General features: G+C 35.8%; 110 protein-coding genes and 1 riboswitch. Of the genes, 87 read left to right on the top strand and 23 right to left on the bottom strand.

The annotated features are described in order from the left end of the window. The first annotated feature begins 131 nt into the window (after positions 1 to 131). The 21 genes from EZV73_RS00550 (at position 132) to EZV73_RS00450 (ending at position 19,052) form a co-directional block, all read left to right on the top strand. Positions 132 to 551 carry a MaoC family dehydratase gene (locus EZV73_RS00550; protein WP_240837292.1) on the top strand — a complete coding sequence of 140 codons (420 nt, stop codon included), beginning with the start codon at positions 132 to 134 and terminating at the stop codon, positions 549 to 551. 234 nt (positions 552 to 785) lie between these two features. Then, the gene (locus tag EZV73_RS00545; RefSeq protein ID WP_240837290.1) at positions 786 to 1,493 is read left to right on the top strand and encodes an SDR family oxidoreductase; all 708 of its coding nucleotides are present in this window, start codon (positions 786 to 788) and stop codon (positions 1,491 to 1,493) included. After that, positions 1,493 to 2,512, top strand: coding sequence for a 3-oxoacyl-ACP synthase (locus EZV73_RS00540; protein WP_240837288.1), 1,020 nt, complete (start codon positions 1,493 to 1,495; stop codon positions 2,510 to 2,512). Before EZV73_RS00545 ends, EZV73_RS00540 begins: the two co-directional genes overlap by 1 nt. After that, complete coding sequence (locus tag EZV73_RS00535; protein ID WP_240837286.1) at positions 2,512 to 3,387, top strand: branched-chain amino acid ABC transporter permease; 876 nt, start codon at positions 2,512 to 2,514, stop codon at positions 3,385 to 3,387. The genes EZV73_RS00540 and EZV73_RS00535 overlap by 1 nt, the downstream gene beginning before the upstream one ends. A gap of 1 nt (position 3,388) precedes the next feature. Then, a complete protein-coding gene (locus EZV73_RS00530) occupies positions 3,389 to 4,381 on the top strand; it encodes a branched-chain amino acid ABC transporter permease (protein WP_240837284.1) in 993 nt (330 codons plus the stop codon). After that, positions 4,356 to 5,168: an ABC transporter ATP-binding protein gene (locus EZV73_RS00525; RefSeq protein ID WP_240837282.1), complete on the top strand. Its 813-nt coding sequence runs from the start codon at positions 4,356 to 4,358 to the stop codon at positions 5,166 to 5,168. Before EZV73_RS00530 ends, EZV73_RS00525 begins: the two co-directional genes overlap by 26 nt. After that, on the top strand, positions 5,143 to 5,859 hold the full coding sequence (locus EZV73_RS00520) for an ABC transporter ATP-binding protein (protein WP_240837280.1): 717 nt from the start codon (positions 5,143 to 5,145) through the stop codon (positions 5,857 to 5,859). The genes EZV73_RS00525 and EZV73_RS00520 overlap by 26 nt, the downstream gene beginning before the upstream one ends. An 11-nt stretch (positions 5,860 to 5,870) precedes the next feature. Then, a complete protein-coding gene (locus EZV73_RS00515) occupies positions 5,871 to 7,079 on the top strand; it encodes an ABC transporter substrate-binding protein (protein WP_240837278.1) in 1,209 nt (402 codons plus the stop codon). A 16-nt stretch (positions 7,080 to 7,095) separates the two neighbouring features. Further along, on the top strand, positions 7,096 to 8,388 hold the full coding sequence (locus EZV73_RS00510; protein ID WP_240837276.1) for an acetyl-CoA hydrolase/transferase family protein: 1,293 nt from the start codon (positions 7,096 to 7,098) through the stop codon (positions 8,386 to 8,388). Continuing rightward, complete coding sequence (locus EZV73_RS00505) at positions 8,385 to 9,164, top strand: alpha/beta fold hydrolase (protein WP_240837274.1); 780 nt, start codon at positions 8,385 to 8,387, stop codon at positions 9,162 to 9,164. Before EZV73_RS00510 ends, EZV73_RS00505 begins: the two co-directional genes overlap by 4 nt. Positions 9,165 to 9,198: 34 nt before the next feature. Beyond that, a complete protein-coding gene (locus EZV73_RS00500; RefSeq protein ID WP_240837272.1) occupies positions 9,199 to 9,774 on the top strand; it encodes a TetR/AcrR family transcriptional regulator in 576 nt (191 codons plus the stop codon). Between the two features lie 8 nt (positions 9,775 to 9,782). Beyond that, positions 9,783 to 10,982 (top strand): acetyl-CoA C-acetyltransferase, encoded by a 1,200-nt coding sequence (locus EZV73_RS00495; RefSeq protein WP_240837270.1) that lies wholly within the window; start codon positions 9,783 to 9,785, stop codon positions 10,980 to 10,982. A gap of 8 nt (positions 10,983 to 10,990) precedes the next feature. After that, positions 10,991 to 11,863: an alpha/beta fold hydrolase gene (locus EZV73_RS00490; RefSeq protein ID WP_240837268.1), complete on the top strand. Its 873-nt coding sequence runs from the start codon at positions 10,991 to 10,993 to the stop codon at positions 11,861 to 11,863. A 265-nt stretch (positions 11,864 to 12,128) separates the two neighbouring features. Next, the gene (locus tag EZV73_RS00485; protein ID WP_240837266.1) at positions 12,129 to 13,481 is read left to right on the top strand and encodes a sigma-54-dependent Fis family transcriptional regulator; all 1,353 of its coding nucleotides are present in this window, start codon (positions 12,129 to 12,131) and stop codon (positions 13,479 to 13,481) included. 65 nt (positions 13,482 to 13,546) lie between these two features. Further along, positions 13,547 to 14,089 (top strand): RNA 2'-phosphotransferase, encoded by a 543-nt coding sequence (locus EZV73_RS00480; protein ID WP_240837264.1) that lies wholly within the window; start codon positions 13,547 to 13,549, stop codon positions 14,087 to 14,089. Beyond that, on the top strand, positions 14,086 to 14,514 hold the full coding sequence (locus EZV73_RS00475; RefSeq protein ID WP_240837262.1) for a GNAT family N-acetyltransferase: 429 nt from the start codon (positions 14,086 to 14,088) through the stop codon (positions 14,512 to 14,514). The genes EZV73_RS00480 and EZV73_RS00475 overlap by 4 nt, the downstream gene beginning before the upstream one ends. Positions 14,515 to 14,573: 59 nt before the next feature. Beyond that, positions 14,574 to 16,862, top strand: coding sequence for a BMP family ABC transporter substrate-binding protein (locus tag EZV73_RS00470; RefSeq protein ID WP_240837260.1), 2,289 nt, complete (start codon positions 14,574 to 14,576; stop codon positions 16,860 to 16,862). A gap of 99 nt (positions 16,863 to 16,961) precedes the next feature. Continuing rightward, positions 16,962 to 17,459 (top strand): GNAT family N-acetyltransferase, encoded by a 498-nt coding sequence (locus tag EZV73_RS00465; RefSeq protein ID WP_240837259.1) that lies wholly within the window; start codon positions 16,962 to 16,964, stop codon positions 17,457 to 17,459. Further along, the gene (locus tag EZV73_RS00460; RefSeq protein ID WP_240837257.1) at positions 17,456 to 17,926 is read left to right on the top strand and encodes a prolyl-tRNA synthetase associated domain-containing protein; all 471 of its coding nucleotides are present in this window, start codon (positions 17,456 to 17,458) and stop codon (positions 17,924 to 17,926) included. Before EZV73_RS00465 ends, EZV73_RS00460 begins: the two co-directional genes overlap by 4 nt. Before the next feature lie 9 nt (positions 17,927 to 17,935). After that, a complete protein-coding gene (locus tag EZV73_RS00455; protein WP_240837255.1) occupies positions 17,936 to 18,541 on the top strand; it encodes a hypothetical protein in 606 nt (201 codons plus the stop codon). After that, positions 18,534 to 19,052, top strand: a complete 519-nt coding sequence (locus EZV73_RS00450) for a DUF4269 domain-containing protein (RefSeq protein WP_240837253.1) — start codon at positions 18,534 to 18,536, stop codon at positions 19,050 to 19,052. The genes EZV73_RS00455 and EZV73_RS00450 overlap by 8 nt, the downstream gene beginning before the upstream one ends. A gap of 303 nt (positions 19,053 to 19,355) precedes the next feature. Here the strand turns inward: EZV73_RS00450 and EZV73_RS00445 are convergent, their stop codons facing one another. From EZV73_RS00445 to EZV73_RS00435, 3 genes are read right to left on the bottom strand one after another with little or no spacing between them, the layout of a single operon-like run. Beyond that, a complete protein-coding gene (locus tag EZV73_RS00445; RefSeq protein ID WP_240837251.1) occupies positions 19,356 to 19,898 on the bottom strand; it encodes a flavin reductase family protein in 543 nt (180 codons plus the stop codon). Positions 19,899 to 19,930: 32 nt separating this feature from the next. Beyond that, the gene (locus EZV73_RS00440) at positions 19,931 to 20,749 is read right to left on the bottom strand and encodes an RsiV family protein (protein WP_240837249.1); all 819 of its coding nucleotides are present in this window, start codon (positions 20,747 to 20,749) and stop codon (positions 19,931 to 19,933) included. Further along, a complete protein-coding gene (locus tag EZV73_RS00435; RefSeq protein ID WP_240837247.1) occupies positions 20,742 to 21,224 on the bottom strand; it encodes a sigma-70 family RNA polymerase sigma factor in 483 nt (160 codons plus the stop codon). The genes EZV73_RS00440 and EZV73_RS00435 overlap by 8 nt, the downstream gene beginning before the upstream one ends. A 175-nt stretch (positions 21,225 to 21,399) precedes the next feature. Here EZV73_RS00435 and EZV73_RS00430 point away from each other — a divergent pair, with 175 nt between their 5' ends. The 3 genes from EZV73_RS00430 (at position 21,400) to EZV73_RS00420 (ending at position 23,598) form a co-directional block, all read left to right on the top strand. Then, entirely contained in the window at positions 21,400 to 22,392 is a 993-nt protein-coding gene (locus tag EZV73_RS00430; RefSeq protein ID WP_240837245.1) for a M42 family metallopeptidase, read from the top strand. Between the two features lie 83 nt (positions 22,393 to 22,475). Further along, complete coding sequence (locus EZV73_RS00425; protein WP_240837243.1) at positions 22,476 to 22,811, top strand: DUF5684 domain-containing protein; 336 nt, start codon at positions 22,476 to 22,478, stop codon at positions 22,809 to 22,811. 175 nt (positions 22,812 to 22,986) lie between these two features. Next, entirely contained in the window at positions 22,987 to 23,598 is a 612-nt protein-coding gene (locus EZV73_RS00420; RefSeq protein WP_240837241.1) for a TetR/AcrR family transcriptional regulator, read from the top strand. 30 nt (positions 23,599 to 23,628) lie between these two features. Here EZV73_RS00420 and EZV73_RS00415 read toward each other — a convergent pair whose 3' ends face one another. After that, positions 23,629 to 24,555 (bottom strand): oxidoreductase, encoded by a 927-nt coding sequence (locus EZV73_RS00415; RefSeq protein ID WP_240837239.1) that lies wholly within the window; start codon positions 24,553 to 24,555, stop codon positions 23,629 to 23,631. 245 nt (positions 24,556 to 24,800) lie between these two features. On the opposite strand from EZV73_RS00415, the gene EZV73_RS00410 reads away from it, so the two are divergent. From EZV73_RS00410 to EZV73_RS00395, 4 genes are all read left to right on the top strand, one after another. Beyond that, positions 24,801 to 26,150, top strand: a complete 1,350-nt coding sequence (locus tag EZV73_RS00410; RefSeq protein ID WP_240837237.1) for an MATE family efflux transporter — start codon at positions 24,801 to 24,803, stop codon at positions 26,148 to 26,150. Positions 26,151 to 26,237: 87 nt separating this feature from the next. Continuing rightward, a complete protein-coding gene (locus EZV73_RS00405; RefSeq protein WP_240837236.1) occupies positions 26,238 to 26,513 on the top strand; it encodes a hypothetical protein in 276 nt (91 codons plus the stop codon). A gap of 8 nt (positions 26,514 to 26,521) precedes the next feature. After that, positions 26,522 to 26,815 (top strand): hypothetical protein, encoded by a 294-nt coding sequence (locus EZV73_RS00400; RefSeq protein WP_240837235.1) that lies wholly within the window; start codon positions 26,522 to 26,524, stop codon positions 26,813 to 26,815. Positions 26,816 to 26,984: 169 nt separating this feature from the next. Then, positions 26,985 to 28,838 (top strand): sensor histidine kinase, encoded by a 1,854-nt coding sequence (locus EZV73_RS00395; protein ID WP_240837234.1) that lies wholly within the window; start codon positions 26,985 to 26,987, stop codon positions 28,836 to 28,838. 19 nt (positions 28,839 to 28,857) lie between these two features. Here EZV73_RS00395 and EZV73_RS00390 read toward each other — a convergent pair whose 3' ends face one another. Then, positions 28,858 to 29,028, bottom strand: a complete 171-nt coding sequence (locus EZV73_RS00390; RefSeq protein WP_240837233.1) for a hypothetical protein — start codon at positions 29,026 to 29,028, stop codon at positions 28,858 to 28,860. Between the two features lie 315 nt (positions 29,029 to 29,343). Here EZV73_RS00390 and EZV73_RS00385 point away from each other — a divergent pair, with 315 nt between their 5' ends. Continuing rightward, on the top strand, positions 29,344 to 29,985 hold the full coding sequence (locus tag EZV73_RS00385) for a lactate utilization protein (RefSeq protein WP_240837232.1): 642 nt from the start codon (positions 29,344 to 29,346) through the stop codon (positions 29,983 to 29,985). A gap of 29 nt (positions 29,986 to 30,014) precedes the next feature. Here the strand turns inward: EZV73_RS00385 and EZV73_RS00380 are convergent, their stop codons facing one another. Continuing rightward, entirely contained in the window at positions 30,015 to 30,668 is a 654-nt protein-coding gene (locus tag EZV73_RS00380) for an IclR family transcriptional regulator (protein WP_240837231.1), read from the bottom strand. 211 nt (positions 30,669 to 30,879) lie between these two features. Between EZV73_RS00380 and EZV73_RS00375 the strand changes: the two genes are divergently transcribed. Both EZV73_RS00375 and EZV73_RS00370 read left to right on the top strand, forming a co-directional pair. Next, positions 30,880 to 32,784, top strand: a complete 1,905-nt coding sequence (locus EZV73_RS00375) for an NAD(P)/FAD-dependent oxidoreductase (protein ID WP_240837229.1) — start codon at positions 30,880 to 30,882, stop codon at positions 32,782 to 32,784. A gap of 12 nt (positions 32,785 to 32,796) precedes the next feature. Beyond that, the gene (locus tag EZV73_RS00370) at positions 32,797 to 33,564 is read left to right on the top strand and encodes a (S)-acetoin forming diacetyl reductase (protein ID WP_240837228.1); all 768 of its coding nucleotides are present in this window, start codon (positions 32,797 to 32,799) and stop codon (positions 33,562 to 33,564) included. 109 nt (positions 33,565 to 33,673) lie between these two features. Here the strand turns inward: EZV73_RS00370 and EZV73_RS00365 are convergent, their stop codons facing one another. Genes EZV73_RS00365 through EZV73_RS00340 form a run of 6 tightly spaced genes read right to left on the bottom strand, consistent with a single transcriptional unit; the run spans position 33,674 to position 39,844 of the window. Next, positions 33,674 to 34,642 (bottom strand): asparaginase, encoded by a 969-nt coding sequence (locus EZV73_RS00365; protein ID WP_240837227.1) that lies wholly within the window; start codon positions 34,640 to 34,642, stop codon positions 33,674 to 33,676. 51 nt (positions 34,643 to 34,693) lie between these two features. Further along, positions 34,694 to 35,614, bottom strand: a complete 921-nt coding sequence (locus EZV73_RS00360; RefSeq protein ID WP_240837226.1) for an ABC transporter permease — start codon at positions 35,612 to 35,614, stop codon at positions 34,694 to 34,696. Beyond that, entirely contained in the window at positions 35,607 to 36,668 is a 1,062-nt protein-coding gene (locus EZV73_RS00355) for an ABC transporter permease (protein WP_240837225.1), read from the bottom strand. Before EZV73_RS00355 ends, EZV73_RS00360 begins: the two co-directional genes overlap by 8 nt. Then, on the bottom strand, positions 36,661 to 38,172 hold the full coding sequence (locus EZV73_RS00350; protein WP_330636922.1) for an ABC transporter ATP-binding protein: 1,512 nt from the start codon (positions 38,170 to 38,172) through the stop codon (positions 36,661 to 36,663). The genes EZV73_RS00355 and EZV73_RS00350 overlap by 8 nt, the downstream gene beginning before the upstream one ends. Before the next feature lie 10 nt (positions 38,173 to 38,182). Beyond that, entirely contained in the window at positions 38,183 to 39,250 is a 1,068-nt protein-coding gene (locus EZV73_RS00345) for a BMP family ABC transporter substrate-binding protein (RefSeq protein ID WP_240837224.1), read from the bottom strand. Positions 39,251 to 39,271: 21 nt separating this feature from the next. Next, entirely contained in the window at positions 39,272 to 39,844 is a 573-nt protein-coding gene (locus tag EZV73_RS00340) for a xanthine phosphoribosyltransferase (RefSeq protein ID WP_240837222.1), read from the bottom strand. A 75-nt stretch (positions 39,845 to 39,919) separates the two neighbouring features. Continuing rightward, a riboswitch (purine riboswitch) is annotated at positions 39,920 to 40,022 on the bottom strand. A 176-nt stretch (positions 40,023 to 40,198) separates the two neighbouring features. Here EZV73_RS00340 and yfcE point away from each other — a divergent pair. From yfcE to sufU, 9 genes are all read left to right on the top strand, one after another. After that, complete coding sequence (gene yfcE, locus EZV73_RS00335; protein WP_240837220.1) at positions 40,199 to 40,744, top strand: phosphodiesterase; 546 nt, start codon at positions 40,199 to 40,201, stop codon at positions 40,742 to 40,744. Positions 40,745 to 40,911: 167 nt separating this feature from the next. Beyond that, positions 40,912 to 42,123 carry an MFS transporter gene (locus tag EZV73_RS00330; RefSeq protein WP_240837218.1) on the top strand — a complete coding sequence of 404 codons (1,212 nt, stop codon included), beginning with the start codon at positions 40,912 to 40,914 and terminating at the stop codon, positions 42,121 to 42,123. Positions 42,124 to 42,178: 55 nt separating this feature from the next. Continuing rightward, positions 42,179 to 42,694, top strand: a complete 516-nt coding sequence (locus EZV73_RS00325) for a DUF6036 family nucleotidyltransferase (RefSeq protein WP_240837216.1) — start codon at positions 42,179 to 42,181, stop codon at positions 42,692 to 42,694. Continuing rightward, positions 42,684 to 43,019: a hypothetical protein gene (locus EZV73_RS00320; protein WP_240837214.1), complete on the top strand. Its 336-nt coding sequence runs from the start codon at positions 42,684 to 42,686 to the stop codon at positions 43,017 to 43,019. The genes EZV73_RS00325 and EZV73_RS00320 overlap by 11 nt, the downstream gene beginning before the upstream one ends. 99 nt (positions 43,020 to 43,118) lie before the next feature. Continuing rightward, positions 43,119 to 43,853 carry a Fe-S cluster assembly ATPase SufC gene (gene sufC / locus EZV73_RS00315; RefSeq protein ID WP_240837213.1) on the top strand — a complete coding sequence of 245 codons (735 nt, stop codon included), beginning with the start codon at positions 43,119 to 43,121 and terminating at the stop codon, positions 43,851 to 43,853. A gap of 9 nt (positions 43,854 to 43,862) precedes the next feature. After that, positions 43,863 to 45,266 carry a Fe-S cluster assembly protein SufB gene (gene sufB / locus EZV73_RS00310; protein ID WP_240837212.1) on the top strand — a complete coding sequence of 468 codons (1,404 nt, stop codon included), beginning with the start codon at positions 43,863 to 43,865 and terminating at the stop codon, positions 45,264 to 45,266. 8 nt (positions 45,267 to 45,274) lie between these two features. Continuing rightward, positions 45,275 to 46,309, top strand: coding sequence for a SufD family Fe-S cluster assembly protein (locus EZV73_RS00305; RefSeq protein ID WP_240837211.1), 1,035 nt, complete (start codon positions 45,275 to 45,277; stop codon positions 46,307 to 46,309). After that, positions 46,299 to 47,492, top strand: a complete 1,194-nt coding sequence (locus EZV73_RS00300; protein WP_240837210.1) for a cysteine desulfurase — start codon at positions 46,299 to 46,301, stop codon at positions 47,490 to 47,492. The genes EZV73_RS00305 and EZV73_RS00300 overlap by 11 nt, the downstream gene beginning before the upstream one ends. Next, positions 47,485 to 47,910, top strand: a complete 426-nt coding sequence (gene sufU / locus EZV73_RS00295) for a Fe-S cluster assembly sulfur transfer protein SufU (protein ID WP_240837209.1) — start codon at positions 47,485 to 47,487, stop codon at positions 47,908 to 47,910. Before EZV73_RS00300 ends, sufU begins: the two co-directional genes overlap by 8 nt. A 27-nt stretch (positions 47,911 to 47,937) precedes the next feature. Here the strand turns inward: sufU and nfsB are convergent, their stop codons facing one another. Further along, positions 47,938 to 48,591 (bottom strand): oxygen-insensitive NAD(P)H nitroreductase, encoded by a 654-nt coding sequence (gene nfsB / locus EZV73_RS00290; protein WP_240837208.1) that lies wholly within the window; start codon positions 48,589 to 48,591, stop codon positions 47,938 to 47,940. A gap of 409 nt (positions 48,592 to 49,000) precedes the next feature. Between nfsB and EZV73_RS00285 the strand changes: the two genes are divergently transcribed. The 6 genes from EZV73_RS00285 (at position 49,001) to pgmB (ending at position 64,908) form a co-directional block, all read left to right on the top strand. Further along, positions 49,001 to 58,960 (top strand): Ig-like domain-containing protein, encoded by a 9,960-nt coding sequence (locus EZV73_RS00285; protein WP_240837206.1) that lies wholly within the window; start codon positions 49,001 to 49,003, stop codon positions 58,958 to 58,960. Positions 58,961 to 59,078: 118 nt separating this feature from the next. Beyond that, the gene (locus tag EZV73_RS00280; RefSeq protein ID WP_240837204.1) at positions 59,079 to 60,572 is read left to right on the top strand and encodes a diguanylate cyclase; all 1,494 of its coding nucleotides are present in this window, start codon (positions 59,079 to 59,081) and stop codon (positions 60,570 to 60,572) included. A gap of 22 nt (positions 60,573 to 60,594) precedes the next feature. Then, positions 60,595 to 60,969, top strand: coding sequence for a DUF302 domain-containing protein (locus EZV73_RS00275; RefSeq protein WP_240837202.1), 375 nt, complete (start codon positions 60,595 to 60,597; stop codon positions 60,967 to 60,969). Between the two features lie 126 nt (positions 60,970 to 61,095). Next, the gene (locus EZV73_RS00270; RefSeq protein WP_240837201.1) at positions 61,096 to 62,073 is read left to right on the top strand and encodes an AraC family transcriptional regulator; all 978 of its coding nucleotides are present in this window, start codon (positions 61,096 to 61,098) and stop codon (positions 62,071 to 62,073) included. Beyond that, positions 62,066 to 64,258 (top strand): glycoside hydrolase family 65 protein, encoded by a 2,193-nt coding sequence (locus EZV73_RS00265; RefSeq protein ID WP_240837199.1) that lies wholly within the window; start codon positions 62,066 to 62,068, stop codon positions 64,256 to 64,258. Before EZV73_RS00270 ends, EZV73_RS00265 begins: the two co-directional genes overlap by 8 nt. Next, a complete protein-coding gene (gene pgmB, locus EZV73_RS00260) occupies positions 64,252 to 64,908 on the top strand; it encodes a beta-phosphoglucomutase (RefSeq protein WP_240837197.1) in 657 nt (218 codons plus the stop codon). Before EZV73_RS00265 ends, pgmB begins: the two co-directional genes overlap by 7 nt. A gap of 45 nt (positions 64,909 to 64,953) precedes the next feature. Here pgmB and EZV73_RS00255 read toward each other — a convergent pair whose 3' ends face one another. Further along, entirely contained in the window at positions 64,954 to 65,514 is a 561-nt protein-coding gene (locus EZV73_RS00255) for a TetR/AcrR family transcriptional regulator C-terminal domain-containing protein (protein ID WP_240837195.1), read from the bottom strand. Between the two features lie 141 nt (positions 65,515 to 65,655). On the opposite strand from EZV73_RS00255, the gene EZV73_RS00250 reads away from it, so the two are divergent. Beyond that, a complete protein-coding gene (locus EZV73_RS00250) occupies positions 65,656 to 68,091 on the top strand; it encodes an RND family transporter (protein WP_240837193.1) in 2,436 nt (811 codons plus the stop codon). Further along, positions 68,075 to 71,476, top strand: coding sequence for a hypothetical protein (locus EZV73_RS00245; protein ID WP_240837191.1), 3,402 nt, complete (start codon positions 68,075 to 68,077; stop codon positions 71,474 to 71,476). The genes EZV73_RS00250 and EZV73_RS00245 overlap by 17 nt, the downstream gene beginning before the upstream one ends. A 6-nt stretch (positions 71,477 to 71,482) precedes the next feature. On the opposite strand, the gene EZV73_RS00240 is transcribed toward EZV73_RS00245, so the two are convergent. Then, positions 71,483 to 72,280 (bottom strand): AraC family transcriptional regulator, encoded by a 798-nt coding sequence (locus tag EZV73_RS00240; protein ID WP_240837189.1) that lies wholly within the window; start codon positions 72,278 to 72,280, stop codon positions 71,483 to 71,485. Positions 72,281 to 72,383: 103 nt separating this feature from the next. On the opposite strand from EZV73_RS00240, the gene EZV73_RS00235 reads away from it, so the two are divergent. Next, on the top strand, positions 72,384 to 74,555 hold the full coding sequence (locus EZV73_RS00235) for a glycoside hydrolase family 2 TIM barrel-domain containing protein (RefSeq protein ID WP_240837187.1): 2,172 nt from the start codon (positions 72,384 to 72,386) through the stop codon (positions 74,553 to 74,555). Positions 74,556 to 74,626: 71 nt separating this feature from the next. Here EZV73_RS00235 and EZV73_RS00230 read toward each other — a convergent pair whose 3' ends face one another. Next, on the bottom strand, positions 74,627 to 75,475 hold the full coding sequence (locus EZV73_RS00230) for a patatin family protein (RefSeq protein WP_240837185.1): 849 nt from the start codon (positions 75,473 to 75,475) through the stop codon (positions 74,627 to 74,629). Positions 75,476 to 75,612: 137 nt separating this feature from the next. On the opposite strand from EZV73_RS00230, the gene udp reads away from it, so the two are divergent. The 8 genes from udp to EZV73_RS00190 all read left to right on the top strand — a co-directional run bounded on the left by udp (position 75,613) and on the right by EZV73_RS00190 (position 81,901). Continuing rightward, a complete protein-coding gene (gene udp, locus EZV73_RS00225) occupies positions 75,613 to 76,371 on the top strand; it encodes a uridine phosphorylase (RefSeq protein WP_240837183.1) in 759 nt (252 codons plus the stop codon). An 80-nt stretch (positions 76,372 to 76,451) separates the two neighbouring features. Beyond that, on the top strand, positions 76,452 to 77,672 hold the full coding sequence (locus EZV73_RS00220; RefSeq protein WP_240837181.1) for an MFS transporter: 1,221 nt from the start codon (positions 76,452 to 76,454) through the stop codon (positions 77,670 to 77,672). Between the two features lie 56 nt (positions 77,673 to 77,728). Then, positions 77,729 to 78,676, top strand: a complete 948-nt coding sequence (locus tag EZV73_RS00215) for a carbohydrate kinase family protein (protein WP_240837179.1) — start codon at positions 77,729 to 77,731, stop codon at positions 78,674 to 78,676. Positions 78,677 to 78,732: 56 nt separating this feature from the next. Then, positions 78,733 to 79,377, top strand: a complete 645-nt coding sequence (locus EZV73_RS00210; protein WP_240837177.1) for a hypothetical protein — start codon at positions 78,733 to 78,735, stop codon at positions 79,375 to 79,377. Then, complete coding sequence (locus EZV73_RS00205; protein ID WP_240837175.1) at positions 79,358 to 80,251, top strand: DUF1848 domain-containing protein; 894 nt, start codon at positions 79,358 to 79,360, stop codon at positions 80,249 to 80,251. The genes EZV73_RS00210 and EZV73_RS00205 overlap by 20 nt, the downstream gene beginning before the upstream one ends. A gap of 104 nt (positions 80,252 to 80,355) precedes the next feature. Then, positions 80,356 to 80,673: a hypothetical protein gene (locus EZV73_RS00200; RefSeq protein ID WP_240837173.1), complete on the top strand. Its 318-nt coding sequence runs from the start codon at positions 80,356 to 80,358 to the stop codon at positions 80,671 to 80,673. After that, positions 80,667 to 81,056, top strand: coding sequence for a GNAT family N-acetyltransferase (locus EZV73_RS00195; RefSeq protein ID WP_240837171.1), 390 nt, complete (start codon positions 80,667 to 80,669; stop codon positions 81,054 to 81,056). The genes EZV73_RS00200 and EZV73_RS00195 overlap by 7 nt, the downstream gene beginning before the upstream one ends. A gap of 371 nt (positions 81,057 to 81,427) precedes the next feature. After that, entirely contained in the window at positions 81,428 to 81,901 is a 474-nt protein-coding gene (locus tag EZV73_RS00190) for a hypothetical protein (protein WP_240837170.1), read from the top strand. A gap of 381 nt (positions 81,902 to 82,282) precedes the next feature. Here the strand turns inward: EZV73_RS00190 and EZV73_RS00185 are convergent, their stop codons facing one another. Then, the gene (locus tag EZV73_RS00185; protein ID WP_240837168.1) at positions 82,283 to 82,903 is read right to left on the bottom strand and encodes a hypothetical protein; all 621 of its coding nucleotides are present in this window, start codon (positions 82,901 to 82,903) and stop codon (positions 82,283 to 82,285) included. 181 nt (positions 82,904 to 83,084) lie between these two features. Continuing rightward, the gene (locus EZV73_RS00180) at positions 83,085 to 83,759 is read right to left on the bottom strand and encodes a helix-turn-helix transcriptional regulator (RefSeq protein WP_240837166.1); all 675 of its coding nucleotides are present in this window, start codon (positions 83,757 to 83,759) and stop codon (positions 83,085 to 83,087) included. Positions 83,760 to 83,846: 87 nt separating this feature from the next. Between EZV73_RS00180 and EZV73_RS00175 the strand changes: the two genes are divergently transcribed. The 9 genes from EZV73_RS00175 (at position 83,847) to EZV73_RS00135 (ending at position 94,482) form a co-directional block, all read left to right on the top strand. Continuing rightward, positions 83,847 to 85,628, top strand: a complete 1,782-nt coding sequence (locus tag EZV73_RS00175; RefSeq protein ID WP_240837164.1) for a glycoside hydrolase family 13 protein — start codon at positions 83,847 to 83,849, stop codon at positions 85,626 to 85,628. Positions 85,629 to 85,826: 198 nt separating this feature from the next. Next, positions 85,827 to 87,068 (top strand): ABC transporter substrate-binding protein, encoded by a 1,242-nt coding sequence (locus EZV73_RS00170; protein WP_240837162.1) that lies wholly within the window; start codon positions 85,827 to 85,829, stop codon positions 87,066 to 87,068. Positions 87,069 to 87,111: 43 nt separating this feature from the next. Further along, the gene (locus EZV73_RS00165) at positions 87,112 to 87,978 is read left to right on the top strand and encodes a carbohydrate ABC transporter permease (RefSeq protein WP_240837160.1); all 867 of its coding nucleotides are present in this window, start codon (positions 87,112 to 87,114) and stop codon (positions 87,976 to 87,978) included. Continuing rightward, positions 87,978 to 88,790 carry a carbohydrate ABC transporter permease gene (locus EZV73_RS00160; RefSeq protein ID WP_240837158.1) on the top strand — a complete coding sequence of 271 codons (813 nt, stop codon included), beginning with the start codon at positions 87,978 to 87,980 and terminating at the stop codon, positions 88,788 to 88,790. The genes EZV73_RS00165 and EZV73_RS00160 overlap by 1 nt, the downstream gene beginning before the upstream one ends. Continuing rightward, a complete protein-coding gene (locus EZV73_RS00155) occupies positions 88,790 to 89,341 on the top strand; it encodes a DUF624 domain-containing protein (protein ID WP_240837156.1) in 552 nt (183 codons plus the stop codon). The genes EZV73_RS00160 and EZV73_RS00155 overlap by 1 nt, the downstream gene beginning before the upstream one ends. Beyond that, positions 89,325 to 91,499 (top strand): alpha-galactosidase, encoded by a 2,175-nt coding sequence (locus tag EZV73_RS00150; protein ID WP_240837154.1) that lies wholly within the window; start codon positions 89,325 to 89,327, stop codon positions 91,497 to 91,499. The genes EZV73_RS00155 and EZV73_RS00150 overlap by 17 nt, the downstream gene beginning before the upstream one ends. Before the next feature lie 10 nt (positions 91,500 to 91,509). Continuing rightward, on the top strand, positions 91,510 to 92,502 hold the full coding sequence (locus EZV73_RS00145; protein WP_240837152.1) for a LacI family DNA-binding transcriptional regulator: 993 nt from the start codon (positions 91,510 to 91,512) through the stop codon (positions 92,500 to 92,502). Between the two features lie 151 nt (positions 92,503 to 92,653). Further along, positions 92,654 to 93,217: a hypothetical protein gene (locus tag EZV73_RS00140; RefSeq protein WP_240837151.1), complete on the top strand. Its 564-nt coding sequence runs from the start codon at positions 92,654 to 92,656 to the stop codon at positions 93,215 to 93,217. Positions 93,218 to 93,327: 110 nt separating this feature from the next. Continuing rightward, positions 93,328 to 94,482 (top strand): amidohydrolase, encoded by a 1,155-nt coding sequence (locus EZV73_RS00135; protein WP_240837149.1) that lies wholly within the window; start codon positions 93,328 to 93,330, stop codon positions 94,480 to 94,482. Between the two features lie 44 nt (positions 94,483 to 94,526). Here EZV73_RS00135 and EZV73_RS00130 read toward each other — a convergent pair whose 3' ends face one another. Further along, positions 94,527 to 95,993 carry a hypothetical protein gene (locus EZV73_RS00130; protein ID WP_240837147.1) on the bottom strand — a complete coding sequence of 489 codons (1,467 nt, stop codon included), beginning with the start codon at positions 95,991 to 95,993 and terminating at the stop codon, positions 94,527 to 94,529. A gap of 182 nt (positions 95,994 to 96,175) precedes the next feature. On the opposite strand from EZV73_RS00130, the gene EZV73_RS00125 reads away from it, so the two are divergent. From EZV73_RS00125 to EZV73_RS00110, 4 genes are all read left to right on the top strand, one after another. After that, complete coding sequence (locus EZV73_RS00125) at positions 96,176 to 96,694, top strand: DUF5698 domain-containing protein (protein WP_240837146.1); 519 nt, start codon at positions 96,176 to 96,178, stop codon at positions 96,692 to 96,694. Positions 96,695 to 96,769: 75 nt separating this feature from the next. Further along, the gene (locus EZV73_RS00120) at positions 96,770 to 97,945 is read left to right on the top strand and encodes a MalY/PatB family protein (RefSeq protein WP_240837144.1); all 1,176 of its coding nucleotides are present in this window, start codon (positions 96,770 to 96,772) and stop codon (positions 97,943 to 97,945) included. Between the two features lie 2 nt (positions 97,946 to 97,947). Then, positions 97,948 to 98,739: a M55 family metallopeptidase gene (locus tag EZV73_RS00115; protein WP_240837142.1), complete on the top strand. Its 792-nt coding sequence runs from the start codon at positions 97,948 to 97,950 to the stop codon at positions 98,737 to 98,739. Positions 98,740 to 98,820: 81 nt separating this feature from the next. Further along, on the top strand, positions 98,821 to 99,801 hold the full coding sequence (locus EZV73_RS00110) for a metal ABC transporter solute-binding protein, Zn/Mn family (RefSeq protein WP_240837141.1): 981 nt from the start codon (positions 98,821 to 98,823) through the stop codon (positions 99,799 to 99,801). Here EZV73_RS00110 and EZV73_RS00105 read toward each other — a convergent pair. Next, positions 99,784 to 100,218, bottom strand: a complete 435-nt coding sequence (locus EZV73_RS00105; protein WP_240837139.1) for a Fur family transcriptional regulator — start codon at positions 100,216 to 100,218, stop codon at positions 99,784 to 99,786. The two genes, EZV73_RS00110 and EZV73_RS00105, sit on opposite strands and share 18 nt — an antisense overlap. Before the next feature lie 64 nt (positions 100,219 to 100,282). Between EZV73_RS00105 and EZV73_RS00100 the strand changes: the two genes are divergently transcribed. Together EZV73_RS00100 and EZV73_RS00095 are read left to right on the top strand one after the other, a co-directional pair. After that, a complete protein-coding gene (locus EZV73_RS00100) occupies positions 100,283 to 101,062 on the top strand; it encodes a metal ABC transporter ATP-binding protein (protein WP_240837137.1) in 780 nt (259 codons plus the stop codon). Beyond that, on the top strand, positions 101,043 to 101,849 hold the full coding sequence (locus EZV73_RS00095; protein WP_240837136.1) for a metal ABC transporter permease: 807 nt from the start codon (positions 101,043 to 101,045) through the stop codon (positions 101,847 to 101,849). Before EZV73_RS00100 ends, EZV73_RS00095 begins: the two co-directional genes overlap by 20 nt. Before the next feature lie 55 nt (positions 101,850 to 101,904). Here the strand turns inward: EZV73_RS00095 and EZV73_RS00090 are convergent, their stop codons facing one another. Next, positions 101,905 to 103,326, bottom strand: coding sequence for a hypothetical protein (locus EZV73_RS00090; RefSeq protein WP_240837134.1), 1,422 nt, complete (start codon positions 103,324 to 103,326; stop codon positions 101,905 to 101,907). 433 nt (positions 103,327 to 103,759) lie between these two features. Between EZV73_RS00090 and EZV73_RS00085 the strand changes: the two genes are divergently transcribed. The 11 genes from EZV73_RS00085 (at position 103,760) to EZV73_RS00035 (ending at position 111,328) form a co-directional block, all read left to right on the top strand. Next, on the top strand, positions 103,760 to 104,434 hold the full coding sequence (locus tag EZV73_RS00085; protein ID WP_240837132.1) for a hypothetical protein: 675 nt from the start codon (positions 103,760 to 103,762) through the stop codon (positions 104,432 to 104,434). Positions 104,435 to 104,437: 3 nt separating this feature from the next. Then, a complete protein-coding gene (locus tag EZV73_RS00080; protein WP_240837130.1) occupies positions 104,438 to 104,869 on the top strand; it encodes a hypothetical protein in 432 nt (143 codons plus the stop codon). A 2-nt stretch (positions 104,870 to 104,871) separates the two neighbouring features. Further along, positions 104,872 to 105,381 (top strand): hypothetical protein, encoded by a 510-nt coding sequence (locus EZV73_RS00075; RefSeq protein WP_240837128.1) that lies wholly within the window; start codon positions 104,872 to 104,874, stop codon positions 105,379 to 105,381. Next, the gene (locus EZV73_RS00070; protein WP_240837127.1) at positions 105,374 to 105,772 is read left to right on the top strand and encodes a hypothetical protein; all 399 of its coding nucleotides are present in this window, start codon (positions 105,374 to 105,376) and stop codon (positions 105,770 to 105,772) included. The genes EZV73_RS00075 and EZV73_RS00070 overlap by 8 nt, the downstream gene beginning before the upstream one ends. A gap of 64 nt (positions 105,773 to 105,836) precedes the next feature. Next, complete coding sequence (locus EZV73_RS00065; RefSeq protein WP_240837125.1) at positions 105,837 to 106,133, top strand: hypothetical protein; 297 nt, start codon at positions 105,837 to 105,839, stop codon at positions 106,131 to 106,133. Further along, the gene (locus EZV73_RS28810) at positions 106,130 to 106,624 is read left to right on the top strand and encodes a DUF4431 domain-containing protein (protein WP_240837123.1); all 495 of its coding nucleotides are present in this window, start codon (positions 106,130 to 106,132) and stop codon (positions 106,622 to 106,624) included. Before EZV73_RS00065 ends, EZV73_RS28810 begins: the two co-directional genes overlap by 4 nt. Before the next feature lie 89 nt (positions 106,625 to 106,713). After that, positions 106,714 to 107,367: a response regulator transcription factor gene (locus tag EZV73_RS00055; RefSeq protein WP_240837121.1), complete on the top strand. Its 654-nt coding sequence runs from the start codon at positions 106,714 to 106,716 to the stop codon at positions 107,365 to 107,367. A gap of 8 nt (positions 107,368 to 107,375) precedes the next feature. Further along, the gene (locus EZV73_RS00050) at positions 107,376 to 108,779 is read left to right on the top strand and encodes a cell wall metabolism sensor histidine kinase WalK (RefSeq protein ID WP_240837119.1); all 1,404 of its coding nucleotides are present in this window, start codon (positions 107,376 to 107,378) and stop codon (positions 108,777 to 108,779) included. A gap of 59 nt (positions 108,780 to 108,838) precedes the next feature. Further along, complete coding sequence (locus EZV73_RS00045) at positions 108,839 to 109,813, top strand: hypothetical protein (RefSeq protein ID WP_240837117.1); 975 nt, start codon at positions 108,839 to 108,841, stop codon at positions 109,811 to 109,813. Positions 109,814 to 110,234: 421 nt separating this feature from the next. Then, positions 110,235 to 110,537, top strand: coding sequence for an RNHCP domain-containing protein (locus EZV73_RS00040; protein ID WP_240837115.1), 303 nt, complete (start codon positions 110,235 to 110,237; stop codon positions 110,535 to 110,537). A gap of 8 nt (positions 110,538 to 110,545) precedes the next feature. Next, positions 110,546 to 111,328 carry an N-acetyltransferase gene (locus EZV73_RS00035; protein ID WP_240837113.1) on the top strand — a complete coding sequence of 261 codons (783 nt, stop codon included), beginning with the start codon at positions 110,546 to 110,548 and terminating at the stop codon, positions 111,326 to 111,328. Between the two features lie 18 nt (positions 111,329 to 111,346). Here the strand turns inward: EZV73_RS00035 and EZV73_RS00030 are convergent, their stop codons facing one another. Further along, the gene (locus EZV73_RS00030) at positions 111,347 to 111,637 is read right to left on the bottom strand and encodes a hypothetical protein (RefSeq protein ID WP_240837112.1); all 291 of its coding nucleotides are present in this window, start codon (positions 111,635 to 111,637) and stop codon (positions 111,347 to 111,349) included. An 85-nt stretch (positions 111,638 to 111,722) separates the two neighbouring features. Here EZV73_RS00030 and EZV73_RS00025 point away from each other — a divergent pair, with 85 nt between their 5' ends. After that, on the top strand, positions 111,723 to 112,694 hold the full coding sequence (locus EZV73_RS00025; protein WP_240837110.1) for a YeiH family protein: 972 nt from the start codon (positions 111,723 to 111,725) through the stop codon (positions 112,692 to 112,694). Here EZV73_RS00025 and EZV73_RS00020 read toward each other — a convergent pair. Next, positions 112,678 to 113,232, bottom strand: coding sequence for a 5-formyltetrahydrofolate cyclo-ligase (locus tag EZV73_RS00020; protein WP_240837108.1), 555 nt, complete (start codon positions 113,230 to 113,232; stop codon positions 112,678 to 112,680). The two genes, EZV73_RS00025 and EZV73_RS00020, sit on opposite strands and share 17 nt — an antisense overlap. Positions 113,233 to 113,296: 64 nt before the next feature. Between EZV73_RS00020 and pgeF the strand changes: the two genes are divergently transcribed. The 3 genes from pgeF to ybaK are packed head-to-tail and all read left to right on the top strand — an operon-like array spanning position 113,297 to position 115,129. Then, complete coding sequence (gene pgeF, locus EZV73_RS00015) at positions 113,297 to 114,094, top strand: peptidoglycan editing factor PgeF (protein WP_240837106.1); 798 nt, start codon at positions 113,297 to 113,299, stop codon at positions 114,092 to 114,094. A gap of 2 nt (positions 114,095 to 114,096) precedes the next feature. After that, on the top strand, positions 114,097 to 114,660 hold the full coding sequence (locus EZV73_RS00010; protein ID WP_240837104.1) for a nitroreductase family protein: 564 nt from the start codon (positions 114,097 to 114,099) through the stop codon (positions 114,658 to 114,660). Then, positions 114,653 to 115,129, top strand: coding sequence for a Cys-tRNA(Pro) deacylase (ybaK, locus tag EZV73_RS00005; protein WP_240837102.1), 477 nt, complete (start codon positions 114,653 to 114,655; stop codon positions 115,127 to 115,129). The genes EZV73_RS00010 and ybaK overlap by 8 nt, the downstream gene beginning before the upstream one ends. Positions 115,130 to 115,343 lie beyond the last annotated feature (214 nt).

Genomic DNA, 115,343 nt, shown 5'->3' with positions numbered 1-115,343 from the left:
CATGTATATTGGTATGTCTCAATATAGAGACAATTTTGTGATAATGCTTTTCTAGAAGACAGGTATTTAGCCCTTAAAAGATTGGCACTGGTTTTGCATATGTATAAAACAAAGCTAAACAAGGAGGGCTTATGATAGGAAAAAGTATGGAAGAATTAAAAATAGGTGATGAAGCTTCTTTTCAAAAGACAATAACAGAAACCGATGTTTATATGTATGCTGGGATATCAGGCGACATCAATCCAGCTCATATTAATGAGACATTTATGAAGGACTCTATGTTTAAAGGACGTATTGTTCATGGCATGTTAACGGCGGGGTTGATATCTGCTGTACTAGGGACCAGATTACCAGGACCGGGTACTATATATTTAGGTCAGGATCTTAAGTTTCTAGCACCTGTAAGATTTGGTGATACCATAGAGGCAAAGGTGATAGTTAAAGAAAAGTTAGATGAAAAAAACAGGGTAATTTTAGAAACGATTTGTACAAATCAGGAAGGAAAGAAAGTTTTAACAGGCTTCGCACAAGTGATGCCGCCAAAGAAATAGACTTATTTTAAAATGCGATTTTCATAGGTTATGAAAGTCGTTTTTTATATGGTATGAAAACTTGTTTTCTTAAGTAATGAAAGGCTCGATGCCTTGATTTCATATTTTGAAAAATTTGAAATAACTGTGATTAGTTTTTTCAATTGTTTGAAAATCTATGAAAAAATATGTTGACAGGCGAAATATTTAATAATAAAATGTATGTAAGTAGTCACTTACATTATGGGAGGTAGCATGAGATTAGAAAATAAGGTTGCCATGGTAACAGGTGCAGCCAAAGGTTTAGGAGAGTCTATTGTTAGACGTTACGTTGAAGAAGGTGCAAAGGTGATTGCTGTGGATATGACGCCTTTAACTTATGAACTTGATAATGTAACAGGATATGTAGTAGATGTTACAGATAGACAAGCTGTTTCGGATTTTATCAAGGATATTGAAAAAGTTGATATTTTAGTAAACAATGCAGGCATTACAAGAGATGCATTGGTTCAAAAGATGACAGATGATATGTGGGACAAGGTCATAGATGTTAATTTAAACGGTGTATACAACCTAGTAAAACATGTTGGACCAATGATGATGAAAAATGGGAATGGTTCGATTATAAGCATTGCTTCAGTCGTAGGAGAGTTTGGTAATATTGGGCAATCAAACTACGCGGCAACGAAGTCCGCTTTATATGGTTTATCAAAGACTTGGGCTAAAGAGTTTTCTAGAAAAGGTGCCAATGTTAGAGTCAATACAATTTCACCGGGTTACATTATGACGGATATCTTAAAGACAATACCGCAAGAACTTCTAGATAAGTTTGCAAAAATGACAATGTTAGGACGTTTAGGAGAGCCTGAAGAAATAGCCAATGCTGCATTGTTTTTAGCAAGTGATGAATCATCTTATATTACTGGTCATAACCTATCGGCAAATGGAGGTATGAGATTGTAATGAAAGAACATATAGGTATTACAGGTATTGGTGTCTACCTGCCTGAAAATCATATGACTGCCAAAGAGATTGCTGAAGCAACATCAGGTATCTGGTCAGAAGAAGCTGTGAAGACCAAACTAGGCATATTAGGAAAACGTATTCCTGGCCTGAATGATGGCACACAGGAGATGGGTGTCAAAGCAGCCATAAACGCTCTTGAAAATTCCAAGGTAAAGCCTGAGGATATAGATGTGATTTTATGTATGGGAGAAGAATGGAAGGAGTATCCTTTGACAACTTCGGCCTTATACATACAGGATAAGATTGGCGCTGTCAATGCTTGGGGCATTGATTTGCAAAACAGGTGTTGCACCACAGTAGCCGCAATGAAGATTGCAAAAGACATGTTGAAAAGTGATGAGGACATATCTACGATTATGGTTGTAGGCGGTTATCGAAATGGTGATTTTGTAGACTACACCGATAAGAATATGTCAATGATGTACAACCTAGGTGCTGGTGCAGGGGCAATCATACTTGAGAAGAATCAAAGAGAAAACTTGTTATTAGGTTCTCATGTCATTGCAGATGGTTCCTTATCAAGGGATGCAGGTGTAAAGTTTGGTGGTACTGAAGAACCTATAAATACTTTAAATATTGATAAGGCTTATAAATCATTGACTTTGATGCATCCAGAACGTATGAAAAATAGATTGAATGAAGTATCTATGGACAACTGGATGACATGTATCGACAAGGCTTTGCAGAAGTCGGATTTGGAAAGAGAAGATATTGACTATGTAGCCATACTTCACTTTAAAAGATCCATGCATGATTATATGATTGAAACTTTAGGATTAAAACCTGAACAAACCATTTATTTAGAAGACTATGGGCATATAGGTCAAGTCGATCAAATTCTATCACTTAAATTAGGATTAGAAAAAAAGAAAATTAAGAGTGGATCAAAAGTCTTAATGATTGCTGCTGGCATAGGTTATGTCTGGGCGGCAAATGTAATTGCTTGGGGGGAATAATGAGTACATTTCTACAGTTATTGTTCAGTTCGCTTGAGACAGGTAGTGTTTACGCACTGGCTGCACTAGGTATCATAATTATTTTTAGAACTAGTCGAATGACCAACTTCGCTCAAGGTTCAATAGGGATGTTTAATGCATTTATTGCAACCTTCTTCCTTATGAAGACAGGTTCAAATACCTTTATTGCTGTTCTTGTTGGTATGGTGTCAGCATTCTTATCTGGTATTTTAGTAGATATGGTGATTATGAGACGTAGTAAAAATATATCACCGATTTCAAAACAAATGATCACATTTGGTTTGATCATGTTGTTTCTAGGCGTTGCACCTATGGTATTTGGATCTAGCCCCTTATCTTTTCCAAGATTCGTTAGCACGGGTTCAGTTGAAATCGTAGGTGCCAGTGTAACATACAATGCCATCTTCAATATAACTGTAGGTGTTGTCTTGATGTTGTGCTTGTTCTATTTCCTACAAAAGACTAAGTGGGGATTAGCTGTAAGAGTAACAGCATCCAATGAGGAAACAGCTCAGCTGATGGGTGTGCCGACTAAGAATGTCACAATGGGGGCATGGGCAGTTGCAGCAGCGCTTGGTGCTTTATCTGCTTTGATGTTGGCACCAGCCATCTCTGTTAATGTATCCATGATGGATAATGTACAGATTTATGCCTTGATTGCATGTGTATTAGGTGGCTTCCAGACCTTCTATGGTCCGGTTATAGGCGCATACATTATAGGTCTCAGCAAGAACATGCTTTCTTATTATGTGTCATCAACTTGGGGCAACTCATTGGTTTATGTGTTATTTTTATTGTTTATCATTTTTAGACCCAATGGCATCATTGGCAAAAAACGTATAAAGAAGGTGTAAGATGAAAGATTATTTAAAGTATATCATCATAGGATTGGTTTTTATTACAGCACCTTTTCTACAACAATTAGGTGTATTATCGTCCTCTTCAATTATTGTTTTAGGAACTGTTATGTTTTATTCAATAGTTGGTATTGGTCTAAATGTACTATTAGGCTATTCAGGACTTATATCTTTAGGTACAGCTGGTTTTATGGGACTTGGTGCTTATATATCGGCTTATCTGACAAGTGATTTGGGACTACCTTTTATAGTGTCTTTGATTATTTCAGTCAGTGTACCACTCCTTATTGGTCTTGTTATTGGATTGATATCGCTAAGAATAGAAGGTTATTATTTGGCTATTGCTACCTTAGGGGTTGCCGAAATCTTTAGACAGGTCTTTGTTGAACTTGATTTTTTAACAGGAGGTTTTTCTGGAAAGAACGCCTCATATCCCAATTTCATTTTCTTTCAAATGAACAGAACTTGGTCATACATTTTAATAGCTGTATTTTTAGTAGGTATTTTAATCATTACTCACAACATTGTTTACTCACGTTCTGGTAGAGCGCTTTTAACTATGAGAGGATCAGAGGCTGCAGCTCAAGCCATGGGGATTGACTTATTAAAATATAGGTTATTAGCCTTTGGCATAGCGACTTTATATGCTGCTATAGGTGGCGTCTTATACGTTCACTTTATACGCTTTGCCTATCCTTCTGGTTGGAATGTCAACCTATCTCTACAGATTCTAGCAGTTATTGTTATTGGCGGGATGCGAACAATCAATGGTCCAATTATTGGTTCGATTATTGTTTTCGGTGTACCAGAGCTGATACTTAAGCAACTACCTGTAATAGGGAACATAGATGGTTTAGCATATATTTTTACAGGCATATTGATTATTGTTGTTATCCTGTTCTATCCTAACGGATTGATCTATTTAGGACATGACATAAAGAAATTATGGAAGAAGGAGAAAGTTCATGAACAAACCTTGTCTAGTCATTAAAGATTTAACCATTGCTTTTGGTGGAATCAAGGCTGTGGATCACTTGAGCTTTCATATTAATGAGGGTGAAATATACGGTTTAATAGGCCCAAACGGTGCCGGTAAAACAACTGCATTTAACTGCATTACGCAGTTTTATAAACCTGATAAAGGTTCTGTTATATTTACAGATAAGGACAACAATATCTGTAACCTTGTACAGATGAAAACCCATCAGATCATTCATAAAGGTTTGGTTAGAACCTTTCAAAATGTTGAGTTAATTCAGGAGCTGTCTATCTTAGATAATTTACTTGTTGGTGCACATGTGGACTTTAAAACAGGCGTTTTATCTCATGCTTTTAGAACCAAAAAGGCCAGACAAGAAGAGAGACTCTTACTCGACAAGGCAAAAGGTATCTGTGACTTTTTAGGATTATCAGATAAAATGCTTGATTTAATAGGTGGACAGCCTTATGGTATCTTGAAAAAAGTTGAGCTCGGTAGAACTCTGATGAGTGATCCAAAGCTGATCATATTAGACGAGCCGGCTGCAGGACTCAACGATACTGAAACAATTGAGCTTGCCAACTTACTCAAGGAAATCAGAAAAACATATCACTCTACTATTTTACTTGTGGAGCATGATATGAGGTTGGTTATGGATGTTTGTGATCGAATTTGTGCCATCTCTTTTGGTAAAAAATTAGCAGAAGGGACACCAGTAGAAATTCAAAATGATTCAAAAGTACAAGAAGCATATCTAGGAAAGGTGGATGAGGATGAACAAAGCGCTGACATTAGATAAGTTACATGTATCCTATGGCAATATCAAGGCTTTGAAAGGCATCGATATCCATATTGAAGAAGGTAAAATAGTGGCTCTGCTTGGCGCCAATGGTGCTGGTAAAACGACAACGCTTAAGTCTATATCAGGCCTGGTTCAAGCTCAAAGTGGTCACATAAAAATGCATGATGATACTATAAGCAATTTGTCACCAAGTAAAATCACGCAAAAGGGCATCATCCAATCTCCAGAAGGTAGACAGATATTTCCTGAACTAACTGTAGAAGAAAACCTTAAGATTGGCGCCTTTACAGTTAAGAACAAACAAGAAATAAAAGCGAATTACAAAAGTGTTTATGGTTATTTTCCAGTACTTAAGGAAAGGAAAAAGCAAATTGCAGGTACTTTATCTGGTGGTGAGCAGCAAATGCTTGCGATTGGTAGAGCACTTATGGCCAGTCCTAAGATCCTCTTGTTGGATGAACCTTCACTTGGTTTAGCACCACTGATTGTTAAAGATATCTTTAGGATCATTAAAGAAATCAATGAAAAGGGGACAACGGTCTTAATCGTTGAGCAAAATGCACTACAAACACTAAAAATTGCAGATTATGCCTATGTATTAGAAGTTGGAGAAGTTTCTATGGAAGGTCCTGCAAACACACTTATAAAGGATAAAAAATTAATAGACGCCTATTTAGGTGGTCACTAGCGGAGGGGAAAATGAAAAGAAAAATCTATTCTATGATCAGTATTCTATTGGTATTGTCTATGGTATTAGTAGGCTGTGGCGGCTCAGGCGGGTCAGCGCAAGGTGTAACAGACACAACAGTAAAGGTTGGTAACTCTATAGCAACATCAGGTCCGTTGGCACCAGTTGGTGTACCATTTAAGGCGGGTATTGAAGCTTACTTTAAAATGGTAAACGATGGTGGTGGTGTTCACGGTAGAACTATTGAATATGTACACCAGGATGATGAGTTTAATCCTGAAAAGGGTAAGGCTGCAGTTGATAAGATGATCAACGACGAAAAGATATTTGCATTTGTAGGTCATTTTGGTACACCTATTGTAGGTGCAACGATTGGTGATATCAAAGAAGCCGGTATTCCAGCAGTTTATTTCGCAACAGGCACAGGTCTTTTATACAATGAAAATGCTGAAGGTGCTGATAGAGTTGCCTATCCAGTGCAACCTGTTTATCCAATGGAAGGTAGAATTTTAGCAGCATGGTCACTAGGTGAGTTTGAAGCTAAAACAATTGGTGTTGTTTATACAAATGATGATGCTGGTAAAGATTTGCTAAGTGGTATTAAAGCTCAAGCTGAAGGTGCAGCTACTGTAGTTGCAGAGCAGGTACCTCCAAATGCAGAAGATGTTTCAGCTGCTATTACAAAGCTTAAAGACAGTGATGTAGATGTTGTTATTATTGCTGCTATTCAAGGAACATTCCCACAAATTGCAAAAGAGATGGCTAAGCAAGGTTTACATAAGCCAGCTGTAACAACATATGTAAACGCAGATCAAAGAATGACAGCTTTAGTAGCAGATGATGTAAATGGTCAGTTTGATATCTATGCAAATGCATGGGTGGATATGACTAAACCAGCTATTGAAGATTACAGAACTTGGATTTCACAGGTTTCAAGTGAAGACTTATCTAACAATGCTTATGCCATGACTGGTTGGATTGCAGCGCATTTCTTTGTAGAAGGCTTAAAGCGTGTTGAAGGTGATTTAACATGGGAAACATATATGAGTGCCATGGAAGAAGCACCGATTTCAAACCCATTTGGTGGTTCAATTGACTTCTCTAAAGGACAGAGATTAGGTACTCAAGAGATGGCTTTATTAAGAATGAATCCTGAAGAACCAGCTGGTTGGGAAGGTTTCAAAGATTTCATGGGTATTGATGAGATTGTTTCTAAATAGTCATTTGAGGTGAGAAATGGATTATAGACATAAATTGATTAGCGTAGAGGAGGCTCTATCAAAAATAAAGTCAGGTGATGTTATTGTTACAGGCTTGGCTGCTTCTGAAGCTAAATTGATCTTAGAAAGTTTGCATACCATATCAGATAAAGTAGATGATATTACAGTAACGACTTGTTTGCCAATGGCTCATGCAGATTATTTCCAAGATCCTCAGCATAAAGACACCTTTCAAATGAACGGCTGGTTTTATACCAGCCCCATGAGAAAGGGTCAAAAAAATGGGAATATATCTTATATTCCCAACCACCTCCATTTGGCAGCCGTTAAGAGGCTGTTTGAAGAGGATGTGAATGTTTATGTTGGCAACGCAACACCACCAGATAAACATGGCTTTGTTTCTCTGTCTTTGAGTAATGTTTACGAGAAACGGGTAATTGAAAAAGCAGACTTGGTTATATTAGAGATCAATCCAAATCTTCCAAGAACTTTCGGTGAAATGGCAGTACATGTAGATGATATTGACTATATGATTGAAGCCGATTATGAAATTCCTGTTTTGCCGGATGCACCGCCAAATGAAAAAGATATTAGAATAGGTGATTTTATCGCGGATTTTATTGAAGACGGTGATTGTATTCAATTGGGGATTGGTGGTATTCCAAATGCTGTTGCAGCTGCACTTATTCATAAGAAGGACCTAGGTATTCATACAGAAATGCTGACGACTGGTCTTATGAAACTTATGAAGGCTGGTGTCTGTAATGGTAAGAATAAAAACATAAACAGGGGTAAGGCTGTATGTACTTTTGCCTTAGGGACAAAAGAGCTTTATGATTTTCTAGATGACAACCCATCTATTGAAATAAGGGATGGTCATGTCGTTAACGACCCCTATGAGATTGGTTTAAATGACAATCAAGTTTCGATTAACACCACTATAGAAATTGATTTAACAGGCCAGTGCTGTTCAGAATCAATCGGTACTGTCCAGTATTCAGGTACGGGTGGTCAAGCGGATACTGCTATAGGCGCACAGCGGTCTAAAAATGGTCGTTCATTTATAGCCCTTTATTCGACAGCTCTTGTAAAAGGGCAAGTCATATCAAAAATTGTGCCTTTGTTAAAACCGGGGGCAGCTGTTACCTTATCGCGTAATGATGTAGACTATGTAGTAACAGAGTATGGTGTTGCTAGTTTAAGAGGAACATCCATCAAAGAACGCGTGAAGCGGTTAATAAAAATAGCACATCCTGACTTCAGAGATATGCTTTATGAACAGGCAAGAGAGATTGGATATATAAGATGATTGTAAAATACAGAAATTATGATGTTTATTACGAGGTACATGGACAAGGCAAACCCTTGATCATTTTAAATGGTATTATGATGAGCACAGCTTCTTGGCATCAGTTTTTAGATGGATTAAGTGACTACCAAGTGATCCTGCTTGATTTTTTAGATCAAGGTAGGACAGATGATGCCAAAGATTATAATCATAGTGATCAAGTGGACCTGGTCAAATGTGTTGTAGATGACTTGAACTTAGATGAAGTGAATATAATTGGCGTGTCTTATGGTGCCCAAATTGCCTTACAATACGCTATTAAGTATCCTGTTCATCAAATGATGATTTTAAATGCTGCACTTTATACAACGCCTTGGTTAAGTGATATAGGCAAGGCTTGGCAGCTTTCAGCTCAAGCAGGCAATCCGGAACTATTTTATCATGTCACCATACCTTATATCTATTCACATAAGTTTTACAATGAACATGATGAATGGATGAAAGACCGTAAGAAATATCTTTTAGATGTATTTAACGAGAAATTTTTCCAAAGAATGATTAGATTGATAGAAAGTTCTGAAGCCTATGATATAAGAGAAACTGCTAGAAGGATTCATGCAGATGTCAGTGTCATAGGAGCTGAATACGACTATTTAACACCTGCAGATGAAACCCGGGAGATTGCAAAAGCCATCAAGGGTTCCAAGTGGCATTTTATCAAGAATTGTGGTCATGCTTCCATGTATGAGCAGGCAGACATGTTTTTGGAGAATCTTCACAAACATTTCGCAATTTAAGATATGATATAATAATAACTAGTTAGGAGAACATATGGCAAGAAAAACAGAAACTAGAAATAAAATAATGAAGGTTGCTTTGAAGTTGTTTTCAGAACAAGGTTATTATGCAACCCCGACAAAGCTTATTGCACAAGAAGCAGGTGTTAACGAACTCACTTTATTCAGACATTTCGGAACTAAGGAAAAGCTATTCCAAGAAACAACAGAAAACTATGTAAAAGATTTGGATTTAACTCATGATATAGATGAGTTGATCAATGAAAGTTTTGAAGACAGTATGCTAGGAATCGCAAGGAACTATCTGCAGTTTTGCTTTGACAATGAGCAGATATATAAGATACAGATGCGATTACATGACGATGAACAAGAGTTTGTAAGGTTAAAGTTATCAAGAGAGCTTTCCAGTGTATTGAGTGACTACTTTACAATTTTATTGAACAAACAGGTGATTAATGGTAAGCCAGATATGATGGCAGTAACTTTTATAAACTCTATTTTAGGTGCATACACTGTATACTTGATGACAGGCGATTCTTTTACTGATTTGAATATTCATGACTTAGTTGATGAGCATGCAAGACAATTTGTGGCTTATTACAAGGTCTAGGAGAATTTATGAAAGTATATATTTTAGATGCAAAACGTTCACCAATTGGCAGTTTTTTAGGTTCTTTGAAGAAAGAACATCCTGCTGATGTGGGTGCAAAGGTTTTGACATCCATGTTAAAAGACTTACCAGTGGATGTAAATGCAATAGATGAAGTCCTCATTGGTAACATCTTACCGGCTGGTCTTAGACAGGGTGTTGGTAGACAAGTAAGTATTAAGGCTGGGATTCCAGATCATGTGCCTGCTTATTCACTTAATATGGTTTGTGGATCAGGAATGAAAACGGTCATCAATGCTTTTACAAATGTAAAGGCCGGCTTAGGTAACCTTTATGTAGCAGGTGGTGTAGAACACATGTCAAGGGCCCCTTTCATCACATCGTGCTCGGTTAGAAATGGTCAAAAACTTGGTCCTATCAAACAAGAGGATCACATCATTTATGATGCCTTAACAGATGCTTTTAATGATATTCATATGGGGATTACAGCTGAAAACATTGCCGAAAAATATCAGATATCTAGACAGGCTCAAGATGATTTTGCCTACACATCTCAAAAGCGTGCTATTAAGGCCATTGATGAAGGTAGATTTAAAGATGAAATCATTCCAGTAGAAGTAAAGCCTGGAAGAGAAGTTCTTGTGTTTGATACAGATGAATATGTCAACTATAAGACAACATCTGAAAAACTTGCTAAACTGAGACCGGCTTTTAAGAAAGATGGTACAGTAACGGCAGGTAATGCATCTGGGATCAATGATGGTGCCAGCATGGTTATTGTTGCTAGTGAAGCTATGGTTGAAAAACAAGGATTAAATCCAATGTGTGAAATCATCTCTGTTGGACAAGGTGGTGTGGATCCTACCATTATGGGAATGGGACCAGTACCTGCCATAAGACAGGCATTGAAAAGAGCGGGGCTTGAATTAAAAGATATGGACTTAATTGAGCTAAATGAAGCTTTTGCAGCCCAGTCGCTTGGCGTTATGGAAGAACTCATAAAGGAACATGAGGTAGACCGTGAATGGCTAAGTGAAATCACCAATGTGAATGGTGGTGCTATAGCACTAGGTCATCCTGTAGGCTCATCAGGCAACAGAATTTTGGTTACCTTAATACATGAAATGAAAAAGAGAAAAGCAACTTATGGTTTGGCATCACTTTGTATAGGTGGTGGTATGGGAACAGCTATTATCGTTAAGATGTAGGAGGTTATATGGCACTTAAGTTTGTTAGTTTAGATCATGAAACAATTGCATACAGAGAGCAAGGGCATGGAGACAAGGTAGTCATACTTATTCATGGGAATATGACTTCAAGTGCACATTATAACTTGCTTATGGATAGATTAACTAAAGATATGAAGGTTTATGCTGTCGATCTAAGAGGTTTTGGTGGATCGACTTATATCAATCCTGTGAATCACTTAAAGGATTTTTCAGATGATATCAAAGCGTTTGTAAGTGCCCTTAAGATCGATAAATTTACCATAGCAGGCTGGTCAACAGGCGGCGGTATCGCTATGCAGTACTGTATTGATTATCCTGACGACGTGGAAAAACTGATTTTATTTGAGTCAGTTGGAATATCAGGCTATCCGATTTTTAGAAAAGATGAGAACGGACAGGCAATTGTAGGAGATTTTCTAACAACTAAAGAAGAGCTTGCAAAAGATTTTGTTCAAGTTCTCCCCATTCTTAACGCTTATGAAAATAAAGATAAGGAAACCCTTAGAGCCATATGGGATGCCCTTATTTATACAAATAAAAAGCCTGATGAAGATATGTATGATTACTATTTAGAAGATATGTTAACACAGAGAAACTTAGTAGATGTAGATTATGCTTTGATGTACTTTAACATATCATCTGAACACAACGGTGTTACTGAAGGCACGGGTGAGGTCAGTAAACTGAAGTTGCCAACCCTAATCTTTCAAGGTAAAAACGATCTTGTTGTACCTCTTGAAATGGGGCAAGGTATTTATAAGGCCATGGACCATGCAACTTATGTTTTACATGAGGGTGGTCATTCACCATTCATAGATGATTTAGATATGGTTGTTGAAGAATTAGAGAAGTTTTTATAATAGAAGGCTCCTATATGGAGCTTTTCTTTATGCAAATGGTTTAGAATTGAGATTTAGGATACTTTGTTAAAAAAATATCGAAATAACTATTGATTTTTTTTAGAAATGTATTATATTTATAGTATAAGCTATAAAAATTACATAAAATTAATGAAATCAACCCCGGTATCCTAACTTATCCTCAAAATAACCAACTTAGGAATGCTTTTGCCAAGCCAGGGGTTGTTTTTTATTGTTAAAAAAATAACCTTATATGAGGTTGATGATGAATAATAGTGAATTGAGATTACAACTTGAAATGATAGATGACTTTATTGAAGAGGCTTATGAAGGCATGGTTATTGTTGATCAGTACGGCATCATCATGAGATTTAAATATGAAAAAGTACTGGGCATCAAGGAAGAAGATGCTATTGGTAGGCATGTAAAAGATGTTATCAAGACAACGAGACTTCATAAGGTATTAGAAAGTGGCCTTGCTGAAATAGGCAACATACAAGTTGTAGATAATAAGACCATGATTACTTCGCGCGTGCCTATTAAACGTGGTGATCAGATTGTTGGTGCCATTGGTACAATTATGTTTAAAGATCTTTCTGATTTAACTTGTATGTATAACCAAGTCGAGTCATTTTCAAGAGACTTGACCTCTGAGCCATCTGTTGGGAGAGGTAGATATACTTTTAGTGATTTACTAACACAGGATTCAAGTATGAAGGTCATCATAAAAAAAGCAAGAATCGCCGCTTCGAGTATGGCAAATGTTAGCATCATGGGAGAAAGCGGAACTGGTAAAGAGTATTTGGCTCATGCAATTCACAATGCCAGCAAGAGGTCTTATGGTCCCTTTGTTGAAATTAACTGTGGTGGTATTCCAGCTGAGTTAATTGAATCAGAGTTATTTGGCTATGAAGGTGGCACTTTTACAGGTGGGCTAAAATCAGGAAAAGCTGGTAAGTTTGAATTTGCAAATGGTGGCACGATCTTTTTAGATGAAATAGCTTCTATGCCGCTAGCTATGCAGGCCAAGTTGCTTAGAGTTCTAGAAGAAAGACAGTTTCAGAGAATTGGCGGTAATGAAAATATAAGAGTAGATGTCAGAATCATATCGGCCTCTAATGAAGACCTAAAAGAACTTGTAAAACAAGGTCGGTTTAGAGAGGACTTGTTTTATAGACTTGATGTGATCTCTCTTAACTTACCACCTTTAAGGGAAAGACCAGAAGATATTGACCTACTTATTAATAATTTCTTTAAGGAGTTTAATTTAAAGTATAGTAAAAATCTGAACCATATTCCCAAGAAAGTAAAGCTTGTACTCAATAAGTATGATTGGCCGGGGAATGTAAGGCAACTTAGAAACTGCATGGAAAGTTTGGTTGTTTTATCAAGCCATCCGTCTCAGTTATTTGACAATTTACCAAAAGACATTCTAGTAGAAGAAGAATCAAAATCTTTTGATTTAGATTTAAGATCTAATTTAGAAGTCTATGAGGCTGAAATAATAAAAAAGGCAGTTCTAAAGTGTTCAGGTAATAAAAGCAGGGCTGCAAAAATGTTAGGATTGCATCGATCGCTACTGTATAAGAAAATTGATAAACTAGGGATTCGTCTCTAGTTTTTACTTGTTTTAGAACTGTCATATCCCTTTTAGATATGGTATTGTAGTCATGAGGTGATAAAATGAGAAATGATAATAAGATGTCTATATTCTTATCATTGATACTCAGACATAAACCTGAGGTCATTGATATTGAGTTAGATGCTGAAGGTTGGTGTCCTGTAGAGGAACTTATTGAGAAAATAAACAAGCATGGTAAAAAACTTGATTTTGAAAGACTAAAACGAATTGTTGATGAAGATAAGAAGACAAGGTACTCTTTTTCTGATGATATGAAGTTTATCCGGGCCAATCAAGGTCACTCTGTAAAAGTTCGTTTGAATCTTGTGGCCATAAAACCACCTGAAATTCTTTATCATGGCACCAAAGAAGCCTTTGTTGAGAAGATTAGAACATCAGGTATTCAAAAAATGAAAAGGCATCATGTCCATTTGAGTAAGGACTTAGAAACGGCCACTAAGGTAGGTGCTAGAAGAGGCATTCCTGTAATTCTCATAGTGGAAGCTAGTAGGATGTATGAAGATGGTTATGTGTTTTATTGTTCTGAAAATGGTGTGTGGTTAACAAATCATGTACCCGTTTCTTATATAAAGGAGTATAAATGATTCGCTTATTAAACATGGATGATTATGAGGCTGTTTATGACCTATGGTCTAAAACAGCAGGGATGGGCCTAAGATCTTTAGATGATTCTTATGAAGGCATCGAAAGATTTCTAAAAAGAAATCCACAGACCAACTTTGTTTATGAAAAAGACGGTAAAATTGTAGGTGTTATTCTATGTGGGAATGATGGCAGAAGAGCCTATATTTATCATGCCACTGTTGATACGAACTACAGGGGGTGTGGTATTGGAAAACAGCTTGTAGATAAGGTTATAGCTGCCCTTAAGATCATTGGTATAAATAAGGTTTCCTTGGTTGTATTTAAAGACAACGAAATTGGTAATGGCTTTTGGGAATCTATTGGTTTTAAAAATAGAAATGATTTAATCTACAGGGATTTGATGATAGAATCACAAAATATCTAATCTTATATTTTTATATAAAAATATATGTTATAATGACGGAGGATTTAGAAGGAGTAGTTATGAAAAAAATAAGTATATTATTAATAATGATTATGTGCTTTACATTGATTTCTTGTGATTCAGGTATCACTACATCACTTACAAAAGAAGAACATGTAACACAAGCGATGATGAATACGTTTTCATCAGGTTCAGTAGATATGACTGCTGATATGGAAATGGGTATTGGATTTGAAACACTTATGGATACATTGTCTAGAGGGGAGTTTGGTTCTGCTGAGACAACTCTTTTATCTAATTTGGGTTTTAACATCAACTATAAGATTAAGTCTGATTTAGATCAAGGGGCCTTTGACTACAAAATCAATTATCTAATTGATTATAAAGACAAAGCTTTAATGGACACCAACCTATTTTTTAACTTAAAAAGATTTGGTTTCTCTGTAGACAATTTCTATGATGGTACTTTTGTATTTGACTTTGATAAAATCATTGAACTTTTATTAGAGCAAGAGAATATGGAAGTTTTAGCTGAAATTGATTATTCTAAGTACTTCAACATCATCTTAAGTGAAATGAAAGCATATGAAGTAAATGGACAAGATGCAGAAATGTCGATTTTATATGACCACTTCAGAGAGACACTTAGTGAAGGTGTTCAAGATGAAATGACATTTGTTAAAGAGGGCAAGGAAGTTACTGAAGATGTCCTTGTATATGATTATAAGTTTGACATCGCTAAGATTATGAATCTTTATGTAGCATACTTTGAAAGTGCGCAAAATGATGAATCAGTAAAAGAGTTTTATAAGGATTTAATCAACAAGCTTTTAGATGAAGCCATTGAATCAGGTGATTATGAACTTGTAGAGATAGACCTATTAGAATTAGAAGCTCTTAGACAAACAGTGAATCAAGACTTTGATACTTATTGGGATGAGTTTTTCGATTCATTCTTATCAGAGTTTAATACACTTCAAGACGATGTTTCTTATCAAGAGTTACAAGAGGTTTATGATTATTTCCATGTGAAGATCTATATTGGTCATAATGATGTTTTAAAATGTGTGACTTTGGATATGGATCATCCAGAAGTTGAGTTAAATGCTAAATATACCATCAATGCTATTGGTGATGATGTTGAGATTACTTACGATGAAGACAAGTTCATCCATGTATTAGATTACATTGATTTTGAAACACCGATGATTGTAAATGAAGAAGAGGCAGAAAAAATCTTAAAAGATGCTGCATTCTCTGCCATTGACGAGTTACAAAATGGTCAAGGTTTCTCAGCTTTATTTAAGGATTTGGGCCAATTTGAAAACGAATACGGCCTTGGTGTTATGGGTTTAAATGTTGCGCTTAATCAGGCCAAATCATCTTTAGAGCAAATGAACATCGTAGAGATGATCAATGAAAATCTTTCTTACATGGGTTATGATGATTCATATGAGGAGACCTATGAAGAAGAAGTCCTTCCAGAGTTAGAAAAGATCGTATTTTTGACCATTGATGATTCAGAAACAGCTGATATTATAAGAGGTGCAGCTGAGGGTCAAGGCATTGACTTTGATGTATACAAACTTGAAAATGAAGATAATCAGGCCGTTTTGGAAAAACTCTATGTAGATGGTGTCAACATGGTCTTTATTGAGGACAGACGTCTAAAAGAAGCGGCAATGGCTATTGGTGAACTCTATGAGGACTTTAAGATTGTTGCCTTATTCTCTGAAGGTGAAGACTACTTCCCATTTAACATGGCAGCTTTAGAAGTTTATGATGAAGAACCAGCATTCGCCGCAGGTTATGTAGCAGCCTTATCTTCCGAGACTGGTAAGATTGGTTTTGTTTATGGTCAGGATGATTATAAGACTAGAAATATAGCCTATGGTTTTAGAAGTGGTGCAGCCTATGCAGATGAAAGTGTTGAAGTTGTTTCCTTTATGGCAGATAGTGATGATAATGAAAGTATCGCTAAAGATATAGCTGAACAAGCACAAAATGATGGTGTAGACATCCTTTATCATGATGCTGGAAATATTGGCAATACTTTAGTTGATTTATCAGGCGACTACGACTACATGATGATTTCTAACAGTGAGTATGGTATCAACAATGAAAACACTTTAATGACTCATTTCTTTGATCTGAATGTAGTGGTTAACAACATCATTGAAAATTACAATTATGGTTACTTTGAACCTTATTATTATGTTTCTTTAGGTTCTAATGAGATGGTATTCTCTAGAAGTCAGTTATCTGATGATGTTCATGAAAAGCTTCTTTTATTAATTGAAGATGTAACCTATGGTTCTTTATACATCGAGCCGTATTATGAAGACTAATTATTTGACTCCATTCCATGAATGGAGTTTTTTTGGCTCTTATAAGGACAACTATCTTTTTAACTTTTAAATATGGTAAAATGAATTAAGGAGTAATATATGATTTATACAACAGAGAGACTGGTTATTAGACCTATAGAAGAAAGTGATGCTAAGTACCTTTATGAGATGAACAACGACCCTGAGGTTATGAGATACATTTCTACTGGACCTTTCAAGGGAACGGATATGACAAAGGTCTTAGAAACCATACAAAAGCGACAAGCCTATTATAAGGAGCATCCAGGCTTTGGTTTATGGATGATTGACTATAATGATCAGCCTGCCGGTTGGCTGATTCTAAGATTAAATGAAGAAGTTGGTGGCTATGAAATCGGATATAGGCTAAGAAAAGCCTTTCATAAGTTGGGCATCATGACTGAGGCGTGTCTTGGGCTTTTAGATTATGCAAGAAGTTTAAATGTAGATGAGATTTATGCAGTTGCACTAAGAGACAACAAGGCTTCTATTGGTGTGATGAAAAAGATTGGGATGACTTTTGACAGACAAGATAATCTGTATAATGAAGATGTAGACGTATATAGGATGAAACTATGAGTGTAACTGACTTGTTAAAAGAAGCAGGATGTGATTTTAAAGTTTATGATCATCCTCCAGTATTTACAGTAGATCAGGCAAAACAACATACCAGTCACTTGCCAGGTGTCCACTGTAAGAATCTCTTTTTAAGAAACCGAAAAGGTAAGCAACATTTCTTATTTGTATTTCAAGAAGACAGACAGGTAAATTTAAAGGATTTATCAGATAGCCTGGGGACAAGTGGCTTATCTTTTGCATCAGAAGAACGCTTGTATAAATACCTTAAGTTAAAACCAGGTTCAGTAGGACCGCTGGGACTGATTCATGATTGTAAAAAACACGTCACTGTTTATTTTGACCAGCAAATAGTAGAATCAGAATATTCGAGTTTTCATCCGAATATCAATACCCAAACCATTGTCATTAAGACCAAGGATTTGTTAAGGTTCATTGAATCGCTTGGTTATACAATTCACTATATTTAAGGGGGAAGTATGTGGACTAGAAAGAAGGGCATAGAATCGCTACATGAAGTGATAGGTGGTCAGATAATTGAAGGTAAATGGGGAAATGGCCCTTTTATTGTGATACCTTATAAATCATGGCATATCATTTTTGATTACTTTGTTGTCTCTACAGGCAAAAGTGCCATTACCTATACCCGGTTAAGAGCTGCCTTTAAAAACCCTAGCCAGTTTGAGTTGAAGTTGTCTAAAGAAGGTGTCTTTTCTAAGATAGGCAAGGCCTTAGGTGGACAAGATATTCAAATTGGTGATGAACTATTTGACCATGATTATATAGTCAAATCCAATGATGAGCTTATGGCAACCAGACTGCTTAACCACCATGAGTTAAAATCAAGAATTGATTTTCATAAGTCATTTCACTTGGATTTGATTCATAAAAACCAGATGGGTATTAAATGCCTGCCTGATGAAAGTGCTTTATCCTTTATGACGGCTCAAGTTATAAAAGATGAGCATGCCATTAAGAAGTTAGTAGAGCTTTTTGAGGTATATTTAGATGTACTTGTTGAACTAGATATAACAGGTGAGGAAACCCCTAGTACCCATTTGATTAAAGGACATGATGATGTATAGGTTTTTAAAATCACACCATCAGGCTATTAAAAAAGCGACTGAGATATTTATATCTTATCAAGCATATAGTCCTGTGATCGTAGGCACCTTTCCCATTGATATTGATATCAGTTCAAGTGATATTGATGTTATTATGCAAAGTGATGATCTAGATAGATTAAAAGACAAGCTTCATAGCGATTTTTCTTCTTATGAAGGCTTTGAGCTTTCGCACAAAGACATATTAGTTTGTCGCTTCAATCATTTAGACTTCCAGATTGAGATATATGCGACAAAAGAGCCTGTATCTTCTTTAAACAGCTACAGACATTTAATAGTAGAAAAAAGACTCTTAGAACTGTATCCAGAAACCTTTAGACAGGCAGTTATAGATTTAAAGATGTCAGGTGTTAAAACAGAACCGGCTTTTGCAAGATTACTGGGCCTAGAAGGCGATCCTTATCAAGCTCTTTTGGAACTTGAAGATATGTCGGATAAAGAATTATTAGAAATTATAGATAGGAGAATATAGTGACTTTTAAGGGATTTAGTTTGAAAGTGAGTTTACTGGTAACTACCGTTTTTTTTTCTTCTAATAGCGGTACTTAGTGGTTTAATAGGTGATATTATAGGCATGATTATTGCAGCACTAGGAATGATACTAGCTGGGATGATTGGTCTAAAAAACGATTCTTACGCGATTGTTAAGAAAAATGAAATGTACAACAGAAGTAGGAAATCTAGTGGTCTGATACTTTATTTGAACTATCTACTTATTTTCTTAGGAATTGTTATGATTTATCAACAAATAGTTTAGACACAGCCGAGGCTGTGTCTATTTCTTAGAATGGCCGTAATGGCCGATGAATTCATTTAATGAAAAGTACTTGCCAGCAGAGTAGCAAATTGGCTTGGAAAGATTATAGTCGAACTGTCCATGTTCATTCACATACTGATCGTCTACTGTAATACCGATGATTTCAGCCATAAACATGTCGTGACTACCAAGTTCTATGACCTTCGTAACTTTGCATTCTAAGCTGACAGGTGATTCTTTGATACTTGGACAAGACACATACTTACTTGCAATTGGTGTCAGATTCAAAGCTTCAAACTTGTTGATGTCTCTTCCGGAATGAATACCACAATAATCGGTTTCATACTTTAAATCCTCAGTTGTTAGGTTGATAACAAAGGCCATGTTTTCCATCAGAAGCTGATGTGAATACCTTTCTTTTCTCACAGATATATAAGTCATAGGCGGTACTGAAGACAGTGTTCCTGTCCATGCGATTGTAATGATATTGTTTTCGCCACATGTTGCCATAACAGCTGGCGCTGGAAATGTCATAGGGTGAGGCTTCTGTTCAATTCTCATATAACCATCCTTTCTCTACTGTAAATATATCATTAGTTCATAGGGATTTCAAACTCCAGTCTACCAAATGCACCTGCAGCAAGTTCGTATTTCCAAAATACGATAAAAAGCTTATTGTCTTTGAGATAAAAATCAATGTCTGATCTAACTTTAAAATCAGGTGACTTATAATCATCAAAGTATTTATTTGGGTTTTCTTTTGCATCTTCTTCGATGTCTGCAAGGACTTTTTCTGTCATGATTTCTACATAATTTTCACCCAGTAAATCTTCAAGACTTAAGATTTTTCTTTGATTAAGGTCAAGGGTGAAGTAGAGATTTTCTGCATAGACTGCTGCCAGGGTTTCATGAGTAAAAACCCTAAAAGATAGATGATTTTCATCTTGAGAGAAAACCTCATAGTCTACGGCTACCGTCATATTTTTTTCTTTATAGCCTTCTTCTGTACCACCTGTAGAGATATAGGCATCCTTGTATTCCTCAGCTCTAACTTGAGCTTCTTCTAAAATTCTTTCAACTTCTGAACTGATGGTTTCATTGATAAAATCATCTATATTACTTTCTTCAATTGAAACAGATGGAATGGTTACTGTACTTGTTATTTCATCTGTTTGATTTTCATAGGTCCTGAATGTGAGCATGCTGGCAATATCCTTTACAATAGGGATCTGCTGCATGCTTTCTGCAAAGGTATAGGATACATTTAACGACGTTGTAAATATGACTAAGGCAGCTGCTACACTTGTTAAGCTTGTTATGAATCTTTTGTTTCTCTTATGTTTTCTAATTGTTTTCTGTGTCATAAAATCTAACTCCTCTGGTATGATGATATTCTTGTACTTATTACTCATAGCTCACCTCCGGGTCAAGTTGTATTTTAAGGTCTTTCAGTATTCTGTATAGTCTTGTTTTCACAGTATTTACATTCATATTCAAGATTTCTGCCACATCTTTTATCTTCTTATCCTCAAAATACCTAAGGATAATAAGTGACCTGTCTTCTAATGAAAGACAATCAATGGCATCATAAAGGTCTATGTACTCCTTGTCTTCAGCACCTCCTGTAATGGCTTCAGGATCATAAGAGAGGTTATCCTTATGTTTTCTAAGATGGCTGATACTTGTATTGATCAGTATTCTATAAAACCAAGATTCGAAGTACTGAGTTTGAATGGATTTATGTGATTTAAGTGCTTTATAAATAGAGTCCTGTACAATATCAAGGGCATCTTCTCTTGATTTGCAGTAACTGAAAGCCACTCTATAAAATCTTTCTTGATTGTTCTGGATGTATTCTACTAGTAGTTTATAAGTTTGTCTGGACATGTCTGACTCCTTTCGTGAATTAGACACTGGTCATAGCAAAAAAGTTTTAAACTTCATGAAAAAAATATACTTTTTTTTAGAAGTTGTCAAATATTAAGATATGTTCACATCCTTTCAGTTAACTTATGATTGTACTATAATGAATGTAGTTAAGTTAAATGCCTAAGGGGGACGAATGAACGTTAAAGTATTAAAGGAAATTACAGAAATCTATGGACCATCTGGTTCTGAGCAAGCAGTTGCTGACTATATTATGGAAGCGATTAAAGACTATGTAGATGAAATATCTGTCGACAAGCTCGGTAATGTTATTGCAAGAAAAAAGGGCAATGGTCCTAAGTTAATGGTTGCTGGTCATATGGATCAAATCGGTCTTATGGTGACAGATGTTGATGATAAAGGCTTCATCAGATTAACAAACATCGGTGGTATCAACCCGTTCGTGACACATGGTGAAAGAGTTGTCTTTAAAGATGGCACGAAAGGTATTGTTTACAAAGAGGAATCTACAGAAGCAGGCAAGATGAAACTGGATAAGCTCTTCGTAGATATTGGTGCTAAGAACAAAGAAGAAGCCAATAAGAAGGTTAACATTGGAGATATCTGTGTATATGAATCTAACTTCTTAGAAAATGAACATACAGTAAGTGTTGGTGCATTAGATGATAGAATTGGTTGTTTTATCATGATTGAAGCACTAAAGCAATTAAAAACTGTAGAAAATGACTGTTACTATGTTTTCACAGTTCAAGAAGAAGTCGGTATCAGAGGCGGAAAAACTTCTGCTTACAAGGTGGATCCTGATGTAGGCCTTGCTATTGATATTACATCTTGTGGTGATATGCCTGGGTCTAAGAGATTTAAGATTGCCCTTCATGATGGTGTGGCAATTAAGGTAAGAGATAACTCTTTACTTTCACATCCAAAAGTAAATGAAAGACTTGTTGAAACATGTAAAGCAGAAGAGATTAAATACCAGATGGAAGTCTTAGAATTCGGTGGCACAGACGCAGGTGGCATCAGTCTAACTAGAGAAGGTGTACCAGCATCATGTTTATCAATACCTACAAGATATGCACATTCAGCACATGAAACTGTGTCAAAAGATGATGTAGATGCTGCAATTAAATTATTGGTCAAGGTATCGGAAAAAGCATTTGAGATCTAAATCTTAAGAAAGTATAAAATATCCATTGGATAAACAACTATTGTTTGATATACTATTAGTGAGTTTATACAAGGAGGCGTTTTATGGAATTTATTAGTTTTATACTTGCAATTGTTGCATTAGTTGGTATGTGGAAGATGTTTGAAAAAGCTGACGAACCAGGTTGGGCTGCAATTATCCCATTATATAATGTATGGGTTATGTTAAAAATTGCTGGCTTAAATCCACTATTTATCTTAGTTATGTTGATACCACTTGTGAATGTTATTTTTGGTATCTACATGTCATATAAGTTTGTGGAAGCATATGGTTTCGGTATCGGTGGATTCTTACTATACTTATTCTTCTCACCAATTATGACCATTTATATGGGCTTTAGTGAAGATGTTCAGTATGTTGGAGAAAAATACGAGAACTAATAGGAAAGCTTCGGCTTTCCTTTTTATTGGTTTAATAAGTAACCTAAGCCATAATGGCTTGAGTTCTTATAAAATATGCTAGGCCTATTTTTTTTGTTTTTAAAAGATAGAGTCCTTGAATCAGGTAAGTAATGATGTTAGAATAACAGAGACTAATTAGTCTCTAGGAGGAAAAGTGAAAACAGCATTTTATAAGATAACAGACGAAAAAAGACAGAGAATAGAACAAGCAGCCATGGAAGAGTTTTCTTGTCATTCCTTCAATGAAGCATCATTGAACAACATCATCAAAAAAGCAGGTATCTCTAAAGGCGGCATGTTTAAGTATATAGATGATAAAACAGATATCTATTTACATGTGTTTGAGATAGCCATGGAAGCTTTTTATGAGAATCAAAACAAATACCTTGATAGAAATGAAACGTGTGTGGTATCAAAGGTGTTTGACATGGTTTATAAGAGTAAAGACTTTTACTTGGATGAACCCATTTACTTTCAGCTTATAACACAAGGTTCAATTGATTTTAATTCACCTTGTTATGATCAGTTGGCAGCCATGAAACATGACTTATTGGTAGATCAAAGAAAGATTTTACTTGAAAACATTGATTGGGACAAGTACAAGACATCAAAGGATGGGGTTTTAGACTATATAGATACACTTTTTCAAGGTATCAACATCAAACTCCTGCAACTTTTAACAGGAGATGGCTACTATGATTTAGATGGTTACTTTGACCAACTATTAAATCTTAAAGATCTTGCATTAAGTGGTTTGAAAAAATAGAAGGAATGAGCTGAGCTCATTCCTTTGCCTTTAGAAGTTATATTGAATCCCTGTTAAGCTTTCGGATTTTTTCCATAGCTTTTCAGCTGTTTGAAGATCATTGGCTGCTGGTGCAGATTTTGCAATATAAGGATGTCCGGATGATTCCATAAAACCTGAAGGACCTATATACATGCCACTAGTAACACTTTCATCAGTTGCGGCTCTTAAACCTGGCATAGCACCTTGATCTGCAGTTTGAATAAGAAGGGGATAAATGATTTTTTTTACAAGATTGAAAGATGAACCTTTATCTTGATACCTACCCAAGTTGGTTTTAGCACCACCTGGATGGGCTGATACGACGGTCATATCCAACTTGTTTTTTTGAATAAGATGATTCAACTGTTTTGCAAATAATAGATTGGCTAGTTTGGATTGAGCATAGGCTACCTGGGGATCATAGGTCCTTTTTTTATTGTAAGAAAAGGAATCAAAATCAATATGCCCTTTTTTATGGAGCAGACTAGAAATAACAACAACCCTAGATTTAGGTGTGCTTTTTAAGGTATCCAGGAGTAAACCAGTGAGTGCGAAATGACCAAGATGGTTAACACCAATCTGCTGTTCGAATCCGTCAGTCGTTTTGCCATAGGGTACATTCATAATCCCTGCATTATTAAGAAGTATATCCAATTTGTTGTGTTTTGCTTTATAAGCATCTGCAAACTTCCTTACAGAATCTAGGCTTGATAAATCCAGTGCCATGACCTCTATGGATGTCTGGGGCTGATCCTTCATTATTTTTGACTTTGCCTCATTGCCTCTACTCAGTGAGCGGCAAGCAAGGATAACTCTTGCATTTTTTTTAGCAAGTACCTTAACTGATTCATATCCTAAGCCACTGTTGCCTCCTGTAACGATAACAGTTTTGCCTTTAAGTGATGGCATATCTTCTAGTTGCCATGTTTTTTTCATGATGTCTCCTTTCGTTCATGCAATTCTTTTAGCCATTATAAAGGGATAATCTGACTCATGTAAATACATGTTAGAGAACTTACTCGTTGCTATGGCTGTTGAGTAAGTATGAGTCTTTTCAATACTTACACACATTTGCATCCATGTGTAACTTCTTGTGAAGAGGTTTACATTGATGTCTAGGCTGACTATAATGTGACACATGAGTAAGTATGAGGACATTTGAAATTAGAAAAGAGGCATAAATGAACAAGAACTTAGAAAATGAAAGCATATGGAAGTTAATTTTACGATTTTCAGTTCCATCTATGATAGCCATATTGGTTTCAACTTTTTACAATATAGTAGACAGGATATTTATAGGTCAATTTGTAGGCCCTGATGCACTTGCAGGGCTGACCATTGTTTATCCAGTCATGCTGGTGATATTTGCAGGCTCAGCTTTAATCGGTAGAGGTGGTGCTAACCTTATATCCATTAACCTTGGAAAAAATGATGTGCCACAGACTCAGAAGGTTTTTACAACAACCGTGGTAACAACTGTGATATTCTCAAGTATCATGTCTCTTGTAGGTTATATCAGCCTAGGACCAATCTTAAGTTTATTAGGTGCAAGTGACTCTGTTTTTACATTTGGTTATGATTACATGTCTTATATCCTAATAGGGGTTATATGTTGGATCATGTCATTTACTTTGAGCTGTACAGTAAGAGCTGAAGGTAGGGCACCCCTTTCTATGATAGCCATGGTGGTATCTGCAGGAACCAATATCTTGTTAGACTACATTTTCATCGTTCAAATGCATATGGGCGTAAGGGGTGCAGCTATTGCAACGATTATTGCACAAGCTGTAGGCTTTTTCATTTTGGCGGCTTATTATCTACTTTCAAGTGAAGTGGTTAAGCTTAACAAAGCTTATATAAGGCCAGAACTGAAAGTGGTAAGAAAACTTTTAACAGTGGGACTGCCATCTTATTTTGTAACAGTTGGTAGTGGTATCTCCTTGATGGTTTTAAATCGATACTTAGGAGATTTTGGTGGTGTAGGTGCTGTCGCATCTATAGGTGCTATAGGTAGTTTGATGGCATTTTTCAATATACCTGTCTTTGGTATTCAAAATGGTATACAACCTATTATTGGTTATAATTACGGTGCTGGTAACTTAAATCGTGTCAGAAAGACAGTTTTGCTGTCCATGGTCATTACCTTTGCAACAGGTTCCATTATATTTGTTTTAATACGTTATCAAGCGTCTAACTTAATTTCTTTATTTCTAGATGGACAGGTTGATTATTTGCTTCAAGGTGCAAATGGCTTAAAAGTCTATTCGCTTTTAATACCCCTGACTGGCATTATTAATATATCTATAGCTTACCTGCAGTCTATAGAGGAGCCTTTGTATGCAACAGCTATCTCACTTTCAAAACAGATACTTGTTTTAATACCAGCAGTGATGATCTTTTCATCTTACTGGGGTATTCAAGGCGTGTGGTATGCAGTACCTTTTTCAGATATGATCTCTATCACTTTAGCCATATCTTTAATTTTCATGCAAAACCTAAGATCGAGAAATATGAAGCAGATTTATACTTAGGATAGACTAAAATAATTATATACATGTCCTGCATAGGTGATTGTCAAAGATTCTGATATACTTGAAACAAGACTAAAAGGAGTTTGAATGACAAAAAGAAATTGGACGGTGCTTTTAATAGGTGGTTCGTCAGGTATTGGTAAAACAAGGTTAGCAAAGAAAGTATCAGAAATATATAAAGCTAAAATCATAGAAGCTGATGATGTTTCTAGCTTAATAAAGGCAACAACTAAGAAAGAAGACTATCCTGCTGTCCATTACTGGATGGGAGATTCAGACTGGAGACAAGCTGGTATAGATGGCAATGTTAAATGGCTAAAAGACGTGTCAGCTGAATTTGTCCTGCCTTTAGAAAGCTTATAGATAAGCATTTGCAAGAACAGATACCTCTAATAATGGAAGGTGACTTTATATCTGTTGATCTTGCAGCGGCATATCAAGATAACGAAGTAAAATCACTTTTTATCTATGAAGGTCAAAAGGATCAGATCATAGAAAACTACCGCCAAAGAGAAGGAGGCAGTGCTCAAACATTTAGGGCTAGTATCAGCTTAGCCTATGGTAAGGCTTTAAGACAAGCGTGTTTAGCTTATGGCATTGAAGTTATAGAAGCAAGACCTTTTGAGACCTTGCTTAAGAGGGTCATGGAAAAGCTTGATGAATGATGATAACAGTTATGTAATTGCATAACTGTTTTTTAGTTTGATTGCTTATCATCTAGTCTTTGGAGTTTAATTTAGACAATTTTAATGTAGAATTAATACAAGTTTGGGTATAGATAAGGTAGACTAGTCTTATAGAGATGTCTTAATAGATGCACATGGAGGCGTAATTATGAAGAAACCCTATAAAAAATCAATCATTAGAAGATTACAGAACTCTTTAATGAGTGCATCTTTTTTGTCTATAGTCTTAACCATTGTACCTATTTTTATTATAATTTTGCTTGCCATCAGACCTGTTGGACTCTTTTTAACCAATACAGTGAATAACAGTATTATGGATAACTATAAATCGCAGAAGCAGATGTATTACAACATCCAGCATAAAAGAGATTTAGAAAACATAAGAATGTATACCTATGAGGAGTTAAAGTCGATTGATTTTTCAAATCAACTGGCTGATATTACTGATGAGCATATGATGTTAGTTGAAGAGGAGTTTTCTGAAAGCTTTGAGCATAGCTTAAAGGTTTGGGGAGATGAGGATACCTTAGAAGATATCACTGAAGAAGAAAAGAAAGACCTTTTTATAGCCACTTACGATGCCATTGAAAGAATGGATAGAGTGCTTATGTTTGGACAGTATTTTGGCTTTGACTGGGTAAAAGTAAGCTTTGTTCTATTTAATGATCAAGGAGAACAGGTAGAGTATGTACTGCCATCAGAGAATGTAAGCTTCTTATCTGATGGTGATTTAAAAGAAGTGGTGGATGAGATTCCTGTTTATACAAGAGATGATCGTCAGATCGGATACATTCGAACCCAAGTAAACTCAAGTGTGGTTGTGTTTTTCGTTTTCCCGGTTCTTTTGATATTCATCATAATTGCCATCGTGGTCTTTGTTATAGTAAAGATCGTTTTAACACCAAGAGCCTACAAACTTGTTAAACCCATTAAGTCATTAAATACACAGCTTCAGAAAATCTCAGAACATGAAGTCTTAGACTCGAGTGTTCATATAGAAATGCATAAACCGCCAAAGGAAATTTATGAGCTTATAAAGTATTCCAATATCATCATGGCAAGGCTTAATGAATCTCAGGAACTTCTATTTGCACAAAATCAAGAGTTAGAAGCTCAAAGAGATGTACTTGAAGATCAGAACATGGAACTCGATGCACAGAAATCAGAGCTGGAAGAGAAAAATGAGGAACTGGACTCTCAAAATGATGCCTTGATTCAATCTCAGATCCAGCTTCAGAAGGCTCAGGATCAGTTGGTTCAGTCAGAAAAAATGGCTTCTGTTGGACAGCTTTCAGCAGCTATAGCCCACGAGATTAACACCCCTCTAGGGGCAGTATCAAGTAATGTTCAAATGATGGATTTGATGCTTATGAAACTTAAGAAGCTCTTAAGTGAAGAAAAATATGAAGATGTTTTAAAAGCTGTTGAAAAGTTATCAAAATCCAATGCCATTACTGCAGATGCCACATCTAGAGTTAATGATATCATACGAAACTTGAGAAACTTTTCTAGAATTGATCAGGCTGCTTTTCAAAATGCCAATGTTCACGAAGGTATCCATTCTGTACTGGTTTTAACGTCTAACTTATGGAAAAACAAGCTGACAATTACTGAAAATTATGGGACATTACCAGAAATCTCTTGTTATGCCAGCCTTTTAAATCAAGTATTTATGAATGTGCTTGTCAATGGTATTCAAGCAACAGAAAAGGGGGGGTTGATAGAAATAAAAACTTCTCTTGTAGATGATTATGCAAGAATTGAATTTATTGATGATGGCATGGGGATTCCAGAAGATAAATTAGATATGATCTTTGATTCTGGCTTTACGATGAAGCCGGAAGACGAGGGCACTGGCCTAGGCTTATCGATCTCAAGAGACATCATCAAGAAACATCATGGCAAAATCAGTGCTAAAAACAATGAAGGAAAAGGTGCGACAATCATTATTGATTTACCGCTTACACAACCTATACATGATGAAAATTGTGACCATGATTAAAGACCTTCTTATGAAGGTCTTAAAATATGTACTCGATATATTCACTTGTTTCTATTCGCTTTCCTTTGCCAGATACAAACTCATCTAGCAGTCTATATTTTTTTTCGGATTCTAATTTTTCTTTGGCAGTCATTTTTCTGCCAGGGAAAGCCTGTGTGTCATAAATCTTTAATGCAATCGCGTTTGACATATGAACCTCCTTCACTACATACAAACATATGTTCGTTATAGTTATAATAGCATATCATGATAGCCTTGCCAAGTCTTTTAACAATATTTTCAAAATTATTCTATAATGAGTCTATGAGAAAATTAGTTTCGACGAAATGTCTCAACTATTTGTTTCAACAAATGTTTAAAGGATAAATACAGGTCTATGTTCAACAATGTCGGATATTTTTAGCAATATGATTGAAAATTCATTGATATTGTGGATAAAGCTTGAACATCTACTGTTCTCTTTGTATTATAGTAGAGTATTTTTAGTATAAGAATGGAGAATAAGATGGATAAGAATATGAAAGCGGTATACAAGAAGAGAATTGAAAAGACAATAAAAAACTTAAAAAGAAGAAACATCAATGGTTACTATGTGCATGATCTTGAACAATTAAAAGAACAGATGGATGATTTGATTGTTGATAAATCAAGTGTGGCTGTGGGTGGGTCAATGACACTGTTTGAGACTGGTATAATTGATTATTTGAGATCAAGAGATCTAGAGTTCCATGACCGATATGAAGAAGGGTTAGATCCCGCTCAAATGAAAGCATTACATCGTAGTGTCTTTTCCAGTGATGTATTTATTTCAGGTACTAATGCAATTACTGAGGACGGGGAGATTTACAACGTAGATGGAAGTGGTAATCGTGTGGCTCCTATGATCTATGGTCCTGATAAGGTTGTTGTAATAGTTGGAGCAAACAAGATTGTTAAAAACCTAGAAGAAGCGCGTAATAGAAATAAGTATATAGCTGCTCCAGCCAATGTTCAGAGACTTCAAATGAAGACACCTTGTTTAGAAACTGGTGCATGTACAGAATGTCTAAGTCCTCAAAGAATATGTAATATTTATACTGTAATAGATAGACAATTTGATCCTAATAGATTACATGTTATTTTTTTGAATAACTCATATGGCTACTAAAAAAACTCTGCTTTTGCAGAGTTTTTTCTTTAGAGATGTTCATCTAATCCCAGATCAAGCATTATCTTTTTATAGGCATTATATGTTTCTTCCATCCTATCTTCTGTGTATCTATAGCTAGGGCCTGTAAGCACAATACAACCGATCACTTTGTTGTTAATCTTATATGGTGCAGCAAAACAATTTAATCCCTTTTCCACTTCTTCTATATCAACCGCATATTTTAGTTCAGGATTGTCACCTTTGAAAATTTGCCCTAGTGCTGAATAATCAGGTGGATCGATGAAACGATCGTCGCCAGGTACTACACGAAGCGGTTGAGTAGACAAAACATAATCTAGATAATAATATCTACCACCTATTTCTAACTCGAAGTAAGCAGTTTCATCTATTGCTTTTACCATCCTTGTGAGCAATTCTCTAATTGTTTCAGAAAATCCAGAACCATATTGATAGGCTAGGCCAAGTTTTAGACTACTTAAACCAAGTGTATATTTTTGACTGTTTCTTGTTCTAGCGACTTGTCCTAAGTGCTCTAATGTTTGGATGATACTAAATGCAGTAGATTTTTTTAGGTTTGTTGCTTCACATATTTCTATCAGTCTAGCACTTTTCTTTTCTGCTATGAATTCAAGTATAGCTGATGCTCTTTCTATGGATTGTATGTATTTTTTATCACTCATGCAAACTCCTTAAAATCTTCTAATATATTTATAACATGTTTAGTGAAAAAAGTGAAAGAAAATATTTAAACAACAAAATATCCGGTATTATCGGACAAAGTGGATAAAACGCACTATAACAACAACAATATAGAACTTTTTATTGACTTTGTTGGATTATCTCCGCTATTATAGAACTATGTTAAATATATATCAAAGAAAGGACGAGATTATGAGACAATGGAAACTTTTACAGCCTATAGAAATTGGCAGTAAAAAACTTAGAAATCGGATAGTAATGCCTCCGATGGAAACACGATTATCTGAAGCCGATGGATCAGCTGGTGAATTAATAGCAGCACATTACAGAATGCGAGCTAAAGGCGGTGTAGGTATGATCATTGTAGAGAATCATTTTGTGGATGATTTAGCTAGTAGATCAGCTTATATGCAGGGTGGTATGTCAAAGGGGCATCATATAGCTGGTAAGTATCTAATATCAGAAGCTATAAAATCTGAAGGTGCAGTGGCTATTATTCAGCTTGGACATGGCGGTAGACAGTGTGCTCCAGGAGCAGCTCCAGTAACACCAGTATCTGCATCTGATGTAGCTTACGGTGGTATAACCCCTACACCTTTATCAATTGAGGAAATTGTTGCAATAGAAGATGCTTTTGCAGCAGCTGCTGTTAGAGCTGAACTTGCAGGTTTTGATGGTGTAGAGATACACGGCGCTCACGGCTATTTGATTACACAATTTTTATCACCTCTTACCAATAAAAGAGATGACATTTATGGTGGTGATTATGAACGAAGAAGTACATTTGCAAAAAATATTATCAGAAAAATTAGAGAGCAAGTAAGTAAAGATTTTATTGTTGGTATTCGTTTGAGTGGTGCTGAGTACGAAGACGGCGGTCTAACAATTGATGATACAACAAGATTTGCTAAGAGTGTTGAAGAGGATATAGATTACTTCCATGTCTCAGCAGGAAACTATAATACAATGGCTGTTCATATGATCACACCTCTCTATGTAGAAAGAGCACCTATTGTAGATTTGGCAAAAAAAATGAAAGCAGTTGTGAATAAGCCTGTTATCACAGTTGGTGCAATTAATCCTGGTTTAGCTGAACAGATAATTGCAAGTGAAGAGGCTGATATGGTATCTTTTGGTCGACAACTGATAGCAGATCCAGACTTGCCTAAGAAGATTATGGAAAATCGTTTAGAAGATATAAGACCATGTGTCAGAGGGCATGAAGGATGTATTTCTCTGTTTTTTAAGGGCTGTCCGATTAGGTGTGAAGTGAATCCACAAGTTGGCCGTGATGAGGCGTATTGTATTAAGAAGACCAGTACTCCTCAAAATGTTCTGGTTATCGGCGGTGGTGTTGCTGGCATGGAAGCTGCGAGAGTTGCTGATGAGATGGGACATAATGTCACGCTGTTAGAAAAAACAAATCACTTGGGTGGAAGATTTTTAGAGGCAACTGAACCTTCATTTAAGAAAGAAGGTAGAGCACTAGTAGAATGGGGAAAAACTCAGTTAGAAAAGAGTCGTGTATCAATAAAGATGAATACGATGGCAGATGAAGCATTAATTAGAGAGATTAATCCTGATGCAATGATTATAGCCACAGGTTCAGATTATATTCAGTTACCGATAAAGGGGATTGAAAGAGCCTTGTCACCAGATAATGTATTGTTTGATCATAACATAGCTAAAGATAATGTGGCTATTATTGGTGGTGGTTTGATAGGAAGTGAAACGGCTCTACATTTAGCTGAGAAAGGTAAAAAGGTAAGTGTATTTGAAATGAGAAATGGCATTGCCTTAGAAGATGAACCATTATCAAGAGCAGCTCTAGAGATGCGGTTAAACCAAGCAGGTGTAGTTATTCACACCAACACAAAAGTCGTTGAAGTTAGCGACAAGGGCTTAATATTTAATAAAGATGGTAAAACAGAAACATGTAATGCAGAGACTGTTGTTTACGCTACAGGGTTAGGTCCAGTACCATCTGAACATTTTAATGGCTTATGTTCAAAAGTTTTTACAATTGGTGATGCTGTGAAGGGAAGAAAGATATTTGAATGTTTCCATGAAGCATGGCATGCAGTGCTAAGTATATAAGGAGGATGTAAAATGAAAGTAGCATTAGTAACAGGTGGCGGTCAAGGTATAGGCGAGGCAATATGTAAGAGATTATCGAAGGATGGATTTGCAGTTTCGGTTACTGATTTAAATCTAGACCAGGCAAAACGTGTGGCAGATGAGATTAATATAGATGGTGGAAAAGCCATAGCGTTACAGGTCAATGTAGCCAAAAGAAATGAGATTTTTAGCGCTGTAGATGAGACTGTTAAACAATTGGGAGATTTTCATGTAATTGTAAATAATGCAGGTGTGGCACAACCTACGCCAATAGATGAGATTACAGAAGAGCAATATGATTTTATATTTAATATCAATGTAGCAGGTGTATTATGGGGTATCCAAGCAGCTAGTAAAAAGTTAAAAGAGTTAGGTCATGGTGGTAGAATCATCAGTGCTTCATCACAAGCAGGTGTTGTAGGTAATCCTGAACTAACTTTATACTGTGGCAGTAAATTTGCTGTTAGAGGCATGACTCAAACAGCAGCTAAAGATCTAGCAGCATATGGCATTAATGTAACAGCTTTTGCACCAGGAATTGTTAAGACGCCTATGATGTTTGGTGTAGCACACGAAGTAGCTCAAGCAGCTGGAGAATCAGATGAATGGGGCATGAATCAGTTTGCTAAAAATGTTACACAGGGTAGATTATCTGAACCGGAAGAAGTTGCTGCAGGTGTTTCTTTCCTAGCGGGTCCTGATTCTGAAATTATGACAGGTCAAACTCTTATTATAGATGGTGGTATGGCATTTAATTAGTTAACTAAGATTGTGTAATGATAAAAAATCATAAAGATTGAAATAAAGTAACTGGTCCTAAAAAATGACCAGTTGCTTTATTTATTTCATCTAATATTTTAGTCATGAACTATAAAAGTGTTTTGTATGTGCCGACTATTTCTTTTCTGTGGTTCTTAATTTGAAGTGGTAATCTGGCTTTAATGGCTTTAAGTTCTATTTCATCGATAAGATCATGATGAAATAGAAGGTCAGGTACAAGCGCATCTAATGCCCTGTAAGCACCATCTTCTGTTTTGATAGCAATGGCCAACTTGTTTTTTAAATCTGTCATACAATAGACGGATTCTGCGCCTAGTTTAGCGAGAATTCTACATTTTGTTTCTTCCATGATGATGGTATCTAATCTACCTGTTCCAGCCACATAATAAGGATGTGTGGTCATGGCCTTTGATATTTCTTTCATAAAGGGCTTGTCTGATGAAAGCTTTTCGTAAGCCAGTGCCATATTGTAGATGGGCAGTCCAAAAACAGGGACGCCACAGCCATCGATGGCAATATGAATCTTATCTTTATCCATGTCTGTATAGTCTGCAACAACTGACAACATCTTCTTTTGAATGGGATGGTCTTTATCAATGTAATTGTCCAGATCAATATTATTCAAAAGGCCGTAACCAATCATGGCAGAATGTTTGCCGGAACATGGATTGTTGAGTGGTGTAAATGGTAAGTTCTCTTTGATCATTCTTTTAAACTCACCTGAGTACATAGGAGCAGAAGTGCCACAATCCAATAGGTCTGTTGAGACCTTCATCTTCTTAAAAATGCTTTTAACAGTTTTTACATGTTCTTCTTCGCCACCATGTGAAGAGGTCATAAGTGCAAGTTCTTCTCCATATATATCATAGGCTTTCCTACCACCTGATTCTAAAAAGGGAATCACTTGAAAGGGTTTAGCGGATGAACGCCAAAATGTTTCTTTATAAGGGTCTCCATAAGAGAAAATGATTTCTGAGTTTTTAACAGCAACCACATCAAATCGATGGATGCTTTCTACGAGATTATTTCTATAAACGTGTACAAGTTCTACTGACATAATTACCTCCCGAGATTATTGTATCAAGAAAAAACAGGCTTTCATAGCCTGTTAACGTTCTTCTCTAAAATATGGTTGACTCAATCCTTTAGGTGGTGCGTTTTCCTTAGATTTTTTCATTGAACCAATAACAAGTACAATGATTGTAAACAAGTAAGGTAGTGCGTCTAAAAGGTTTTGAGAGATATTTAAATGTTGTAATCTAAAGCCTACAATACTTAAACCACCAAATAGGTAGGCTGCAAAGATTGCTCTGTACGGGTTCCATCTACAGAAGATAACAAGTGCAATGGCAATCCAGCCACGACCTGCTGTGATGTTGTCCTGCCAAGCTGGAACCTCTACGACTGACAGGTAAGCACCACCCAGGCCACATAGTGCGCCACCGATTAGAATGTGCACGTACTTATAAAGTGTGACATTTAGTCCAGCGCCATCTGCAGCAGATGGGTTTTCACCAACGGCTCTTAAGTTAAGACCCATACGTGTTTTATAAAGGTAAATCCCTAAAACAAGGGTCACTACATAGCCTAGGTAAACAAAGATATCTTGAGTAAATAGAATTTCGCCTAAGTATGGAATCTTCGATAATCCTGGAATAGCTATTGGCTTATAAAAGTCAATGATGTTTTGAGGCATCTTTTGACCGATATAGGATGTACCCAAGTAAGATGAAAGACCTGTACCGAAAATGGTCAGTGTTAAGCCAGATACGACCTGGTTGGCTCTTAATGAGATGGTTAAAAAACCATATATCAAAGCCCCCAGTCCACCAGCTATGACTGCTCCTAAAATTGCAAGTAAAGGACTGTTGGTTGCAAGACCAGTACCAAAACCGGCAACAGCACCAATGAGCATCATACCCTCTACACCAAGGTTTAAGTGACCTGACTTCTCTGTGATCAACTCACCGAGTGTTGCAAATAGAAGAGGGGTACCTGCAATGATTACCGATATTAAAAACTTAACCATTTTGTCCTCCCTTCTTAAATACTAGATTGTATTTTACAAAGAACTCACTACCAATAACAAAGAATAAGATCATAGATTGTAAGATATCAGAAGCTGAGTTTGGAATTTGAAAGGCTGTTTGAATAAAAGAACCGCCTTTAACAAGTGCTGCAAATAAAACCGATACAGGTATGATAACTGCAGGTACTAAAGCTGATAGCCATGTTGTAATAATGGCTGTAAAACCATAACCAGCTGATAAATGAGCGGTTAATGTTTGGTCTACAGCAGATGCTTGAATAAAGCCGACAATACCACAGATACCACCAGAGATAAAGACTGAGGTTAAGATAACCTTGTTGATCTTAATACCTGAATATCTAGCAGTGTCTAGTGACTCACCAATTACTGAGATGTTGTAACCCCATTTAGAGTACTTCATCATGACTGCAACAATGACCACGATAACAATGGCAATGACCCAGCCGATATGAAGACCAAAGAGTTTTGGTAAAATAGCACTGTCTTCAAAGTTTGCGATTTTAGGAAAACCCTGTGCATTTGGATCTTTCCATGGACCGTATTGTAAATAAGTAACCCACTTGATGGCGATGTAGTTAAGCATCAAAGTGATAATGGTTTCATTAGTATCATACTTTATCTTGAGTAGACCAGGTATTACTGCCCATAGACCACCACCTACAAGACCAGCTACAAACATGAGTAGAAGTAGAAGTGGTTTTGGAAGGTGGTTAAAGTATAATGCAAAGTAGGTAGCAAAACATGCCCCCATTAATATTTGACCTTCACCACCGATATTCCAAAATTTCATCTTAAAGGCAACCATAATACCAATAGATGCAATGATGATTGGAATAGCAACCTTCATGGTTTCGATGATTCTGTATTTAGAACCAAATGCTCCTGAAAGCATGCTGATGTAAACTTTTACAGGATTATGACCCATGATTAAGATAAATAAAGATGAACATAAAAGTGCCAAAACAACTGCTGTTAAACGGATGCTTGTTGCTTTTGACTTGGTCATGTCTGTACGTTTGATCATTCTAACCATTTGTAACCTCCTGACCAGCCATCATAAGACCGAGTGCTTCTTTAGTCGTTTGATCTGCTTTTACATTACCTGTAATCTTACCCTCGCATAAGACCATGATTCTATCGCATAACTCCAGTAGAACATCTAGGTCTTCACCGATAAATAAAACAGCAACACCTTTTTTCTTTTGCTCATTGATTAAATCGTAAATAGTATGAGAAGCATTGATATCCAGGCCTCTAACAGCATAGGCTGTGATTAAAATATGAGGGTTGGTTTCAATTTCTCTACCGATTAATACCTTTTGTATATTACCACCTGATAACTGTTTGACAGGGTGGTGGATGCCTGGAGTTTTGATGTCGAGATTCTTAATCATCTCTTCACAAACAGCCTCAACAGGTTTTCTTTTAAGAAAATGTCCCTTTTGGTTATGATGGTCTTTGATCAGATAGTTATCAATCATATCCATTGATGCCACTAGGCCCATACCTAAACGGTCTTCAGGAATAAAAGACATAGATATACCTTTTTTTATGATCTGACCAGGTGTTAGGTCATTGATGTTTTCATCTTTAAAAATGATGTCGCCACTTTCAACAGGGTAGAGACCAGCGATGGCTTCACAAAGCTCTTTTTGTCCACTACCGGCTACACCAGCAACACCAAGAATTTCACCTTCATACATAGAAAAGTTGATATCCTTAAGTACTTTTACCTTCTCTTCATCAGAAGCGTTTAAGCCTTGAATTTTTAAAACTTGACTACCTCTTTTTACTTGAGGTCTATCAATTGATAAGTTTGTAGAAGCGCCCACCATTAGATCTGTAAGAGATTTTGGAGAGGATTCTTTTGTATTAACAGTTGTAACCGTTTGACCTTTTCTTAAGATTGTAACTCTGTCAGAAACAGCCATTACTTCATGAAGTTTATGAGTGATGATGATAATGGCACAACCGAGTTTGGCCATATTCCTCATAATATCAAAGAGTTTTTCCGTTTCTTGAGGCGTTAAAACAGCTGTAGGTTCATCCATGATAAGAATGTCAGCCCCTGCATAGAGGACTTTCATGATTTCTACAGATTGTTTTTCACCAATGGACATATCGTAAATCTTTTTATCTGGATGAACAGGTAAACCAAATTTATCTGCAACAGATTTGATTTCGTCAGAGATCTTTTTAGGATTCATAAAAAGACTGCCTTTTTGACCTAAAATGATGTTCTCTTTAGCAGTTAATACATCTACAAGTTTATAATGCTGGTGGATCATACCAACACCATGTTTGATGGCATCTTTAGGAGAATGAATGGAAACTTCTTCATTATGAATAAAAATAGAACCGCTATCAGGTTTATAAAAACCTGACAGCATGTTCATCAAAGTAGATTTACCAGCACCGTTCTCACCGAGCAGCGCATGAATTTCACCTTTATTCACTTGGAAGTTTACATTGTGATTCGCCTTTACAGAGCCAAAATATTTGCAGATATCTTTCATTTGTACAAATACTTCGTTCACAAGTTTTCTCCTATTCGATGTTTCCGATTACATTTTCAACAAACCACATCATGCCTAGCATGTCGCCGTCGTTCATTTTTTCACCTTCAGCGATAACAACTTCACCAGCTTGGTTCTTGATAGGACCTTCAAATACGAATAATGAACCGTCTAAAATAGCAGCTTTAGCTTCGTCTGTAGCAGCTTTTGCATCAGCAGGTGCTAAGTCTGTTAATTCAGCTAATTGAACAATGTCAGCTTCCATACCAGCCCAGTAAGCATGGCTTTCAAATGTACCAGCTTGAACAGCTTTTACTTGATCGATGTAGTAAGGTGCCCAGTTCCAGATTGGAGCAGTCATATATGCATTTGGAGCAGTTTCTTTCATATCTGTGTTGTAACCGATAGAGAAAGCACCAGCTTCTTCAGCAGCTTGCTGAGGACCAGCTGTATCTTGATGTTGAGCGATGATGTCTACACCCTTGTCTAAAAGAGCAACAGCAGCTTCTTTTTCTTTAGCAGGATCATACCAAGTAGATGTCCAAACAACTTCTACAGTAGCATCTGGATTAACAGATTGAACACCTAGTGCAAATGCGTTGATACCTCTAATAACTTCTGGGATTGGGAATGCAGCAACATAACCAATTTTATTTGATTCAGTTTTTTGACCAGCTACGATACCTGATAAGTAACGTGCTTCGTACATTCTACCGAAATAGTTTGCCATATTGTCAGTTTGCTTATAACCTGAACAGTGGAAGAAAGCAACTTCTGGGAACTCTGCAGACATTTTTTCTACATAATCCATGTAACCAAAGCTTGTAGCAAAGATAACTTTTGCACCTTGGTCAATCATTGTTCTGATTTCGTTTTCAACTTCTTGAGTTTCAGGTACTGATTCTTTATAAAGTGTCTTAACACCTAATTCTTTTTCTAATGCTAAACGACCTTGGTCGTGTGCGTAAGTCCAACCACCGTCACCGATAGGGCCAACATAGATGAAACCTACTACAAATTCATCACTTGATGATTCGCATCCTACGAAAGCAGATAATGCTAAAGAGATGCACATTAATAAAATCAATAATTTCTTCATTTTTTCCTCCTAAATAATAAACTACGCTTGAAATGTGATGTGGCCATCTGTGAATCTATTAACTTTTGCCAATGATTCTAGATGTACACCCTTGTCCCTTAAGACTTGTCCACCTTCTTGGAAGGACTTTTCAATTACGATACCAACACCAGCGAGTTCAGCGCCAGCTTGTTCTACTAGATCCATAAGACCTAGAGCCGCACGGCCATTTGCTAAAAAGTCATCTAATATAAGAATGTGATCTTGTTCGTTTAGATATCTTTTAGAAACACGTACATCGTAATTTTTTTGTTTTGTAAAAGAATAAACCTCAGTCTTGTAAGTTTCGTTGTCTAAGTTCTTAGAGGCAACTTTTTTTGCAAAAACAACTGGTACATTGAAATGCAAAGCTGCAACAGCCGCAATACCAATGCCAGATGCTTCTATGGTAAGAATCTTTGTTACTTTCTTTTCTTTAAATAATCTCTTGAACTCAGCACCTATTTCATATAGTAGGTTTGCATCCAATTGATGATTTAGAAAAGAATCAACTTTAAGAATTTCTTCACCTGAAACTCTGCCTTCTTTTAAAATCTTTTCTTTAAGTAACTCCATAAAAATCTCCTAGATTATCTATCTAATAAAAAAACTCTGCACCAGCAGAGTTCATACACAAAAAGATAGAAAAATCCTTTTCTTAAGTGAACTCGTAGCCTGTAACTATTTACGGTAGTTTGTAGAAACGAATGACCCATATTGTCAAACTTATACGAATGTTTATTAACTTGACTACATTATAGTGTACTTTTTTCTAAAAAACAAGAAAAACATTCGAGTTTTTAAGTGATATCACAACACATTGTGAGAAGTTCATAGGTAATATTGGAATTTTTCCGAACGTTTGTATAAAATCACTATACACTAGCTATTTTTTTAGAGATTTGGTAAGATTTAAGTGGAGGTAATGATATGAAATTAATGTTTGTTTCGGATATACATGGTTCTCTTTACTATGCTAAAAAGGCCATAGAAAAGTTTCAAGAGGAAAAAGCTGACCACTTAATGGTTATTGGAGATGTACTGTATCACGGTCCAAGAAATCCGCTGCCAAAGGATTATAATCCTGCAGAAGTTGCTGAACTCTTAAACGCTTATAAAAATAAGATTGTTGCTGTAAGAGGTAACTGTGATAGTGAAGTCGATCAAATGGTCTTATCTTTTCCAATGATGGGGGACTACCATATCATTGTAAAAGATACTTACAAAATATTTATGACTCATGGTCATTTATACAATAAAAACCAAATGCCAGTCTTAAATGAGGGCGATGCTTTTATCCATGGCCATTTTCATTTGCCGATGGCAGAAAAACTGGGTGAAGTTTATTATTTAAATCCAGGTTCTATTACTTTGCCAAAGGAAAACAATCCCAATTCTTATGCGGTTTTAGAGGGGGATCACTATATGGTAAAAGATTTAGAAGGTAACATTATAAAGGAAATTCATTTAAAGTAGTTCATTTGAACTGCTTTTTACTTTCTTTAGGAATAGAATTCAATAATGAAAGTCAGCAACATCTGCTTATTGCAAAGGAGACTCTTTAATTTTAAACAAATAGAAGTAAAACTCTTATTCTTTAGATACTCGAAGTAAATTGTAGTATACTGATGTGGGTGGTAAAAATGAAATATTTAAAATTAAGTAAAGAAGTAAAATTATTTATAACGGTTATCTTTCTCTTCGGACTAACATCCTCAGCCTTTAACGGTTTTCTAGGCATCTACGTAAAAGAAGTAGGCTATAATGAAGCGGTTGTTGGTGGTTTGTTGTCACTGAGAAGGTTTTCTGTTGCAGGTTCTGCCATTGTAATGGCTCTTGTGGCCAGTCGGTTTGGAAGAAGAAATGCCTTAGCATTTGGACTAACGACCATAGGTCTTTCAGCCATTTTGATGGTTTCAACTAAAAATATATGGTTGATGCGATTCTTTTGTATCACATCAGGCATCGGTCAATCGACACTGATGACCTTTGAAGCACCTTTTCTGTTTTCAAAGACCAATGAGGAAACAAGGATGCATGCCTTTAGTGCAAGTTTTTCAGCTAGAAATGCAGCTTTTATGACAGGTTCTTTAATAACAGGTCTTTTGGCAGATGTCTTTGGTACCATTTTTTTAGCCGATTATTTAGGTGTTAGATATGCCTTGTATATTGTGAGTTTGTCATCACTAATCGCTTTGATACCCCTGTACTTGATAAAAGGGGAGAAAACAAGGAATGAACAGAAAATAGAGTTTTCGAAGATTAAAGAAGTTTATTCTATCAAGCTTGTTAAAATGCTTTCCTATACCATGATCATAGGATTTGGAGCCGGGATGATAGTACCCTTCTTTGGCATCTACTTAAAGTATATGCTTGATTTAAGTGATTCAGGTGTAGGTTCAATACTTGCTATAGCCCAATTGGGTACGGTACTTGGTGGCTTGACTGTTCCTTATTTAATGGGGCGTTTCGGCAGGTATCAACTGGTGACTATTTTACAGATGGGTTCTATACCTTTTCTAATACTTATAGGTGTACCTATGAACATTGTACTTGTTTCCTTGGCGTTTTTCTTTAGGTCGTCACTCATGAACATGGCTCAGCCGATATTACAAAACTTATACATGGAACTGGCAGATGATACTTACAGGCCTTTAGTCAGTTCCTTAAGATCAACTACCAATAACCTAGCCAGAGCCTTTGGTATACTCCTGGGTGGCTTTATGATGGAACACATCTCTTACTCATCACCATATGCTGTTACCATACTGTGTTATTTAGTAGGTACCATCTTATTTAGGAACATCTTTAAGAAGGAAAAACTGAAAGAAAAAGAACTATTGATATCAGGTTAATGGCCTGATATTTTGTTAGATATAACTTTATGATATACTTTATGTGGAGGTATTTATGAAGGATATTGAAGAAGTAATAGATAGATTAGAGGGAGCCGATAAAGTATTTAATCTCTTGTTTCCAGGTGAAAAACTCATACTTTATTTAGCTGGTGGATTAGCGTGTTTGTTTACTGATGCCTCTGTCCGTCCTACTATGGATTTTGATTTTATTGAAACTGATTTTAACACAAAGTACATTAGAGCTTTAAATATTTTGGGTGATTATGATTTAGTAGATACATCGATATCTGCTATTGCCAAAGATTATGAAAATAGGGCAAAAGTGATTTTTTCTGGTATGGGATTAAAGGTATTCTCATTATCAGCTGAAGACATCATTGTCATGAAACTTAACAGATATTCTAATATTGATAAAGAAGATATAAAAAAACTTTTAGGCGTATCTGATAAAGACTTATTAGATGCTTTATTACTTGAAGCGACTGAACATTTAACAAACCCCTATTCTAAATCGATGTACTTAGAAAATGTTTCTAAATTTAGAAAAGAGGTCTTACATGTACAGTAGATTCAGTAAAGCAGTTTCGAATGCTAGAGATTACTTTGGAAATTCATCAAGAGGTAAAACGATTACCTATTTGGATTTTTTGACTGATATAAACAAATATAGAGAGGCTGATATAAATGAACATCAAATGATAAGTGAGATATTGTATGAGATCAAATCTATTGATTCAAATCAAAATGGATATCATAGATTTGCTTATTTTTCAGATATACTAGAGTTTATGGGATTTATTCCAGATAAAGAACGATATGATGTAAATAAAGATGATAAGGATTTTTTGATTTCTGTTATCAAGCAAATTCTAAATTTTGAGTATCAAAACTGAAGCGAATGCTTCTTTTTTTTATTGACAAGTATACTATAATGGTATAGTATGATTTTGAAGGTAATTCACAGTAAATTACTAGGAATTCAAGGAGGCGCAATGAAAGAAATCATTAATATAAAAAACTTACAGGCATCAGCTGACGGAAAGAGCATTTTAAAGGGCATTGATTTAACCATTAATGAAGGTGAAATACACTTAGTAATGGGTCCGAATGGTGCAGGTAAATCCACTTTAGCAAATGTACTAATGGGACATCCATCTTATGAGGTAGATGGTGGTGAGGTTGCTTTCTTCGGCAAAGACTTATTGGATATGAAGGTAGATGAACGAGCTAAATCGGGTCTGTTTTTATCATTCCAATATCCAGAAGAGGTACCAGGCATCACAGTAGAAAACTTTTTAAAAACAAGCATCAAGGAAAAAACAGGCTTTTTACCTATGATGACTAGATTTAGAAAAGACGCTCATGCAGTAATGGATAAGTTAGATATGAAACATGAGTATCTTCAAAGATACTTAAACCAAGGTTTTTCTGGTGGTGAAAAGAAGAAGAATGAAATACTTCAAATGGCTATGTTGAAACCGAAGCTTGCGATCTTAGATGAAACTGATTCAGGTTTGGATATAGATGCCATTCGTTCTGTATATGAAAATCTTAAGGATTTGGTATCTGAAAACAATTCAATGCTTATTATCACACATTACAACAAGATTCTAGAGTACATTCAACCAGATTTTGTACATGTACTAGTAGATGGCAAGATTGTCAAAAGTGGTACTGTAGATATCGCCAATGAAATTGATGACAATGGATTCTTACAATACAAATAAGGAGATGCTATGGCTAAAAAAACACAAGTATCAGATATAGACCGTGGTATCTACGATATTGTCAATGAAGAACGTCATGTCTATAGGTCTGATAAAGGACTCAGTGAAGCAATCATAAGAGAGATTTCAAAAGAGAAAAATGAACCAGATTGGATGTTAGAAAAGAGATTACATGCTCTAAAAATATACAAGTCAAAACCTGTGCCTATGTGGGGGGCTGATTTATCAGATTTAGATGTAGAAAACATCGTTCACTATGTTAAGCCTGATGTAGAACAACAGCATTCATGGGATGAAGTACCTGATGATATCAAGGAAACATTTGAAAGACTAGGTATTCCAGAAGCAGAAAGAAAATCATTGTCAGGTGTGGGCGCTCAATATGACTCAGAAGTTGTTTACCATTCGATTAAACAGGAACTGATCGATCAAGGCGTTGTTTATACAGATATGGAATCAGCGGTCAAGGAATATCCTGACATTGTAAAAGAGTACTTTATGACTCTTATAAGACCTCAAGACCATAAGTTTGCAGCCTTACATGGTGCTGTATGGTCAGGTGGCTCATTTGTTTATGTACCAGAAGGCGTTGAGGTAGACTTTCCACTGCAATCTTATTTTAGATTGAATGCTAAAGGTGCTGGTCAGTTTGAGCACACCATGATTGTTGTAGAAAAGAATGCCAAGCTTCACTTTATAGAAGGTTGTTCTGCACCAAAGTATTCAGTACAGAATCTTCATGCTGGTGCCGTTGAACTTTTTGTAAAAGAAGGTGCTGAACTTAGATATTCAACCATAGAAAACTGGTCGAGAAATATGTATAACTTAAATACTAAAAGAGCAGTGGTGGATGCACATGGAAAGATTGAATGGGTGTCAGGCTCATTTGGTTCAAAGGTTTCTATGCTTTATCCAATGAGCATCTTAAGAGGTGAACATGCAAGAAGTGAATTTACAGGCATCACCTTTGCAGCCGAAGGTCAGTATTTAGATACAGGTACTAAAGTTGTTCATGCTGCACCTTATACAACTTCTATTGTCAACTCAAAATCGATTTCAAAAGGTGGCGGGCATGCTTTCTATAGAGGCTTGTTAAAGGCTTCAAAGAATGCCCATCATTCCAAATCAACGGTCAATTGTGAATCTTTGATTTTAGATAATAAGTCAGTATCAGACACCTTGCCGATTATAGAAGTCGCTAATTCCAATATCGATATTGGCCATGAGGCTAAAATTGGTAGGATTTCAGATGATGCCATTTTCTATTTGATGTCTAGGGGTATACCGGAAGCAGAAGCCAAGGCCATGATTGTAAGAGGCTTTGTAGAGCCGATTACAAAAGAATTACCGCTAGAATACGCAGTAGAACTGAACAACTTAATCACATTAGAACTTGAAGGTGTAGTCGGATAGGAGGGCATATGACTTTAAAAGAAGTAGGCATAGATTTTAAAAGAGTTCCTTTGCCAGAGTATGTAGCAAGTATCGACGCAGAAACCTACACACCTGAAATTATTAAAGGACAAAAGAACGTTATACACGATATAAAAAAGGTCATCAAACACCAAAGAGACTTTAGAAAAGCCTTGGGTAATGACTATGAAAGCTTTGTTAAATACAAAGCTGGAACAAAGCTAAACATTCATATAAAAGGTGATGATGATTTTGTTTGGTTAAACTATAAAGACCACGCGCATATTGTTGAAGAAAATCATATTCACGTAGAAGCTTATAAAAAAGGTACTGTGGTTATGGTTTATGAAAATGAAAAAGATTTCGTACACCACGGACTGACCAGAATTGTTGTAGAAGAAGGCGGGACTTTAAATCTAATCAAGATTCAAAATACCCATTTAGAATCACAGTTTGTAGACCATGTTCTTACAGAGGTTCATGACAGAGGGACCTTTAAGGCAGTAGATTTACAAATTGGCTCTAAAAATATGATCATCAACTATGACACCAATCTTCTTGGTTATCAAAGTGAATGTGACTATAAGTCCATGTATATGGCTGCTGATGATAGAGGCTTAGACTTATCCTTTACTGCCAATCATATTGGTAAGAAGTCACAGTCGGATATCCTGGGTAAGGGTGTGCTTAATGGTAAGTCAAAAAAGGTTTTCAGAGGCACACTTCACTTTGAAAGAGGCGCTGTGGGTTCTGCAGGTAAAGAAGAAGAATTTGTACTTTTATTAAGTGATGATGTAAAAGCTGATTCTATACCAGCCCTCATGTGTACAGAAGATGATGTTATCGGAGAACACGGTGCAAGTATTGGTCAATTAGATGAAGACCGCTTATTTTACTTGATGTCTAGAGGTTTATCTGAGCATCAAGCCAAACTATTAGTAATCCAGTCAAGCTTTAAAGAAATCATAGAAGAGATTTCAGATGAAGATACAAAGATACTTGCTAATGAGATTGTAGATAGGAGCATTGAACATGTTATATAAAAAGGATTTTGAGATATTTAACAACCATCCAGATTTAATATACTTAGACAATGCTGCCACATCTCAAAAGCCAAACCAAGTCATTGATGCCATTTCTGATTACTATAAATCTGGAAATGGCAGCCCTCATAGAGGTGCTCATCACTTAAGTGTTGTATCCACTCAGATTTACAATGAAGGTAGAAGGGCAGTAAGAGACTTTATTCACGCTTCTAGAGATGAGGAAATCATCTTTACAAGAAATGCAACAGAAGCTCTAAACCTAATAGCATACGCTTATGTAAAAGACCACTTAAAAGAAGATCATAATATTGTTCTTTCTATTACCAATCACCATTCTAACATCATACCTTTCCAGAGACTTTGTCATCAGGTAGGTGCTGAGCTTAGGTATCTCTACTGTGATGAAAATGGTCATATATTAGAAGACCAGTATGAAAAGATTGATGAAAATACTTTTCTAGTATCTATACCTATGATTTCAAATGGTATTGGTGTTAAACATGATGTAAAAAGTGTCTTTGATCGAGCCGATATGTTTGGTGTTCTAAAACTTTTAGATGCTGCTCAGGCTGTTGGTCATGAACACGTAGATGTGAAAGAATTAAATGCTGACCTTTTAGTATTTTCAGGACACAAGATGTTTGCGCCACAAGGTATAGGCGTCCTTTATGGTAAGTTTGATCTTCTTAATAAGTTTCAACCATTTTTATCAGGTGGTGACATGATTGAATATGTAGAAGAACAGACAACGACTTATGCTGATTTACCTGAAAGACTAGAAGCGGGTACTCAGAATGTTGAAGGTGTACTTGGTTTAAAGAAAGCCATTGATTATATCAATGATCTTGGACTTGATAGAATCAACAAACATGAAGCCTTAATTACAAGTTATGCATATGAGACTTTAAAAGCTTTAGATTATATTGAAGTTTATGGTGATGATAAGAGAGGTTCTCTAGTGACCTTTAATGTAAAAGAGGTTCATCCACATGATGTGGCCTCTATACTTGATAGCCATCATGTGGCCATAAGAGCAGGCCATCATTGTTGTCAGCCATTAATGAAATATTTAAACCATCCATCAACGTGTCGTGCATCCTTTTCTTTGTTCAATACAAAAGAAGATGTTGATAAGTTGGTCATGGCCTTAGAAGCTGTAAAGGAGGTCTTTTATGAATAGTATTTACAGTGAATTAATTTTAGAACATAACAAGAGTAAACACAATCATAGAAATCTAGAAAATCCAGATGCAGTGGAACGTGGTCATAACCCAAATTGTGGCGATGATTTAACGCTTCAAATAAAGGTGAAAGATGGTTATATTGAAGATGCTGCTTTTCTTGGTTCTGGTTGCGCTATAAGTCAAGCTTCTATGTCTATTATGATTGATATGGTCAAAGGGATGAAGCTTGAAGAAGCTAAAGTTCGAGCGGAAAAGTTCTTTGAAATGATCAGAGGACAAGAACTGTCGGATGAAGACTTGGAACTTCTAGAAGATGCAGTTGCTTTTGAGAGTTTAAGTAAAATGCCGGCAAGAGCCAAATGTGGCACACTTGGCTGGCACTGTTTAGATGAAAGTATCAATAGGGTGATATAAAAGGACCGGAAGGTCCTTTTAAAGTGCTTATATATTTGAAATGATATCTGCTTTAGAAAGTCTAGATTTAGGTAGGTCCTTATTAAAATCTGATTCATCAGCATAACCAAGTGCAACAACAATTGATGATGAGAAACCTTTTTCTCTTAGGCCAAGTTCTTGATCTAGAAGTTTCATATCAAGTCCTTCCATTGGTAGAGCATCAATCTTCATTTGAGCCAGACCTAATAAGAAGTTGCCAAGGTTTAAGTAAACTTGTTTTTCAGCCCAGTGTTGAAGGTCTTTGTAATCATACTTATGCATATCGACAAAGATTTTTCTGGCATTGTGATAGTCTTTTCTAAACTGAGGATCGGCATATCGACCATCTTCAGCTTCTTTATCAAGCACCTTGTACAAGTGGTCATCTGTGATCTCTGTTTTAGCAGAAAAGACGACAACAGCCGATGCGTCTAAAACCTTTTGTTTGTTAAAGATGTAAAAGCCTTCTGCTGCCTTAGCAATTCTTTCTTTACCTTGATCACTTGTTGCAATTGTAAAGTGCCATGGTTGTACATTTGTAGATGAAGGGGACAACTGAAGCAGGTTCTCAATTGTTTTTTGATCTTCATCTGAAATCTTCTTATTAGGATCAAATGCCTTTGTTGAGTATCTTCTTTCTAGTGATTTAATTAAATCCATTTTTAACTCCTTTAGTATATGTGAATAGTTATGGTTTGTCGTCTTATAGCTTCATTATAGGCACTAGGTGTTTTCTTAACAAGAATGCACTTTTTAGATATTAACGAACATAAATGTATGTAAAGGTGACTTCCTAATCATAAGTGGATACAGAAACTGGTAATCTCTTGGGCATAAGTGTAATAGATTGTAGTGAAATTCAAGAAAAGGATTTAAAAGCTACTCAAAAAATATTTCACATAAAAAAAATAATGTGCTATACTGTCCTAAATGGGGAAAGGATTCGAGCCGGCACCTATGTGAATATGAACAATTCTATATTTAGTGTGATTTATAGATTTAGGCTAGAGATTACCTGAAACATTACCGTAAGGTTTGTTTCAGGTTTTTTTGTTTTTGAGGGGTCAATATGAAAGTTAATTGTTTTAAAAGAGTATTATCATGTGTGTTAATTATGACTTGTTTACTAACAAGCATACCCGTATGGGCGGTAGAAGATGAAGAGGCAATGCCATATGAGAAAATTTATGTGGAGGATGATCCTACTAATCAGGCCTTATTGGATTCAGTTGAGCTTCCTGATTTTATAGACTTACCCTACAGGTATAGTCAGGTAACCTTGGTACTTGAGACCAATAAAGATGTGACTTATCGCTATAAAATGGCAAATGAAGATACATATCAAGCGACTTCAGATAAACTCGTTATAGTGGATATGCCAACAGCAGGGGTCTATAAAATCCATGTAGAAAGTAAAAGTAAAGATGAAGTGGCAAAAAATTATTTAATTCATTTAGAGCGAAATGCACCTTCGAGTGATGCTACTTTAAACGCTGTGTCTATTAGTGTGGATGGATTACATACAGAAACCAATCCAATGTACTCAAAAGATGTTGAGGGGATCTACAGAATGGATGTTAGAAACTCAGTAGCATTTGTTGACATTGCTGCAAGACCTTCTGTAAACTCAAGCTTTGCATCGTGTTATCTGGTTGTGAACGATGACTTTAGCAATATGACTGAGTTTAAGTCAAGCGAAGTATTACAATATGATCTGGAAGTTGGTAGGAATAGGTTTAAAATACGTAGTCAAGCAGAAGACGGTACAATAAAAGATTATACTTATGAAATTACTAGGGCGGATATCAATCATGAACCGGTCTTAAATGTTTCATCTCCTGCAAACGACAGGAGCATAGAAAAGGGCCATAATTATGGCTTCTCTTTAGAAGGTACCTTAGAAGATGAAGATGGTGATAACACCACGGTAAGGGCTAGTATTGGAGGTGTTTCAGGAAATGTATGGAGAAATCCTAATGATAGAAGCCAGTTTTCACTTGATTGGGGCGTAGATGATCTAACACCAGGCACTTACCAAGGCATCGATATAGAATACTCTGATGGCCAAGTTAATAAAACATGGAAATGGCCATATACTTTGGTTATTACACCGGCGCCTGGTAACAGTTTACCGGTACTTGATATTCAATCACCTACAAGTGATGTGACTTTGACTGATAAGTTCGTCTTATCAGGGCAAGTAAAAGACGATAACACAGAAGATGTTACTGTTATGGCCGTTATCAATAATGTGCCTAAGTCTGTCAGGTTATTGGCTACGCCAGAGGGCAAACCCTTTGAGCTGGAATGGTCCATTGAGGAAATACACAATGGTACTTATGAAAATATACGAATAGGCGCTTTTGATAAACTGGATTCAAATCAAGTGATAAATGGCACGTGGAATCATACTTTGACTGTTAATGACAGTCAAAACTTAAACAGACAGCCTATTGTAAGTTTTGATCCATCTTGTCTATATCATACTAGCGGCTCTTATGGAACTTTTGAAGTATCAGGAACTGTACAAGATCCAGATTTAGATTCTGTAATTGTTAATGCAACAATAGGAGGTAATACTCAAAGTGCAACAGTGGATACAAAGGAAAACTCGTCTTGGACTTTGGCTTGGAAATTAAATGAGCTAATACCTGAGACTTACACCGATATTCCAATTAACATAACAGATGGCACCAATACAAGTCAACTTATTTGGAACAAAAGATTGGTTGTAGAGCCTTTTGTAGATCAGGCGCCTTACTTTGAGGCTGTAACACCTTTAGATAATGTTGAATTAAATGAAGGTACTTTTATGATTACAGCAGATATTAGAGACCGAGAATGTGATGAGTTGACTCTAAGTGCACTTATAAATGGGGTTGAGGCAAAAGTTGTAAAAAAATCCAATCCACATTATAACCTTTTTAGATTAGAATGGGATATCTCTGAGATTTCAAATGGTGACTATTCCGACATAGAACTGATAGCTGTGGATGAGAAGAACAATAAGACTATTACAACAATTTGGTCACATACCCTTACCGTTAATAAACCAAATCAGTCACCAAGATTGGTTGTCAATCAGCCGCCAGCAAATGTTGACTTTAAGACTGGCACTTTTAGTGTAACAGGTTCTGTTGAAGATCATGAAGGTGACGATGTCCTTGTTAGTGGTACTTTAGGAGGTGTCACAAAGTCTATAACTGTAGAAAAGGCCTTGTCAAGAACAGCTTATACCCTTACATGGGACAGAAGTGACTTTACAGATACAGGTTCATACAATAATGTGACTGTAATTGCTGATGATAAGAAATCGACTTCGGTTAGTGATACAAAGAGCTTTACGTTTAACGTTTTATCAGAGAATGAAAAACCGAGTGGAGAGATCACCAGTCCTCTAGTAGACCTTGTACTAGTAGATGGCAACTTTGTACTTTCTGGTAGGGCAAGTGATTCAGACACCTTGACAGTATCGACATCAATTAATAACGTTTTAAGGACAGATGAGTTAAGGCCTGGCGAAACGGAATGGTCACTTGTTTGGTCTAAAGAAGATTTGAGCAACAAAAACTATGGTCCTATAGAAGTTACCTTAGATGATACAAAAGCGCAGACTGTCCTAACTTGGAACCAGACTCTGATTGTAAATGATTTACCTTCACTTGTGATTTCAGCTCCAAGTCAGGATATAGCACTTACAGCGGGTGTCTTTACTTTGTCAGGTACAGCATTTGATAATGATGAAGATGAAATGACTGTATCTGCTACCATTGATGGTGTTTTAAGAGAAACGAGAATAAGTTCATCTGATGTTCCTTCTGACTGGTCATTAACTTGGAATAAAACAGATTTTCTTCAAGCGGATAAGTCTGTTGAAGTAACTGTTACAGATGTACATGGTTCTAGTAGAACTGAATCATGGGCTTATGAGCTAAAAAAGAATGCCTTGCCATCTATAAACATAAGAACAAGTGGCAATCAAACCCTTACTGAAGGCACCTTCAGCATAGAAGGAAGTATTGATGATCCTGAAGATGAAGAGGTTACAGTTAAGCTTCATATACTAGATCAACCATATACGACGACTGTAGCTTCTGGACAAAGTGATTTTTCATTCAATATTGATTATGCAGATTTAAGAGGTGACCTAGAAGAAGATAAGGTTTACGATGACATAAAAATTACCGCAGAGGATTCAATTGGATTGTCTCAAGTATCTTGGCCATATACTCTGACACTAGCAAATCCTCAGGAAAATAGACTGCCTAATATCACAATTAGCAGTCCGACAGATCATGACTACCTCACAGCTGGTAGCTTTGTTATAGCTGGTTCAGTAAGAGACCTAGATGGTGATGAGGTGACAGTTTCTTGTAGCATTGATGGCCAAGAAAAGACAACAACAATCACCGGTTCTGGAGATTTTACATTTGAGTGGGATAAGTCAACTATTACTCAAAAGGATTATTCTGATATTTCTATTAGGGCCCTTGATAGCCAAGGCGGTCAAAGTACCTATGATTTAGACTATAACCTATATAAGAACGAAAAGCCTGTAGTCACAATTACATCAAATGAGACGGAACTAATTAGTGGTAAGTTAACACTGACAGGAACGGTTTATGATAGAGAAAATGAAACGTTACAAGTGACTGCAAGTGTTGGATCTATAGAGAAATCAGTAAGTGTATCAGAAACAAATTCTAGTCCTACTTGGAGTATAGACTTTACTTATGAAGAATTGCTAGGTGACTTATCTCAGACTCAAAGTTTAGATATAAAAGCCAGTGCAAGGGATTCTGTCATCGTAGGAGATGAAATCATAAGAGAGGATAAACTTACCCTTGTCTATAATACGGCACCTATAATTGAGTTAACTGCACCACTTAAAGATATTGCTACAACTGGGATAAACCTTACACTTAGTGGTCGTGTTACAGATGCAGAAGGCGGTCTTGTAACCATCTCATCAACAATCGGTGATGTAAGTAAAGAAGTAAGCATTATGAATCCAGATGAAAATACTATATGGAGATTGTCCTGGACTTATGATGAACTGCCGCATTCTTTAAATGGACTGATATCAAATATTAAGATTCATGCAAGAGATGCTTATGGTGCTGAGAGCGAAACGACGTGGCCATACTACTTAACCGTTAACAAGCACCCTACATTAGAGGTTACCAGTCCACCTATTGATATGACGATGATTTATGGCAAGTTAATCGTAGAAGGTACGACAACAGATTATGACAATGAGGAAGTCTTTGTCTCTGCAACACTAGATGGAAAACATGGCAAAAATGCGATTGTTTCTAATGAGGGGACAACAAGGACATGGAGATTAGAATGGGATCGTTCTGAGTTATCAGATAGAGGTAAATATCATAATGTTGTCATTAAATACTTTGATATAAATTGTCCAGAAAAGACATACTCATGGCCTATAAAACTTCAAATGAAAGAAAACACACTACCGGTTCTAACATTTGACCAAGTAGACGATTATTACTTGACCAAAGAGAGTGACACTTTTAGATTGAGTGGACGTGTAACAGATGCAGACGGAGGCAGTATAACCGTTAGAGTAATTATTGATGATGAAGAAAGAGACTTAGCAGTTGAAGACGGCATCTGGTCATTTAATTTTAAGAAGTCTGAACTTACTCACAAAACTTATGATGATATAGAGATTTATGCTGATGATAGTCAAGAAGGTACAGCAAGTAAAAAATGGCCTGGTAAACTGATAGTAGATGACAATGTATCACCAGTATTAACGATAACAAGTCCTACAAATCATGATAGCTTGATTCCAGGTGAATTTGTTCTATCTGGTTCTATTACAGATGCAGATAATCAGATTGTAACTGTTTCAGCAGAAATTGATGGCAATAAAGAGAGCATTGATGTCAACACAGCAGAGACAAATGAATGGTCACTAACTTGGGATAAGTCTGACTTGACTCAGAAGGACTATACAATAACTGTTACAGCTGAAGATGAATATAAAGCTTCTGTAAGTAAAACCTGGGCCTACGCACTCAAAGAGAATATTGCGCCAAGTATTGAAATTACATCACCACTTTCTGACCAAGAGCTTTATACAGGAGACTTTGTTTTAAGAGGTATCGTAACAAACCCAGAAGAGGAAGACATCAAAGTTAGTGCGACCATTAATGGACATAAAATGACTGAGACTGTTTTAAATGATTCAGATGGTGTATTTAACCTAACATGGCAAAAGCATATGATAGGTCAAGAAACCATTGATGGTATTGTAATATCAGCTACAGATTCTTCAAAAACTACAACTAAGTTATGGGATTATACCTTAAGAGACATTAACCATATGCCGGATTTAGAGGTAGAAGTTCCTGATGAAGATTTAATACATCATAAAGGACAACTTATTATCAGAGGTAAAGTCAATGATTCAGATGGCGGTAAGATTACAGTAAAAGCTCAAATAGGCACCTACCGTAGTGTTGTTATAGAAGATATTCAAGGTGAAACTGCTTTTGAGCTTATATGGGATAGAAGCGCTCTAGTAGACGGTACTTATAACGATATTGAAGTTATTGCAGAAGATGCAACAGGTGCTCAGGTGAAAGTTGCCTATGTCAATGTCCAGGTACTTGATGATCCTGATAACACCTTGCCAGAGTTAGTAATAACACATCCGACTACTCCTCGAATCATTGAAGGACCAGATGCCTATATTCTAAAAGGAACAGTAAAGGATGTAGATGAGGAAGAGGTTTATGTAAGAGCCTTTATCAAAGGAGTTAAGAAAGAGGTTAAAGTCGAAGCTAACTCGGAGCCAATAGAATGGCAGCTTAAATGGACTAAGAAAGAACTTGATAAACTAGATGTTTCAGGTTTTACAGTTTACGCAGATGATGGTTCAAAAGACCTAACACAAGTTGAACATAACAAACGCTTGCTTGTAAGAAATTCAGCACCAGTTGTTACATTTACATCGCCTACTGATAGGTATGTTTTAAAAGGTGATAAGTTTGTCCTAAAGGGAACAGTACATGATGATGAAGAAAACTGGATGATTCTAAGTGCAAAACTTAAAGGCAGTGATGGTCGTGATGTTGAAAGTATAGCTCATGTAAAGTATGAAAATGGTGTTGGAAATTGGCAACTTGAATGGTTAAAATCTGATTTGATGAATAAAACTTATAACGGTATCGATATTACTTATGATGAAGCACATCACTTTGAACAGAAAATAAGATGGCCATATGAGTTAAAAGTAACAGATGAGACCAATGAAAAACCTGAACTTACCATTGATGAAATAGGATCATATGATCTGATTGAGGGTAGCTTTGAACTGACAGGTAATGTAAGTGATTATGAGAATAATCCAGTAAGTGTATCTACAAGCATTGATGGTAAACAGTTTGACGGTCTTATAGATGGTTCAAGGTGGACTTTGACACTGGATAAGTCTCAACTACCATATGGTGTATTGACAGGTATCGTGGTAACAGCTTCTGATGAGTTTGGTTCAAGCTCTCAAACTTGGCCGGGTAGTCTAACGGTTGTGAATTCGCACCCAGAGATTGTGATTGAGACGAGTGAAGATGCAATCGTTTTAGATGAAGGATCATTTACATTATCAGGTACAATTTCTGATTTAGAAAATGACATCATCACTTTAGAAGCTCAACTTGGTAAATCTTTAAAAAACCTTGAAGTTGATACTAAGAACGAGAATACTTGGTCTATGACTTGGACCAAAGATGAGATTGGACCGATAGAGGCGACAAGTATAGATATCCATGTAAAAATGGACGAGATATTAAAGACCCTTACTTGGGGTGGCACCATTGAAGTCGTCAACAAGAAACCAAGATTTGAAATTAATGTACCGAGTGAAAATCTTATAATGAACGGTGATACTTATATCCTAAAAGGTCGAGTAGAAGACGTAGATAATCAAACCGTTACAATAACAGCTTTAGTAGGTGATCAAAGATTTGATACAAGCGTCAATCAGACTAAGGATGGGGTAGATTGGACCATAGAATGTTTAAGAAGTGATTTGAGCATTGGCATACATCTAATAAGTTTTGAGGTCTCAGACGGTATATCTAGTGAAGTATATGATTCTGGCTACACCATGGATGTTAAAGACAAACCACCTGTATTTAAACTATTTAGCGAGAGTAATCAAACCTTAACAGATGGTAGCTTTACACTTGAGGGAACAATCGAGGATCCTGAAGGCCGCTCGGTAATTATAAAGGCAAGCATAGGAGGTCTAGAAAAAACTTTTACTTCGAAAGTAAATAATTTACGTCAGAACTGGACTTTGACATGGGACTACGAAGATTTAGCTTCTGGTGATTACAGTGATATTGTAGTTTCCGCTGATGATGGCACAAATCTAGTGGATGAAACTTGGTCTCATACATTTTCAATAGCCAATAAAAGACCTACTCTTTCTTTAAATGAAGTTGAAGGAGACTTTGAAATCGTTGATGATAAGTACGTCTTAAAGTCAGGTGTCTTTATTATAAAAGGTCAGGTATCTGATCCTGAAAATGATGAACTCACCATTTCTGCAAGGATTGGTGATCATATAGAGGATGTGAGTATTACTCCTTCTTCTAGAAGCGACTTTGAATTGAGCTTCTCAAAAGATGATTTAGACAATGGGATTTATAGTGATATTGAAGTCATTGTTGATGATAAGAATGGTGAACTTGTCAAGTCGACATGGGCACATACACTACAGGTTAAAGATTTATCATCACCTGAAGTAAGTATCCTTTCGCCATCCGATGACCAGGTAATGACAAGTGGTATCTTCACCATTTCCGGTCAAGTTTCTGATCCTGATGGCGGTAAGGTTAAGTTAGAAGCGACCATTGATGGTCATAAGGCTGAAGTAGAAGTAGAGGATGCAAGCTCATCTCAAAGCTTTAGTCTAACATGGGATGTTGGTGAGCTATCCAGAACAACTTATCAAAATGTTCAAGTTAAAGCTGTAGATGATACGGGAAGAAGCTCATCAGAATTATGGCCACATAAACTGAGAGTAAGAGATTATACGCCACCTAGTGTAAGTTTTGACATCAATGAAGACATCCATTTAACAAAAGGGTCTTTTACCATCAGTGGTTTGGTATCTGACACAGAAAATGATGATGTCAGCCTACAAGTTAGAGTTGGTGATTTGTTTAAAGCTATCCATTTAACAAATACCAAAACTGATAAGACTTGGTCAGCAACTTTTGATAAGAAAGATTTTAATAATGGTGACTATATCATAGAGGTAGATGTAAGTGATGCTAGTGGCAGTCGTGCAGTGGTACCATGGCCTCATAAGTTAAGTGTTGCTGATGATGTTGTCAAGATGAATGCTTTAGATCCAGGTCAGGAAGTTTCTTTTGTTGGTCGTCAGTGGAAGGTCCTAGATCCAACCAGTGGTTTAGCAATTCTAACAGAGAATGTAGGATCGAGACCTTGGTCAACCAAGGGGGAAAGTGATTATTCTAAGAGTGACATAAGAAAGTACTTAAATGAGGTCTTTATTTCTAAAGATGTACTAGACACCTTGTCGTTGCAAACCTGGTCATGGTCAGGTGATACTTCAGATAAGATTGGTCTATTAAGTGGTCAGGAATATGAAACTTATAAAGCTTTATTGACAGGTCCTGAGTTTTCTGGTGACTGGTGGCTACTTGATTCTCAAATGACTTCTGTTTCTAGTGTTACAGAATCCAGTATAAAAAGCATTTACCCAGTTGTTCACTTTGAAACCAATAAGGATGTGGTCAACTCTCTTGTTGAATCCGGTGGCTTTGTAATTGATACTGTATCACCGACAATATCTATTTCTGGTGTTACTGATAATGGGACTTATAGGTCTTCTGTTAGCCCTGTGGTGACTATTTCAGATAATGTATCAAAGTTATCAGAGATGACAATTGATATGCAATTAGATGGGAAAGACTTTGTATCTGGCACAGGTATATCAGAACTTGGTCATCATGTTTTAAGAGTTTACGTAACTGACAAGAATGGCAACTCTAAAGAAGTCACGATTGAGTTTGATATTCTTCAGAAACGTGTTTCAAATACTTCGGATTCATCAGACTCGTCTTCTTCAAGGTCTTCATCTTCAAGGCCAAAAAAGAAACCGAAGAAGGAGTTTGATATGGGGGATGTACTTATTACGGATCACCTTGACTTAAAAAGTGATACAGCCTCTGTAGTCATGAATACAGAACTCTTTAGGAGGTTTGCAACTGATAAGGATGACTTCATGGACAATCCATATGTTGTCATGTTAAACAAAGAGCTCAAGTACTCTGAAACCAAAGAGATACTTAAAAGACTTGATCCATTAAGTGAAGACACCTTAACAGGTATCGGTCATAGGGCCTTTACTTTAGACATGTCACTTTCTAATGGAGATGGCCAGTATCTAGGTCTTGATTACTTTGATGAACCGCTTAAGGTATCTATTGACTTATCTAAAAACTTTGCAGTGAACAAGTCTAACATAGACAAACTGACTGCTATCAGATATGAAAAGGATTACAGTGGTTATTATACGTATGAAAAGCTTGGTGGAGACTACAATGAAAAGGATAAGACCTTTACTTTCTATACCAATCAAGATGGTCTTTTTAACATCATGGTTTCAGATAATCTGACACAGATAGAATTGCAGATAGACAATCTGCTTATTGAAGTGGATGATAAGACTGTGAAGTCTGATGTGGCACCTAGAATCATTAGTGGCCGTACAATTGTTCCAGTCCGCTTTATCGCTGAGCACCTAGATGCAAAAGTTAAATGGTTTGAAAAAGAAAGAAAAGTAACCATTACAAAGGACGGCAGGGTTATGCCGCTATACATTGACAAGACTTTGAGAGGCTACAATATGACGCCAATCATAATAAACTCAAGGACGATGGTGCCATTAAGATATGTCTACGAAGCATTTGGCGCTAAAGTCATGTGGTTTCCTTCTACAAGAAAAATAATGGTTGTGAAGTAATTTAAAGGTGGTTTAGTACCACCTTATCTTTAGGTATATGAGTGATTTTCTTTGTTAAATGCCATCAAATCATGCATATAAAGTGGCCTTTTGGGTATGAGTTATCTGAGAGGTTGATATGAAAAAGATTGTAATGATAATTTGTATAGTCATGCTTACCTTACCTTTTGTTTATGGACAGGATAAAGGTGATGACTATGAGATGTTTGTGAATCATGGTTCCATTATGTTAATTATAGATCCTGACACTGGTGACATTGTTTTCGCTAACTTGGCAGCAGCGGATTTTTACATGTGTACAGTAGAGGAAATGCACAAGAAAAACATTTCTGAAATCAACACCCTGACACCTGGGGAAATAGCCAATGAAATGGCCATGGCCAAGCTGCAGGAGAGGAATTATTTTAACTTCAAACACAGAATCTGTGAGGGGGATGTAAGAGATGTAGAAGTCTATTCTTATCCAGTTAAATACAACGGTAATGAAATGCTCTTTTCCATCATCATAGATGTAACAGAAAGAAACTTAACAGAAAAAGCTTTGAAGGAAAGCCAGGAAAGAGAAAAAGACAACTTGATGAAAGTGGTCTATGCCTCTGTCTTAATTGTCATCGTTTTTGCAGTTTTAACAGGCATCATCTACCACTCTAATCGAAAGTTAGAATATTTGACAAAGTACGATCCATTAACCAAGGTATATAACAGGCGAGTGACAGAAGAAAATTATTATAAGTTACAAGCCAAACAAGCTGACATTAAAGTTGTCATGGTAGATGTAAATAACCTAAAGTTTATCAACGATACCTTTGGTCATATAGCTGGTGATAAAATGATTCAAAAAGTTGCAAGGTATCTGTTGAACTACTTTGATGAAAAGGATATTGTTTCAAGGGTATCTGGTGATGAGTTTGTTGTACTTTCTTCAAGTGTTCTGTCACCTGAAACCATTGAAAAAGACATTGGTGAACAACGTTTTCTGATAGGAAATGTCTCTTTTGATGTGTCTGCTGGCTGTATTATTTCTGGTCATGAAATGACCTATGAACAGGCATTTTCAAATGCAGAAACAAGAATGTATAGCTTGAAGGTTTCTAAAAAAGAGAAGAGCCTTTTAAGAATTAAAAATGAAATCATGACCTTATATACTCATGCCTTTAAAGACGCTGAACATGAAATCAAGATGGTCACTAAAATAGCTGGATTTATTGCAGAAAACCTAGATATGAATAAAGACGACATGGATGACTTGTTAGAAGCAGCCCGCTTTCAAAACATATCCATGGGTATAATAGATCAAAAAGAGGACATGAAAACACATCCTGAAAAATCTTATTCTATCTTGTGTGCACTCGGGGTAAAGTACAGTGTGGCCAATACAGTCTTATGCCACCATGAGCTTTATGATGGTTCAGGTTATCCAAAGGGCATTCACGGTAAAGAGATTCCTTATTCTGCTAGGATACTAGGTATTGCTAATGCTATATACTCGAGATTAGACGAAGATGTTGTGAACTATCTTAATCAAAATAAAGAAAGTCATTTTGATAAAATGATAGTGGAAGAAGTAATAGATCAAGGTTTAGAAAAATTTTTAAATACATTAAGTTCATAGTTGCTGTTAGAAGGAGGCATATATGAAATATGAAATAGTTTCAAAAGATGATTTAATGACGACCGTTGACAGAGTAAAGGCTGCACTTAAAGAACACGGCTTTGGCACACTCTTTCAAATGAATTTCAAAGACAAGTTTAAAGAACATGGTATTGACTATCCAAATGACTATATTGTACTTGAGGTTTGTAACCCAACTTATGCAAGAAAGATTCTAGATATTTCTTCAGATGCGGCATATTTTTTACCATGTAAAATCCTTATTTATCAAACGGATGCTGTTAGAGTAGGGATGATCAAACCATCTGAGATGCTTTATCTGGTAACAGACAATCCACAAGCTATGCAGATGGCAAAAGAAGTAGAGGACATTTTAAAATCATCTATGAGCAATTAGGACTTCGGTCCTATTTTTCTTTTTTGAAAATAAGACATAAGCACATATTGACCTGACAATAGAACATTCGTAGCAAGCCAATCAGGTGCTATGATGAATGTAATAATGCATTAGAAAGGAATTAATATGCTTGGAAATAGTCAGTTTTTTATTGCCAATCGGTCAACCATTAATGTCAGTTTGGTCATTCATTATTGCGGATCTGAAATCTGTTCAAAAGGTAAAACTTGGGGACCTAGACTGGTCGATCACTATATCCTCTACTATGTTTATGAGGGTCAAGGTACGCTTTATGTAGATGATAAAAAGTTTAAAGTTAAATCAGGTCAAATGTTTCTAATAGCCCCTAATACCCTTATGGGCTACAAGGCAAGTGAAACAAGTCCCTTTAAGCTTTCTTGGATAGGTTTCTTTGGTTATCAAGCTGAGGGCTATCTAAATCGTGCTGGCTTATCGGTAGACCATCCTGTTGTCACTCTAGGAGAAGATGACTTTATATATGATCATTACAAGAAAATTCTAGAGACGGCCAATATACGTCATAACCGCTATTGTAAAATGGTAGCCATACTATATATGATCATCAGTCACCTAATAGACATAAAGACAGTTAAGGAAGAAGACATACCTCTTGAAGTGACGACGGAGCTCTATTTAAGAAAGGCACTTGAATATGCTGATATGAACTATGCCTATAATGTGACGGTTCAGGAAATGGCTGAGTATGTAGGTATCGATAGAAAATATTTGTATCAGATATTCAGAAATTCACTTAATAAATCCCCACAGCAGTATTTGATTGATTATAGGATGTACCGTGCAACAGAGCTATTAAAGGACTCAAGCCTTTCTATAGCTGATGTGTCTAGGTCTGTTGGATATGACAATGCATTTCATTTTTCTAAACTCTTTAAGAAAAATATTGGTCAAGCACCCTCTGATTATAGAAAGAAACTTCACCGAGTGGAACCTGTAGAAGCTTCAGATATACAAACTGCTAAGGCCTACGAGCATATCATTGAACAAAAAGACGACTTAATTTCTGAGTTAAAAGAAATGATTCAAAACTATAAGATGCTTTTAAGGAGAGAAAATATTGAATAAGAATTGGTGTGTAGTTGAATCAGGCTACGATGTAAACAACCATTATAAAAATGAAACCATCTTTGCTGTTTCAAATGGTTTTATTGGCTCTAGAGCCACATTTGAAGAAGGCTATGATGGTGATATGGACAAGACCATTGAAGGTAACTTTATCAATGGCTTTTATGAAAGCGAAGTTATCAAGTACGGAGAAAAGGGTTATGGCTTTCCTGATGTCAGCCAGACCATGCTCAATGTGCCAAATGCAAAAGGATTTGAAATTTATATAAACCATGAAAGATGTAACATCTTTACAGGAAACATCACGGACTACAAGCGTGTATTAGATCTGAAGAGGGGACTTGTTACAAGGTCTTATATATGGAGTAAAAATGCTTTATCGGTTTATGTGGAAATCGAGAAGTTTGCTTCCATGACCCATAAAAACAAGCTTGCCTTAAGACTGAAGGTAAAGCCTATAACACCATGTGAGGTGAAAGTCATAAGTTTTATTGAAAGTAAGGTTCAAAATGATACACCAAGAACCAATGCCAGAATTGACTATGGTCCATATGAACCTGTTTTGCTAGAAGTAAAAAGAAATAGACTGGAGATGATTCATAGAACCAAGCATACTGGCTTTGATCTGATCACTCATCTTCATCACAGTCTTGAAGGAGAGTATTTTGAGGAAGATGATAGAATAGGAGAAATTTTTTACGGTCATGAAATCACTTTAGACAAAGTAATTTCTTATCATGCATCTACAGATGAGGATTTAAGTAAGTTAAATAGAAAAGATTTTAGTTATGATGAGTTAAAACAAGCACACCTATCTTACTATCAAGACTTCTGGAATCATGCAGATGTGTCTATTGAAGGGGACGATGATTTACAGATTGGTATGCGTTTTAACATGTTTCATCTACTACAGGCGACTGGTAGAGATGGCAAAACAAGTGTAGGAGCAAAGGGTTTAACTGGAGAGGGCTATGAAGGCCACGCTTTTTGGGATACAGAAATGTATGCACTGCCATTTTTCTTATACACAAAGCCAGAAATAGCCAAATCGCTTTTAGAATTTAGATACCATACCTTAGACCAGGCTAGAGACCGAGCCAAGGTCATGGCTGTAGATGGCGCTTTATACCCATGGCGTACCATCAATGGTGAGGAAGCTTCACCTTATTTTCCTGCAGGCACTGCCCAGTATCATATCAATGCTGATATTGCCTTTGCTGTATGGCGATATTTTGAAGTGACTGGCGACATGGACTTTATGAAAATCATGGGGACTGAGATCCTTGTAGAAACAGCAAGGTTTTGGTTCAGCTATGGTGATTACATTGATACAAAAGACGGCAAGTTCTGCATCAATGGTGTAACGGGCCCAGATGAATATACGGCTATTGTAAATAACAACTTCTATACCAACAGTTTGGCTAAAGAAAACCTAATCAATGCTTGTAAGAGTTTGGACCTCTTAGCTGAAGAGGAAAGGACATTATTACAAAACAAACTAGATATATCAGAAAGTGAACCAAGTAAGTGGCTTCATGCTGCTGACAATATGTATATTGGTTACAATAAGGAAAAAGGTCTCTACCCACAGGATGATGCTTTCTTTGATAAGGCTAAGTGGGATATAGAAAACACGCCAAAGGAAAAGTTTCCTCTTTTAGACAACTACCATCCTTTGATGATCTATAACAAACAAGTATCCAAGCAGGCTGATATTGTTTTAGCCATCTTCTTATTAGAAGAAAAGTTTGACCTTGAGACCATTAAAAAGCACTACGATTATTATGAAGCAGTAACTGTTCATGAATCCTCTTTATCATTTTGCATTCACAGTATTTTAGCTTCACATATTGGTTATCATGACCAGGCTTATGACTACTTTATGAAGTCAGCAAGGCTAGATCTAGATGACGTGCATAACAATACCCATGCAGGTATTCATATGGCAAACTTAGCAGGTACTTGGATGTGTATCGTCAATGGTTTTGGTGGGATGAAGATCAAGCAAGGCAATCTTCATTTAGATCCAGTACTGCCTGAAAAGTGGGATGCTTATGCTTTTACCATGTCTTTTAAAGGGACGACTTTTAAAGTGACAGTTAAAGATCAGGTTTCTTTTGAATACCTTGAAGGACCAGGTTTGGATGTTCATTTATACGGAAAAAAAGTGAGGATAGAATGTTAGAGAATATAAAATGTGTCATATTTGATTTAGATGGCGTTGTTGTGGATACAGCTAAATACCATTACCTGGCTTGGAAGAGGTTGGCTGAAGGCTTCCATATTTCATTTACTGAAAAAGAAAATGAAAACTTTAAAGGTGTTTCTAGAATGGCTTGTATGGATATCATATGTGAGATGGGTAATTTAAAAATTAATCAAGATTTAAAAATCAATCTGGCCAATATGAAAAATGAGTGGTATGTTGAATACATCAACACTTTAGACCAGTCTGAGATGTTTGATAATGTCAAAGACTTCATTTTAGAACTGAAGAAGAGAGGTATAAAAATAGCCCTTGGCTCTGCCAGTAAAAATGCTAGATTTATTCTAGAAAAACTTGAAATCAAAGACTTGTTTGATACCATTTCAGATGGTACTAGGGTCAAAAACGCAAAGCCAGATCCTGAAGTCTTTCTTTTAGCTGCAAGTGATCTGAACGTAAATCCAGAAAATTGTCTGGTCATAGAAGATGCCAAGTCAGGTGTTGAAGCTGCCTACAATGGCAAGATGAGAGCTATTGGTATTGGTGATAAAGACCATTTGTCTCAAGCTGAAATTGTCTATTCTCAGGCTTCAGATATGATTGGCTTGTTAGATTTGATCAAGAAGTAAGTTCATAGAAGCTTTGTATAAAAAAAGATAGACTCCGTTTGGAGTCTATTTTAATCTATGTATAGCACCATGTATTTGGTCTTTGATAAGGGTGTCTAGAAAGTTGATCATTTCATCTACTGATTGATGGATTCTACCAAATATCCATTGTTCGATGATAGAGCCAAAACTGATTGAAAAGTAGGTTGTGATGTTTTCTATATAGATGAAGTTGATTTCTTTATCTTCTGCGATTTCATCCACGGCCTTTTTTACAAGTATGGCAATGTCCTTGTAGAACAAATGATAGATTTGATCTTGGGTCATATCACATAAGGCATGCTTGCATACCTTTCGATTCTTCTCTAAGTTTATAAGAAGCTCTTTTAAACCTTCCTGCCATAAGGCTTCACCCTGATACTCTGATAAGGGGTCCATAATCAATCTCTTAAAGGACCATTCCACCAGTTTATGAATATCTTCAAAGTGATAATAAAATGTCTGTCTATTTAAATTGCATCCACTGACAATCTCTTTTATAGAGATCTTATTTAAAGTCTTTTCTTGTAAAAGTTCTTCAAGTGACTCTGCAAGTAGTTTCTTTGTTATATCTGATCTTGATTGCATATGATTATCCTTTCAATTAATTATAGCCATTCTTTTTAGACAATTCCATGGTTTTGTCTAGTTTTTATACAAATCTAAGAATCTGTGTATGTTCTTTTTTCTAGAAAATATTATACTCTTTAGGGTATAAAGTGAGGGTTTATGAAAGAAAAAGAAAATCAATCGGTTATAGAAAAAATATCAACGCAAATAGTAGATAAAAGAAATGGATTTATTCTTATCTATTTTTTAATGGTTATATTCTGTTTGTTCTCAAGAAATTGGGTGGCTGTAAACAATGATATCAAGGCCTACCTGCCAGATACTACTGAGACCAGACAAGGCTTAACACTTATGGAAGATGAGTTCACTACATTTGGTACAGCTCAAGTCATGGTGTCTAATATCACTTATTCAAAGGCTGAGGAGTTAAAAGAACTGATAGAATCTGTGGATGGTGTCAAAAGTGTTACTTTTGATGATTCAAAAGACCATTTTACAAGAGCTTCTGCACTCTTTTTAATTACCACTGAAGGAGAGGAGAGTGAGGAAATTTCCAAACAAGCTCTGTCGGATGTACTACTCCTTTTAGAGCCCTTTGATGTTTCCTTGAATTCTACTATTTTAGAAGATTCAGCAGCTTCTCTAGAAAAAGAGATTCAATCTGTTATGGTTGTGGCTGTATTTATCATACTAGGTGTTCTTCTTTTTACTTCTAAGACATATATGGAAATACCAGTCCTTTTGATAACATTTGGGGTTGCCGCCATTTTAAATATGGGGACCCACTTTCTCTATGGAGAGATATCCTTTGTATCAAATTCCATAGCAGTTATTTTACAACTGGCACTAGCCATTGACTATGCCATTATCTTATGTCACAGATTTACTGAAGAAAGAGAATACTTACCTGCAAGAGAAGCGGCTATTAAAGCCCTCAGCAAGGCTATACCTGAGATCTCATCTTCATCACTGACAACAATTTCAGGTCTTATGGCCCTTATGTTTATGGAGTATGGTTTAGGCTTTGATATGGGGCTTGTGCTGATTAAGGCACTTTTGTTTTCCTTGTTGATAGTATTTACCTTGATGCCTGGCCTCTTGATGATCTTTTCTGATTGGATGGACAAGACGGTTCATAAGAACTTTGTACCCAAAATCACCCCATGGGGCAAGATGGTCGTTAAAACAAGATACATCGTACCTATTCTTTTTATGTGTGTGTTGGTTGGTGCCTTTTACTTTTCTAATCAGACCAATTATGTCTATGGTTTTACCAAGCTTGAAACCATTAAGCAAAATGACTCACAACTTCAGAAAGAGAAAATTGAAGACTACTATGGGTCTAGAAATATCATGGCAGTTCTGGTGCCTGCTGGTGATTATGAAAAAGAAGGGGACTTTATAAGAAGGATGGAAACCCTTGATGTTGTAGATCAAGCAGTAGGTCTTGCCAATACTGAAGCCATCGATGGCTATATGGTTACAGATGGTTTAAATCCAAGGCAATTTGCGGAGCTTACAGATGTGGATATAGAAGTAGCCAACATGCTTTATTCAGGCTATGCTGTAGACCAAGAGACTTACGGTAAGCTTATCAATGGACTGGATGAGTATTCAGTACCGCTATTAGATATATTTATGTTTTTGTACGATCAAAAGGAAGCGGGCTACTTTACCCTAGATGAGGAGCTAGAAGATGAACTAAATGATATGCATGACCAGCTTTCTGATGGTATGGCTCAATTAAAAGGGAAAAACTATTCTAGAATCCTAATGATCTTAGACATGCCTGAAGAAGGTGACAAGGCCTTTGAACAACTCGACGAATTTCATGATATTGCTTATGAATACTATGACGATGTTTACTTTGTAGGTAACATTACAAGTAACAATGATTTAGGTACGTCTTTTGCAAAAGATAATTTGATCATTACCATTTTATCAGCCTTGTTTGTTATGATTATTTTACTATTTACCTTCAAGTCAGCAGGGCTTCCTGTTTTACTTGTTTTGACCATACAGGGATCCATATGGATGAATTTTTCCTTTCCTGCACTTCAGGGAACCAATATATTCTTTATGTCATACCTGGTGGTTACAGCCATTCAGATGGGGGCAACCATAGACTACGCCATTGTTATAACATCTAGGTATATGGAATTAAAACGTGACATGCCTATTCATGAGGCCATGATTGAATCACTCAATCAGGCGTTTCCAACAATCATAACGTCAGGAACGATTTTGGCTTCATCAGGTATTTTAATTGGATTCTTGTCATCAGACTATGCCGTATCATCCATTGGTATTTGCTTAGGAAGAGGGACTATTATTTCTCTGATTTTGGTTATGGGTGTTCTACCTCAAACCTTGTTACTTGGTGATTATATGATTGAAAAATCTGCCTTTACCCTTAAAAGACGTGGCATCATACAGAGTCACACAGGATCTATGAAGATGAATGGTAAGATGCAGGGCTATATTTCTGGTTATGTAGATGCAGAAATCAAAGGTACCATTCGTGGTGATGTTAAAGGGATGATTGAAATGGGTTCTGTAGAAAAGGAGGTAAAAAATCATGAAAAGATTCAATAAACATATTATTCTTAGCTTGTGTTTTCTCCTTGTATTTTCGTCCATACCAGTCTATGGTGAGACCAGCCCAGTTATTATAATAGATAGTGTTGAAGACTTAATTGACTTTTCGAAAGCTTGTGTCTTAGATACTTTTTCTGAAAACATGATTGTACATTTAGAAAAAGACTTAGACCTAACAGGTATCGCCTTAGATTCTATTCCATCTTTTTCTGGTGTGTTTGATGGAAAAGGTCATACCATTAAAGGTTTGACTATAAAAGATGTAGGTTCAAATAGAGGCTTGTTTAGGTACCTAGAACTTACCGGTATGGTAAAGAACTTACATGTAAAGGGCTCCATAGATCCGACAGGGACTAAGTCTGAAGTTGGTGGTGTCGTTGGAACCAATTACGGTGTGATTATGAATGTGACTTTTACTGGTGATGTATCTGGTTTAACTGCCATAGGGGGCATTACAGGTGTAAATGAAAAAACAGGCTCTGTTATTAAGTGTGAGTCTAATGGTCTGATTACAGGTGAACACTATACGGGTGGCATTGTAGGCGAAAACAAAGGTTATGTCGGTCAAAACATCAACTACGCTGAAGTCAATACAACTGATGATGCCATTCCAAACAATGATATGGCATCTTATGACTTAGAAAAGTTAAACTTAGAGTCTGAATCTGCTGAAGACATAGAAGCTCAGACAGATACTGGCGGTATTGCTGGCTATTCGACAGGGATATTAGAAGGTAACTCAAATTACGGTGCAATTGGTTATCCGCATGTTGGTTACAACATAGGTGGCATTGTTGGAAGACATAATGGTTATATCACTTCAAATACCAACTATGGATCTGTATATGGTAGAAAAGATGTTGGTGGCATAGTCGGTCAAATGGAACCATATGTACATCTTTTGTTTTCAGAAGATACCCTTAGTGATCTAGATGAAGCACTGACAAAGATGAACCAAACATTAGAAGATCTTGTTGAAGATGCCTATGGTAATTCAAAAGATGTTTCTAATCAACTAGAAAAGATAAATCAGCAGATGGATCAAACCTCCAATCATTTGGAAGATTTACTGGATAATACTTCTTCCTATGCAGATGATGCAGGTGAAACCTTAAATGAAGGGTTTGAAAGACTGCACAAGGTGATTCTCCAACTAGAGTATGTGGTGGATGAGTTTAAAGCAGGTTCAGAAGATTTAACGGTTGCCATGGATTATTTTGAAACAGGCTTTGACGAGTTCGCAAAAGGGTCTGAAGCCTTAGAAGACAGCATTGGGGATTTACAAGATGCCATGTATGATCTTGAACTTGCTGGAAGGGATGCAGATAAGGCTCTTAATAAGATTCAGATAGGGTTAAATAATATAGAAAAGGCATTAGAAACAACATCAAAATACGACGATGGTATGGCCCTTGTGTTAGAAGGACTTGAAGATTTGGAGGAGGCTTCAGCTGATGCGAATAATGCCTTACAAAGAATTACAGACTATTACCAGGCCAATGGTACCATGCTTGGCTTTGATTATGGACCATCTATTGAAATGATGAACCAGGCTACAGAACACTTAGAAGTTGCTATCCCAAAACTCAGAAATGGCTTTACACTGCTTGCGAGTGAGTTTGAGGATGATATGGCGCTTTTAAGCGAAGCATTTTCATGGTTTAACTCAGCTGGTCAGGATTTGTCCAATATGAATGAAGATCTTAAGGCTATGAAGGAAGACCTTGATGAAGCCATTCAAAACTTAGAAGATGGGGCAGAATATATGTCAGAAGGTATGAGACAATTTTCAGACGCATCTGGTGCGCTTTCTGACGCTTCTGAACACATGACGATGGCCTTTGAATATTTTGATATGATTTTAAATGAACAGCAGAAGAAACCAGCACTTTCTTTTCCAATCTTATCAGAGTATACAGAAGAATCATCTGAGATATTCTTCGATGATTTATCTAATCTGTCACTTATGATGACAGACTTAAATACACTGCTAAATCAGTCTAGTGATGAAACTTATGACAATCTAAGAGCTCTTAATGAAGATTATAAGGCTGTAGCTGATATTATAAGAGATGGCATCAATGCGCTTTCTTTTGATGAAGTGGCCATATTTGAAGACATATCAGATCTAGAAAATGATGGCGAAATCATTCAAAAGGGCATTACCATCAAGTCTATTAATAAGGGGGAAATCTCTGGTGATGTAGATGTGGGTGGCATTGTAGGTGCTATGGCCATTGAGTACGATTTTGATCCAGAAGATGATATTGTAAAAAAAGGCAACCAGTCATTTAATTTTAAGTACCAGACCAAGGCTATTTTACTCAACTCAAAGAATACAGGTAAAGTCATTTCCAAGAAAGATTATTCAGGCGGTATTGTCGGTAGGATGGATTTAGGACTTGTTCAGGGCTGTGAAAACTACAGTCATGTTTCCAGTACAGACGGTAACTATGTAGGTGGTATAGCCGGTTCTTCTGGGGGTGTTATTAGAAATGTCTACAGTATTTCTAGATTGTCTGGTAAGAAATACATTGGTGGTATTGCTGGATTTGGCCATCAAATCCACGATTCCTTTGTAATGATGTTTATTGATGAAGAAGAAGAATATGCAGGTTCTATTGCTGGTGATATAGATGACCTTTATACTAACAATAGGTTTGTGAACAATGAATGGGCAGGCGTGGATGGTGTTTCTTATGGTGGTAAAGCCATTCCAGAAAGCTATGAAAGTATGATGTCTTATGATGTGCCTGATGAGTTTAGGGGGATTCAGATCACCTTCGTCATTGATGATGAAATCTCAGAGGTTAGACATTTAAACTTTGGAGACAGCATACCCCTTCATGACCTGCCTATACTGCCTGAAAGACAAGGCTTTTATGGCAGGTGGTCTGATGAATCTTTAGATAATCTAGCCTTTAACCAGACTGTGGAAGCTGTTTATAAACCTTTGATTCAAGTTATTTCATCAGAAGAGGAAAGGCCAAAACTCTTAGTAGAAGGCATCTTTGATCCTGCAGATAAGCTCAGGATGATTGAAGTCGATTCTTATAAGGAAAAGGTGGGAGAAACCCGTATAGATGAGTATAGAATTGCCATTGATCCTTCAGAAAGCAATCAACTGACTTATAGATTTTTAAAGCCGGAACAAGATGTGATCTTATATCTTGAAGAAGGTGGTAGATGGGTTGAAACAGAAACACAAGTAGATGGATCTTACCTGGTCTTTAAATCTGAACATCATAACTTTAAGTTAGCTCTTGTTCAGCCACCAGTAAACAGAAGGTGGATGTATATCTTAAGTGGTCTGATACTTGTTATCGGAACACTTATAGCAAGTAAAAGAAGAAGAAAGAAAGTGGAGCCGCTAAAATCTTAGCGGCTTTTAGAATAGCTGTCGAAACTGATTAGGCGTCATTTTTTCATATTTTTTAAAGAGCTTGCCAAAATAAGAAGGACTTTCAAAGCCAACCAGTTTAGAAATCGCTTCCATGGTCATGTCAGGCTCATCGATGATGGCTTGTTTGGACTTTTGTATTCTAACACTATTGATGTATTCAAGTGGCCTTTGGTGGTAGGCTTCTTTAAATATATGACAAAAGTGTTGTGGACTTATTTTTAACATATCAGATAAGTCTTTTAAGTTGATGACCTCATGGTAATGTTTGTCGATGTAATCAATGACTTTAGTAAACTTGTTTTCTAGTTTATCTGGAGACTGAATCAAAACTTCTGTTAAGAGTGAATAGATCATATTGGAAGCTTGAACATCCTTTAGAGGACTTGTGCCTTCAATTAGGTAACCAATGGATTGAATGGAAGCTGAGAGTCTTTTGGCATCTTGAAGATGAAAATACTTGGATTCAGTAAGGCTCAGGGACTTTAATATGATGTCCATAGAAGTCCCGTCAAAGGTAATAAAGTCCGTTGTCCAATCATCGATGGGCCAGTAATTATGAGCTTCATCTTTAAGTAAAAACATGCCCATATTTTCTTTTAGAATAAACTGCTCACCTTTTACTTCCACATAACCAGAACCCTTGTGGCTTTGGATCCATTGATATTCAGGATAGCCCTTAGGTCTTTTTATACCTGTTTCTTTAAAGTTATGACCGGTACATGAAACATATATGGGCAGTTGCTTTAAGGTATCATTTAAATTTGAAAAGTATTGTTTTCTCATAAAACCTCATCTTAAAATCGTTATAGAATGTTAAAATTTAATTATATAAATGTATTTATGAGAATATTATAATGTTAATATAGTTAGATTACAAGGAGGATTCATGAGAAGAATAATACCACTTAATAGAGATTGGGGTTACAAGGAAAGCTTTGATGAAAATGATATTTTAGGTAATGATAAAGAGTTTTCAAAAGTTCAACTGCCTCACGCCAATAAAACAACACCTTATAACTGCTTTGATGAAAAAATGTATCAGTTTGTAAGCGCTTATAGAAAAAACTTTAAAGTAGATCATAAAGCGGGTGAGAGAGTCTTTATAGATTTTGAAGGGGTCATGACCTATGCGAAAGTATATATCAATGGTCACTATCTAGGAGACCACAAGGGTGGGTATACACCATTTTCATTTGATATGACAGACTACCTACAAGAGGAAAATGTCTTAACTGTTATGGTCGACTCCACTGAAAGAAATGACATTCCTCCGTTTGGTTTTACCATAGATTATTTATGTTATGGTGGCATCTATAGAGAAGTCAACTTAAGAGTGGTAGATGAAAACCATATTGATAATGTATTTGTAAAGCCTAGAGTTGGTGAAACAAATGGTTTAGAGCTAGAAGTCTTCATAAAAGGTCAGGCCGAAATGATTGAAGTATGTATTTTTGATGAAGCTGAAATTGCAAGAAAGACGTTTAATCTTGGTGAAAAGATCTCATTTGATGATCTGGCTGTGAGTCTATGGGAAATAGATGCACCAAAACTTTACGAGGCATCAGTTAATTTGATAAAAGACAATCAGGTAATTGATACTTATAGTACACGCTTTGGTTTTAGATCGTGTGAGTTTAAAACAAGTGGCTTTTATCTAAATGGCAAGAAGATTAAGATTCGAGGTCTTAACAGACACCAGGCCTTTCCATATGTGGGTTATGCTATGCCTAAGCGCGCTCAGAAAAAGGATGCTGATATCTTAAAGTATGATTTAGGCCTTAACTTGGTAAGAACCAGTCATTATCCTCAGTCAAGACATTTTCTGGATAGATGTGATGAAATCGGTTTACTTGTGTTTGAAGAGATACCAGGCTGGCAACACATTGGTGATAAGGCATGGCAAGATGTTGCTGTAGAAAATGTAAGGGAAATGATTGAAAGAGACTGGAATCATCCTTCTATCATCCTGTGGGGGACTAGAATCAATGAGTCTATGGACAACCATGATTTTTATAAGAGTACCCATGAACTGGCCAAGTCTCTTGATGATACAAGACAAACAGGTGGTGTTAGATGTATTGAAAACAGTGAACTGATTGAAGATGTTTACACCATGAATGACTTTAATTTAAATGATGTAAATAAGCCTCTAAGGTATCAAAGAGAAGTGACTGGTCTAGATAGGGAAGTCCCTTATCTGGTAACGGAATACAATGGCCATATGTACCCAACCAAAAGATTTGATTCTGAGGAAAGAATGGTAGAGCACTGTAAGCGTCATTTGCTTGTTCAAAATGATATGATGTTACAAGACAACATATCAGGTGCTATTGGCTGGTGTGCTTTTGATTACAACACCCACTTCCAGTTCGGATCAGGTGATAGAATTTGCTATCATGGTGTGATGGACATGTTTAGAATACCAAAGTTTGCCTCTTATGTTTACAAGTCTCAAGCAGACCATGACTATGTTTTAGAGCCTGTTACTCTATGGGCCAGAGGAGAAAAAGGAGAGTTTGAAGGTAAGTCTTTCTTGCCGCTAACAGTTTTGAGTAACTGTGAAAAAATCTCTGTGACTGTTAAAGATGAGACCAAGTTCTTTTATCCTAAGTCACAAACATACAAGGGCTTAAGTCATGCGCCATTTGAGGTAAAAGACTTTGAAACCATACAAGACTGGGGTTCTGGATGGCAAGACGGTATCTTTAAAGGTTATGTAAATGATCAAGTCGTTGTAGAAAAGTCATTTTCAGCAGCACCTATAGCCCATGATTTAGAAGTAAGTCTAGATGATGTGGTTTTAGAGTCAGGTGATTATGACGTGACAAGAATGCTTGTAAAGGTGGTTGACCAATCAGGCAATATCCTACCATACATCAATGAATCTGTAGATGTACATGTTATTGGTGTAGGTCAGATCATTGGACCAAAAAGGTTAAACCTTATCGGTGGCTGCATAGGCGCTTGGATAAAAACAAATGGCCAAGCCGGTTCAATTGAGATTTCTGTTGAAAGTGATCGATTCGAAAATAAAAATTTAAGTATCCAAGTAAAATAGCAACAGCCCAACTTTTCAGTTGGGCTGCTTTTATCTGTTAGAAAACTAGTTTTCAGAAGCACTCGATGTGCCTATCTGATAAAGTTAAGTAGTTCTTCTTTTCTCTTTGAAGCTAATGCATAGCCTTGATCAAATGCATCTTTGATCTTAGAAAAGTCTTTTTCTGTTCGGTCTACATCAAGTGGCTTTTCAGGCCTAAAGACAAGTGCCTTGCCTTCTAATTCTAGCTGACGGACAAAGTCTTGACTCTCTTCATAAACAAGATGCCTATTGTCTAGTCCTCTTCTTATCTGAGGGTGATTATTATAAACAATATTACAAAGTGGCCCACCTTTAAAAGGGGATTTCTTGTAATGGATGTCTCTAGTAAGTAAAACAATGACCTTGTCACAACCGTCTTCTAGGGCTTTTTTGACTGGTATCGGATCTGTTATACCACCATCTAAATGAGGATGCCCTTTGATATCAACTTTTCTTGAAACAAATGGTAGACTCGTTGAAGCTCTTAGAGCCCACATCATTTGGTCTGCATTGTTGTCTTTATTTGAAGTATAGTGCGATTGACCATTTGAGCAGTTCATAGAGACAATGGTGAAGTCTTGATTTGACTTTTTAAATGCTTCAAAGTCAAATGGATGATGTGTATAGGCGATGTCATTAAATATAAAGTCCATGCCAAAAAGGCTACCAGATTTAACTAAGTTTCTCTTACTCATGTATCTGTGGTCACCTAAAAACTTTTCAATGATTTCTATATTTCTTCTTGATTGTTTGGACAGGTAGTTTGTCCCATTAATTGCCCCCATAGAAACACCGATAACATAAGGTATTTCTATCCTATTGTCTATCAGAAAGGATGTGATGCCTTCGCAAAAAACGCCTCTAAAGCCACCGCCTTCTATTACCAAACCTATTTTCATTTCAACCTCCTGTAACTGAGAACATCTTACATGAATCTCAGGTCAATAACCAGTCTATTCCATTAATTTTAATATTATTTTTATTGGGATTCTTATTAATGTGATGTAAAATTAAAGCAATAAGAAAGAAGGTTGAAATGGAAAATTTAGAAATGCACATAAAACTGAAAAAAGGTGATGTAGGCAGGTACGTCTTGTTACCCGGAGATCCCAAGCGATGTGAGTTAATTGCATCATATTTTGAAGATGCCAAACTCATAGCGGATAATAGGGAGTTTGTCACTTATACAGGTTATTTGAATGGGACAAAAGTGTCTGTTACCTCTACGGGCATAGGGGGACCATCGGCTGCTATTGCCATGGAAGAACTTGTACGTGTAGGGGCTGATACTTTTATCAGAGTTGGCACTGCAGGAGGTATGGCAAAAGAGGTTTTAGGTGGCGATTTAGTAGTTGCAAATGGAGCCATAAGAAAAGATGGGACGCCAAATGAATACCTTCCGATGGAATTTCCGGCTGTAGCAAACTACGAGATTACAAATGCCTTGGTAGCTGCATGTGATGATCTGGGTCATAAACGTCATATCGGTATTGTAGAATGTAAGGATTCCTTCTATGGACAAAGAGAGCCTGATAGAATGCCTATCGGTTATGAGCTTAAAAATAAGTGGGATGCCTGGATTAAAGGAGGGACGCTGGCTTCTGAAATGGAATCTTCTACGCTTTTTATTGTAGGTTCATATTTAGGCGTTAGAGTGGGAACGATTCTTTTGGTCTTTGCCAATCAAGAAAGAGAAAAGTTGGGTTTAAGTAATCCGCAGTGTGATGATACAAGAATCCCTATAAGCGTAGCTGTTCGTGCATTAGAAATGTTAATAGACAATGACTGCAAATAGGCCATTTTATCAACCATGTCCTATTGTACTTTACGCAATTAATGCTATAATAGTTAGGGTATAGAAATATTGGAGGGGTTATGGTTGATAAACTGAAAAAAATGAGTCCACAGCTTAGGGTCTATATTGTTATAGTTGCTCTTTCTGCTCTTGCAGCAGGCTTGTCGGGTGGTGTACTTTCGAATTATTTCAAAGATGCCTATCAGGTGACGGCTGAGCAAAGAGGCTTAATTGAATTTCCAAGAGAATTACCAGGTGTTATCACCATCTTTGTAATTGCGCTTTTAGCAGGCTTTTCAGATATTAAAATAGCCATGTTCTCAAATATACTGGGTATTATCGGTGTTCTCGTCCTAGGCTTGTTTACACCATCATACAGCATCATGCTGATCTTTATTTTTATTCATTCTATGGGTTCTCATATGGCCATGCCCCTTAGAGATGCCATTGGTATGGATTTGATTCAGGGTGGCAATACAGGCAAACGGATGGGTCAGTTTAAAGGTGTTTACACCGGCTTTACCATGGTTGCCATGATGATAACATTTATAGGCTATCGAGCTGGTATCTTCTCATTTACAACAAAGATCAAATGGATCTTTATTGTATCAGCAATTTTTATGGTCATGGTCATTGTCCTTTATTCGGTACTGTCAAAGCTTGTAGACCATAAGATTGTTTCTGACAAAAGGGTTAGATTTGTTGTTAGAAAAGAGTACAAGTTCTATTATATCTTAACGGTTATGTATGGTGTTCAGAAGCAGATCATGCTAGTTTATGGTCCATGGGTTTTAATCGAGCTTTTAGATAAGAAAGTAGATACACTTGCCATATTAGGTATTATCGGATCTTTTGTAGGCATATTCTTTATACCTGCACTGGGTAGATGGATAGACAAGTACGGCCTAAAGAAGCTTCTTTATGCGGATGCCTTGTCATTTATAGGTGTTTATGTGGCTTATGGTATTTTATCGGCTTTATTTAAGGCTGGTTCCATTCCAACAGTAGGTCTACCGGTTATTATGACTTTTATTTTATTTATCATAGACAAGATGTCCAACCAAATGGGGATGATCCGTACCATCTATTTAAAATCCATATTGGTTCAGCCATCAGATTTTACAGCAACACTTTCTTTAGGACTGTCACTAGACCATGTTGTATCGATTACATGTGCTATTGCAGCAGGATTTATTTGGGATTCTATAGGACCTCAATACATATTCTTTGCAGCTGCACTCATGAGTCTTGTAAACCTTGTTGTAGCATCTAAAGTAGTTATTCCAGAGACCTTTTCATAGGTCTTTTTTTTTAGGCCTAACTGTGATAAAATAATACTTTGTTAGGAGGCGTATAAATGAGTAGTGATTATGTAGTCGTGTTTGGTGCATCGGTTGTTGATATTTTTGGTTTTTCGACCAGTAAATACACACCCTATAACTCTACACCAGGTCAAGTAAGAATGTCCTTTGGAGGTGTCTGTAGGAACATTGCTGAAAACTTAGCAAGGGTAGATGTAAATACCAAATTTATTTCTGTAATTGGAAACGATGAAAAAGGTAAGTCTATGATGGAACACTCCATGTTATATGGTTATGATATGAGTGAGTCTCTGGTCTTAGAAGGTTCAGGTACGCCAACTTACTTAGCGATTTTAAATGAAATGGGAGAAATGGTATCTGCCATTGTGGATATGGGGGCTCTAGATGAGATGACCTTTGATTTCATTGATTCTAAGGATGAGATCATCATGGGATCTGAGTACCTTTTCTTAGATGCAGACAGTCCAGAAAACCTTGAATATATTTTAAAGCGTTACAAGGGTCATACCAAGTTTGTTTTAGACCCAGTATCAGCTGCTAAAGCCATATCTATCAAACACTTGATAGGACACTTTCATACCATCAAACCTAACCGTTATGAAGCGGAAGTCTTATCTGGTATAGAAATACATAACGATGAAGACCTTGTCAGAGCGGGTCAGTACTTTATAGACCTTGGCGTTGAACATGTCTTTATCTCATTAGACTGTGAAGGTATTTTCTTTACAGATGGTAAGAAGGCATACAAGGTAACTGCTTGGGACGTACCTGTATGTAATGTGACTGGTGCAGGCGATTCCTTTGTGGCAGGTTTGGGCTACGGTTACATGAACGGTCTAGAGATTGTTGAAACCATTCAAACAGCCATGGCCATGTCTATTATTGCTATTGCCAGTCAAGAAACCATCAATCCTGACCTATCTAAGGATTTAATAGAAGAAGTCATCAAGAAAACTGAATGGGTTGTAAAAGAATTAATGTAGCACTGGTATTATATCCAGTGCTTTTTTAGTATAATAGAAGGAAAGGAGATGATGATGTGAATCTAGAAAAATACTTTCCAAAACTAATGATGGATGAAAATGAACCATTTGACATCAAGGCAGTTGCGACAGAAGTTTATACACACACCCAAAAATCAAAATCTTTTAACAGAACACTTTTAATAGGAGGTAAGACAAGTAAAATTGTAGAATATGCAGTCTACTTTGATTACGATATAGGCCATCTTTATGATTTAGAACATATATGGCTCTATCTAGATGACAAGGATAGGATTGTATATTCTGAATGCAGTTTTCACGGTAGATACATCAAAGGCATCATGCCTGATGAGAGTAACAAAGTAGATGAGAGTTTAATCTTATACTGTCAACCGGGTAAACATGCTTTTGCACCAACACCGCTTGTCTTTAGATTACTGCCCAACTATTATGATACATGCAGACATCCAGAAGCCAGAGGTTTTTTGATTACTTCGGTATTAGATGGCCATATGACGATAGACGAATCGTTTAATCAGGCAGTCATAGACTATATGGACCAGTTTGCATTTACACCAGCTGATAAATATCTCACTTACACTAAAGACTTCGATTGGATAGAAGGCAGTGACTTAGTCTCTTATATCGTAAAGAGTCTAAATAAGGAGTTGGAGAGGATTCATGATTTTAAGCGTCTCTAGACGAACGGATATACCAGCCTTTTATATGGAATGGTTTCTAAATAGACAAAAGGCTGGCTATGTATTGACTAGAAATCCCATGAATAGAAAACAGATCTCTCGTATTTTCTTTAAGGACGTTGAGTGTTATGTCTTTTGGACAAAGAATCCGAGTGAAATAGTAAAGCATTTTAATGACATTGATAAACCTTTTATGACCCAGGTAACCCTTACGCCTTATCTTAAAGATGTGGAAAAAGGGCTTGAGGATAAAAATGCGGTTATAGAAGCGATGGTTGAACTGTCTAAACTAGGAGGCAAGTCTAGACTTATCTGGCGGTACGATCCTATTATCATCAATGACAAGTACACCATAGACTATCATTTGTTCTACTTTGAAAAGCTCTGTAAAAGACTTCGAGGTTCTGTAGAAACTTGTATCATATCTTTTGTGGAGTTTTATAAGAAAATAGAAAAAGCATCTAAGGATTTTCATAGAATCGATGATAAGAAAAAAGATGAACTAGCCATGACTTTAAAGAAAATAGCAGGTAAATACGATATTCAGTTAAAGTCATGTGGTTCCTATGATGGTATAGAAAAAGCTGCATGTATTGATGAAAGTATCATTAGAGATATGGGCATCACAGGTTATAATAAGGATAAGTACCAACGTAAGGACTGTAATTGTCTAGAAAGTATTGATATTGGTGCTTACAATACATGTGTTCATGATTGTACGTACTGTTATGCCAATTACAATCATGATAGTGCAAAGAGTTTTTATAGAAACTTTGATCAAAACTCTGAAATACTAGGTCCACCGCTTGTAGGGGACGAAATTATCAGAGATAAAATGATTAAGAAAAACAATCAGATATCTTTATTTGAATAGGATAAATAGGAAGATTTTCTAAAGAATAATAGACTTTTATTGTCTGTATAAAATAACATGATACAATTAGAATACTGGAGTAAAGTATTTAATTTGGAGGAAAAATGAGTATTAATTTAGTTGTAGGTGCTTATGGTGCACTGTCTTTAATAGCAGCTGTCTTACAAGGTTTTTATAAGAATATACCAGCTGGATCAGCAGTGTTAATGGGATTAGGTGGTTCTTTGATGATTGCGGGCTTGTTTACATCTGGCATGCTTGCTGTAGGTCTTGTTGGTGTAGGAGCAATATTAGCTCATATTTCAGCTATTATCAATGGTACAAAAATGCATGGACAGATTAATAAAAGACACCACTTTATCAGATTTGGCCTATCAGCATTCTTAATTGTTGGTATGCTTATGGAGCAAAAGGTATGGTAAAGGCCATTTCCTATCAGGATACTTACGAAATCCGCCATAAAGTCATGTGGCCAGATAGAGACTTAGACTATATAAAACTTGACTGTGATCCAGAAGGTGACCATTATGGCTATTTCCTAGATGATCACCTTGTATCGGTTATTTCCGTATTTAAAACCAGTCATGGATATCAATTTAGAAAGTTTGCCACTTTACATGATTATCAAGGTAAAGGCATCGGATCAGAACTTCTTAAGTATGTGAAAGATAAATACCAAAACCTCTGGTGCAATGCACGTATAGAAAAGACAGACTTCTATAAGAGATTTGGTCTAAGAGAAACTGATGAAACCTTCACAAAAGGTGGCAAAGAGTACGTGATTATGAGAACTCAAGATATCTAGAGTTTATGTGAATAATTTAAAGTAATGCGAAGCCAGTATCTTTTGATACTGGTTTATTTTATCTGTTTATAAAAGGACGAGTTAGTTTACTTTTACTTAAGAGGATAAAAAATGATTTCCTATTTTTGGCTATATTTATATAAATTATGATGTATAATATAAAGTAGTCAACGAAAAGGAGATGGGTGATATTCAGCGTTATGTAAATGGTGGTGTTTATAGTATAGAGTTTCGAGGTAGAGCACCTGAGTTTAATGGTATCCATCCAGCTGTTATTATAAGAACCTTAAAGGAAAGAGATTTATATTGTTATTCCACTAACAACATATACGAAAGAGAGATGGAACAAAACAAAGCGATATGGTTTTGGGATGAGAATATTAGAAACGAGTTCTATTGCTAAGATTGATAAATATAAAGTTGTTCACAAAAACGCTATTAGGAATAAGTGGGTTAATCAAATAACTGGTAGACCTGTATTCTTAGCTAAAGAGTCTTTTGCTAAGTTGAGTAAAAAATTTACTGAATACAATATGTTGTCTGGAAATGTTGCTGAAAAAGAATACAATAAATATGTTGATTTGTTAGAGAATGTAGATATTGATTTTAGTGCCATAGTCAATTTGAAAGAAGGAACTGAGTATAGTGGAATCTTTGAAATACAAACAGATTCTACGTCTGAATTGATTTATAGGTGCAAAAAGAATCAGTTAAATATGCTTTCTATTGAAGATCTTCACTTAATTGTAAACTGTTATATTAAAACTGACGATATTAATATTAGCGGGGAGTATTTAATAATCAATTGCAAGAAACCCATTGACAAAAAAGAAGACATTGAATAGAATTGTAAGTGTAGAAGGGTTGTGCGACGCATATAAGACCAGCTACAATATTTAGATTTTGGGTGGAAGGGCAGTTTTTCGTAAGACCAGCCACAATAAAAAGATTGAGAGAGAGCATATAATGCTCTTTTTCCTGTTTATACGGTAAAAAAAAGGGAATATATATAACAGATTAGAAAGTGTGGAAGGGCAGCTAATCCGTAAGACCAGCCACAATATAAGGATTAGGGCAGGAGGAAACTCCTGCTTTTTATATGTGTAGAATTGTAACACCTTGAAAGTAAAGAAATAGTGATATATCTATGTTTGATTTACTGGTGTAAACACACCTTTGGAGTGTGAGAACATATAAAATTATAGAAAATGAAAGAAGTTAGGTGGTTAACCTAACTTCTTTATATATTCATTGCCTTTTTTAGTAAAGCCCATTTTTTCTAAGTATTTAGTGTGTGCTTCATTTGTTGTTGTTGCAACTAGCTCATTGAAACCAAAATCTAAGAAGTACTCTGGGTGTTTGTTATAGATGTAGTCACCGATTTTGAAGTCTCTGTATTCTGGTACGGCAAAGTCTAAATCTACTCTTAATCTTGTGCTAGAAAGTGGTTCGCCAATGAAAACACCTGCAGGAACCATGTTTCTTAAAACATAAAAACCGATTGTCGCATCTGAGATTTTCATATTCTCTTTGTTGAAGAACTTCTTTACATCATCTTTATGGAAGTCCATAAAAGAGTTGAAGTAGTTTGAATCTGGTGTGATCTCAAGTACTTGGAAGAACTCTTTAGCAGAATAGTACTTAAATAAATAGTAGATGTTGATGATGACAATACCTAAGTTCATCATAGCAGTTGGTAAAGAGTTGATCATAAAACCGTATGCAGCAAACAATGCAGCACCGACTAAGTTGATCCATCTTAATTTTAGAATTGAACTTGATAGAAGTGATATCAATACAATTAGAGATGCAAGATATCCAAACCAATCGAGTAAGTTAATGTCCATAAGTTAGCTCCTTTTATTTTCCTTGTAGTCTATGCTACACAATTGTCTAATTCAAATCGCACTGCGACTTTTAACATACCATGTTATTTTACATGATTCATGACTTTTTTATAGAGAATCATAGCTTTTTTATTAGAAGCTTGTAAACAATATACAAAGAGTATACCCATTAGCCTAAAAGTCATTCATCAGATTGTAATTCTAATCGGTATTTTTGAGGAGAGACACCAGTAATCCTCTTAAATGTTTTAGAGAAATGGGCTTGATCATAAAAGCCTAGTTTTTCTCCAATCTCTGTAACAGAAGCATTGCCCCTTAAAAGGGCTTTGGCACGTTTGATCTTAAGTTCTTTTCCGTATTTCATGATACTTGTATCCATATGTTCTTTAAATATCTTAGCAGCATAAGACTGTGAGATGCCTAATGAGTTGGTCAAGTCTTCGATGGTATAGTAGTCTTCTATTTGCAAATGCAGATAATGAAGGATTCTGTTAACCAATAGATGGTCGGTCATTTCCTGTTGGTTGATGATGATATCCACATACCTAGTAAACATGTAAAGCTCTTGTTTCTGTAATTCCTCAATTGATTTGCACTTTTCTATTTTTTCATAGATGGCATCATATTGGTTGGCCAAGTGTTCATAAGTATAACCCAGTTGGACAATTTCTCTTACTAGTATGCCATTCCACATAAAGGTATTGGTCCTTTTAATGTCAAACTCAATTTCATCTTTTATCTCTATTTGATGCTTGTTTTTTAAGTATTCAATGATTTCAGGTCTGTACTTATTTCTAAAATAAAAGAATAGTCTTTCATCAAATAAAGTAAGATCAGAATGCAAAATTTCTCTCATAACAACTCCTATGTACATATTAGAACATTTATATACATATAGGATACGTTTGCCTATGCTATTATGTCAATAGGAGAGGAGAAATTAATGATTTCAAGAGACAGTATATTACATCGTCCAAAGTCCAATTTTGCTTATGGTTACGATGAAGAAACTTTGCATATAAGAATTAGAACAAAAATAGGTGATGTTGATAAAGTCACATTAAGAATTGGCGATCCCTACATATGGACCAAAGGTGGTGCTGATGGTGGTAACCTTGAAGCTTCTGATGGTTCAGGATGGTCTGGTGTCAATGTAGAAATGACAAAAGAGGTAACAACTGAGTACCATGACTATTGGTTTGCAAGCTTTAAACCAAGTCATAAAAGATCTAGATATGCTTTCATATTAGAGTCTAGTGAAGAAAGACTCCTAGTAGGTGAAAGAAGAATGATCACACTTACAAAGGACAACACATGGGTCTTAAGCGACTTGTCCAACTTCTTTTGTTTTCCTTATCTTAATAAGAAGGATGTACATACAATTCCTGATTGGGTTAAAGATACAGTATGGTATCAGATCTTTCCTGATAGATTTGAAAATGGCGACAAGTCCATTGATCCTAAAGGTGTAGAGCCATGGGGCTCTCGTCCGAAACACCATAACTTTAATGGTGGCGATCTGCAAGGCATCATCAACCGATTAGACTACTTAAAAGACATGGGCTTTAATGGTATTTATTTATGCCCAATATTTGAGGCAAGAACCAACCACCGCTATGATACGGTAGACTATATGACCATTGATAAGGGACTAGGTGACAAGGCTAAGTTTAAAGAGCTGGTAGAAAAAGCACATGAAAAAGGCATTAAAATCATGTTAGATGCTGTTTTTAATCATATGGGTTCAGAGTCGCCGATATGGTTAGATGTTGTAAAAAACAATGAAAAATCTAAATACAGCGATTGGTTTCACATCAACAAGTTTCCTGTCTACGACAAGCCTTATGACGAATTAGATGGTCGTTATCTTAACTATGAGACTTTTGGTAGGGTTAAGAGTATGCCAAAAGTCAATACGGAAAATCCTGAAGTCATAGAATACTTTATGGAAGTCGGTAAGTATTGGATTGAAGAGTTTAACATTGATGCTTGGCGTATAGATGTGGCAAATGAAGTAGACCATCATTTCTGGAGAAGGTTTAGAGATGAAGTGAAGTCAGTTAAAGAAGATGTTTTCCTTTTAGGAGAAGTTTGGCATGATGCTGGTGCCTGGTTACAAGGTGATCAATTTGATGCGGTTATGAACTATCCACTCACTGATGCAATGAAGCAGTACTTCTGTACGAGAACGATTAATAAGTCAGAGTTTATTCATGCAGTTAACCAAGTGAAGGTCTCTTACAGCCTACAGGTAACAGAACATAACTTTAACCTATTGGATTCTCATGATACAAGTCGTTTGTTAACAACAGCTTCTCAAGACATTGACCGCATCAAATTATCTTATTTCTTTATGATGACACAACTTGGTTCACCTTGCGTATATTATGGTAGTGAAATACCTATGACTGGTAAACATGGTGGTGGCTTAGAAGATCACAGAAAGTGTATGACATTTGACCATATCGGTTCAGATATGCATACCTTTATGACTGACATCATTAAGATGAGACATGAACATGAAGAATTTAAGTTATATGATAATAAGTGGCTTGATCATGACAGTTTGTTAATCTTTAAAAAGGGTGATTTACATGTTGTAATCAATCCGACACAAGAAAAGCAGACCTTAGAATTAGACAAGTCATACTTATCATATTTTGATAAAAATCAAGTAAAAGACAGCATGACTATTCCGCCAATGGGATACTGTTTACTAAAATAATGGGAAAAAAAAGAACAGAAATGTTCTTTTTTTTATGTTTTCGAAAAAAAAATTACATCTTCTAAATGGCTGAATTTCAAGAGTTTTCTGACAATTGAAGGTGTGGATATTAATTTTAGTTAAAAAATCACTTGAATTTTACTAAAATTTTTACTAAAATTAAGTTAAACAAGGAAAACGTTTTTAAGAGGAGGACGCATGAAAAGACTTTTAGGGGTATTATTAATTTTAACATTAACAATGACCATGTTCATTGGATGTGCGAGTGAGGAATCGAGTGATGTAGAATTAACATTGATGATTAATTTCCAAACAACTGAAAAGATTACAGAAACTTTTAGAGAAGTAATAGCTGATTTTGAAGCTGCAAATCCAGGTATTACAGTTACACTTGTTCCAGGTAATGCTGAGTATGAAGCTGTAATGAAAACGAAAATGGCTGCCAATGATTTACCAGATATGTGGTCAACACATGGTTGGTCTGTTGCTAGATACAGTGAATACTTAGAGCCGCTTACAGATCAAGCTTGGGTATCTAAATTAAACCCTGGTATTCAAAAGGTTGTTACTAGTAAAGAAGGTGAAGTATTTGTATTACCTTTAGATGTAGACTTATCAGGTATTGCATATAACAAAACAGTATTGGACACGGCTGGTGTTAATGTAGATGACATTAAGACTTGGGATGATTTTATGGTAGCATGTGATGCTGTAAAGGCTGCAGGTTATACACCAATTCATGTAGGTGGTAAAGACTCTTGGACAGTTGGAAACTTCTTTGATTGGACAGCGCCTTCGTTCTTTATAACAAATGATGGTGCTAATGACAGAGCAGCATTTAAAGATGGATCTTTTGAGTGGTCTAAGTGGGAAGAAGTTGCTCAATTGTTAGTTGACTTAAATGACAATGAATATTTAAATGTAGATAAATTATCATCTGGTTATACAGATTCAGCTAAAAACTTAGCTCAAGATAAAACGGCTTTTACTTTCTACGGTAACTATGTTATTGCTGAAGCGCTTAATTACAACCCTGATGCAAATGTAGGATTTATGCCAGTACCATCTAATGATCCAGCTGATGAACCGACACTTATTTCAGGTGAGAGAACAACTGTTGGTATGTGGAAAGATTCAGAGCATAAAGAAGAGGCACTTAAGTTTATCAATTTCTTAGCAGAACCAGCGCAAATGTCTAGATTAGCTTCTGCCAATGCACTGCCAGCAGGTTTACAGGGGGTAGAATCTGATACAGGTATCTTAAAAGATGATTACGAGAAATATGCAGCACTTAGAGGTTTCCCTTATTTTGATAGAGAATACTTACCAAGTGGTATGTGGGATACAATGTGTTCTACAGGTACAGGTTTGTTAACTGGTGAAATGACATTATCAGATGCAGCTGCGCAAATGAAAAAGGACTATGACAGATTGAAATAATTAAAGCGGCTCATGCCGCTTTAAAAGTTGAAAGGAGTTAGTTTTGAAAAAGAAAGACTTTGCAGTAAATATCATGTATTTACCAGCAATCATACTGTTTTTCTTATTTGTAATTTGGCCGTTTTTATCAGGTATAAGAATATCATTTACAAATTGGAATGGATTTTCCCAGAACTTTAAATATGTAGGCTTTGAAAACTACAAGCAAATATTCTTAGACAAGAACTTTTATACAGCACTTATAAATACCATTATCTATGGTGTTGGCTCTACAGTTTTACAACAAGTACTAGGTCTTAGTTATGCTGTACTTCTAAACAATAAGTTCAGAGGACAAATGGTAACAAGAACTCTTGTTTACATGCCTGTTCTAGTTGCGGCTGTCATCATGGGTTATATGTGGTATTTCTTATTCCAATACGATGGTGGTGCTATTAATGATATTCTTATCTTGTTTGGTGGACAACCGGTCGATTGGTTAGCAAATGGTAAATTAGCAGTCTGGCTAATGGTTGGTGTCAATGTACTTCAATATGTAGGTGTTTCCATGGTCATTTACTTAGCAGGTCTTCAAGGTATACCAAAAATGTATTATGAAGCAGCTGATATAGATGGTGCTACCAAATGGGAACAGTTCAAACACATTACTATTCCTATGTTAAGACCAGCTATAACAACATCAGTAACGCTTAACTTAATTGGTGGTTTAAAACTATTTGATGTGATTAAGGCTTTAACAAATGGTGGCCCAGGATATTCATCACATTCGCTTTCAACACTGATTAACTATATGTACTTTAACAATCAATCAGCAGGATATGCTGCTGGTATCGGTCTGATACTCTTTATCTTTATAATGGTTATCAGTATGACTTTACAAAAATACTTTAGAGGAAAGGAAGTGGCTTAATGAAAAAGAAGACCTTATATAAAACCCTTCTTGGGATATTTATCTCATTGATTCACTTTATTCCTTTTTACATTACCATTACAATGGCATTTAAGCCTTTAACAGATTTTTCATCGAGATGGCTTTTGCCAACAGAGTTGTATTTAGATAACTTTGTAACAGCCATAAGAGATGCAAAAATACTACTGGCTATGCAAAACTCTATCATCATAACGGTGGTATCAGTGACATTGATCGTCTTAGTTGGTGCTTTAGCAGCTTATCCACTTGCTAGATTTCAGACCAAGTTTAACAGGGGCGTTTTAAACTTGGTGCTTGGTGTGATGATGGTACCTCCGTTATCAATGTTGGTGCCACTTTATTCAAATATGGCTAAGTGGGGTGGTATTTCAACTTATTGGGGCATCATAGTAGTTATTACAACCTTCCAATTACCGATGTCCATATTTTTATATACCAACTTTATCTCGACCCTGCCTTATTCTTTAGATGAAGCGGCAGCAATTGATGGCTGTAACAAGTTTCAAACTTTTTATAGAATCATTTTGCCACTTTTAAAACCAGTTACAGCAACGGTTGTTATCTTAACGGGCGTATGGGTTTGGAATGACTACCAGTTTTCGCTTTACTTCTTACAAAAGCAGGATATGCGAACCATAACACTTGCGATTGCATCCTTCTTTAGTAATAACACAAGTAACTTAAATGCAGCAGCGGCTGCATCATTGATAGCAATATTACCTATCATCGTTTTATACCTTGCGATGCAGAAATACTTTGTTAAAGGTATGGTTGATGGAGCGGTTAAATAATGAATATGATTTTAAAACTAGGTGAGAAAGCCTATGGCTTGATTATAATAAACGTTTTGATTATTTTAGCATCCATTCCCCTCGTTACAATTTTACCTGCCATAAGTGCGGGTAAAGTTGTAACTGATGCATGGATTAAAGATGATCAGATTTCCATATACAAAACATTTTACGAGGCCTTTAAAGGCATGTTTATAAGTGGTGTTCTAAGGACCTTTGTTTTAGGTTTTTGGGGGATAACCCTAGTACTTTTAATAAAATCATATTTTGGTACTTCTGTTTTTTCAAAAGGGATGCTTTTATTTTTCCTATTAGAGTGGTGGCTAATTTTGATAGGCTCACTAATTGCCTTCTATGAAGGTAAAATGTCTTTTACAGATGCCTTCCAAGTTGCCCATACAAGACTTTTAGACATACTTCTTATAAGTATCACAATAGGGCTTAGCTTTTTAGTCTTAATGAACTTCAATTGGTTGATCACCATTTTTATACCAGGTGTCATGGTGATGATGTATTATATGAATCGAGGAATTTATGCACGCAGAGTTTAATCAGAATATATTTCATTTATACAATGATAAGATTTCTTATATGATTGGTATCTTATCAAATGGTCATTTAGGACATCTTTATTTTGGTAAGAGATTATATGGCGAGTTTGATTTACAAGCATTTAGAGTCAATCAAGATAGACCTTTAACGGCCTATGTAGAAAAGGATTTATCCTTAGGTTTAGAAAGACTGGAGTATCCTAATTACGGTACAACAGACTTTAGAGAACCAGCCATTGATTTGATCTTTGAATCGGGCAGTCATATTGTAGATTTCAAGTATAAGTCGCATAGAATATATAGAGGAAAAGACCCAATAGCCTTACCACAAACCTTTGATGCAGAGCTCACACTAGAGATTAAGTTAGAAGATAAGAAGGGTTTAGAACTTCTGTTGTCTTATAGTATGTTTAAGGGCCTTGACGTCATTTCTAAACATGTAAAACTTACCAATCACTCTGATGAATCCATAAGGATTAATAGGTTGCTGTCAACAAGTATTGATTTGCCTGATGGTGATTTAGAATTTATGCAGTTCTCAGGTGATTGGGCTAGAGAAAGACATATTTATAAGACGCCTTTAAATCCAGGCATTCATTCAGTTTATTCTAAAAGAGGTGCTTCTAGTGCACATCATAATCCTTCAGCATTTTTAGTAAGACCAGAAACAAGAGAGTTTTCAGGTGAAGCGATTGGTATGGCCTTGATATACTCGGGTAATTTTTTAGCACAGGCTGAAGTGGATGCCAACGATATTTTAAGATTCCAGTGTGGGATTCATCCCGATTATTTTCAGTGGACTTTAGATAGTGGTCAGTCATTTCAAACACCTGAGGCTATTCTGACTTATTCAAGTGAAGGTCTGAATTATTTATCCCATCAATTCCACAATCTATTCAATAAACATCTCATTAATAAGAAATGGCAAAACTCTCAAAAGCCAGTACTAATTAACAACTGGGAAGCAACTTACTTTGATTTTGATGAGGAAAAGCTTGTCACTCTAGCAAGTGAAGCATATAAACTTGGCATAGAGTTGTTTGTTTTAGATGACGGTTGGTTTGGTCTTAGAAATGATGATACCACAGGTCTTGGTGATTGGTTTGTTAATAGAGAAAAACTTAAAAATGGTATTAAGGGTGTTAGAGATCAGATAAAAGACATGGGCATGAAGTTTGGTATCTGGATAGAGCCTGAAATGGCCAATTTAGAAACCAAACTGTTATCAGAACATCCAGATTTTCTTATTGGAGATCCTACAAGAGACCGATCACCAGGAAGAAACCAATATGTTCTTGATTATTCTAGACAAGAGGTTGTAGACCATATTTATAACCAGCTGATTCTAGTATTAGACGATTGTCCAGTTGACTATATCAAATGGGATATGAACCGTAACATCACTGAAGCTTATTCTGTATGTTTAGAAAACAATCGACAGGGTGAACTCTTTCATAGATACATACTTGGTGTCTATGATTTGTATGAAAGGTTGACTTCAAGATACCAAGATACGCTGTTTGAATCATGTGCCAGTGGTGGCGGCAGGTTTGATCCTGCACTCTTATATTATGCACCTCAGGCATGGACCAGTGACAATACAGATGCCGTGGAAAGGCTAAAAATCCAGTATGGTACATCTATGATTTATCCACTTCAAACAATGGGTTCTCATGTTTCTGAAGTACCAAATCATCAAAATAGACGTCAAACAAGTTTGGAAATGAGAACTCATGTCGCATATTTCGGTACATTTGGTTATGAGTTAGATATTACTAAGTTATCAGAAGATGAAAAAAATCAGATAAAAGCTCATACGGCATTTTTCAAGAAACATCGGACTTTGATTCATCAAGGCGATTTCTATAGATTGATGAGTCCTTTTGATGGTAATGACTCAGGTTGGATGGTTGTTAAGGATGATCAGGTTTTAGCTTGTTGGTACAGAGTCTTATCTCAGTCTAATCCTGGTCCAAGCAGATTTAAGTTAAAAGGCCTTAAAGAAGCGAGTAAATATAAGATGAATGACAAGGTATTTACTGGCTCTTACCTGATGAATCATGGTATACTATTAAAGCAGGCCTTTACTGGTATTGAGTACTCTGGTGACCCGAGTGGAGATTTTCAGTCTAGACTGTTTTATTTAGAAGAAGTATAAAGGAGTGTTTATGGCGACACTAAAAGATATAGCGGATAAAGTTGGTGTTTCCCAAGCTTTGGTATCAAGAGTATTAAATTATGATCCCTCTTTATCAGTAGCAGAGGAAACCAAGTTAAAGATATTTAAAGTAGCAGAACAGCTTGCCTATAAGAAGAAGGGGGCTTACACCAGTAAAAAAAATAAGTTGAAGTTTGCCTTGGTGTCAACCTACAATGTGGCTTACGAGCTTGCTGATCCGTATTTTTTATCAATGAGGATGGGTGTAGAGCTTGCATGCCAAGCCAGTGATGCTGATCTTACGACCCTGTATAACTTTGGTCAGAAAGAGTTTCAAGTATCTGATACCTATGATGGCGTTATTGCACTTGGTATTTTTTCTGAAAATGATGTAGAGATTATATCTAAGATTTCAAATCAAATTGTATTCTTAGATCACAATCCAATGTCTAAGCGTTATGACAGTGTGATTGTTGATTTTAGACAGGCCACGATTGATGTTATAGAGTATTTTAGAAAGTTGAATATTGACCAAATAGGCTTCATTGGTGCACCTAACATCGTTTTTTCCAGCAATGAGATTGTAACAGAATATAGATATGAGACTTTTATGAATACCATGAAAGATATAGGACTTCTAAATGAATCTTGGGTAAGAATGGGTATGTTTACAGTCGATGACGGCTATAGAATGACCAAATCAATTTTAGAGGAAAAAGAGATGCCTAGGGCTATATTTGCTAGTTCAGATACAATGGCCATAGGTGCTTATAGAGCCATTGAAGAAAAAAAAATGGTTGTCGGCAAAGACATTAAAATCATAGGTTTTGATGATATACCAACAGCCCAATATATACAACCGCCACTTTCATCTATGAGGGTGCCAACAGAGGCCATGGGTAGACATGCTGTTTTCCTTCTTTGTGACAGGATCAGAGGTAATAGAGAAACAGCCATAACAGCAGTTTTTCCAACTGAAATGATATTAAGACAATCTTCTTAATATGAAAATGACTTCATTTTGAAGTCATTTTTTAGTTTAGATGTTAAAGAAATGAGCTTTAATATAATCTTTATAGTCATGACAAGAAAAGAAACTTTCTGCTATAATGAATTGGGACTTATTAACATTAAGCTGTAAAGGAGGTAGGTCAGTGCTGGATATGATTAGAGATTTTTTTCTGTATACAGAGATTGGTTCTTTAACAATCAGATACCTATTAGCTGTTTATCCACTTGTACTTATATACTTTATCTACACAAAAGTGACCAAGAAAAGATTCAGAAGATTTCTATGGGTCATAGTGGGTCTTTCAGCTCTTATTCATGTCAGTTATTTTATGCCCTATTCACTTGATATAGACAAGGAACATGTTAAAAAGATTCATTTTTCGCTTGAAAACGGACCTGTACTTGTAGAAGATGAAGAAACTTTGAATAAGATGATAAACCACTTGAACAACATGCAAATAAGAAATAGTATTCATAGACCGAGCATTATGGGCAAGATGCGTTTTGATCTGCAAAGAGGCTTTCGTTTAACTTACCTAGATGACGATTTATTAGGTCATATTATTTTTACGCGTTATTATGATCAAAGTGATTTTGATTCTTATAAAATATACGTTAGGATAACAAATGAAGAAGCAGATGGTTATTTGGTTCATATAAAAGATTGTGAAGTAGTCATGGAAGAACTTCTTCAATGGATAGAGTGAGTTTTTAGTCATATTTTACATCAAAGTTTTACTAAAAACATCATGCAAGCATAAGTCAATGTGAAGAAAGCATGTTATAATGTTAGGGAGGCGAACGATTGGAGGACAAAATGTATTTAATTAAAAATGTAGAGATAAATAATATGGTTGAGGACAAGGTATTTGTAGCTGACGTCTTAATCCATGATGGTAAAATTCAAAGGATTGAAGAAAACATTGAAGCCGATGCAAAGGTGATTGATGGTAAGGGTAAGAAGCTTTTTCCAGGCTTTATTGATGCCCATACTCATTTAGGTCTAAGAGAGACTGGTATTGGTTTTGAAGGAGATGACGTCAATGAACTTTCTAATCCATTAACACCTGAACTAAAAGCGATTGATGGTATCAATCCACTGGATAAGACATTTGATGAAGCCAGAGAAGCTGGTATTACATGTGTGTCATCTGGTCCAGGCTCTGCTAATGTAATTGGTGGTCAATTTGCTATTATTAAGACACACGGTCGTAGAGTGGACGATATGATTGTCAATCCTTCTCATGCAATGAAGATTGCCTTTGGCGAGAATCCAAAGAGAGTTTACAAGGGTTTAGGCATATCACCTCAGACTAGATTAGCAGTAGCAGCAGAGTTAAGAAATATTTTGACTAAGGCAAAGATGTATTTAGAAAAGATTGAAGCAGCAGCAGGCAACCTTGATAAGATGCCAGCCTATGACAATAAACTTGAAGCTTTACTGCCGGTACTAAAAAAAGAGATACCTCTTAAGGCTCATGCCCATAGAGCGGATGACATCTTTACGGCTATAAGAATTGCAAAAGAGTTTGACCTTAAGTTAACACTTGACCACTGTTCAGAAGGTCATATGATTGTAGAGGAACTGGTTGAAGAGGGTTACGATGCCATTGTTGGGCCGACTTTTGGTCATAAGACTAAGTTTGAAACTAAGAACAAAACTTTTACAACACCCGGCATACTGCAAAGAGCTGGTTTAAGAGTAGCAATTATGACAGACCATCCAGTGATTCCTGTTCATTACTTACCAATTATGGCTGGTCTTTGTGCAAAGGCTGGTATGGATAGATTTGAGGCCCTTAAGGCCATTACTATTAATCCTGCTGAGATCTTAGGCATTGAAGATCGAGTTGGTACAATTGAAGTCGGTAAGGATGCAGACCTTGTAATGATGGATGGCCATCCATTCGAATTAGATGCAAAAGTAAAAATGACTTTTGTAGATGGACATATCGCTTATACAGCGGATTAGTATTTAAACATAAAGAAAAAAGCCTTTCGAAAGAAGGGCTTTTGCTATTTACATTTTTCTAGATAATCACATAGAGACTCAGCTTCTTCGTTAAGCATGAGTAAGTCGTGTACAAATAAGATGACTTCATCTATGATGATTTTAGATTCACTGACCACAAAATGATTGGCACCATTAAGTGGGAAGGAGTACATCATCTGATCTTCAACTAACCATAACATACTGATATTTAACTTTGGTATGTCATCGAATGAGGCAACAGTGATATTAAAATGATCATCCTTTTTAGTCCTTTGCGCCAATGAACATAAATGTTCGAGCATTTGGTCTTTAGAGATATAGACGTCTTTTTTTATGATGGCACTGATATCATCCAATCTGGTTCTACCGGTCTTTAAGGCCTCAAGCAGTCTTTCTCTACTGATGATTTGATCAAATGTGGTGGTGTTCTCCTTATTAAAAAGAGACTGATTGACCTTATGCATTTGCATCAACTCATAAGTTTGTTGATCGGTCATGGTTTGTTCACTTAAAATACCTTTTAAAATTTCCTCAGGTATAGTAGAAAAAGGTGGATAAGAGGAAATGAAGTAAGAACTGTCGCTCTTTTCTAAAGCGCCTATCAAGTTTTCAGTAAATCCTTTTAAACTTGTACCATGTGAGGTATAAGTAGAAATCATCGGTGTTGCACGTTTGAGTCTTGATGCAAACATTTTTACCATTTGTGAGATACTAAAAGGATCTCTATAAAGAGAAATATATCGATTGTCTATCTGAGGTTCTGCATTGATTGACAACATCAGCATATGTCTATGGATGATATAAAGACTTGGACTCATATGTGGATCGTTATTTGCCTTATAAGCTGTGACGCGTCCTGTAAAGTACTTAGATATTTTATAGTAGTCAAAGTTTGAGACACGTTTATGGAAGTCGCTGTCCTTATAAATGATAGTAATGTTATGACCGAACTTGGCTAACTCGTCAATTTGTTTGTAATAGTATTGATAGAAGTCTGGATCTTCTATTAACCAGTCATTTTTTTCTGAATCGGATATAAAAATTTCCTGACCTGCAGGCAGCTCAAAGGCATAGTTAAAGAAGGTAACAAGTGCATCTCTTTTACCCTTGTTGCCTTGAAAAATTTCAATGTTTGTTGTGTATAAGGCTTCGCTAGATGACCGCCAGTCACTAAAAGAATGGAAGTAACCTAAGTCATCTCCTATCAACCATTTATGTAAACATGTATTAAGATAGTCCGGTTCATTTCTATCAATATTTGGATAGATCTCTCTAAAGAACCTTTCTAAAATGGTATCATTTCTTTTTAAATTATAATCAATAAATGCCTTTATAACAGGCTCAAAGTATTGGCTTCTTGCCTTTAAAGGTCTTGCATTGTTTTTCCATTTGCTGATTAAAGTACGATCTACATCGACTGTACTTGCAAACTCTGTACCTGAAATATCTAGTAGATCAAGTATATAACCAAATTGAGATTTAAAACTCACTTTATCACTTCCCTTAAGATTAGAGTACATGTTTTGTCACACATTTGTCAACATTACAGAGAAATTAAGGACATATTACACCATAAAAAACACTTGCATGATTATTTTTACTGTGATACTATAGGTTTCGATGATTTTGAGCCCCGAAAATAGAATCGTGAGAAAAGAAAGGGAGGTACATTATGTTACCAATTATCACTTTGTTTTTAATCACATCTTTTACCAATGTGCTTGCAACATTGAAAACCATTCTAATTTCGAAAAAAATCATGAATCCAGTTTATATGGTTGTGTTTGTCGATGCCATGATATTTGCAACTGTATTAACGAAAGTAACATCAGCAGATGGTTTACAATACACCTTAGCCTATGCACTCGGTCGAACATTTGGTGTATTCATCGGTGGTAAACTGGATGACAAGTTAGCACTTGGGATAGTAGAAGTGGACATACTTCTCAAGAATAAAGACAAGTTGATTGCTGCTTCTGATGCAATAAGACATGCAGGTTATACAGTCAACAATTATTTAACACGAGGCATTAACGGTGATAGACGATACAATGTGGAAGTTGTCTTGAAACGTAAGGAAATGTCGGAATTAGAAAATATTTTAAAAGATTGTGATATAAACAATCCAACATTAAAAATTAAACCAGTCTCGAAAGTTGCTGGTAAAATAACAACGAGTAAGTTGGCATAGGACAGAAATTTTTCTGTCCTTTTTATGTACATAATTTTTCCTTTATCATATAATTACTTCGAGGGGGGAAATAATATGAGATATAATTTTGATGAACAACATGATAGAAGTAACAACCAGTCAATTAAGTTTGAATTTGTAAAAGACTTGTATGGTTCAGATGATGTATTGCCAATGTGGGTAGCAGACATGGACTTTAAGACAGCTGAGCCAATTATTGATGCTTTAAGAGACCGTCTTGAACAAGGTATCTATGGTTACACAGCACTCAATGATGCTTATTACAACTCTTTTGTAAATTGGGTTTCTAAAAGACATGACTGGCAAGTAAAAAAGGAATGGTTGACTTACAGTCCTGGTGTTGTGCCTTCTTTGATTTTCGCTGTGAAGGCTCTGACTGAAGTGGGGGATAAGATTATTATTCAGTCGCCGGTCTATGGACCTTTTAAGTCTTCTATTGAAAACCATGGTAGAATTCTAGTCAATAATCCTTTGATATACCAAGATGGTGAGTATCAAATGGATTTTGAAGATTTAGAAAAGAAGATAGATGAAGGTGCAAAAGCCTTGATTTTGTGTAACCCTCATAATCCAGTAGGTAAAGTATGGGCCAGAGAAGATTTAGAGAAACTGGCAGAGATCGTTGTAAGAAAAGATATTTTACTTATTTCAGATGAAATACATAGTGATCTGATTCTAAAGGGACATAAACATGTACCTATTGCATCTCTAAGTCCTGAAATTGCATGTAGAACAGTAACTTGCATGGCACCATCAAAGACCTTTAACCTAGCAGGTTTACAATCATCTATTGTTATTACATGTGATGAAAAAATCAGAGAAAAGATCAACAACTCTTTTGAAATCATGGATATGAAAATCAACAACTGTTTTGGACAAGTTGCTTTTGAAGCGGCTTATACACATGGAGAAGAGTGGTTAGACCAGTTGTTAGATTATGTAGAAGGCAATATTGACTTTGTAGTGGATTACATAGGTAAAAATATTCCTGAAATCAAGGTTAAAAAGCCTGATGGTACCTACTTACTTTGGTTTGATTGCAGAGCTTTAAACATGGACCATGATGCCCTTAAAACATTTATGGCAGAGAAGGCTAAAGTAGGCATGACCAGTGGTGACTTCTTTGGTCAAGAAGGACAGGGTTTTATGAGATACAATGTGGCAACAACAAGGGAAAATGTTAAAAAAGGTATTTATCAAATAGAAGCTGCTATCAAGGAAATGAGGTAATTATGAAGGTATTTATCAGTGTGGATATTGAAGGGATTACTGGCGTTTCACATTGGGATGAAACACTTCAAACGTCACCTTTTGTTGAGCAGATGACAAGAGAAGTAGCAGCAGCTTGTGAAGGTGCTAATTTGGCTGGGGCAACAGAAATACTAGTAAAGGATGCCCACTCGACTGGAAGAAACATAGACCCGAAATGTCTGCCGCATAATGTTAAGGTTTTAAGAAACTGGTCTATGGGTCCCTTGTCTATGATGGAAGGGATTAATGAAAGCTTTGATGCATGTATGTTTGTTGGTTATCATAATGGTGCCTTTATGCCAGGTAATCCGCTGGCACATACATTTACAAATACAAAGATTCAATACTTAAAAATCAATGGTAGATACATGAGTGAGTTTGAAATCAATGCCATGACAGCCCACTATTATAATGTACCTGTTGTCTTTGTATCTGGTGATCAAGCCCTTTGCCATGATGCAAAAGAACTATTAAGCCATATTGAAACAGTAGCTGTTATGGAGGGCATCGGTGATGCAAGTATCAGTATTCATCCTTCAGTGGCCATTGAAAGAATCATAGAAGGATCAGAAAAGGCTATGAAACATGATCTTAAGATGCTTGAAAAGCCTATTCCTGAATACTTTGAATGTGAAATTCAGTTTAAGGAAGCCAAGCTTGCCCATAGAGGTTCTTACTATCCTGGTGTTAAGCAAAAGGATAACAAAACCATTACTTTTGAAAGTCATGACTATATGGATTTACTAAAAATGATAATGTTTACAAAAATCTGATGAAAATCAGGTTTTTTTATTGTCTTTTTGGGGTATACTATTTATACTAAATGCAAACGAGTTGCATTATTGGAGGAGAATATGAAGAAACTAATAATTATATTAAGTATAATGATGCTTGCCTTAGTTGGTTGTTCAGATAACACATCTGACCAGTTAACAGTTGCAGTGTCTATTGTACCTCAAGAAACATTTGTAAAAGCAGTTGCAGGCGATTTGGTAGATGTTGTGGTATTAATTCCACCTGGGTCAAGTCCTGCTAATTACCAGCCATCACCACAAGAAATGGCTAAGTTTAATGAATCTAAAGTCTATTTCCATATAGATGTGGCAGCTGAAGCACATATTTTAGAGTCAGTAAATGATGATGTGAAGTTAGTAGATTTAGCAGAGTTTGTAGATGAGAAATACCCAGCGAGATATTTCGAAGAAGGTCATGACCATGAAGATGAACATGATGCTGATCATGAAGATGAACATGATGCAGATCATGAAGATGAACATGATGCAGATCACGAAGATGAACATGATGCGGATCATGAGGATGAAGCGGCTAGTGAACATGACCACGATCATTCAGGTAGAGATCCACACATTTGGTTATCACCTAAGAGAGTTCAAGTAATGGTTGAAGTGATTAGAGATGAGCTTTCAGCTTTAGATCCTGACAATAAAGAAACTTACGCTGAAAATGCTGCAGCATACATTGAAGAGTTAAAAGGATTAGATAAATACCTTGAGCAGTCATTTGAAAATGTAGATCATGAGTTTATCATGTATCATCCGTCTTTAGGTTATTTTGCAGATGACTACGGCTTTGATATGCATGCCATTGAAGCAGAAGGTAAGCAAGCGACTGCGAGAGATTTAGAAATGGTCATTGAACTTGCGAAAGCAGAAGGTATAAAATATGTATTCTATCAAGAAGAATTTGATTCTTCACAAGCTGAGATAGTTGCAAAAGAGATTGGTGGTACAACTATAAAAGTCGCCCCATTATCAGGCGACTACATTAACAATCTGAAAACTATTGCAGAAAAGATGTTAAACTCTTTCGAGTAATTGACAGTTCTTGCAAATGCCATGAAGTTCAAGGGTGTGGCCTGTCAATAAAAAGCCATGGCCTTGAGCAAACTCACGGTATAAGTCTGAAGCGCACTGGTCAAATACAACTATTTTACCACATCTATCGCAGATTAAATGATGGTGATGTTTGTCACAACATCTAAGTTTGACTTTCGTAACACCTTGATCTGTGATAGTCTTATATAGAAGGTTTTCTTCAGACAAGATTTCAAGATTTCTATAAACCGTTGAACGGTTTATCTTTGCGTTTTCTAGTTTAACCATTAAATATATCTCGTCCGCTGAAAGAATCAGTTCGTGATTCTTAATAAGTGTTTCAAGTATCAGCGTACGAGTTGCTGTTGCTTTGTAACCAGCTAGTTTTAATTGTTCAAGTATTTGATTAAGTGTCATAGAGACCTCCGTTATTTGATACTATGTTACCATTTAGAGAGGCAAAAAGACAAGAGGAGTTGTTATGAAACAAGATTATGATATTAGTATAAAGGATTTAAGCGTTTCATATGGCAGTGTGGTTGCGTTAAAAAATATCTCCTTTAATATAGAACCCAAATCATTTCTAGGAATTATAGGTCCTAATGGCGGTGGTAAAAGTACATTGATTAAAGCACTACTTGGGCTAAAAAAACCTGATAGTGGTAGGATTGAAGTTAAACAAGGCAAGAAGATAGGGTATGTCCCTCAATTTGCTGAGTTTGATCAACGTTTTCCGATATCGGTTAATGAGGTTATCATGTCAGGTGTTATAAAGGGAAAGAAATTGACCTTTAAAAAGTATTCGAAAGAAGAAGTCGAGTATGCTGAATCATTGATGAAGAGAATGGATATTCTCGACTTAAAAGATAAACAAATTGGAGAGTTGTCAGGCGGACAGTTACAGAAAGTACTTGTAACAAGGTCTATGGTATCTAAACCTGATATCTTAGTGCTGGATGAACCAACTGCCAGTTTAGATGTAAAAGTAAAAAATGAAATTTATGATATCCTCAAATGTTTAAGTGAAGACATTACCATATTAATTATCACTCATGATATTGCAGAGATATTTTCATATGTATCAAGTGTTGCATATATCAATCAAACACTTCACTATCATGGCAGTGATTCTAAGATGAGAAAAAATGTTCTAGAGCTTACAACAGGATGTCCTATTGAAGATCTCATGATAAATGAAGAAGCACTTAAGAAAGAGTTTATGGAGACGGAGGATAAGTATCATGATCAACGCCATCATTAATTATGGCTTTATGCAAAGAGCTCTTCTGGCTGCCGTACTTGCTAGTATTTTAAGTGGTATCATAGGAGCAGTAATAGTAGAGAAAAAATTAGTAAGTATGAGTGGTGGTATTGCTCATACTTCATTTGGTGGTATTGGTTTAGGTTATCTTTTTAAGATTCCACCAATTATAACAGGTATGATATTTGCAGTTATTGCATCCATTTCTTTACCTGTTATAAAAAGAAAAACTCAGGCAGCCTCTGATACCCTTATAGGTATCTTTTGGGCAACAGGTATGGCACTTGGTATTCTATTTATTGGCTTAACACCTGGTTATCCACCTGATATGACATCTTATCTATTTGGCGATATCCTGACTGTTTCTAATTTATATCTGATTTTGTTAGCAGTTTTAAGTCTGATCGTTGTCATTGTATTTGTCAGTATGTTTAACTATTGGAAAGCCTATCTCTTCGATGAGAGCTACTTACATGTTATTGGTATTGATACAGCTTTCTTTGAACGATTGCTTTACATACTAATAGCCTTAACCATTGTCTTATTAATCAAAGTGGTGGGGATCATACTGGCTATTGCACTGTTAACAATACCATCAGCAATCGCAAAACTTTATACAAAATCATTAAAAGTACTTATGATTTCTGCATCCTTAATCAGTTTATCAACGAGCATTGGTGGTTTGATCTTATCATACTATTTCAACATTCCATCAGGTGCTACGATTATTTTGTTGGCAGTCATCATATACTTTGGTGCTTATATAGTGAATAAGTTTAAAAAATAAAATCTTTGGCGGTTGCCAAAGATTTTTTAGTATTAAGTATATTTAGATATTATTCTTAATCTGTATGTAAGTCAAGTGTGTCATCAGTATCAGATCGTTCAAAAACATAGTAATTGATACTATTGTATCCTAAAGCAGAGATGCCTTCCTTACTTTCAAGAAACAAATATTCTTTGTTTTTTATAGTTTTTATGAAATATCTAGATGCTGTATTATAGTTAAATCCCTTTTCAAGAATAAGCCCATTAGTCCATTTTTCGGTACCGGTAAAACCACTGTAATATTTAATCGAAACTTTACCTTTTTCCAGAAAATCTAGAGACACAAGAAATAGATTGCCTTTGTAACTTTGTTCTTGAACATTATATTTGTATGGTGTTGATAAATAGTCGACAGATTTCCATCCGCCAAGAACCTGAGGGTCGTCTTCAAACTTATAACTGATTTTATCACTTTTATTACCGTCAACCTCTGTTGTTTCGATTTCGTGTAGATTTAGGTCTATGTGTCCGATTGTATTTGGGTCTTCTTTAATACCGCGTTTATAGACGTAGTACGAAGGTGCATTGTCAGTAAACAAATAGTCACCACTTTTATGTTCTACAAATAGAAATTCATCATTAAAAGCTTCTACAATAAAATATCTTGATGCCGTCCACATACCGCTGTTATCGTCTAAGAGGAGGCCGTCCGTCCACTTCTGGTTACCAATAAATCCGTCGCTAAGATAATTTGATCCATTTCCATCTTTGAAGAATATCAATTTTTCATAATGTAGATTACCTTTCCATGATTTCTTATATGGTTTGAAATCAACTGGATTCGTTAGTAAATCGACACAAATCCATTCGCCTAACACACTTTCGTCTAGATCGAAGTCGAATCTGATATCGTCAATTGTCAGTCCATCTTCAGTCTTGCTTAATACGTTTCTGAGCTGAATATCTTCTTCTTTAACCATGTCGATGGATACAATGCTGTAGCCATTTTCATCTGACCAGTCTGTTTCCCATTTGAATGCTTCTTGTGTATAATGCCAAGTCATTGGGAAATAAGTCATGTTTCTATATAGGATAACAGGATATTCTTCTTGGCTGTTATCAATTTCTTTTCCGTTTACGTAAAGGTCAAAAGGTAAAAGTTCAGCAGTATCCTGGCTTCCTAAAACATTATTTGAGTTAACGAAATTTTGCTCTAGCTGAGTGATGTTTTCAACTTCTACACTTTTGATAAAGATACCTTTTTCCTTATCAAAGTATAGGTCTAATCCCATGTTACTTAAGTAATCAGATGTCATCGGAAAATAGGTAATGCCTTTGTAAGTAATGACAGGAAAATCACTATGCTCTGTGTCGATTACTTCACCATTAACTGTAACAGTGAACTGAGGTATCTCAACAATGATTTCTTCTGTTTCTGCATAGGTGACTGTGGCTAGTAATAATGTGATTAATATGGTTGTAATTATTTTTTTCATGCTTCCCCCTTATTCTTTATACTCATTATTACTGTAAAACATAGTTAATAGAAAATGAAGCATATGAAGAGATTGGATATAGTATTTTAAGAATTTTCTGATACTTGTATGCTACCTTGTAAAATAAGTTGTATGATGGAAGTGATAAAAATGCCCTAATTGTGATGTTCACTGGCTTTAGAGGCTTTGATTAGAACTTTACAAGTTGTATAAATATACTAATAAATGATTAAGTGTAAGATATGTTTCTGGACATTATGGTAATAATTATCATTTTAAGATAAACTATATTTGGAAGAGAAACCCAAAATACTTATTATATGAGTGGAAAGTGAGTATATAATCATGCTTGATAAAACTATTGATTTATAAGGAAAATTCTATCTAGTGTTATGGAACTCTTTCATAGAGTATTTGAGAGGAAAATAATAGTATGAGATACTGTGCATTTTGTAATGAAAAAATACCAATGACGAAAGATTATTGTTTAAGGTGTGGGAATAGCAGACATGTAAAAGAAAAACTTAAAGGCACTGTAAACTTAAATGAGTATCTGGAAGCTTTGAAGGTGAACGGGATAACAGATCTTAAAGCTAATGATTATCATTTGGACATACGTAACTGGAAAATGCCAGTATATCTAGAGTTTGGTATTCATGTAGAAAGAAAACCTGCTATTAAAGAAATTGTGATATCTATCATGTTTCTTCTAATTGTATCACTACTTTATATTCTAAAGTTTTCATTCCTTGATGCATTTGTTATTTTAATTTGGCCGATTGTTGCAATTTTTGGACAGATCATGAAGATACATAGTTATTATATTTGTGCATTAAAATTTGAGAATCCTTTTCATCTACCTGGACATGAAGTTCGTTACAATCGAAATAATATTAATGGTGGTAGAGGTCTTGAAGAATTTGTTCTTAAAGGAGAAGAGTTAAATGATATTTACTTGAAATATAATGGTCAATATTTAACTACGATTGAATTTGGTGATTCTTCTTTAAGTGTAGAATTAGATGGATTTAGTCGCTTAGACCTACTTGAAAAATTTATCATTTTATATTCAATAAAGCACAATAAGCAATTGACTTTTGAGGGATAACTTATGAATGAGAATAAGAACAGATTCAAAGAAGTCGTTGCAATGGCTTCAATTATGGTGATTGGTTTGTCGATTATACGTATAGTGTTTAGTTTGATAACAAATAAGCATCTTCTGCTTGATGGTGGGTTCGCTAGTTTGGCTATATCACTTGGGATTGTAATTGGAAGTTTTTATAGAAGCAAGTATGTTAATTATAAGATTTGCAATGACCAATATTATAAAGACATGTTGAACTCTAAAAATATAGTAAAGGAATCAACAGATAAAATGGATAGATTGTATCGTATAAAAAATAGATACAGTATTCTAAGGATTGAGTTTGTTGTGTTGACTGAAGATATAGACAAGGTTGTAATTAGAGGTCCTAAATCATTAAAAGGAGTCTTCGAGGAGTTTAATATATTAACGATACCATTTAGCGGAAGTAGGTAGTAATGAACATGCTAAAGTTGAAGAAATATTGGCGTATATTGATTCTAGTCTTGTTAGCGATTGTTTGTTTGGTGTATGTGCAAATTAATTCCGTAAATTTAATCAATCAGATTGATTTGAAAGCCACTGATATACATTATACAAGAGACTATGGATCAGAGGATGAAGCCTATTATCGACTGGAGTATGGTCAACAAGATCTGCTTGATAACATCCTAGATTCATTAAAAGCTTTAGAGTTAAAATATCTACCTTTTTATTCATTTGATAATCTGATAGATAAGTATGGTAATGATTTAAGATATGACAAGTATAGGATTCGGTTTGAACGTGGGAGTTCGCCTAGTTTTAAAGAAGTTACAGTGGATATCTATTCTTCTGATGATGGTTTAATAAGAATGGTCCGTATGTACTCATCGGAGTTTGATATTAATCAGGAATATACCTTAAAAGAAGCTCAGTATGTTCATGTGTTAGACAAGTTAACAGAAGGATTAAAGCGCAATGAATAAAAAGGATATTAAGCTATTTACGAAAAAGAATACTTTATTGGTTATAGGACTTATTGTAATTTATATAATGACGAACTTATATGATTCTACAGTTGCCTTTAAGTTTGAACTTCTTGATATAGTCCGTGGTTTAGATTTAGACTTAGAAAGAGTTATTTTCAAGTATTATGTTATGCTCTTAAATGCAGCATTTTTAATAAGTGGTGTTAGTGTAAAGAGCAAATCTAAGGTTTTGATGCTTTTCATAATTTGTATCATCTTATTGTGTGTTGCAAAAGTTAATACTAGATTTATTGCATTTGAAGATTATGCAGGCGTTTTTACAATTACGCTCCTAATGGTTCAGTTTATTAGATATTTGATTCTAGATAAAAAGCAAGATACATGTTAGGTCATTTAGTCGTGTTAATAGAGGAGTAATTAAGTTTTTAATCCGTTTAAGGAAAGGAGTTTGAATGCAGAAGGGGTTTAAGGAATATATTGTTTTTCTAGTCGTAGTGGTTGCAAATATTGCTTTAGGAAGAATGATTACTGTTTTAAAGTTGGATTTAGCGGCTGAATATATATCTTTAGTGACAATCACTTTTTTTATGGCTTATTTTGTTCATATAAAAGAGTTGTCAGTGATTTTCTATTTATGTAGTTTGTTTTTCTTATTGCTACTGTTTAAATGTCCTATGATTTTAGCTGCATCGATCATTATTATAATGATTCTTTTTGTGTGGTTAACTAAGAAGGTGGTGCACCGGTGAAAGCTACTAATGTAATAAAATGTATAGGTATGATAGGACTTCTTGTGCTTATTTCCTTCTTGATAGCTTCTAAGGAGATTCAAAAAGATAATCAGTTATCAAGCCTTGATGTACTAGATTATTCAAATGAAAATAACAATATCCTTGAAGAAGGCGACATTAGAACTTTTAAAGGAACGTTATCTACTGTAAGTTATTATGGTCCGCCTGGCTATGGTGAAGATCCAGAAGTTGATTTACCTTTAGAAACTTATGTCTTGCAAATGGACGAGACGAGTCAGTTTTATTACGATATTGATCCTTCAAAGAATGGATCCCAGTTGATTGACAAAGTACAGTTAGTTATGCACTATGATGACAAATGTGAAGATGTAAAAGATTTGGTTGATAAGAAGGTTACAGTTACAGGAGATATATTTGAATGGTATACTGGGTATCATATTAAACCTATATTAGTAAATGTTGTAAGTATTGATGCAATTAAAGATTGAATTTTAGTAGACAAATAAGTTGAGGTTTATAAAATATATATATGGTATTATTAATACAGAGTTGTGAAAAAAGAGATTATGGAGGAAATGTGTCAAAAATACTCATTATTGAAGATGATCTAGCGATATCAGATTTATTGAAAATGAACTTAGATATGTATGGTTTTGATAGTAAACAGGCTTTTGATGGTCTAGAAGGGCTAGAAATGATGAGCCAAAAACCGGATTTAGTTGTTTTAGATATGATGCTTCCCAAGAAAAGTGGATTAGAAATATTGCCAATAATTAAGAAGTATGGCGTGCCTGTTATTATACTTACTGCAAAAGACAGTTTAAAATCTAAGTTGCAAGGTTTTAACCTAGGTGCAGATGATTATTTGACAAAGCCATTTGAACCTCTTGAACTGATTTCAAGAATTAATGTTGTATTGAGAAGAAACGAGCAGGTAATAGTTGAAAATGATTTTATATTTGATGATGTTTCAGTTTGTGTTACAAGTAGAAGAGTAATGAAGTCGGGTCAGATTATAGATTTAACCTTGAAAGAATTTGATCTTCTCCATTATTTCTTGATTAATAGAGGTATTGCCCTATCTAGAGAAAAGTTACTAGATAAGATATGGGATTATGATTATTCAGGCAATACACGTACTGTAGATATGCATGTGAGAAATCTAAGGCAGAAATTAGATACTGACATGATTGAAACTGTTTATAAATATGGTTATAGATTTGATGGATAGGATTAATTATGAGTCTAGGCAATAAAATATTTATCTTCTTTTTGGCCATGTGTTTTCTAATCCTGGTTTTTTCTGGTGCTATTATTATTGAAAATGTTCACAAAGATATGATTTCGACTGAAGTAGAAGACTTAAAATCGTATGGATCAAGTTTAAAGTTTACAATCAATCATTTGTTAGTAGTATCTAATATTTCGGGAGACTTTGACAGGATAAACTTTATTAGTGATTATCTGATGACGACAACAAGGAGTAGTCTTGATATTGAACTTCATGATGAAGAGGATTTACTTATGGCTACCCATAAGAAATCGTGGATGATTGAAAGGGAAGATTTAGATTATGCAAGAAGGCATGGCAAGAATTACTTCTTGAGAAAAATTGATAACAGATACATGATCTTTTTTACTGATTTTATGGTTATCGATGATAATAGTTATTACATATCACTCATAAAAGATATTACTTATATAATTGATTCTAGAAGAAACCAATATTACTTCTTTATAGGTTTATCATTTGTCATGTTAATGGTCATGTTTGCAGCATCTTATGTGTTTTCAAAGTTGGTTACTGGTGATATTAAGAAGATAATCTCTGTAACGACTGACATTGAAGAAGGTAATTATGGTGCAAGGATAAACCTCAATAAAGATGATGACATAGGGTTAATAGCGAATCACATCGATAAAATGGCAGATAAAATTGATTCGAACATTTATCAATTGAAACTTGAATCAGAAAGTAAGCAACGATTTATTGATAATTTCACCCATGAGCTAAAAACGCCTTTGACATCCATTATTGGCTATTCCGACACATTAAGGAAACTTAAGTATGACAAAAAGACTTTTGATAAAGGACTCTATCATATTTATGAAGAGGGTCATAGACTGTCGCAATTATCACAAAAGCTTAATGAAATAATCTTATTAAAAGACCATGACTTGCCTACAGAAAAAGAAAATCTTCAATATTTGTTAGAAGACGTAATCGCGATATCTAAAATGAGACAATATGGAAAATCAATTGACTTTAAGCTCTATTGCAAACCAGTTAATTTGCAGGTTGATAAAGAGCTCTTCAAGATGCTTTTCTTAAACTTAGTGGATAATGCTATAAAGGCATCTGGGCAAACTGGTCAAATAAGTTTGGGCGCTTCAAAGTTTCAAGACACACTTGTAGTTTATGTTGAGGACAATGGTCGTGGTATTCCAAGTGATGAGTTAGACCACATCACAGAAGCTTTTTATATGGTAGACAAATCACGAAAGAGACAAGAGAATAGTTTTGGTCTTGGACTTAGTATATGCAAGCAAGCAGCAAGCTTGATGCATGCAAAACTGAATGTGAAAAGCGAGCTTGATAAAGGCACCAGAGTAGAAGTTAGTTTTAATTTTACAAGTTCTTGACAACTATTCGAAGATTACTAGATATCTAAATGCTATCTTATCTATAGGGAGGATACAATATGAAAAAGATAATGATAGGAATTATTGTAATACTAATAATTGGTCTTGCGTATATGGGTTTCAATATGGAAAGGATTTTTGCGACTTCTTCACCTACTTTTATTGGTGAGTTTGTTAGTAATGAAACAGTCCTAGATAAAATTGATCAAATTGATATTGAGACATCAACAAGACAGGATATTATTAGTTTGTATGGTGAACCAGAATCATATATATGGGAAGATGAAACATATGTAGAAAGTAATTTAAGTGGTCATTATATTATGGTTTACTCAGATGACTTTAATATTTGGATGATTGACGATCAAATAATCGAACTAAGATTTTATGATGATTTTTATGAGTGTGAGTCTGGTATAAAGGTTGGTATGACTAAAGATGAAGTTTTAGAGTTATTAGGCAATCCAAATGAAATAAGGACTGGTACATCAAATGGCTATATAGATGGTGTTTATTATGATCAGATAGATGGTAAAAATTACGATTACTATCAGAGATCTGATTTAAACATTCGGATGTTTCTTGATAAAGATGTTGTATTTGCTCTTTATGTTATGCGTGATAATATGAATGATTTTGTACAAGGTGCAAATGAAGCGTTAGCAGAAAATGCGAGTTCTTTGATACGAGTGAATACAGATGATATTGATTTGCCATTTGAGAATGATGATGAAGTAATTGGTACTTGGAAGAGTGTTGACTTTGTTGATGATTTTGATCAATTTCAACCAGAGAAAAAGTTTTGGGGCGGCGACTTATATTTGAAGGAGTTAGTATTCCTAGAAGGCGGTGAGTTTGACAAAGACTTTCGTACTTGGACAAAAGGTTTCGTCATGCATCACGGTGATCTTACGGCTTCTGCTTACACCATAAAGGAAATTAACGGTGCTACATATATGTTCTATGAATGGAAAAGCGGTGATTATGTTTATAGAGATCAAAAGCCAAGTTATTACGTTTTAAAGAAAGAGTAGTAGCAAACTAATACAAATACTTGCGCCTGTTTGAATGATAAACAGGCTTTTTCTTTGCTGTGGATGGTCAAGTCTCTTAAAAGTGTTTCTGATATATACCTGCAATGACTTGAAATGTTAGAATGAATCAGGAGGTGCAAAATGATTAAAAGAATGTACTTCATGGCTTAGTTGGGGACGACGCCAATGTCAGTGATAATAGAATACACCTACTAGTGGAGTGTGGCGCCGGCCGCACTACAGTGACTGGTTTAAAAGCCAGTAGTGGTTCGGATATGCAAAAGCATGGAAGTTGGAAGTAGAAGTAATCGTGTCTTGAAATAGAATCGGTGAATCGGTCAATGTCTATTAAAGCCTGAATAAAAGAATAAACGGAACCCAGTTTCTTGATAACAATCGTAATCAAGAAATGGGGGAAGTCATGAAGAAAAAAGAAAACAAAACATTTGTATGTGAAAACTGCCTTGCTTTAGTAGAGGCAGTAAAAAATCAGTCTTATAAGAATCATTGTCATAGGTGTCTGTATTCCAAACATTTAGATATTGTACCAGGTGACAGAAGAAGTAGCTGTATGGGGTTGATGAAACCTAGTGGGCAAAGAATCCATACGAAAAAAGGTATACAGATACTTCATATTTGTGAAGACTGCGGCCATAAACAGTGGAACATTATTGATGAATCAAGTGATAATTTTGATCTAATTTGTTCACTAGAAGTTATATAAGGAGATATATGAATTTAAAGCATCAAGAAGATGGAGACAAATATCTTGTTGAAAATGATATAGGTGAGATTATTGGCGAGGGTATCATTAGGGAGTTTGAAGCGTCTAGACTATATGATAGAAAAAGAATCAACTACTATATCCATACAAAAGCTCAAGAAGAATCTGTAAAGTTATTTCTTGTAGAATCATTTATAAAGATGGCTAAGTTAAAGCGTCTAGACTATCCAGACCATGATGCAAGAATCTATAACTGCTGCCTTTCGCATGATATGGAAAGTATATTATTTTATGAAAAAGTAAAAGCATTCAAACATGATGAAGGCATGTGGGTATTAAGAAAATACTTAGAAGATAAGCTTCAAATGGACGATCGTGAGATTGTATGTGATAACTTAAAAAGCGATAATGATATTTTACATTTTATAAAAGAGCATAGTAGGATATTTGTATCTGTACCATACTCCCTGGAGAAGATTAGAAAGCTTCAAAGAAAAAATCAGCTAAAGTCCTTTGGCCTTTATGACAAGGATGTATTAATCGCTAATGTTTTACTTCTAAAAGAAGACAATCAGTGGTGGATTGAAGATTTGTTTGTTTCAAGTGATTTTAGGAAGAAAGGTCTTGCTAGTAGGCTGATGAATTTTGCCCATAACTACTTAATCGATCAAGGCTGCTTAGATGTAAGATTAGAAGTATGGTCTGCTAATAAGAGAGCAGTGTCTTTTTACGGGACATTAGGCTATGAGTTTATCAATGAAACAGAATCATCAATAGGCATGTTTATTTAAAAAGTAGAGCTTTTGGCTCTACTTCATGTTGTTTAGAAATGTTAATGCCATTTCTATATTCTTATTGATTTCTTCCATAACAACTCTTTTACCATCTTCAGCTTTACCTTCTTTGACAGTAATTCTAAAAGTAGATGGTGAAACCTCTAACTGTATAAAATCCTCTCCAAGGGCGTTTTTAGCCTGATCCTTCAACATGGTTTTGATCATATCTTCTTTAAGATACGCTTGAAATTGTTCTTGTACACTGACGATGATTCTTTCTTGATCGTCAATTTCAATTGATTTAATAAACATACTTTGACTCATAAAATACCTCCAAAAATATTGTAGCAGAATATGTGGTTTTGTCAAAATGAATCTGTTATACTAAAGCGGTATAGATGGAGGAATTATGAAAGTAAAAAAGTTATTACCGGGCATATTATTTGTCGTTTTAATAGCCATTGTTTCTATGTGGCTACAAGGTCTGATTAAACCTTATTTTGCACTAGAAACCTTAACCATTGCCATTATTATTGGTATGATTTATAACAACACCGTCGGGACTCAGATTGTTTTGGCTGAAGGTATCAAGTTTTCATTAAAGAAACTTTTAAAGGTAGGTATTGTATTACTTGGCTTTAAGCTAAATATGACAGCAGTACTGGATTTAGGGCCTAATATACTATTACTAGTAGCCATATTTGTGCCAGCCACTTTGTTTACATTTATGTATGTTTCAAAGAAATTTGGTTTGAATAAAAAACTAGGTACACTTCTAGGTGTGGGTTCTTGTATTTGTGGTGCATCTGCAGTTGTGGCCTTAGCGCCAGTTATAGGAGCAGATGATGACGATGCAGTTGTTGCAGTATCTATTGTGAGTGTATTAGGTGCAATTGGGGTTATTGCTTATACGGCCATTTCTAAAGCGCCTATGTCAGATGCAACCTATGGTATTTGGTCAGGACTTACATTACATGGCGTGGCACACGCCCTAGCGGCAGCATTTGCTAGAGGCGATGTAGCAGGGGAAATCGGTACTTTTGTTAAGATGACAAGAGTTTTGATGTTGGTACCAGTTTCTTTATTTCTTAGTTATCACTTTAATGGTAGCAGTGAATCCAAAAGAGCCAAGTTTCCAATGTATGTATTGTACTTTATCATAGCAGGCATTATTAACTCATTAGGCATATTACCTGAGGCCCTTACAGGCTTTTTAGCTAAGTCTTCTTCTTTCTTAATTCTAATGGCCATGACAGCTATGGGTCTTTCTGTTAACTTTAAACAGGTAGCAAAAAAAGGCGCTAAGGCCTTTGTTATTGGTTTGGTGTTATTTGTTGTTTTATCTACATTTGGATTTGCAGCAATTACGATGATGGTTTAATGATTCTATTTTCAGTAACAACCATATCCATTTTATAATCGTGAGGTTCTGTTGGTACCTTGTCTATGATTTGAGTTTCAAAGGCAAGGGCAATCACTGGGACCTCTTTTCTTTTATTTGAAAGAAGTCTGTCGTAGAAGCCACCTCCGTATCCAAGCCTGTAACACATTTCATCAAAAGCAACGCCAGGTGCTAATATCAAGTCGATTGTATGAATGGCTACTTGGTTTTCAGGGCCTGGTTCTAAAATACCTAATTCAGATAAAATCATGTCCTCTAAAGAAAATATCTCATGAATGGTAAGGACGTCACCCACAACTCTAGGTAATAAAACCGATCCATATTTTTCTATGGTGTATTCTAGCAGTTCCTTTGTCATGACTTCATTTCTAAAATCCATATAAATCAATGTGTTCTTTGACTTAATAATATCCTTTTCAATAATTGTTTGACTGATTGTATGACTTTTTTCTATAACCTGATCTTTGGTAAGGGATTTTCTTCTTTTCAGGCTTTCTTTTCTGATTATCTTTTTCATTTTACTCTTCCTTTCAAAGCCATTATAGCATAACATATTGTTATAAGACATAAAGGTGGTTCATATGATTAAAAACATAAAAGACGATGTTTGTTATTTAACGTTTGATATATTTAAAGACGATCCAATCGTTGCAGTACACTCTACCAGAATTGGTGGTGTTAGTGAAGGACACTTTGAAGCCATGAATCTAGGTTTTTCAAGAGGTGACCAAAGAGATCATGTATTAGAAAATTATAGACGTTTCACAAGGTGTTTAGACGTGCCTATTGAAAAGCTTGTTTTATCAAGCCAGTATCACCATAATACAATCTTAGATGTGAACGAATCTCATCATGGTATGGGCATATTTATAGAGAGAGATTATCATGATGTAGATGGTTTGATTACAGATAAGGTAGGTCTGCCTTTGGTGACCTTTTATGCAGACTGCGTTCCTATTTACTACTATGATCCCAAAAGACATGTTGCTGGCATGACCCATGCTGGCTGGCGGGGAACCGCTTCTGGTATTGTGAAGGATATGATTGAGAAAATGGTGAAAGATGGTTCTGATGTAAAAGACATCAAAGCAGCTATAGGACCAGCAGTTTGTAAAGCGTGTTATGAAGTTACAGGAGAAGTCATTGATGCCATGACCTATGATTTTTCTGAAGATTATTATGACTATTATAAAGAAAAAGACAGGTATCACATTGATTTAAAGGGTATAAATAAAGAGATACTTATGATGTGTGGTGTAGATGAAAAGCATATTGAAGTTACAGATTTATGTACTAAGTGTCATCCAGAACTCTTCTTTTCACATAGAAGACATGGCAACGACAGGGGGACGCAAATCGGATTAATGATGTTGAGGTAGATATGAGAGAATATAATTATGATATTTTAAAGGAAATCAAAGACCGATGGTCACCAAGAGCCTTTAGTCCCGAACCTGTGGATCAGGATGATTTAATGGCTATATTAGAAGCGGCGAGATATGCGCCTTCATGCTTTAATGAACAACCATGGCGTTTTATAATTGGCCAAGGTGAATCTTTACAAGTCATGCAGTCTTTACTTTTGGAAGGCAACCTAAAATGGGCTAAAAATGCACCGGTTCTTATACTAATATGCTCTAAAACCACTTTTGATCGTAATGATAAAGAAAACAAGTACCACCAGTTTGATGCTGGTACGGCTTGGGGTTTTCTATCGCTTGAAGCGATATCAAGAGGCTATTATACACATGCTATGGCGGGCTATAGAAAGAAGCTTGCTAGAGAACTTCTAAATATACCTGAAGATATTGTACCGATAGCCATGGTCGCCTTAGGTAAACCAGGTGATATAAATGCACTTGAAGATGAAATAAGACAAAAGGAAAAACCAAATACAAGAAAAGACTTGTCGGACTTAATAATGGAAGTGAGGATCAATGAGTAAGAAAACCAATGCCATGCGCATATTAGACCAAAAAAAAGTAGAGTATCAAGTTATCGAATATGACATCAAAGATGGGAACATAGACGGGGTGTCTGTCGCTAAAAAAGTCGGTAAACCGGTGGAATCGGTTTATAAGACCCTGGTTATGGTTGGATCTAGCAAGAACTACTATGTGGCCATGGTGCCCGTTGAAGCCAGTGTGAACATGAAGCTTGTGGCCAAACATTTTGGTGAAAAGAAAATAGAGATGATTCACGTAAAAGACATCATGAAAATCACAGGTTATATAAGAGGTGGTTGTTCACCCCTTGGTATGAAAAAAGCTTACAAGACAGTTATAGATGATTCTATAAATGATTTAGATGAAATTGTTTTTTCTGCAGGCAAGCAGGGGTTGCAAATTGAGATGTCACCGGACAGCTTGATTGAAATTTTAAATTGTGACGTGAAAAAGGGAGTGTTGAAATAGATTGATTTTATCTATTTCCCTGCATTCCGATGTAATTATGAGTAAACACCTGAATTCATCATTGAATTTAGGTGTTTTTTCGCATCATAAATAAGAGGTAGAATCCTCTGAAATATTTTAGATTCACTTTTACCTACTTCATTCTAGTTCTTCCTCCTTAATTTCGTAGAATTTTAACCCTAAGTCTAAATTAATGGTTTTGGTATGCAGTTTA

Origin of the sequence: Acidaminobacter sp. JC074, from assembly GCF_022496765.1 — a bacterium.
Lineage (GTDB): Bacteria > Bacillota > Clostridia > Peptostreptococcales > Acidaminobacteraceae > JABXKX01.
This window is presented reverse-complemented; position numbering and strand designations above follow the sequence as displayed.

Excerpts from the sequence above, each read along its gene's own strand:
- EZV73_RS00440 (WP_240837249.1), bottom strand. The coding sequence starts at position 20,749 with ATGAGTAATAAGTACAAGAATATCATCATACCAGAGGAGTTAGATTTT.
- sufB (WP_240837212.1), top strand. The coding sequence starts at position 43,863 with ATGGCTAAAAAAACACAAGTATCAGATATAGACCGTGGTATCTACGAT.
- EZV73_RS00145 (WP_240837152.1), top strand. The coding sequence starts at position 91,510 with ATGGCGACACTAAAAGATATAGCGGATAAAGTTGGTGTTTCCCAAGCT.
- EZV73_RS00525 (WP_240837282.1), top strand. The coding sequence starts at position 4,356 with ATGAACAAACCTTGTCTAGTCATTAAAGATTTAACCATTGCTTTTGGT.
- EZV73_RS00550 (WP_240837292.1), top strand. The coding sequence starts at position 132 with ATGATAGGAAAAAGTATGGAAGAATTAAAAATAGGTGATGAAGCTTCT.
- EZV73_RS00215 (WP_240837179.1), top strand. The coding sequence starts at position 77,729 with ATGAGTAGTGATTATGTAGTCGTGTTTGGTGCATCGGTTGTTGATATT.
- EZV73_RS00030 (WP_240837112.1), bottom strand. The coding sequence starts at position 111,637 with ATGAGTCAAAGTATGTTTATTAAATCAATTGAAATTGACGATCAAGAA.
- EZV73_RS00390 (WP_240837233.1), bottom strand. The coding sequence starts at position 29,028 with ATGTCAAACGCGATTGCATTAAAGATTTATGACACACAGGCTTTCCCT.
- EZV73_RS00475 (WP_240837262.1), top strand. The coding sequence starts at position 14,086 with ATGATTCGCTTATTAAACATGGATGATTATGAGGCTGTTTATGACCTA.
- EZV73_RS00255 (WP_240837195.1), bottom strand. The coding sequence starts at position 65,514 with ATGCAATCAAGATCAGATATAACAAAGAAACTACTTGCAGAGTCACTT.
- EZV73_RS00240 (WP_240837189.1), bottom strand. The coding sequence starts at position 72,280 with ATGAGAAAACAATACTTTTCAAATTTAAATGATACCTTAAAGCAACTG.
- EZV73_RS00515 (WP_240837278.1), top strand. The coding sequence starts at position 5,871 with ATGAAAAGAAAAATCTATTCTATGATCAGTATTCTATTGGTATTGTCT.
- EZV73_RS00520 (WP_240837280.1), top strand. The coding sequence starts at position 5,143 with ATGAACAAAGCGCTGACATTAGATAAGTTACATGTATCCTATGGCAAT.
- EZV73_RS00195 (WP_240837171.1), top strand. The coding sequence starts at position 80,667 with ATGGTAAAGGCCATTTCCTATCAGGATACTTACGAAATCCGCCATAAA.
- EZV73_RS00325 (WP_240837216.1), top strand. The coding sequence starts at position 42,179 with ATGAAGGATATTGAAGAAGTAATAGATAGATTAGAGGGAGCCGATAAA.
- EZV73_RS00105 (WP_240837139.1), bottom strand. The coding sequence starts at position 100,218 with ATGACACTTAATCAAATACTTGAACAATTAAAACTAGCTGGTTACAAA.
- EZV73_RS00465 (WP_240837259.1), top strand. The coding sequence starts at position 16,962 with ATGATTTATACAACAGAGAGACTGGTTATTAGACCTATAGAAGAAAGT.
- EZV73_RS00460 (WP_240837257.1), top strand. The coding sequence starts at position 17,456 with ATGAGTGTAACTGACTTGTTAAAAGAAGCAGGATGTGATTTTAAAGTT.
- EZV73_RS00345 (WP_240837224.1), bottom strand. The coding sequence starts at position 39,250 with ATGAAGAAATTATTGATTTTATTAATGTGCATCTCTTTAGCATTATCT.
- EZV73_RS00505 (WP_240837274.1), top strand. The coding sequence starts at position 8,385 with ATGATTGTAAAATACAGAAATTATGATGTTTATTACGAGGTACATGGA.
- EZV73_RS00530 (WP_240837284.1), top strand. The coding sequence starts at position 3,389 with ATGAAAGATTATTTAAAGTATATCATCATAGGATTGGTTTTTATTACA.
- EZV73_RS00270 (WP_240837201.1), top strand. The coding sequence starts at position 61,096 with ATGCTTGGAAATAGTCAGTTTTTTATTGCCAATCGGTCAACCATTAAT.
- EZV73_RS00070 (WP_240837127.1), top strand. The coding sequence starts at position 105,374 with ATGAATAAAAAGGATATTAAGCTATTTACGAAAAAGAATACTTTATTG.
- EZV73_RS00065 (WP_240837125.1), top strand. The coding sequence starts at position 105,837 with ATGCAGAAGGGGTTTAAGGAATATATTGTTTTTCTAGTCGTAGTGGTT.
- EZV73_RS00025 (WP_240837110.1), top strand. The coding sequence starts at position 111,723 with ATGAAAGTAAAAAAGTTATTACCGGGCATATTATTTGTCGTTTTAATA.
- ybaK (WP_240837102.1), top strand. The coding sequence starts at position 114,653 with ATGAGTAAGAAAACCAATGCCATGCGCATATTAGACCAAAAAAAAGTA.
- EZV73_RS00020 (WP_240837108.1), bottom strand. The coding sequence starts at position 113,232 with ATGAAAAAGATAATCAGAAAAGAAAGCCTGAAAAGAAGAAAATCCCTT.
- EZV73_RS00200 (WP_240837173.1), top strand. The coding sequence starts at position 80,356 with ATGAGTATTAATTTAGTTGTAGGTGCTTATGGTGCACTGTCTTTAATA.
- EZV73_RS00320 (WP_240837214.1), top strand. The coding sequence starts at position 42,684 with ATGTACAGTAGATTCAGTAAAGCAGTTTCGAATGCTAGAGATTACTTT.
- EZV73_RS00125 (WP_240837146.1), top strand. The coding sequence starts at position 96,176 with ATGTTACCAATTATCACTTTGTTTTTAATCACATCTTTTACCAATGTG.
- EZV73_RS00110 (WP_240837141.1), top strand. The coding sequence starts at position 98,821 with ATGAAGAAACTAATAATTATATTAAGTATAATGATGCTTGCCTTAGTT.
- EZV73_RS00470 (WP_240837260.1), top strand. The coding sequence starts at position 14,574 with ATGAAAAAAATAAGTATATTATTAATAATGATTATGTGCTTTACATTG.
- udp (WP_240837183.1), top strand. The coding sequence starts at position 75,613 with ATGGAAAATTTAGAAATGCACATAAAACTGAAAAAAGGTGATGTAGGC.
- EZV73_RS00485 (WP_240837266.1), top strand. The coding sequence starts at position 12,129 with ATGAATAATAGTGAATTGAGATTACAACTTGAAATGATAGATGACTTT.
- EZV73_RS00135 (WP_240837149.1), top strand. The coding sequence starts at position 93,328 with ATGTATTTAATTAAAAATGTAGAGATAAATAATATGGTTGAGGACAAG.
- sufU (WP_240837209.1), top strand. The coding sequence starts at position 47,485 with ATGAATAGTATTTACAGTGAATTAATTTTAGAACATAACAAGAGTAAA.
- EZV73_RS00370 (WP_240837228.1), top strand. The coding sequence starts at position 32,797 with ATGAAAGTAGCATTAGTAACAGGTGGCGGTCAAGGTATAGGCGAGGCA.
- EZV73_RS00535 (WP_240837286.1), top strand. The coding sequence starts at position 2,512 with ATGAGTACATTTCTACAGTTATTGTTCAGTTCGCTTGAGACAGGTAGT.
- EZV73_RS00180 (WP_240837166.1), bottom strand. The coding sequence starts at position 83,759 with ATGAGAGAAATTTTGCATTCTGATCTTACTTTATTTGATGAAAGACTA.
- EZV73_RS00045 (WP_240837117.1), top strand. The coding sequence starts at position 108,839 with ATGAAAAAGATAATGATAGGAATTATTGTAATACTAATAATTGGTCTT.
- EZV73_RS00410 (WP_240837237.1), top strand. The coding sequence starts at position 24,801 with ATGAACAAGAACTTAGAAAATGAAAGCATATGGAAGTTAATTTTACGA.
- EZV73_RS00300 (WP_240837210.1), top strand. The coding sequence starts at position 46,299 with ATGTTATATAAAAAGGATTTTGAGATATTTAACAACCATCCAGATTTA.
- EZV73_RS00245 (WP_240837191.1), top strand. The coding sequence starts at position 68,075 with ATGAAAAGATTCAATAAACATATTATTCTTAGCTTGTGTTTTCTCCTT.
- EZV73_RS00365 (WP_240837227.1), bottom strand. The coding sequence starts at position 34,642 with ATGTCAGTAGAACTTGTACACGTTTATAGAAATAATCTCGTAGAAAGC.
- EZV73_RS00120 (WP_240837144.1), top strand. The coding sequence starts at position 96,770 with ATGAGATATAATTTTGATGAACAACATGATAGAAGTAACAACCAGTCA.
- EZV73_RS00170 (WP_240837162.1), top strand. The coding sequence starts at position 85,827 with ATGAAAAGACTTTTAGGGGTATTATTAATTTTAACATTAACAATGACC.
- EZV73_RS00205 (WP_240837175.1), top strand. The coding sequence starts at position 79,358 with ATGATTTTAAGCGTCTCTAGACGAACGGATATACCAGCCTTTTATATG.
- pgeF (WP_240837106.1), top strand. The coding sequence starts at position 113,297 with ATGATTAAAAACATAAAAGACGATGTTTGTTATTTAACGTTTGATATA.
- EZV73_RS00425 (WP_240837243.1), top strand. The coding sequence starts at position 22,476 with ATGGAATTTATTAGTTTTATACTTGCAATTGTTGCATTAGTTGGTATG.
- EZV73_RS00340 (WP_240837222.1), bottom strand. The coding sequence starts at position 39,844 with ATGGAGTTACTTAAAGAAAAGATTTTAAAAGAAGGCAGAGTTTCAGGT.
- EZV73_RS00435 (WP_240837247.1), bottom strand. The coding sequence starts at position 21,224 with ATGTCCAGACAAACTTATAAACTACTAGTAGAATACATCCAGAACAAT.
- EZV73_RS00330 (WP_240837218.1), top strand. The coding sequence starts at position 40,912 with ATGAAATATTTAAAATTAAGTAAAGAAGTAAAATTATTTATAACGGTT.
- EZV73_RS00445 (WP_240837251.1), bottom strand. The coding sequence starts at position 19,898 with ATGAGAATTGAACAGAAGCCTCACCCTATGACATTTCCAGCGCCAGCT.
- EZV73_RS00050 (WP_240837119.1), top strand. The coding sequence starts at position 107,376 with ATGAGTCTAGGCAATAAAATATTTATCTTCTTTTTGGCCATGTGTTTT.
- EZV73_RS00095 (WP_240837136.1), top strand. The coding sequence starts at position 101,043 with ATGATCAACGCCATCATTAATTATGGCTTTATGCAAAGAGCTCTTCTG.
- nfsB (WP_240837208.1), bottom strand. The coding sequence starts at position 48,591 with ATGGATTTAATTAAATCACTAGAAAGAAGATACTCAACAAAGGCATTT.
- EZV73_RS00285 (WP_240837206.1), top strand. The coding sequence starts at position 49,001 with ATGAAAGTTAATTGTTTTAAAAGAGTATTATCATGTGTGTTAATTATG.
- EZV73_RS00080 (WP_240837130.1), top strand. The coding sequence starts at position 104,438 with ATGAATGAGAATAAGAACAGATTCAAAGAAGTCGTTGCAATGGCTTCA.
- EZV73_RS00250 (WP_240837193.1), top strand. The coding sequence starts at position 65,656 with ATGAAAGAAAAAGAAAATCAATCGGTTATAGAAAAAATATCAACGCAA.
- EZV73_RS00155 (WP_240837156.1), top strand. The coding sequence starts at position 88,790 with ATGAATATGATTTTAAAACTAGGTGAGAAAGCCTATGGCTTGATTATA.
- EZV73_RS00185 (WP_240837168.1), bottom strand. The coding sequence starts at position 82,903 with ATGGACATTAACTTACTCGATTGGTTTGGATATCTTGCATCTCTAATT.
- EZV73_RS00455 (WP_240837255.1), top strand. The coding sequence starts at position 17,936 with ATGTGGACTAGAAAGAAGGGCATAGAATCGCTACATGAAGTGATAGGT.
- EZV73_RS00150 (WP_240837154.1), top strand. The coding sequence starts at position 89,325 with ATGCACGCAGAGTTTAATCAGAATATATTTCATTTATACAATGATAAG.
- EZV73_RS00100 (WP_240837137.1), top strand. The coding sequence starts at position 100,283 with ATGAAACAAGATTATGATATTAGTATAAAGGATTTAAGCGTTTCATAT.
- EZV73_RS00490 (WP_240837268.1), top strand. The coding sequence starts at position 10,991 with ATGGCACTTAAGTTTGTTAGTTTAGATCATGAAACAATTGCATACAGA.
- EZV73_RS00360 (WP_240837226.1), bottom strand. The coding sequence starts at position 35,614 with ATGGTTAAGTTTTTAATATCGGTAATCATTGCAGGTACCCCTCTTCTA.
- EZV73_RS00160 (WP_240837158.1), top strand. The coding sequence starts at position 87,978 with ATGAAAAAGAAGACCTTATATAAAACCCTTCTTGGGATATTTATCTCA.
- EZV73_RS00175 (WP_240837164.1), top strand. The coding sequence starts at position 83,847 with ATGATTTCAAGAGACAGTATATTACATCGTCCAAAGTCCAATTTTGCT.
- pgmB (WP_240837197.1), top strand. The coding sequence starts at position 64,252 with ATGTTAGAGAATATAAAATGTGTCATATTTGATTTAGATGGCGTTGTT.
- EZV73_RS00040 (WP_240837115.1), top strand. The coding sequence starts at position 110,235 with ATGAAGAAAAAAGAAAACAAAACATTTGTATGTGAAAACTGCCTTGCT.
- EZV73_RS00495 (WP_240837270.1), top strand. The coding sequence starts at position 9,783 with ATGAAAGTATATATTTTAGATGCAAAACGTTCACCAATTGGCAGTTTT.
- EZV73_RS00075 (WP_240837128.1), top strand. The coding sequence starts at position 104,872 with ATGAACATGCTAAAGTTGAAGAAATATTGGCGTATATTGATTCTAGTC.
- EZV73_RS00415 (WP_240837239.1), bottom strand. The coding sequence starts at position 24,555 with ATGAAAAAAACATGGCAACTAGAAGATATGCCATCACTTAAAGGCAAA.
- EZV73_RS00510 (WP_240837276.1), top strand. The coding sequence starts at position 7,096 with ATGGATTATAGACATAAATTGATTAGCGTAGAGGAGGCTCTATCAAAA.
- EZV73_RS00405 (WP_240837236.1), top strand. The coding sequence starts at position 26,238 with ATGACAAAAAGAAATTGGACGGTGCTTTTAATAGGTGGTTCGTCAGGT.
- EZV73_RS00480 (WP_240837264.1), top strand. The coding sequence starts at position 13,547 with ATGAGAAATGATAATAAGATGTCTATATTCTTATCATTGATACTCAGA.
- EZV73_RS00235 (WP_240837187.1), top strand. The coding sequence starts at position 72,384 with ATGAGAAGAATAATACCACTTAATAGAGATTGGGGTTACAAGGAAAGC.
- EZV73_RS00355 (WP_240837225.1), bottom strand. The coding sequence starts at position 36,668 with ATGGTTAGAATGATCAAACGTACAGACATGACCAAGTCAAAAGCAACA.
- EZV73_RS00190 (WP_240837170.1), top strand. The coding sequence starts at position 81,428 with ATGAGAATATTAGAAACGAGTTCTATTGCTAAGATTGATAAATATAAA.
- EZV73_RS00115 (WP_240837142.1), top strand. The coding sequence starts at position 97,948 with ATGAAGGTATTTATCAGTGTGGATATTGAAGGGATTACTGGCGTTTCA.
- EZV73_RS00500 (WP_240837272.1), top strand. The coding sequence starts at position 9,199 with ATGGCAAGAAAAACAGAAACTAGAAATAAAATAATGAAGGTTGCTTTG.
- EZV73_RS00375 (WP_240837229.1), top strand. The coding sequence starts at position 30,880 with ATGAGACAATGGAAACTTTTACAGCCTATAGAAATTGGCAGTAAAAAA.
- EZV73_RS00380 (WP_240837231.1), bottom strand. The coding sequence starts at position 30,668 with ATGAGTGATAAAAAATACATACAATCCATAGAAAGAGCATCAGCTATA.
- EZV73_RS00305 (WP_240837211.1), top strand. The coding sequence starts at position 45,275 with ATGACTTTAAAAGAAGTAGGCATAGATTTTAAAAGAGTTCCTTTGCCA.
- EZV73_RS00010 (WP_240837104.1), top strand. The coding sequence starts at position 114,097 with ATGAGAGAATATAATTATGATATTTTAAAGGAAATCAAAGACCGATGG.
- EZV73_RS00395 (WP_240837234.1), top strand. The coding sequence starts at position 26,985 with ATGAAGAAACCCTATAAAAAATCAATCATTAGAAGATTACAGAACTCT.
- sufC (WP_240837213.1), top strand. The coding sequence starts at position 43,119 with ATGAAAGAAATCATTAATATAAAAAACTTACAGGCATCAGCTGACGGA.
- EZV73_RS00385 (WP_240837232.1), top strand. The coding sequence starts at position 29,344 with ATGGATAAGAATATGAAAGCGGTATACAAGAAGAGAATTGAAAAGACA.
- EZV73_RS00280 (WP_240837204.1), top strand. The coding sequence starts at position 59,079 with ATGAAAAAGATTGTAATGATAATTTGTATAGTCATGCTTACCTTACCT.
- EZV73_RS00220 (WP_240837181.1), top strand. The coding sequence starts at position 76,452 with ATGGTTGATAAACTGAAAAAAATGAGTCCACAGCTTAGGGTCTATATT.
- EZV73_RS00085 (WP_240837132.1), top strand. The coding sequence starts at position 103,760 with ATGAGATACTGTGCATTTTGTAATGAAAAAATACCAATGACGAAAGAT.
- yfcE (WP_240837220.1), top strand. The coding sequence starts at position 40,199 with ATGAAATTAATGTTTGTTTCGGATATACATGGTTCTCTTTACTATGCT.
- EZV73_RS00230 (WP_240837185.1), bottom strand. The coding sequence starts at position 75,475 with ATGAAAATAGGTTTGGTAATAGAAGGCGGTGGCTTTAGAGGCGTTTTT.
- EZV73_RS00430 (WP_240837245.1), top strand. The coding sequence starts at position 21,400 with ATGAACGTTAAAGTATTAAAGGAAATTACAGAAATCTATGGACCATCT.
- EZV73_RS00545 (WP_240837290.1), top strand. The coding sequence starts at position 786 with ATGAGATTAGAAAATAAGGTTGCCATGGTAACAGGTGCAGCCAAAGGT.
- EZV73_RS00035 (WP_240837113.1), top strand. The coding sequence starts at position 110,546 with ATGAATTTAAAGCATCAAGAAGATGGAGACAAATATCTTGTTGAAAAT.
- EZV73_RS00450 (WP_240837253.1), top strand. The coding sequence starts at position 18,534 with ATGTATAGGTTTTTAAAATCACACCATCAGGCTATTAAAAAAGCGACT.
- EZV73_RS00540 (WP_240837288.1), top strand. The coding sequence starts at position 1,493 with ATGAAAGAACATATAGGTATTACAGGTATTGGTGTCTACCTGCCTGAA.
- EZV73_RS00275 (WP_240837202.1), top strand. The coding sequence starts at position 60,595 with ATGAAATATGAAATAGTTTCAAAAGATGATTTAATGACGACCGTTGAC.
- EZV73_RS00090 (WP_240837134.1), bottom strand. The coding sequence starts at position 103,326 with ATGAAAAAAATAATTACAACCATATTAATCACATTATTACTAGCCACA.